We start from the raw sequence: 115,343 nt of genomic DNA, 5'->3' as shown, positions 1-115,343 counted from the left end.
ACTCGCTTCATGACTAACCCTCCATTCTATATCAAACCTATTTTTTCCAATTTACCATTTTTTAATACCATATTTTTCTAATATTTTAAGTTGACAAACACATTCATCACCTATATTGTATTAAGTGTATTACATGGAGTAGTACACTTAATACATGTCAGAAAGGAGCCATTGCTCTTGCATATTCAACTTGATCCAAGAAGCAACACTCCGATATGGGAACAAATTGTTCAAAATATAAAAGAACTCGTATTGAAAAACATGTTAGCTCCAAGTGACAAACTACCTTCTGTACGCGAACTCGCTTCTTTACTCGTTATAAATCCAAATACAGTGAGTAAAGCGTATCAAGAATTAGAGCGACAAGGGATTATTGAAACATTACGAGGAAAAGGAACATTTGTATCCCAATCGATTACCCCAACATTAGACGAAAGGAAAATCGCTATGGTTGAAAAGCAATTTCATCAATTACTATTAGAAGCCTCTTATCTGGGTGTTACGAAAGATAAAATTCATGATTGGATAGATTCATACTACAAAGAAATTGGAGGAAATGCGGATGCTGAAAGTGACAAACTTGAAGAAAACGATTGATAATCAAACGATTTTAGATGATGTTTCTTTCACATTACAAAGAGGAAGTATCATCGGATTACTCGGAAGAAACGGTGCGGGGAAAACAACTTTATTACGAACGATGGTCGGTATTTTAGACCCTGATGCAGGGACTGTTACATATGAAGATACAAACATTCATCATTGTCCTGAAATAAAGCAAAAAATCGTATATGTCCCTGATTCTACTAACATACTGAACGGATATACGGTAAAAGAAATTGTAAAGTTTTATAAAGAAGTTTATAACGCATTTGATGAAGCATATTTCTATGAACTGTTAGAACGTTTTAACTTGCCAAACAAACGAATTCGTAGTTATTCAAAAGGCATGAAAGCACTACTTGCCATCATTTTAGCCGTTTCTACCAAAGCAGAATATATCATTTTAGATGAACCGACAAACGGACTTGACCCTATTGTGAAAAGACAAATTTTACAGTTTCTCGTTGGAGAAGTTGCAGAAAAAGAGATTACCATTTTCATCTCCACTCACCATTTAGATGAAGTGGAGCAAATTGCGGATACAATTATTATATTAAAAGGCCATACTATCTCGTCTATTACATCACTAGACGATGCAAAATCAAGATTTGCAAAAATACAAGTAGCTTACGAACGTTCATTACCTCAAAAACTAGAAAACTTAAGCAATATTAAAATATTAAATCAAACAGGAAAAGTATATACAATCTTAATTGAGGGAAATGTGACTACAACACTAGAGAAGTTTTATAAAGAACAACCTATACTCATTGAAGAATTAACAATGTCACTTGAAGATGTCTTCGTTACGACACTGGAGGAGGATGGGTATGTTTCATAAGGCGTTGTGGATATGGAATTGGAAGCGCGGGAAATATGCTGCGTTACTATTCTTCTTTAGTTCGCTTTATCTTCTATCTCTCGGATACTATAAAAGTGCTCAGATGGAACTCGATAAATATTACGAATTACAAGAAAAAGGGGAACAGTATTATTATTTTTATACCTTTTCTGCACGAGATGGGAATAGTTTTTGGTTAACTGTTCTTATCATTGCTTTAGCCTGCTTATTGATAGGATGGGAACGTAGCAACCAATCTAATACACTACTTATGACGATGCCATTTAAAAGAAAAAATGTTTTCTTATCTAAATGGGCTTTCGGTTCCTTCTGTATTGTGAGCTCGTTACTTATAAATTGGATTATTATGTATGTTATTTATAGAACAACCATCCATTTTGATTATCAATCATTTAGTCTATTTCACCGATACTTTCTTTATGCGATAGTTTCTTATGTTGCAGTCTATACAGCTGCTCTATGTATCGGTACTTTTACTGGAAGTATTGTTTCACAGATCATTTTTTGCATTCCATGGCTACTAATGGGGCTTACATTTATTCCACTAGTGTACACTTTTACGCTAAACCATTTAGAGGCTACCGATACTAAAAATAATAAATTAGATCAACAACTATATGAAATCAATCAAAAAACAAATATAGTTGTACCAATATATCGCTTTTCTATTGATTATAACTATCAGCCAGATTCTCGGAAGAGGGACAACGATCCAACTACTTTAAGAAATCCAGCATCTCACGTATATTATTCAGCCAAATCAATGTTAGTCCCTATTTTCTATACAATATTTTATTTATTACTTGGGACATATTTATATATGCGGTCACCAAATGAAAATAATCAAAAGATATTTATTTTCCAAAAACATTTAAAAATATGGATATGGGGGACCAGCATTTACTTTGCATTACTAGGTGGCTATAAAATCAATCAATTTTTTTTCTTACCTAACTACTATATCAGTTTGTTTCTCGCTGGAATCATTACTTATGTTGTATTATCACGCCTAACAAATTATAAAGTTTTTTAAAGGAGAGATCCTATGTTTCAAAAAGCACTGTGGCTAAGAACGTATCAACAAAGTAAATATGTTGTATGGTTATTTTGGCTCGTCAGCTTCTATACTTTGTCATATAAATACTATATGACTTCTATTCAACAGCAACACTTTCTAAATGACAATAAAAAATGGAACTATGTATATCATTATCACTTTGATTTAACACTTCTAGATCCTGTCATGCTGTTAGGTAGCATACTGATCATTCTAGCTTGTACGTTAATTGGATGGGAAAGACAAAATAACACTAGCGACTTGTTATGGTCTATGCCCTTTAAGCGTTCACACCTTTATATAACAAAGTGGTTGTTTGGAATCTGTAATATCGCCGCTGTTGTCATTTTAAACTGGGGGCTATTTGCTATTATGAAAAGGTTGACTTTTCATAATAAATATCAAGTATTTTCCCCGTTTCATAGTTACTTTATATACATGTTAATTGTATTAATCACAATTTATACACTTGCCTTATGGGTAGGAACTATTGCAGGGAATGTTATATCGCAAGGATTTCTCACTGTAGTTATATTATTCTTCCCAGCTTTACTTCCATCACTTATCTCAGGAGTCATTGCTGTTCACTCAAACACTGCATTTCATGAGGACAATAGTCTTATACATAATGTAATGGAAAACATACGTATTTCTAGTCCAGCAGAAGATTTTACTATTAACTTTAATTATGATCCACAAAGCGCTTATACTGATCAAAATGGAGTGCGTCATAACGAGCCAAACTTTACAAAGATTCCACCGGTCAAAACATTGATTGGACCTATTGTACATATCCTTATGTTATTACCACTCGGTATATATTTATATGCCCGCTCAGTCAATGAGCGAAATGGTAACTACTTATTATATCCAAAACTACAAAAAGTAGTTTTGACTTGTGCTATTCTACTTGCTGGAATCACTGGTGGTTTAATCTTCAGTGACGGGCATTCCTTGCTCAATTTTTACATTGGTTTTTTGGGGACTAGTTTACTTACGTATTTCTTCCTACCTAAAATATTAAAATGGAAAGTCTCTTGGAATTTCAAATAAAATAACCTCCTCTTGATGAGGAGGTTATTTCACATTCTCTCTTCTTTTCCCATACTCTTTTTCTTGCTTCGTTCCAAACCCATCACCATTTGCGACAATTTGATCTGTTGGAGCAACTATGCTTTCAGCAATTCTCCATTCTCCCCCTTGTTGAATAAACACTTGCATAAAATAATTCATTCCATTTAATTGGTACGGGTTCTCTTTTTTCACTTCATAACGGGCCGCCACATAATACACTTGCACATTCTCAGCCTCAAACTTAGAAATATATTGCGATAATCTCGGGATGTACTGTGATGCTTTCTGCAGTGGAAGCTGTTTTACTTTTACAAGAGAAGACTTTGTTACATTACTGATCGTATCTTCATGCCGAATGTTATCACTATGATGAAATAAAATAGCATTCTGCATTGAACGAATCCATAGTTTCGAATATAAAACAGGTTGCTTATTGGAAATATGTTGTAATTCTTTTCGAACGACTTGAAGGGGCGTAGCGGCATCTGCGAATTGATTAAAGCAGAAAAAACTTCCCATCATAATGAAAAGCATAGAAATACGTTTCATAATTTTTCACTCCGATTCTTTTTAATTAAAGTATTGGAGTTTCAAAATGTTTTTATTCAAAAGAAAAAGGATAGGAAAGCTTTCGCTTCCTATCCTCATTTATTATAATACGCGGCCAAATAGCTCTAATACCATTTCGATCTCTTGGTCGCTCCAACCTTTAAATCTCTCTTTATAATATTCTTTACGCACAGCTTCAAGTTTTTCAGTTACTTCTCTTCCGTGTTCTGTAATTTCTAAATACACGATACGACGGTCTGAATTTGAACGCTTTCTTTCTACAAACCCTTTTCGTACAAGACGATCAGTAACAGCTGTAATATGACTGGAGGTTACGTTTACTTCACTCGCAATTTGCGAAGCCATCTGTGGACTTTTTAAAAATAAAGCGCGTAATACAGAAAATTCATTGTATGGCATATGTTCTGCAAAACGTGTATTAATATCATTTTGTAATAAACGTATCATCTTTCGAAATGATCCGGATAATTCTAAAATCAGTGTTTCTCTTTTTTCGTTCACTAGCCTCGTCCCTTTTTTATCATATTTACACATATTATAATCTATAAATACCCTCGTTGTATATGCTTTCTTTCTCTAACATTCCCATTTATGTAACTTTTTCATACAAATTTCTTTTTTGTTCACACATATACATATAATTAAGGATGGTGATGGAAAATGCAAGGTGGAATGAATCCTTATTTACACAACGTACGTACAGCAAATACTGGCAAAGAAGCTACCATTACGGTGCAAGGTGAGGGTGTTGTCAAAGCAAAACCCAATGTTGTTATATTAACACTTGGCATTCGAACTGATAGTAAAAATGTGAAACAAGCGCAAGAAGAAAATGCAGTGCAATCAAAACAATTATTAGATGCACTGAAACAGCTAGGGATTGCCGAAAAAAATATAGAAACCATTTCATATACGATTACGCCTCAGTACGAATATATAAATGATAAAGCGTTATTACAAGGATACCGTGTGGAACATTTGTATGAAATTACCGTTTTAAATGTACAAAAAGCAGGGGAAGTATATGATATAGCCGTTTCAAATGGAGCAAACTTAGCAAAAGGTTTACGTTTTCGAATATCTCACCCAAATAAATATTATGAGCAAGCTCTCATTCAAGCTCTGCAACAAGCGGTAGAAAAAGCTCGTGCTATTGCGAGTACATACAATTTAAACATTAATCCTGTTCCACTCTCATTCGTTGAAGAATCTGCCCAATTACCACGGGAAATTTCGTCCTATGCTACTTTACATGCACAAGCAGCTCCTCCCATTCAATCGGGAGAATTAGAAATCATATCAACAATACGAGCGATTTTTACGTATTTATAAATAATCTTATTTATAAGTAAACGTTATCATTTTCCTTGTTGTAAAAACATGATGTTCTGATATAATAAAGGACGGTGAGCTCTTACGAAAGAGATATCACGGGTGGGAGAGGGATATGAAAAAGAAGGTTTAACATGAAAGGAATACTTGAAAGAACATTTAAATTAGGCTTACACGAAACATCACCAAAACAAGAAGTTTTAGCTGGAGTTACGTCATTTTTCACGATCGTATATATTATGATTGTAAATGCGTCCATTTTATCCGATGCTGGCATTCCTCTTGAAGCTGGAATTTTAGCAACTGTTTTCAGTTCATTTGTCGGATGTCTGCTCATGGCATTTTGGGCAAATGCACCTGCTATTCTTGTTCCTGGTATGGGTGTAAATGCATTCTTCACGTACACTGCTGTGCATACGCTCGGATTATCTTGGCAGGAAGCATTAGCAGCTGTCTTCATCTCTGGTATTATTTTTGCAATTGCTGCGTTTACACCAATCGCTCGCGTGCTTTCAGTATCGATTCCAAAGTCATTAAAGGAAGCTATTACTGTCGGTATCGGATTATTTTTAGCATTTATCGGATTGCAAAAAGGTGGTTTAGTCGTTTCGAATCCAAATACTGCTGTTGCAATGGGGAAATTAAGTAACCCTGTCGTTCTTGCGACACTACTTACTCTTATCGTTGCACTTGTACTATTTATTCGTAACGTACGTGGAAACTTTTTATGGACGATTGCAATAGGAACTGGTATTGCATGGCTATTTGGTCTTGTTGATACGAGTCAAATCGGAAATAGTTCATTCTCATTCGCTAATTACGGCGATGTGTTTGGAGCTATGTCATTTGGCAAACTTTCTTCCTTACCGTTTTGGATTGCAACATTCTCCTTAAGCATGGTGCTTATTTTTGAGAACATGGGACTTCTGCACGGTTTATTAGAAGATGACCGTAAATTCCCACGTGCTTACCAAGCCAATGCAATTTCAGCAATGACATGTGGTCTATTTGGCACAAGCCCTACCGTATCAACAGTAGAAAGTGCCGCAGGTATTACTGCAGGCGGAAAGACAGGTCTGACGTCTATCGTTACAGGGTTGTTATTCTTTGCATCACTGTTTGCACTTCCGTTTGTCAAACTAATTCCTGATAGTGCCATTGCTCCAATCTTAATTATTATTGGCGGCCTGATGATTACAAGCATTCAACAAATTCCTCTGAACGATTTTTCAGAAGGATTTCCAGCGTTCTTAATTATCGTCATGATCCCGCTCACATATAGTATCGCTGATGGCATTGCGTTCGGATTTATTGCTTATCCTATCTTAAAAATTGCTCTTGGAAAGCGTAAAGAAGTCGCACCGTCTATGTATATCGTTACATGCTTATTCTTAGCCATGTTCGTATTACATGCTATTGGTTAAGTAAAAAACACCGAGGAATTTTCCTCGGTGTTTTTTACTTAAACCATCCTTTTTTATAAAACCAAGCCATCATGCCACCGCCAATTAGCGCCATTAGAAGTAGACAAATAAAATAACTATATTGTCCACCAAGCTCTGGCATATGCGTAAAGTTCATTCCGTATACTCCCGCTATAAATGTTAATGGCATGAAAATAGTCGAGAATACAGTTAATGTTTTCATAATATTATTCATATGATGTGAGTTTAATGAAAAATAGCTATCTCGAATATCTGCCGTTAACTCCCGGCTTGCTTCAATCATTTCTGTCAGTTTCAGCAAATGATCATGTATATCTTTAAAGTAAATCTCATGATCACTTATACCGTAAAAACGAGTCGAATTTAAAATACGATACAATAAATCACGCATCGGAATGATTGTACGCCTTAGCTTCGATAAATCTGCACGTATATCAAATACTTCTTCTAGCACACTTCCTGCTGTCTCACCCGTTAAATTATCATCAATTGCATTTAAATGATCCTCAATGTAATATACAGGCGCAAAATAGTCATCTACAATTTGGTCGATAATTGTATGCGCTACGTGCAGGGGACTTTTTTTAATACGCTTCTTTTCTCCGAGTGTTTTCCATACCCTTTCGATTGCATTGTTATGAGAAAAGTGGAAAGAAACAATATAACGATCACTAATAAATAAATCGATCTCATGCGGTTCTAATCCATCCTCACCAAATGCATGAAGAACTAAAAAGTTATATCCATCATAAAAATCAACTTTTGGCCTCTGTACATATTCTATACAGTCTTCAATTGCAAGGGGATGGAACTTAAAATGGTCTTGCAAAATGTATGTATACTCTTCTTTCGTTGGCTTATATAAATCTAGCCAATACCATACAATATGGTCTTTCTTTGTTTCCTCTAACGAAACATCATATAACACTTCATCTGCTTTTGTTATTGCACAAATTCTAATCATAATTTCACCCATTATTATTATAAACAAAAAATAGCAAAAAAAGCCAAGGAGAAATACTCCCTGGCTCTTCTTTATTATTCAGTAACGATGCCGTGCACTAATGTTGGTGCATCTACATGCTCTTTAGAGATCTTCATGTTCTCATAAATTTTTGCTTTTACATCTTCCACATTTTCACGGTTTGCGTAGATGGTAACAAGGGATTCACCTTTTTTCACGCTGTCCCCTACTTTTTTGCGAAGCATTAAGCCAACTGCTAAATCAATTTCAGATTCCTTCGTCGCACGTCCTGCTCCTAAAAGCATTGCTGCTGTTCCGATTTCATCTGCAATGATTTCTGATACATAACCGTCTTCCTTCGCTTCTACTTCAATTTTAAACTGTGCTTGTGGTAATTTAGAAGGATCATCAACAACAGATGCATCGCCGCCTTGTGCTGATAAGAACGTTTTAAATGATTCTAGCGCTTTACCATTGTTCATTACTTCAATTAATTTCTCACGTGCATCTTCTAAAGATGAAGCTTGTCCAGCAAGGTATACCATTTGACTTCCAAGCGTTAAACATAACTCTTCTAAATCTTTTGGTCCTTTACCTTGTAATGTATCAATTGCTTCTTGTACTTCAAGTGCGTTACCAATCGCCTCACCAAGTGGTTGACTCATATCAGAAATAACAGCCATCGTATTACGGCCAACGTTATTACCAATGCGCACCATTGCTTCCGCTAAACGTTTTGCATCTTCATCTGTTTTCATAAATGCACCTGCTCCAGTTTTTACATCAAGAACAATTGCATCTGCACCAGCAGCAATTTTTTTACTCATAATTGAGCTTGCAATAAGCGGAATTGAGTTTACTGTTGCTGTTACATCACGAAGTGCATACAATTTTTTATCCGCAGGTGTTAAGTTTCCACTTTGACCAATAACTGCGATTTTGTTTTCATTCACAAGACGCATAAATTCAGCATTTTCGATTTCAACATGGAATCCTGGAACTGCTTCTAATTTATCGATTGTACCACCAGTATGTCCTAGACCACGTCCAGACATTTTTGCAACCGGTACACCTAAAGCGGCTACTAATGGACCTAATACAAGTGTTGTTGTATCACCAACGCCACCTGTTGAGTGCTTATCTACTTTTACTCCTTCAATAGCTGATAAGTCGATTGTATCACCGCTATTTACCATTGCCATCGTTAAATCAGCACGTTCTTGATCGTTCATATCTTGGAAGAAAATTGCCATTGCAAGTGAACTTACTTGATAGTCAGGAATATCACCATTCGTATATCCTTCAACAATAAAGTTAATTTCTTCTGTCGTTAATGCATGTCCGTCACGTTTTTTTGCAATTAGGTCCACCATTCTCATTGTGAGGTCACCCCTTCATTTGTTTTACGATTGCTTTTACTAATGCTAAGAAATTAGCTTTAACACGTTCTGTCGTTTCGATTACTTCATCGTGGTGAAGCGGTTGATCTAAAATACCAGCTGCCATATTTGAAATACAAGAAATACCAAGTACTTTCATACCAGCATGACGCGCTACAATTACTTCAGGTACTGTTGACATACCAACTGCATCTCCGCCAAGTGTACGAAGCATACGAATTTCAGCAGGGGTTTCGTATACAGGACCTGTCATTCCAACGTATACACCTTCTTGTACTTTAATATTTAAGTCCGCTGCAACTTGTTTCGCCATTTCGCGAAGCTCTACTGTATATGATGTAGACATATCAGGGAAGCGTACACCCATTTCAGAATCATTTGGTCCGATTAATGGATTTGTACCCATGAAGTTAATGTGATCTGAAATTAACATAAGATCGCCTGGTTCGAATGATGTATTTACACCACCAGCTGCATTTGTTACAACAACTGTTTCTACACCTAGTTCCTTCATAACACGAACTGGGAATGTTACTTTTTGCATGTCATATCCTTCATAGAAGTGGAAACGTCCTTGCATTGCTACTACTGTTACACCTTGAAGTGTACCGAATACTAATTGGCCTGCATGACCTTCTACAGTTGATACTGGGAATTCAGGGATTTCACTGTAAGGTACTGTTACTGCGTTCTCGATTTCATCTGCTAATACACCTAGTCCAGATCCAAGGATTAGTCCTACTTGTGGTTTCTCTTGAAATTTCTCTTGTAAGTATGAAGCTGATTTTGTAATAAGTTCACGATTCATTTGTTTATCCCCCTATTTCTTTAGCTCGTTTAAGAAGCTTGTTCCGTATTCTGGCATTTTTACACCGAAGTTCTCTGCTACCGTTGCACCAATATCAGCAAATGTTTGACGAAGTGGTAATTCTTGTCCGCCTTCTTTCATGCTTGGGCTATATGCTAATAACGGTACATATTCACGTGTATGGTCAGTACCAGGATGTACTGGATCGTTACCGTGGTCTGCTGTAATTAATAATAAATCATCTTCTTTTAGTTTTTCGAATACTTCTGGAAGACGTGCATCATACTCTTGCAATGCTTCTCCGTATCCTTGTGGGTCACGGCGGTGACCGAATAATGCATCAAAGTCAACTAAGTTCAAGAAGCTAAGACCTGTAAAGTCCATATTTAATGTATCTACAAGCTTATCCATTCCATCCATGTTCGACTTCGTACGAAGCGATTCAGTTACCCCTTCACCATCATAGATGTCAGAGATTTTACCGATAGCAATCACATCATAATCACTATCTTTTAATTCATTCATTACTGTACGGCCGAATGGTTTTAATGCATAGTCATGACGATTCGGTGTACGAGTAAAGTTTCCAGGCTCACCAACGAATGGACGAGCGATAACACGGCCTACCATGTACTTCTCGTCTAACGTTAATTCACGTGCAATTTTACAAATTTTATATAATTCATCAAGCGGGACTACTTCTTCGTGTGCTGCGATTTGCAGAACGCTATCAGCAGAAGTGTAAACGATTAAAGAACCTGTTTCCATTTGTTCTTGACCAAGTTCATCAAGAATCTCAGTTCCAGAAGCTGGTTTATTACCGATAATTTTACGGCCTGTTTTTTCTTCTAATTCATCAAGTAATTCTTTCGGGAATCCTTCAGGGAACACTTGGAATGGTGTATCAATGTAAAGGCCCATAATTTCCCAGTGACCTGTCATTGTATCTTTACCAGTAGATTTCTCTTGCATTTTTGTATAATATCCAAGTGGTTTTTCTACTTTAGAGATACCTTTCATTTCACGAATGTTACCAAGACCTAATTTCACCATGTTAGGCATTTGTAACCCATTCATATGTTCAGCAATGTGACCAATTGTGTCAGATCCTAAATCACCAAATTGTTCAGCATCTGGTGCTTCACCGATTCCAACAGAGTCCATTACGACTAGGAATATACGTTTATATTTATTCATAACTGCGACCTCCTATAAGTTCAGTTCTACTTCTTGTAGTATGTTCAAAACGCTATAAAGTGAAACTGTTCTCCATAAGAATTATCTTTCGTTCTCATTATCAAACAGTACTTCTTTAAATGATTTTCTAACCTATTTCGTTTACTTTGAAACGACTCAAAAACATTTCTAGTTTTTTCTAAGTCAGATGTCAGACATCTGATACTGATATCATAACATGTTTACGCTTTCTTTTTAATACATTTTCGTAGAATTTCTCATTTTCTTCACACTTCTATTGTAATCCATTCTGCAAAGAAGTGCTAATGATTTTGTGATTTATTTATTCATATAAAATGAACTTTTAATCTCTCCGCAAATAACGAGATAAAGTGAAACTTTAATCAGTAGGGTTTTCTTCATCCCCACTGATTATCAGTCCTCACCAATCGGACTTTTAGGGGCAGTTGATCCCCACCTAACTTCTTTGCTTTCGCTGCATTTTGAGGTGGGGGTCTTACTGCCCATTAAAGCGGGATAAAAATAAAAAAGCAGCTCTAAAGAGCTACTTTTTTATTTTACTTCTACTGTTTCTTCTTTATGTTCATGCAGTTCGCCTTTTCTAACATGAACTTTCACTTTGTAAGAACCGTTTTCTTTGAAAGTATGTTTCGTTTCATACTCCCCTTTATTTCCTTCTTTCGCTGGAATAAATTCGTGTTTTTCAACACCATCTTTCCAAATCTCAAGTTGTACTTCAGCACCAGTTAACGCTTCTTCTTTTTGTTTTAAATGAACTTTCATTGTTGATTCCGCATTTGCTTTTATATCACCAGCCATAAGGTGGATCATTGTATCACTTTTATGATCGCCATGTCCTGCACCGTGATCACCATTTTCTTTTTTCGCATCTTCTACTTTCGCATTCCCTACAGCCACTTTTACTTCTGGCATAACATGCATTTCACGTGCATTTGTGTGAGCGATAATATGGTATACTCCATCCGTCTCGAACGTTTTCTCGACAGCATAAACACCTTTTCCTTTATGCTTACCATCTAACATCTCGTGCTTTTCGTCGCCAGCTTTCCAAATTTCAAACTTTACATCATCAGCATCCGTTACTTTTTCTTTTCCTTGCGTAACAAGTGCTTGTACTTCTGTTTTTTCACCAGGTTTAATTTCTTTCGGATTTGTTTGAACTGCTACTTTTACAGCTTCCAGTTTCTGTTCTTTTTTCGGTTCTTCTTTGTTTGTATTACAGCCAGCCAATGCTAGCATCGCGATAAATAAAGTCATAATAAGTTTTTTCATCATCATTTCCTCCTTCATACTTTATTTAGTATAGAGGAAATGCATTGTAATATTCTAGTCTTCCGCTGAAAACAATGTACGAAATGTTTGTGAAGTTTCTGTGAAATACTATATCCTTTTGAATCTATGAAAAAAGAGCATAGTAACTATGCTCTCGGATGAAACTGTTTATATACATCTTTTAATCTAGTTTTTGAAACATGCGTATAAATTTGTGTCGTTGAAATATCTGCATGTCCAAGCATTTCTTGCACAGCACGCAAGTCTGCTCCATTTTCTAATAAATGTGTAGCAAAAGAATGGCGCAACGTATGAGGTGTAAGCTCTTTTTCAATATTTGCTTCTTTCGCTAATCGCTTTAAAATTTTCCAAAAACCTTGTCTTGATAATCGATTCCCATGATGGTTTAAAAAGAGTGCATCTACTACTTTTTTACCCATCAATTCTCTTCTTCCCTTTTCAATATACTTTTGAATTGCTTCCGTCGCTAAACTTCCTAGTGGAATAATTCTTTCTTTATTCCCTTTCCCTATGCAACGAACGAACCCCATCGTTAAATGGACATCTTCTAAATTTAAGGCAATTAATTCCGAAACACGAAGTCCTGTTGCATACAGTAACTCTAGCATCGCTTTATCACGAACCCCAAAAGCACTCGTCATTTTCGGTGTCTGAAGTAATGCTTCTACTTCATCGACTGATAATACTTTCGGTAATTTTCGTTCTCCTTGAGGCGTCTCAATATGTACGGATGGATCGTGCTCTACCGCTCGTTCACGAAGTAAAAATTGGTGAAACGAACGAATCGATGCAATATGACGTGCTAATGTTTTCGAAGATTTTCCGTTTTCTTTTAAGTGCTGCAGAAAGTTAACAATGTGTAAGCGTGTCACTTCATGAAAGCTTTTCGCTTGTTCTACATTTTGCAAATACTTTACATAACTTTTCAAATCACGTTCATAAGATACTACTGTATTTTTCGCTAGCCCTTTTTCGACAACCATATAATGAATAAAATCTTTTAATTGATCTTCCAATCTACACTACTCCCCATTTTCATAGAAAAACATCATTCTATTTACGAAAGCATCCTTTGCCGGCTCTTCATTCCCTGATACTTTTTCTACAGTCTCTTCTTTTGGCTTTTCATAACGATGATAGCTTTCATATTCTTCATTTATCCATAGTATAGCGAAATAAAACAAAATCGTACAACTTGTAAATAATAAAAATACTTTTATTCCATCAAAAGTTAATTTTAAAGCTCGGCGCATTGTAAATTCCTCCAAAATATAAGTTATTACAACATATGCCAAGCTTTCACCAATTTATACCTTATTCAAATAAAAAACCTCTTCCTAGTTAAATAGGAAAAGGTTATTTTTCATCCGTTTCATTTTCTTGACAATTTTTACAAATCCCATGGAATGTTAAACGATGATCCTTCACCTTAAAGCTCCAGTCATGTTCTACTTTCCTTTCCACTTCACCAAGTAAATCTTCTTGTATTTCTTGTACAGCACCACATTGTGTACAAATCAAATGATGGTGGAAACGCTGCGCACCTTCTTGGCGTAAGTCATAGCGTGAAACACCGTCTCCGAAGTTAATCTTATCGACAACTTTTAACTCAGATAATAGTTCTAAAGTTCGATAGACGGTTGCTAATCCGATCTCTGGCGACTTTTCTTTTACAAGGAGGTAAACATCTTCTGCGCTTAAATGATCTTCTTCATTTTCTAGCAGCACACGAACTGTTGCTTCACGTTGCGGTGTTAACTTGTAGCTCGCTGCATGTAATTGCTTCTTAATTCGTTCAATTCTTTCTTCCATTCGGTACTACTCCCTCCTCGCCACTCTTACACCATTATATCAGAAGAAGGGCTTCTGTCAAAAGAAAAACAATAAAAACAAATTGATAATTATTCTCATAAAGTATTTATTGTTTATTAATAGCCTCAACGACTTCTTTCATTAAAACTGGTGATGCATAAGCTTCTACACTAGAAGCAAGAGCTAGCACCGCTCCAATGACAAGAAAGAAGCATGTGTAACGAATTAATAACGGTAATAGTGGCTCGGTTATTTTCCGGATAAATTGGTGCCTAATCATGCGTAAGGAAAAGCTTGCCGCAATTGTTGTCATAACGAGAAATACTGGAATAATAATGAGATTTTGCGGCAATACAGAAACAAATGCTAATAATAATCCATTCCATCCATGCTGACTTACTAAAAAACCTACTGTAAAGCCGACAACTACTCCTTTTACAAACAATAAAATAAAAATAAGTGGCAATCCAATAATTGAAATCCCCAAAATCCAAATAAATCCAATGTATTTTAATTGCGAAAAGTAACTTTCTCGAAACATTTCGCTTGCAATAGCAAATTCTCCTTTAGAAACTTGTCCAAAAAAACGTTGTAAATAAAATGATAAATCTTGTTTTTGATTTACTTGTAAACTATTTACAAGTATCGCCCCAAATATGACTCCCATCAATAATAAAACAGCATTAAATATATATAATGAAGAGTTTTCCTGTATGTGAGACATTACGCGGTCTTGCCAAGTTTTTCGCCACATTTTTCTTCCCTCCGTTCACACTCTTACTAAAAATGTATGAAAGAAAGAAAAAAGTATGACGAATTAACATTGAAATTCCGCTCTACTTTGCTAAACTAAAAAGTAGAGAATAGGAGGGATTTCTCTTGAAACCATTATTATTAGATTTTCCAACATTATTTCAAACTGAACGCTTACAAGTTCGTAAGCCATTTCCAGGTGATGGTGCAGAAGTGTATGAAGCAATCCAAGCTTCTCTAGAAGACTTAGTACCGTGGATGCCAATTAACGCTGAAACAGAAGAAAGTGCTGAAGAAATCGTTCGTAACGCTCATGGACAGTTTTTACTTCGTGAAACACTTGATTTTCACTTATACGATAAAGTATCAGGTACATTCATCGGAGCTATAACGCTCAAGCCTGAAAACTGGGATATTCCAAAGTTTTCACTTCATTTCTGGCTGCATAGCGCTTATACAAAACAAGGCTATATGACTGAAGCGATTAAAGGCGCTATTCAATTTGCCTTTGATAAGCTAAGTGCTAGAAGAGTTGAAATTCGTGTTGATGCAACAAATACAAATGCATGTAACCTAGCAGAACGTTTAGAATTCATTCTAGAAGGTACAATGGAAAATGATTTCATAGCACCAGATGGTAGCTTACGTGATGCACGCGTATACGCAAAAATCAATTAAAAAAACACTCGCCTTTGGCGAGTGTTTATTTTTGTAGTTGTAAATATTGTACTGCAAACATCGTCTTCGCATCATGAATACGAAGATCTTTCATAAGAGTAATCGCTTCTTCTAACGATACTTCCATCAATTCCACAAACTCATCTTCATCTAACGCAGCTTTATTTTCTTTCTTCGTCAAACCTGTCGCTTTATATACATATAAAATTTCATCTGCAAATCCTGGAGATGTATAGAAAGAAGTAATAAGCTCCATATTTTTACATACATATCCCGTTTCCTCTTCTAATTCACGAACTGCTGTCACTTCAGGTTTTTCACCAGGTTCTAACTTGCCGGCCGGAATTTCTATGATCGCCTTTTCAAGCGCTTTACGATACTGCTCAACAAGCACGATTTTCCCCTCATCAGTAATAGCAATAATAGCAACTGCACCAGGGTGATTTACAATTTCACGTTTACTCATTGCTCCATTTGGTAATACTACATCATCAACACGAACTTTTATAACCCTACCATCAAAAATCGGTTCAGTTTTTACTGTTCTCTCTGCAAGATTACTCATACTACTTCATCTCCCTGTTCTATTTCCTATTCTTTCCTCATACATTTTACCACATTGAAAGGAGCGTGATAGAAATGAAAGTTTATATTTTACCAAATCGCGTCACTTTAGTCGGAAAAGCATGGCAAATTCGCCATAAGCTAAAACAATATGGCAAAGAGTATACAACTGTACAAGAGTGGATTACAGCTAGTAAAAAGTAAAAGTTTGTCAACCTCTTTTCCCTTTCGTACAATAAGAGTAAGGAGGTTGACTTATGAAAAAACGTCAATTAGGAAACTCAGATTTATTTGTGACAGAAATGGGATTTGGCTGTATGTCTCTCGGTACATCTGAAGCAGAAGCTATGCGTATTATCGATGAAGCAATCGATTTAGGAATCAATTTTTTTGATACAGCGGATTTATATGATTATGGATTAAACGAAGAATTTGTTGGAAAAGCATTAAAAGGGAAACGAGATCAAATTGTTCTTACAACGAAGGTTGGAAATCGATGGACAGAAGAAAAAAACGGCTGGTCTTGGGATCCTTCAAAAAATTACATAAAAGCTGAAGTGAAAGAAAGTTTACGTAGACTTCAAACCGATTATATTGATTTATATCAACTTCACGGTGGAACGATTGAAGATCCTATAGATGAAACAATTGAAGCCTTTGAAGAATTAAAAAAAGAAGGGATCATTCGTCATTACGGTATTTCTTCTATACGTCCAAATGTCATCCGTGAGTATGCAAAACGTTCAAATATCGTTAGTGTACTTATGGAATATAGCCTTTTAAATCGTCGCCCCGAAGAATGGTTCCCACTTCTAAATGAACATCAAATTAGCGTCATTGCTCGTGGACCACTCGCAAAAGGAATTTTAACTGACAATAATGCAAGAAAGATAGAAAGAGTAAAAGAAAAGGATTACCTTTCTTATTCTTACGATGAATTATATGCGACACTCTCGGGTGTAAAAGAAATAACAAAAGAAAACTCCTTAACTGGAACAGCTATTCAATATTGCTTACATAACGAAACTGTTGCAGCTGTTATACCTGGTGCAAGCTCTATTGAGCAATTGCAAGAAAATGTACAGGCTAGCACACAAGTAGAGCTAACAGCAGCAGAATATATACACATTCAGCAAATTGCTAAATGTGATACCTACGCTTTACATCGTTAAAAAGACGCTACCATACTGGTAGCGTCTTTTTATAGCGTATCATATTTATCAGGATTCGTTCCTACATGTAAATTACGATTTAACGTATTAATTTGAGTCATCTCTTCTTCCGTTAGTGAAAAATCAAAGATAGTAAAATTCTCCTTAATGCGAGATGGTGTAACAGATTTAGGAATCGTTACTACCCCGCTTTGAATATCCCATCTTAATATAACTTGCGCAGGTGTTTTATCATATTTAGTAGCAATGGCCTGAATAATCGGGTGCTCGAATACTTCCCCGCCCCTCATTAATGGGCTCCATGCTTCCATTTGAATTTGCTCACCTTGACAGAAATTACACAATTCAAATTGCGCTAACATCGGATGAAGTTCCACTTGGTTTACCATCGGCTTCACCTTGCAATTTGGTAATAATAGTTCTAAGTGATGTTTATGAAAATTAGAAACACCAATTGCACGCACTTTACCTTCTTCATACAGTTTTTCTAACGCTCGGTACGTATCGACATACTTCCCTCTTATTGGCCAATGTATTAAATATAAATCTACATAGTCCATTTGTAATTTCTTTAAGCTTTTTTCAAACGCCGCAAGTGTTTCCTCGTATCCTTGATCGTCGTTCCAAACTTTCGTTGTAATAAATATATCTTCTCTTGGAATCCCTGATTCACGAACCGCCTCTCCGACACCGCTTTCATTTTCATATACAGTTGCTGTATCAATCGAACGGTACCCAACTTCTAACGCTGTTTTTACTGCTTGTTTTACTTCGTCGCCTTCTTTCGCTTTATAAACGCCTAGACCAATCATCGGCATTTTTACGCCATTATGAAGTGTAGTTGTTGGAATGTGCACAGTCGTCTCCCTTTCATTCTTACATTTTTTTATAAGCCACCACTTTATTTGAACAAGATTCAACTAAAAAGTCAAAACATATGTACAGTTTACATAATAATTTTATACACTAAAACGTGAACTCAATTATTCGGATTTCCTTCTCTCCATTTTTTCGCTTTTTCATCAACATTACGTACAAACTCAGTTTTCCCTTCCGAATATAACGTACCATCATATGTATACTTTTCAGCTAATTCTTTCTTTAAGGTTGCATATGCCTCAGCTTCCTCACAATGAGCCATCATATAATCACGAAATGCTAAATGCCTTACTATTTCAGGATTTCCTCTTTCAAACACGTGTAAGTGATACGAGCGTTTTTCCTCAGTTCCATGAATAAAATAACGACGTCTTGAAATACCGTTTTCCCCTTTTGCGATATAACCAAGCTCTATAAAACGTTCATTCCACCTATCTACTCTATCGATACTCTCTACTTCCATAATCATATCTATAATTGGTTTCGCTGCCAGTCCTGGCACTGACGTACTTCCAATATGATGTACTTTCACATTTTCTGGCATCGCCGCTTTTAATCTTTCGGCCTCCATTTGAAATTTTTCGTTCCAATGATTTTCATGCGGAACAACTACAATTTTCCTCATGTAAACTCCCCTTTTCTTACAAGCTCGTCAAAAAAATGATCAGTGCTATTCACTGATCATTTTTTGTATTATTTAAAGTCTTTCCAAGTAAGGCTACTTTCACTTAACAGTTCTTCAAATGATTTATTCTTTTCACGTTCTTTTTGTTCTTGGCGCTTTCTTTCCAGTTCAGCTGCCTCTTTTTCTTCTTCTCTCACTTGCAATTCTTTCTTCTTATTCTTTAATTGCTGCATGAGTGAATCATTTAATTGATCACCTAATGTAAGCGACTCTTTCTCTTGTTTATTCACTTGCGATTGTCTTTGCATTTGTCTTTGTTTCTTTTTCTTCATACTACTCACCTTTTACTTTTTCCTCCATTATAGTAGATACACAATGAACTCGACAATAAAAAAGGTTCTTTACTCTATTATTCACCTTTTGTAAATATGTTAATTTTTCGAAAAAACTAATTTTTTATATAGATATAATCCTATGAATCTATTAAAATTATGTCGTATGATGTCAGATTATAAAAAAAGGAGAAATCAATTATGTGGAAAAAAATCATTCCTGCTGTTGCCGTTTTAAGCACCATTACTTTTTCAACCGTATTTGCCGCTCCCCCATCCCAGACTCCAGCTGAACAAAACCGCTACATAGACGTACAAATGCTTGGTATTAATGATTTCCATGGACAACTAGATACTGTTAAAAAAATTAATAACAAAGAAGCTGGTGGCGCTGATTACTTAGCTACTTATTTAAAAGAACGTAAACAGCAAAACCCGAATACACTTCTCGTACATGCTGGCGATATTGTCGGAGCTAGTCCACCAGTTTCAGCGTTGTTACAAGACGAACCTACGATTGAATTTTTAAATGACTTAAAATTTGATGTTGGTACAATCGGAAATCACGAGTTTGATGAAGGTATTGATGAAATGAAACGTCTCATTTACGGTGGATTTCATGAGAAAACAGGCAATTTCAAAGGCGCAAACTTCCCTTATGTCGCTGCAAACTTCTATAACAAATCAACTGGCCGCTTATTTTTACCACCATTTACTGTAAAAATGGTAGATGGTGTTCCTGTAGGATTCATTGGCGTTGTTACAACTGATACACCAAATGTCGTGATGCCTACTATGCTTAAAAATGTACAGATCACTGACGAGGTAGAAGCAATTAATAAATCAACGCAACAATTAAAGCGTCTTGGTGTTAAATCCATCGTCGTCCTTGCCCATGTCGGCGGAACAACTGATGAGTCTGGCGTGACAAATGGCGACCTTACTCGAATTGCAAATGAAACAGATCCGGAAGTTGACGTTATTTTCGGTGGACATAGTCACACATATGTAAATGGTACTGTAAATAATAAACTAATCGTCCAAGCGAACTCTTACGGAACAGCTTTCTCAGACGTAGATGTAACAATTGACCGTAAAACAAAAGATATTGTAAAGAAAAAGGCTGAAGTCATTACAACATATCATGAAGGTGTGGAACCTGATAAACAAGTAAAACAAAAAATAGAACAATATAAAGAAAAAATCGCACCACTTGTAAATGAAGTGGTAGGTAAATCCACAGCAGCTATTGACCGTAAACAAAATGATGCTGGTGAATCTACTCTTGGGAATGTAATTGCTGATGCACAGCGTCAAACGATGCAAGCTCAAATCGCACTTATGAACCCTGGTGGCATTCGAAATGACTTAGATGCTGGCGATATTACATGGGGCGAATTATACGGCATTCAACCTTTCGGAAACCAATTAATTAAAGTAAATTTAACAGGCCAAGATATTCGAGACATTTTAAATCAACAGTGGCAAAAAGGTACGACGCGCATGCTTCAAATTTCAGGTATTCAATATACGTGGGATGCCAATAAGCCAAACGGTGAAAAAGTTACAAATATACGTTTAACAAACGGAGAAGAATTATCTCCATCTAAAACGTATAGCGTAGTTGCAAATGCCTTCTTAGCTTCTGGCGGTGACGGATTCGTATCATTTAAAAATGGGAAAAATGCAGAAACTGGTCCAAACGACTTTGAAGCGCTAGTCGATTACGTAAAACATTTAAAGGAACCAATTCAGCCCGTTATTGATGGAAGAATTCAAAAGGTAAATTAAGTAGTTCCCTAGTATGCCATCCAGCTTTTTATTATAAAGGATACTCGTTCTTACAATGAACATAGTATCCTTTTCTTTAGTTATTAAAAGTCATATTGTTGTAAAAATTGTTGTAGCGCCTCTTCTACAAGTTTAGATTTTTGAATTCCTTTCGATTCTGATAAAACGTCTAGTTTTGCTAATATTTCTTGATTAATAGAAAAGGTACGTTTCTTCTTCTCTGTACTTATACTCATAATGGGCGCAATTACTTCTTCTCTCTTTCTTAACAACTCATAAATACTTTGTAATTGCTCATAAATTAATAATTGATAATCTATTGTCGCATATTGAAGGGCTGTCGCTTCTTGGAGTTGTAAGTGACGTGGTTCTTCTCCATCTCCTACAAATATACGTTTCTTCTGTTCTCCATCATATTCGTATCCAATTACTCTTAGTTTCTTCGATAATGTATACGGGCTTATTTCAAGACGTTTTGCTATAATAGCGATGGATTCACGTCTGTTTAAACAATCTATAATTTCTCCAATCGTCACAATTTCCCTCCTCCCGTGTTGAAATGACACTAGTATGGTATGTTACAATGATTTTCTAACAGTATATGCAAAACGAATAGCCTGTGCGATTCATACGATTTCAGAAAAGGAGGTTTTCAATATGCTTTTTCGTAGCTATACCCCACAGTTTTATAATGAAAATAAACAAATCATTCCTAATAGTATTGCTACGATGGAAAGCGTTATAATTAATGATCGAAAACAAACTCTCCTTATGCGCGGGCAAAACGTAGAACAGCCTATTTTATTATGCTGTCATGGCGGACCGGGAATGGCACAAATTGGATTTATTCGACATTTTCAAAAAGAATTGGAGAAACACTTCATTGTAATTAATTGGGATCAGCGCGGGGCTGGTAAATCCTTTTCACTGAAAGATTTCGGAGCAAATTTTACAATCGAACAATTCGTGTCCGATACAAAAGAAGTGATTCAATATGTACTTAAAAAGTTCAATAAACAGAAACTATTTCTGGCTGGTCATTCTTGGGGAAGCATTATTGGGCTTAACATAGCACATCAATATCCACAGTATATCGAGGCTTACATCGGTATTGGACAGATTGTACATATGAAACAAAACGAAGAATTGCTATATCAGCATTTAATTCGTTCTGCCAAAAAACATGATCATAAAAAGGCATTAGCTTCTCTTTTAAAATTAGGAAAACCACCATTTTTAGATACGAGACGTCTCATTATTCAAAGAAAGTGGCTTGGTACATTCGGAGGAGCAATCCAAAATGGATCTTCCTTTTCTTTCATACGAAAAGGCTTCTTTTCTCCCGAATATACGCTATTAGATTGGTTCAAGTTTCTCGCAGGAAATTTTAAATCTGGCGGTTTATGGGAAGAAATGCTAACAATCGATTTCTTTTCTTCTATTTCAAGTTTATCTATCCCGGTTTATTTTTGTTCTGGTCGCTATGATTATCAAACTCCTTATGCACTCGTTCAGGAATATTGTGATGTGATAGAAGCGCCCATAAAAAAGATGATTTGGTTCCCAAATTCAGCACATTCTCCCGATTTAGAAGAACCCGAATTATTCACTCAATCTTTACAATCAATTAAACAAGAGCTAGCCTTTCAGCATTAGTAATAAAAGGCTCTTTTACATTTCATAGAAAACAATTTATAATAATATGTCGCAACTATGTATAAATATAGCAAGGCGCTTCATATTTACTTGCCTTAACACAATAAAATTTTAGGGAGATTACATTTATTATGAATGCTGTACTCGTCGCAGTAGCAGTTATGCTATTGCTTAGTTTGTTACGTGTCCAGGTCATTGTCGCCATCATTGTTGGAGCTTTAACAGGCGGAATTATCGGCGGACTCGGTATTTCAGAAACTATTAACACTTTTACAACCGGTCTTGGAAACAGTGCTCCAATCGCTTTAAGTTATGCAATGCTTGGCGGTTTCGCTATTTCCCTGTCCAAAACAGGACTTCCAGATGCCATGATTCAAACTGCATTAAAATGGATTGGCAATGAACAAGACACGAAAAAACAAGTTTATTCTAAAATACTTATTCTATTCATCATTTTAACGATGGCTTGTTTCTCACAAAATGTGATTCCTGTTCATATCGCTTTCATCCCCATCTTAATTCCAGCACTTTTAAAAGTATTAAATGAGCTGAAAGTGGATCGTAGACTTGTTACATGTATTATTACATTCGGATTGATTACTCCTTATATGTGGATTCCAGCAGGATTCGGAAAAATTTATCATGACGTATTGCAAACAAATGCTGCGCAAAGCGGTCTTACATTTGATGTCGCACTTATTCCAAAAGCAATGACTATTCCAGCAATCGGTATGATTATCGGATTATGTGTAGCGGTATTCATTACGTACCGGAAACCTCGTACGTATGAAACAGAACAAATTCATACTACCGCAAATGAGATCGTTCCCTATACAAAACGCAGCATTACTTTCGGATTATTATCTATCATCGCTACATTAACTGTTCAATTAGCAACAGAATCAATGATTTTCGGTGCTTTAGCGGGGATTATCGTCTTATCAGTAAGTGGTAGTCTACCTCTCAAAGAAGCAGATGCGATATTAACAAGCGGAATGCGCATGATGTCCTTTATCGGTTTTGTTATGATCGCAGCCGCTGGATTTGGCGCTGTCCTTCGAAAAACAGGACATGTTGAATCTCTTGTACAAACAAGTGCACATATAATTGGAAATAATAAACCGCTCGCTGCATTCCTTATGCTTGTGATTGGACTTCTCGTTACGATGGGAATTGGTTCATCCTTTTCAACCATCCCTATTTTAACAACAATTTTTGTCCCTCTTTGCATGCAGCTTGGATTTAGTCCAATGGCCACGATTGCAATTATCGGTACAGCCGGAGCGCTAGGCGATGCAGGATCTCCAGCTTCAGATAGTACACTTGGACCAACATCCGGTTTAAATGCTGATGGTCAACATCATCATATATGGGATACATGTGTACCAACTTTTCTGCATTATAATATACCGTTACTTATATTCGGCTTTATTGCCGCTATTACATTATAAAAGGTGCGTTTTATACGCACCTTTTACTTTTTTATTTTCCGTTTTAATTGTTGCAACGCTATTTTCCCGTTTTCTTCGACACAACTTTCAATTTGCAGGAATGACGGACCTATCCACTCACTATCTATACTCCCGTTCAGCCCAATAATTTGCAATTTATCCGGTATAGATATATTTAAATTTTTCGCTGCTCGAATTAACTCAAAAGTAATCTTATCACTTGAAGTTACAATTCCATCTATATACGGATAAGTTTGCAATAATGTAATAAACTGTTTATTCGTATACCCTTGTACACATACTTCTCGATAAGATATTCCTTCCTCCCAAACAGCGTCTAGAAATCCTGATACGTGCTCTTCCATTTCTTCGCTATCTTCTCCCTCACCGAAATAAGCAAGAAAGTGACAGCCTTTTTCCTTTAATAAAGAAACCGCTCTTTGTCCACTTTCATAATAATTTGCATCGGATTTTTTTTCATCAATCGCAACAAACGGAAGTGGCATTTCTCCTATACTTTTAAAAACGGATCTTGTCAAAATAACACCTGCAACGTTATTTTCCTTCAACATATGTATGTATCTATCTTTATTCTCTATATTACAAATAATGGTTTGATATCCTTCTTTATATGCTATTTCCTCAATACAATGTAGCAAAGTGATGTTTGATGGTTCATATAAATTATCTACAAGTAATGCAATTATCGTTGAATTCTCTTTAAATAATGGCTTTGCTGTACTATTTGGCCTATAACGTAATTCCTCAATTGCTTCCTTTACTTGTTTTACTGTGTCCTCATGAACGTATCCTTTTTCATTAATAACTCGTGAAACGGTTGCGACTGAAACACCTGCCAATTTTGCAACATCACGTATAGTTGCCACATCGTCACCCCTTAATATGGTAATAGATTACAATTTTACGGTAACCTAAATTACAATATTCGTCAAGGTTAATGACTTATATTTCTGAAAATTGTTACATCATTACACTAAACTATATTCTAATTGAATTTCATGTAAAATCGGGATATTATCATATCCAATACGCGGAATTTCTTTCTTTATTTTTCGTGCCTCTTCCACAGCATTCACATATAAATTTGTCATCAAAAAATTACGTTTTTGGTAAAAACGCAACGCATTCATATTATCATTCGTTGTAATAAGCCAAACCCGAACGCACCGCTCTTCTTCTGCCATTTTTAATACACAATCTACAAGTTTTGTCCCTATTCCTTTTCTTTCTTCAAAGCTATCTAACGATACAATTTCGCACGTATTTCCGATCACTTCATACGTTATAATTCCGATTATTCTGTCATCAGAGAGCGCAACAAATCCGGGCAACTCTTCTAACTGATGCCCCTTACCACGTGAAACCATCAATGAACTCCCCCAGTTCTCACACATGAACATTCGGATTGTTTCTTTCATCGATGGCGTAATTTTTTGTATATACACCATTTCCTATTTCTCCCCTTTTCTATCATTGTGATACAATGTAAGTGTATCACATGTAACGGTATTTGGAGGATGAGGTAAAGTATGAAACGTTTTTTTGCAGCATTGTTTACTATACTAGGTGCAATAACTGCCCTTGGGATTTTCTTTACAAATAAAGTGATGTACTTAAAGAAAAAAACAGAGGAAGAAGTACTCGAAAGAGAAACGAAAAAACATTTTCGTATAGAAGATTTTGATGCTCTTCATAAAGAAGAAATTCATATTCCTTCGCAATTCGGATATGATCTTCATGGATATTACATTCCTGCTGGCCATTCCAACAAATTTATGGTTTTCTGTCACGGTGTAACTGTAAATAAAATGAACTCTGTAAAATATGCAAGGTTATTTTTAAACAGAGGGTATAATGTCGTTATTTACGATCATCGTCGTCATGGTAAAACTGGCGGAAAAACAACAAGCTATGGATACTATGAAAAACATGATTTAAAATCCGTAGTTGACTGGCTAAAAAGTCGTTTTGGAACAAATATAACACTCGGTATTCATGGTGAATCTATGGGAGCTGCAACACTTCTTCAATACGCAGGACTTGTAGAAGATGGTGCTGATTTCTATATTGCAGATTGTCCTTTCTCTGATTTCTACGGGCAATTACAACACCGTTTAAAGGTTGAATTCCATTTACCTAAATGGCCTTTATTACCTTTAGCAAATGCTTTTTTGAAAGTGCGTGACGGTTATACGATTCGTGAAGTTTCACCAATCGATTGTATAAAAAACATTAACAATCCCGTCCTCTTTATTCATAGTAAAGATGATGATTATATTTTAGCTGATATGACGAAAGCACTATATGAAGCAAAAGAAAACAATAAACAACTTTATATTGCAGAACACGGCGCACACGCTTGCTCTTATAACGAAAATAAAGAAGAGTACGAAGCAGCCGTTGATCAATTTTTAAACTCATATGTAAAAGAAACAAAAAACAGGCTTGCATAAGCCTGTTTTTTTATTGCGCTAAAACGTCTGTAACTTGTTCCATATTTTCAGAAATCCATTGCATTGCATCATCTAACGTTGGAAATTCTGTCGTTTGAAATGTCACCTCATCTTGAAGTAACCAAACATCCTTTGACTCTTGTCCTACACCTGCAATGGACCAGTGTAACAAACTATATGGATGATTATCATTCAAAAATGATGCCCACGTGCGCTCATTTGCAATATTTCGTAATGTACGTAATTGTTTATCCATCTTTCTTCACCTTACTCTAGTCAGTTATAAAAAACATTATAACACTCTCTTCTCTCCCAAAGAAAGTGCTCATTTGATATTGTCAAGTACTTCTCTTGATTATATGATGAAATTAAGCGTTTGGGAAGGAGGGATAGCTTTGGCTAAAGTACAAATTAAAGTAAATGATAATGGCTCTTTTCGCGTTACAGGGGACGTGGAATTAGTTGATTCACAAGGGAATGTATTCCCAGCAAAACCGGCATTTTCTTTATGCCGTTGTGGTTTATCAAAAAATATGCCTTATTGCGATGCTTCGCATAAAGGTAAATTCGAATCTGTTGTTAGAGCACCAGAAGCAGAATAATTTCACATGTGACATGCACATTTTTTTGTGCATGTTTTTCTTTTTTACAACTCCGCTATACCCCTTCTCCTTACAACATTTCTCATACTTTTGTCTCCATGCCAGACCACCCATATTTTCACACAATTCTTCACATTCGAATATTTTTCACTAGCCTTTTTTCTTTTTTGTGCTATAATTTGAGCAAACAACATCCTTCGGGGTCGGGTGAAATTCCCAACCGGCGGTGATGAAGTGCAAACTTCTAAGTCCGTGACCCGTTTTCAACTCGAAAACGGTGGATCTAGTGAAACTCTAGGGCCGACAGTATAGTCTGGATGGGAGAAGGATATGTTTTCTAGTAATTTTATATAGCGAATACACTTTTATTTCAGTATGCATATTTTTATAGATTCAATTCAAATCTATATATGTGTTTTATTTTGTATACTTTTCTTTCTATACTGAAATAAAAAGAGACGACTAGCGCTTGAAAAATTTGATATTTTGCTAGGTTTTTTCCTTATGCCCAAATATCAATCATCGTTAGGTTTCTTTCCTGTACTTTCGTATTCGAACTATATTTCTAGAAATCACGTCTCCCAAACCTCAAGGATATTAAATCCTTGAGGTTTTTTGATTTTTTCAGGAGAGGTGAAGAGAATGACAGATCAAGAATATATGAGGATTGCCCTGCAGTTAGCAGAAGGAACTTCCGGACAAACAAGTCCAAATCCTATGGTTGGTGCTGTTGTTGTAAAAGACGGAAACATCGTCGGTATGGGAGCTCATTTACGTGCTGGTGAAGAACACGCAGAAGTTCATGCTCTTCATATAGCTGGTGAAAAAGCAAAAGGAGCTACCGTGTATGTAACACTTGAACCGTGTAGCCATTTTGGAAAGACACCACCTTGCTGCGAATTGCTCATCAAAAAAGAAGTTAAACGCGTTGTAATTGCTACTCTTGATTGTAATCCGCTCGTTTCTGGTAATGGAAAAAGGAGATTAGAAGAAGCTGGCATCGAAGTAACGACTGGTGTTCTTGAAGCGGAAGCAGTTTTATTAAATCGCTACTTTTTTCACTACATGAAAACGAAACGTCCATTTGTAACAATAAAAACAGCAATGAGCTTAGATGGAAAAACAGCGACTGTCACTGGTGACAGTCAGTGGATTACAGGAGAAGAAGCACGAGCTGATGTTCACCAATATCGCCATACACATGATGCAATTCTCGTTGGAGTGAATACAGTTATAGCTGATAATCCGCATTTAACAACAAGAATTCCTAATGGGGGTAAACATCCTATACGCGTTATTTTAGATACCCATTTACGAACGCCACCATCTTCTCATGTCATAACAGATGGTTTAGCACCGACATGGATTTTTGTCGGTAAGGATGTAAATAAAGAGAAAATAGCTTCTTATGAATCTGAAAATATAGTGATATTCCAAATGAAAACGCAGCAAATTGAAATTGAGGACCTCCTTTTCTTGCTTGGAGAGAAGCAAATTCTTTCTCTATTCGTTGAAGGAGGACAATCGATTCATGCAAGTTTCTTACAAACAAAGTATTTCAATGAAATTGTAACTTATATAAGTCTCAAATTAATTGGTGGGAAAGATGCCCCTACTTTATTTGGCGGAAATGGTTTCACAACATTACAAGATGCACTTTCCTTGGAAATTCAAGAGATGAAACAAATTGGCGATGATATAAAAATTGTTGCGAATGCCCGAAGTGAGGTGACGGAATGTTTACAGGAATTGTAGAAGAATTAGGAACGATTGCAAATATGCAACAAAGCGGGGAAGCAATGAAGTTAACGATCCATGCAAATAAAATTTTATCCGATGTTCACTTAGGTGATAGTATCTCGGTTAACGGTATTTGCTTAACTGTAACGAATTTCACAACAAATTCATTTACGGTGGATGCAATGCCTGAAACGATGCAATCAACATCACTTCGCATGCTTAAACCGCACTGTAAAGTAAATTTAGAACGTGCAATGGCTGCAAACGGCCGATTCGGTGGACATTTCGTTTCAGGACATATTGATGGCATCGGAACGATAGTAAGCAAAAAACAACACTATAATGCCGTCTATTACAAAATAGCTATTGCTGATGAATTATTACGCTATTGTTTGCATAAAGGATCCGTTTCTGTTGATGGAACGAGTTTAACAATATTTGATATAGACGAATCTTCCATTACAATCTCACTCATCCCGCACACAGTAAGTGAATCTGTTATCGGAGAAAAAAATGCCGGTGACATCGTAAATATTGAGTGTGACATGATTGGTAAATATATCGAACGCTTTATTTCTAAACCTGTAAAACGAACAGGTTCAATGACCGAAAGCTTTTTACAAGAAAACGGATTTTTATAAGGGGGAAGCATGATGTTTCATCGTATTGAAGAAGCTCTAGAAGATTTAAAACAAGGGAAAGTCGTAATCGTATGTGATGATGAAAACCGTGAAAATGAAGGCGATTTTATCGCTTTAGCAGAGTATATTACACCAGAAACGATTAACTTTATGATTACACATGGGCGCGGCCTCGTTTGTGTACCGATTACGGAAGGGTACGCAGAACGTCTACAGTTAGAACCAATGGTAGCTCATAATACAGATTCGCATCATACTGCATTTACAGTGAGCATTGATCATGTTTCTACAACAACAGGGATTAGCGCGCACGAACGTGCAACTACGATACAAGAATTGTTAAACCCTGCATCAAAAGGTGCTGATTTCAATCGTCCTGGACATATCTTTCCATTAATTGCGAAAGAAGGCGGTGTCCTACGCCGTGCTGGTCATACAGAAGCTGCTGTCGATTTAGCACAGCTTTGCGGAGCAGAACCAGCTGGAGTCATTTGCGAAATTATTAATGAGGACGGTACGATGGCACGCGTACCTGATTTAATACAGTGTGCAAAACAATTTGATATAAAAATGATCACAATAGAAGATTTAATTGCTTATCGCCGCCACAATGAAACATTAGTGACGCGAGAAGTGGAAATTACATTACCTACAGATTTCGGTACTTTCCATGCAATTGGCTATTCTAATTCATTAGATACAAAAGAACATATCGCACTCGTAAAAGGTGATATTTCAACAGGAGAGCCTGTACTTGTTCGCGTTCATTCAGAGTGCTTAACAGGAGATGTATTTGGCTCGTGCCGCTGCGATTGCGGACCACAACTCCATGCTGCACTTGCTCAAATTGAGCGTGAAGGAAAAGGCGTTCTTCTTTATATGAGACAAGAAGGACGAGGCATTGGGCTCCTGAATAAGCTTCGCGCTTATAAGTTACAAGAAGAAGGCTTCGATACTGTAGAAGCAAATGAAAAGCTTGGCTTCCCTGCTGATTTGCGGGATTACGGTATTGGCGCTCAAATATTAAAAGATTTAGGTTTACAACATTTACGATTGTTAACGAATAATCCAAGAAAAATTGCTGGCTTACAAGGTTACGATTTAGAAGTAATCGAGCGCGTACCGTTGCAAATGCCAGCAAAAGAAGAGAATAAAACGTATTTACAAACGAAAGTAAACAAATTAGGACATTTACTAAACTTATAATTAAAGGAGAGATTTATTATGGTATTCGAAGGTCATTTAGTTGGTACAGGATTAAAAGTTGGGGTTGTTGTTGGACGCTTTAATGAATTTATTACAAGTAAGTTACTTGGCGGCGCTTTAGACGGATTAAAGCGTCACGGTGTAGAAGAAACTGATATCGATGTTGCTTGGGTTCCTGGCGCATTTGAAATTCCTTTAATCGCTAAAAAGATGGCGAATAGCGGGAAATATGATGCTGTTATTACGTTAGGCACTGTAATTCGCGGTGCTACAACACATTACGATTACGTTTGTAATGAAGTAGCAAAAGGTGTTGCCTCTTTATCACTCCAAACAGACATCCCAGTTATTTTCGGTGTATTGACGACAGAAACGATTGAGCAAGCGATTGAACGCGCGGGCACGAAAGCTGGTAATAAAGGCTATGAATCTGCCGTTGCTGCGATTGAAATGGCTCACTTATCAAAACAATGGGCATAAAAAATAAAAAGAGGCTGCGGCCTCTTTTTTATTTCTTTACTTTTTTCCGTACATCTTTTATTAATTCATCCATTGTTTTTCCTTCTGTTTGTATACGAAGCGTTTGTGCTGTTCTCCATACATTCTCTCTTTTCTTCGCTTCTTCTATAATAGTAATTTCTTTTCGTACTTCCTTTAAATCTTTTCCTTCTGTTTTCAATCCAAAATGTTCAGCTTTCGTTCGAAAATGTTGTTCAATTCGCTGTTGCATCTCTTTTTGTTCAGGATTTTCGGCGGCCTTAACTGGATCAGCACTTATCGCTTTTAGTAAAATTAGACAAGTCATAATCGCTAATATATATTTGTGCATGTAAAATCCTCCAACCCAATATAAATTACATATTTACTATGTACAATTGGTGCTTGGAAAATTCGTCCACCAAAATTCTTTTTTTCGCTCAAAAGCCAATGGTATCAAGCTTTCGCAACTATTTATTACATTTTATTTACAAAAAAAGCAAACTCTTTTACAAGTTTGCTTTTTTCTATCTTATAGTGCACATTCCTCAATCTCAAATCCTAAATCTTCAATCATCCCCCAGTCTGCAGTTGGTTCTTGTCCTGCTGTCGTTAAGTAGTCTCCAACAAAAATAGAGTTTGCTGCAAATAAACCCATTGGCTGTACAGAACGTAAATTGATTTCACGCCCTCCTGAAATACGAATTTCTTTCGTTGGGTTTACAAAGCGCATCATCGCCAGCACTTTTAAACATTCTACTGGAGTTAACTCCTTTTGTCCTTCAAGCGGCGTACCCTTTACAGCAACAAGGAAATTACATGGAATTGAATCTGCATCTATACGTTGTAATTCGAATGCAATTTCTGCACGCTCTTCTATTGTTTCTCCCATTCCGAATATTGCCCCAGAGCATGGTGAAATACCCGCTTGTTTCGCTTTTTGAACTGTATCAACACGATCGTCATACGTATGAGTGGAGCAAATGCTTTCGTAATTATTCGCATGTGTATTTAGGTTGTGATTATAACGATGTACACCTGCTTCTGCTAAACGTCCTGCTTGATCTTCATTTAAGAAACCTAAACAACAACAAATCTTCAAATCTGTCGTTTCACGAATCTCCTTCACCGCTCCAATTACGTGATTCACCTCTTTATCCGTCGGACGACGTCCAGATGCCACAATACAATATGTACCCGCTTTACGGCGAATTGCTTCATGCGCTCCTTCTACAATCTTTTCCTGCGTTAGCCATGCATATTTATCAATTGGTGCTTCTGAAATAATAGACTGTGAACAATATCCGCAATCTTCAGGACATAAGCCAGATTTCGTATTAATAATCATATTTAATTTTACTTTCTTACCAAAGTGATGATGGCGAATGATGTAAGCAGCATTCATAATTTCTAAAACTTCTGTATCATCAGCTTCTAATATCGCTATTGCATCCTCTTTCGTAATCATTTTCTCTTCTACTACGTCATATGCAATTTTTTTCCAATCCCTTTTTGTTTGTACTTGTTTCATTTCATCTCTTCCCCTCTTTTGTTATATGCATAAATAAAGCGTGATACGTCGCCATTATCCCTTCATTTTCCGTGAAGTCTCTTTCGTATATGCGAAGCATCGCACGAAGGAGTGAGGGACTTTGACAATATGATTCTTCATTACTATTGGTTGCTCCTACTTTTCGAATAGAATGTAGAAACTCCCTAACTTCTGTAAATCTCTCTATGTAACATGTTTCAGAAACATGTACATCCCCTGCTGTTCCTATCTCACAAATATGACGCAATTGATTTTTCGAATAAAAACGTTGCCCAATCGATGTTTCATTTTGTATATTCTTTTCTTCTTTCGCCCGCTGGAACGAAGCATGCAATTCTTGAAATGTTTCCTGTCCAAACGTCGAAAAGAGTAATATCCCATCTATAGATAAATGATGAAATAAATTTCTTATCACTTGTTTTAAATCATTTAGCCATTGAAATGTGGCATTTGAAATAATGACATCATACGTTTCTTCTAGTCGTAATCGTTCGATATCCTCACAGTAAAACGTTACATCTTTCACATTTTGTCTAGTTTTCGCAACTGCAATCATACTGTCAGCAAAATCAATAGCTGTAATATGCGCTTTCGGAAATAAGTTTGATAATTGCTCTGTAACATATCCTGTCCCGCATCCAAGTTCTAAAATACGTATCGATGCATTTGCACTATATCGCCGATTCAATGTAGAAAGTAATGAATGTGCCATCTTTTTTTGTACATTTGCATATTGATCATAGGATACAGCTGCCATGTTAAACCGTTTTTGTAGTAACGTTTTGTTGATCATGTCGTATCCCCTCTACAAATTGAATTATCTCATTTACACAATATTCGAAATTCGTTACGCATAATGCGTGTCCAGCCTCATTTACTACCTTGAGCGTTGCAGTCTCATTTTCAGCCATACTACGCGCTGCAGACAATGGACATATTACATCCTGCTCTCCGTGAATAAGTAGTATAGGTACTTTAACTTCTTTCAGTTCTTCTCTCATATCTGTTCCTATTAAATAATCTAAACCTAATTGTAAAGACTGAATACAATCACCTTTAAAGTGTTTTATTATATCTTCAAACCTTTTATTCTCTTTCAACTCATCTTTCGTAAACATATTTTCATAAAAACGCTTGAGCGTATCTTCTTTCTTTCTCGCTACATTCTTTTTCAGCCGTTCTACATGCAAAACATTCCATCCACTCGTATAGTCGCTCGTATTTGTAAATTTGGCAGTACCACCAATTAATACGATACCCTTTGCCTTAATCTTTTTATAAGCTTGAACTGCCGCTAACGCCCCTAGTGACCAACCAACTAGAATTACATTTTCATCCTTTGCTACCTCTATGATTCGCCCCGCGAATTCACTTTTTTCTTTCACATTACGCCAATTGATACATCGGAAAGAATATCCTTTAAAATACGGCAGAACTAAAGTCCAAACACTTTCTTCCATTCCCCACCCAGGAATAAAAATAATCTTTAGCTCTTTCATACTAAAAACCCCTCTTCTTTACCAATGCGTATAATATGCTGAATAGCCCAGTTCAAATCAGCTATTGTATGTTGGGACGTAACTGCAAAACGGATCCTTGAACTATTAACTGGAACCGTTGGTGGACGAATTGCAATTGCTGCAATACCTACCTCTTGCAATCTTTTACTAAACCGTAAAGCTGTTTCATTTGAACCGACTACAATCGGTACAATATGAGTTGAGCTATTCCCAATATCAAAACCAACTTCTCGTAAATGGTTTCTGAAATATGCCCCATTCTCTACAAGTCTCTCTCTTCTTTCATTATCTTCTTTCACAATTTCAATTGCTTTTTGCACTGCTCCCAATGTTCCTGGCGGTAATGCAGTAGTAAAAATAAAGCTTCTCATCATATTTTGTAAATACTCTATATAAATTGCATCGCCTGTCAAATACGCACCATAACACCCTAAAGCCTTGCTAAACGTCCCCATATGTATATCAATTTTTTGAGCAATATCTTTTTCTATATGGGAAAATCCTGCTCCATCCATTCCATATATTCCACTCGCATGTGCTTCATCAACTATAATGATTGCCCCGTATTTCTCTTTCATTTGCACTAGTTCTCTTAAATGTGCAGTATCACCATCCATACTAAAAACAGTATCCGTTACGATTAATTTCTTCTTTTTAGGCGGCGCTACTTGCAACAGCTTCTCTAAATGATCTAAATCATTATGACGATATCTTTTATGCTCTGCCCCGCTTAATATAATTCCATCAACGATGCTTGCATGATTTAATTTGTCACTAAACACAATATCGTGACGACTGGCTAATGAAGAAATCACTCCAACATTTGCGGTATATCCACTATTTACAACTAAGGCTTTTTCCGTGCCTTTCCAATCGCATATACTTCTCTCAGCCTCTTCATACATTGAGTAATTTCCTACAACGAGCCTTGATGCTGTCGCCCCAGTTCCATATTTTCTTGTGCATGCAATAGCAGCTTCTTTTAACCTTTCATCTCCAGCTAACCCTAAATAATTATTTGATGCTAAATTTAGCATCCTTTTCTCATCTCGAACAAGCCATGTCTCTTCTGCTTGTTCTGTTACATGTAAATTACGATACTGCCCTTGCTTATTTAATTGTTGCAATTTAGATTGAAGATGTGTGCGCCACGTTTGATTCATTTCGGATAAGCTCCTCTAATTTTGAAATCATTATATATTCTTTAGCAGATTCCAAGACTTCTTCTTTTGTAAACTCACCTTCAAAGAATGGTAATAAACCTAAAACTGGTACCCCACTTAACTCTTCAATCATTTCTTTATTTTCTTGTACTCTTTCCATTTCGCATTCTTTGCAGCCAGATAAAATGACACCTGCTACTGTTAAACCATTTGCCTTTGCATAAGCAACCGTTAAAACGGTATGATTTACTGTTCCTAATGTAGGACGTGCTACTACAATAAGAGGAAGCTGTAATTCTTTTGCGAAATCAATTACTAACGCGTCCTCTGTATACGGAACAGCTAATCCACCTGCTCCTTCTACAAGCAGACTATTAAACTCTGTCAATCGTTCATTATAATGATGAATAATGTCTTTTAACGTTACTGTCCTTCCAGCTCTTTTCATGGCAAGTCTCGGAGCAAGCGGCTCTTCAATAGAATACGGGCAAATTTCATCTTCTTTTGTCGGTACACCTGATAATGCCTTTAACCTTGCTGCATCTCCCTCTGGATTCAATGCAACATGTCCACTTTGCAACGGTTTATATACCCCGATGTTATATCCCAATTCTCTAAATACACCTGCTAATGCACCGGCAACGACAGTTTTCCCCACTTCAGTATCCGTTGCTGTTATAAAAAAACCGCTCATTATTCTCCCTCCGTAACATCCGAGATTGCTTTATACAAAATACGCAACATATCATCAATCTCATCGATTGTAGAAGCAAGAGGCGGCATAAATACAATCGTATTACCGAGCGGTCTTATAATCATGCCCAGCTCTCTTGAGCGTTTACATACTTGAACACCGACTCTCTCTGTCCATTCAAACGCTTCTTTCGTTTCCTTATTCTTCACAAGTTCAATTCCAACCATTAATCCGCACTGACGAATATCCCCTACATGTTTATATGCAAAGAGCGATTCTAATTCCGTCGCCACATACTCTGTCTTACGTGCCACTTCTTCTATTAAATTTGTTTTCTCGTATAGTTCTAGATTCGCAATTGCTACCGCACATCCTAACGGATTCCCTGTATAACTATGACCGTGGAAAAACGTTTTTTGTTCTTCATAGCCTCCTAAAAAGGCATTATAAATTTCATCTGTCGTTACAGTGATTGCAACTGGTAAATATCCGCCCGTTAAACCTTTTCCGGCTGTTAAAATGTCCGGCGTTACATTTTCATGTTCACATGCAAACATTTTCCCGGTACGCCCAAATCCAGTTGCTACCTCATCTGTAATAAATAAAACGTTATATTTTTTACATAAATTACGTAGCCCTTTTAAGTATCCTTTTGGCATTGTAATCATACCGCCAGCACCTTGCATTAAAGGCTCTACAATAATCGCCGCAATTTCTTCATGTTTGTCTTTCAGCAACTCTTCCATTTCTTCTAAATGTTTTTTTACAATTTCCTCCTTATTATTTCCATAAGGAGAACGATATGTATATGGATAAGGCATTTTAATGGCTTCAAATAAAAGTGAACTATACACTTGGTGAAACAAGTCTATTGCTCCTACTGAAACAGCTCCAATTGTATCACCGTGATACGCTTCTTTTAATGTAACAAATCTTTGTTTCCTCGTTTTTCCTTTATGCTGCCAATATTGAAAGGCCATCTTAATTGCAATTTCAACGGCGCTAGAACCAGAGTCTGAATAAAATACTTTCTTCAAACCTTCTGGTACAACTTCAATTATTTTTTCTGCTAATAAAATTGATGGAACGTTAGCAAGTCCTAACATAGTAGAATGGGCAATTTTATTTAATTGCTCACGAATTGCTTCATCTAATTCTGGTACTTGATGTCCGTGAACATTTAACCATATAGATGAAACACCGTCCCAATATTCATTTCCATTTACATCGTATAGCTTTCTTCCCTCTCCACGTTCAATAATGACAGGATCTTCTTCTAAATAATCCTTCATTTGTGTAAATGGGTGCCATACATAGGCTTTGTTTTTCTCCGATAATTCTTCATATGTATAAGATGGTTTGTCAGTCGTACTCTTACTAAAAGTCACAATTGTCACCCCTAATGTTAACTTATTTATAAATATAGTTAACATTAAATCCGAATGACTGTCAATTATTTTTAAATCAAGTAGTTCTTAAAAAAGAACAACTTATCATACGATAAGTTGCTCTACTTTCCATGTTGTATCTTTCCAATTTCTAAAATAATCTCTTCATCTTTTTTTCCTTCTGTATCAATTCCAAGTTGTTTTGCATGTTCAATCAATAAATCATGGCGCTTCTCAAATCTCGCGGTATTTACTTCTTTCGTAACCTCTTCTTTTGTTTTTCCTTCCGTAGAAACCCCTAGTTTCTCAGCTGCTTTTTCCATCGACTTCTTCTCTTCAGTTTCTTTCGCTTTCTTCACTTCTGAATGCTGCATTTGCTTTTGCTTCGCCTGCTCTGATTCAGCTGCAAAAGCCGTGTAAATTCCAGCACTTCCCCCAATGACTAGTAAGGTGGTAAAAAGAATTATTTTTTTCTTCACTCTTTCCTCCCCTTTCAAATTCATTATAACGCACATTTTTCAGTGTTAAAACCTATCTCCTTTATTTCCCTAAAAAAATATTACACATTTTTATTGACATGTATGATGAATATATGATAAAAATTTAACTAACATCATATGAATCGGCATTGATAGGATTTAGTAGTATTTCGATTTCTGATTTCAGAGAGCTGGTGGTCGGTGCGAACCAGTACAGAGCGAATTATGAATTACCCCCTGGAGCTTCTTTTGCGAAACGTAAGGAGTAGTGAAAGACGGTTATAGACCGTTATATCTAAAGAGTGGTGAAACGAAACTGTTTCACAATTTAGGGTGGTACCGCGAATTTTTCGTCCCTGCATATATTGCAGGGGCGTTTTTATTTTATTAGCGCATATCATACGACCCTTTATTTTGTGATACATTCATTTCACAAGCTAGGGTGGTACCGCGATTTCTTCGTCCCTGCATATTTATATGCAGGGACGTTTTTTTATCCAATCATTTCCTTATCATATTGAAGGATCAACAATTACCGGTAATTTGTCACAAAATTCTAAATTTTAGAAGGAAATAAACAATATTGGCGAATTTTATATAAAAAAGAGCTATTTTAGATTACTTAGGAGGGAAAAACAATGGTTTCAAAGTTTGAATCTGTTCTTTTAACATTATTTATCTTTATCTGTATTGGCTTTAGTGTTATTCAATTAGAAGTTTCACCACACATCCCAATTTTATTTGGTATCGTGCTTTTATTAGCATTTGGATTTATGAAAAAAATCTCTTGGTCCACTATGGAAAAAGGGATGATTAGTAGCATTTCAGCTGGTATTCCATCAATTTTTATTTTCTTACTTGTAGGCGTATTAATTAGTGTTTGGATCGCTGCTGGAACAATCCCAACTTTAATGGTATACGGCTTCCAGCTTGTATCTCCTAAAATTTTCGTTCCAACTGTTTTTGTTGTTTGTGCAATCGTTGGAACAAGTATCGGTAGTGCCTTTACAACTGCCGCAACTGTAGGACTTGCCTTTATGGGTATGGGTAGTGCTCTCGGATACGATCCAGCTCTAATCGCTGGTGCAATTATTTCTGGTGCATTCTTTGGAGATAAAATGTCTCCTTTATCTGATACAACAAACTTAGCTCCTGCTGTAACAGGTGTAGATCTATTTGAGCATATTCGTAACATGCTTTGGACAACAGTTCCGGCTTTCATTATTGCTTTTATCGCATTTTTCATTTTAGGAAGCGGTACGAGTGGAGACGTTGACTTTACAAACTTTATTAGCACATTAGAAAAAAACGCAACGATTTCTATCGTTACACTTATTCCAATTTTATTACTGTTCCTATTCGCATTTAAAAAAGTTCCAGCAGTTCCAACTTTGCTTGCTGGAATTGTAGTAGGAATTATTATTCTCTTTATTTTTAAACCTAGCACTTCTTTAGCTGATTTAATGAAAATTATGCAAGACGGCTACGTTTCTAAAACTGGTATAAAAGACATTGATAGCTTACTATCTCGCGGTGGTCTACAAAGTATGATGATGTCGATTGCCCTTATTTTCCTAGCTCTTTGTATGGGAGGATTATTACAAGGAATGGGTATTATTACGCAGCTGATGAATATCATCTCTGGCTTCGTAAAAAATAGCACACGCTTAATTATTTCTACGGCTTCAACTGCAATTGGTGTAAATTTCTTACTTGGGGAGCAATACTTATCCATCGTTTTAACAGGACAAGCATTTGCTAATAAATACGATGAAGTCGGTTTAGAACGTAGAAATTTATCACGCGTACTAGAAGATGCAGGTACAGTTATTAACCCGCTCGTACCATGGGGAGTAAGTGGTGTATTCTTATCAAACGTCCTTGGCGTTCCGACATTTGATTACCTTCCATTCGCAATTTTCTGTTTAGCTTGCCCAGTCTTAACAATTATTGTTGGTTTCACTGGATTTGGCCTTTCATGGAAGAAAGAAAAAGCAGTAACAATTTCATAATATACTAAAAAGGATTACCTGAATTGGTAATCCTTTTTATATTCCTCTACTATCTATTTGCTTTCTTCCTTCTAAATAACAGAAGTAATCCCGCTCCAACAAACGCTAAACCTGCCCCAATTGTAGAAACAACACTTGTACCTGTTTTCGGTAAATCACGTTCTTCTTTCTTTTCACTTACAGTTGTTGTTTCTTTTGAGTTTTCATTACCCATCGTAGTTTGTCCAGATCCTGCATTATTTCCATTATTACCTTCATTTGTTGGTGGTGTCGTTGGATTTTCTCCATTATTCCCTTCACCTGTTGGCGGTGTCGTTGGATTTTCTCCATTATTCCCTTCACCTGTTGGTGGTGTTGTTGGATTTCCTCCATTATTCCCTTCACCTGTTGGTGGTGTTGTTGTTGGATTCTCTCCACCAGTTTCTTTACCCTCATCGTTCTTCTTCGTTATATCAATTGCATATTTAGCAAATTCATTTTCAGATGGTCCAACATATGATATTTTCCCATCTTTCTTTATATACTTTTGTGCATTTGGTGAAGAATCGAATGTTGTATTTAATTTTTCCGCAACAATTGGTTTAAACGTCCAATTTTTATCTGCCGCTGGATCAATAACTGGTGTTTCTTGCATATACTTCACAATGATTTGACGTGTTTCATCTTGTGATTGATATACGACTTCCCCTTTGCTTACACCTGGGAACGTTTGGCTACTTCCACGATAGTTATTTGTAGCGACGATGAACTCTTGATTGTCAGCTACTGGTTTACCTTCATATGTCATATTTATAATACGATTCGTATTTGCATTTACAACTTTACCATCTTTATCGTATTTCGCTGGTTGTGTTACATCAATTTCGTATTTTAAGCCATCTAAAATATCGAAGTTATATGTAGGATAGCCTATATTTACTAACGGCTGTTCTTCTGTTTTCTTTGGATCGATTTGATTAAACTGACCTGCAGACATTTCAAGCCATTCTTTCACTTGTGCCCCATTTACTTTTACAGCATATAACGTATTTGGATATACATATAAATCTGCAACGTTTTTAATTGCTAACGTTCCAGCTGGAATGTCCGTATAATATGTAGCACCGTTTCGGCCACCTGCTTTAAATGGTGCTCCTGCCGATAAAACTGGAATTCCTTTATATTTGCTATACTGTCCATTTTCAGCAAATAACTTTTCTACATACCATTTCTGTGCATTTGTCACAAGTTGTACAGAAGGATCATCTTGTACTAATGAGAAATAACTATTAATTGGCGCTGTCGTTTTTCCTACAGCTGTATTCACATAATCAATTGTCGCTTGATGATCATCTTTAATTTCATTAACTAATTTTTCATCAGATTTTACTAACGGGTTCCCTTTACTATCAGCAATCGGACGAAGTTGCGGCTTTGATTGCTCTTTTTGTACTTCCCATTTGCCGTTTACCTTTTTCAATTGCATATCAATAATACCTAGGTTACTTCCAAAGACACCAGGCATTACAACTGGAACACCATTAAATACATCCTTCATTTCAGTATGTGAATGTCCCATTAATACTGCATCTACACCAGGAACTTCTGTTAAATAATACGACGCGTTTTCCATACCAACGTTGTATCCACTCTTATCAACACCGGAATGCGCTAGTGCAACGATAACATCTGCACCTTCTGCTTTCATTTTTGGCACCATTTTCTTCGCTGTTTCAACTATATCTTTCGCTTTCACTTTTCCTTCTAAATTTGCTTTATCCCAGTTCATAACTTGAGGTGGAACAAATCCCATTACACCAATTTTCACTTTTTGTTTTTGCCCTGATTCATCTTCTACTTCTTTTTCAAAAACATGATATGGTTTAAAGTAATTTTGGTCGTTCTCTTCATTATTATCTTTATCGTCTTTATAGACGTTCGAGTTAATAACCGGGAACTCTGTTTTACTAATCACTTTGTTTAAATAGTCTAAACCGTAGTTGAATTCATGATTCCCAAGAGAGATGACGTCATACTTCATTAAATTCATTAAACGATATAATGGATGTGTATAGCTAGGATCCACAGGCTTCTTCGGATCATTTATTTTATTCGCTACATAATCTCCAAGCGGTGTCCCCTGTAATGCATCCCCATCATCAAATAGGACAGAGTTCTTCGCTTCTTCACGCGCTTTATTAACAAGTGTTGCAGTTTGCACGAGACCTACTTTATTGTCTGTTTTCGTTTGATAATAATCGTAATTCATTAAGTTAACATGAATATCTGATGTTTCTAGAATTCGTAAGTTAACTGTACTCTCCCCAGCTTTCTCATCCGCATGAGCTGTTGCTGGCAATACTTGTGGTGCTATTACACCAATAGCAAGCGTTGCTCCAGCTAGCATTTTTTTTGACTTTTTCACAAAAAATCCCCCTTATACAATTACCAAAGAATAATGAAATGAATTTCTATCAGTCTCTAACCACATACCTTTTTTCTTCTATTAGATACACGATTTTCATTTCATCCTGCGCTAACGAGTAGTCCCCTTAAACGATCAATTGATGAAGACTAGCAATTAACGGGAGATAAAGCTCCCACTATGTAGAATTTTACCTTATCTGACATTATCATATATAATGTCCTTTCATATCGTCAATATTTTTTGACATACTTCTACAAATTTTCTGTAAAGTTATTGTAAACTTTTCATAGATATATAATATGCCCTTACATTGTTAATACTGCTGAATATGATACAATTACCAATTACAAGGAGGATGAATTTATGAAAAAAGTCATCTTAACAATTGTTTGTCTCCTCCTTCTAATCATTTCTTATTCTTATTTTGAAAAGAACGATGAGACAAAACAAAATGAACCCGCAGAAAAAACAGAAAAAACATCTACTCCAAGTTGGATTGATAAGCAAACAAACGATTCATTTTATCATCTCGTACTAGGTGATTCGCTCGCTAAAGGATATGGATCGACACAAGGTGGCTTTGCTGAATTAGCCTCTAAACAAATAGAAGCACAAATTCATAAACCAATTACTGTAGAAAACCTTGGGATAAACGGTCTTACAACAGATCGTCTCGCTAAAAAAGTTCAATCAGAAGATGTAAAGCAAAAAATTAGATCAGCAAATATCATTACAATTAATATTGGGGGAAATAATTTATTTCGCTTAAATCGTGATGTCGGTGTTATAGATGGTATTAAAATGTTAAATAAAGAAAAAGCTCATTTTGAAGCAGATGTAAAAAATATTGTAAAGACAGTCCGAGATCAAAATCCGGATGCTTTACTCATTCTTTCTGAACTCTATAACCCGTTACAACTCGATGATTCCATCGCAAGTTATGCAGATATGTTTTTAGATGGCTGGAATGAATCCGTTTATTCCATTTCAAAAGCAAATCAACCATCTATCGTTTTACCAATTCGTAAATTAATATCGAATGATAAAAAAGAATTACTCTTTGACCAAGTACACCCAAATGATAAAGGCTATACGATTATTGCCGATTCATTTACAAAAAAAGTGTTAGCCTACAAATATTAAAGTTTCCATGAAACAATTCTATTTTTATAACATGTCTTTTTTGTTACAATGAGAGTGGAAGGGGGCCTTTATATGGAATCACGCGAGTGGGAACGTATTGTTGATCATCTTCTTTCGCTAGTGCCTCTTTTTTATCGCAAATTTATGCTTCCTGGAGAATTTTCTTCTCAAAGACATATGCCGCCATCACATACACAAGTATTGCTACTTCTGCATGAAAATGGCACATTAGCAGTTTCCGAAATCGGCAAGCGGCTAGCGATTTCAAGGCCTAACATGACACCTCTATTAAACAAATTGATTCAAGAAGAACTAATAGAGCGTCATTATAGCGAAAAAGATCGACGGGTCATTTTAATTTCCCTAACAACTGAAGGGAAATTGTTAGTAAATCAGTATCAACAATTCATTTTAGACAAATTAAAAGAAAATTTCCAAACATTATCTGAGGAAGAACGTGAAAAACTCATTCACTCTCTTCAAACCATTCAAAATTTAATTTTGAAAACAAACGCATAAAGCTGCTTCTAAATAGAAGCAGCTTTATGATTCGTAATAATTACCATAGTATACATTTGAATACGGCCATGTCGTTAAATATGGTTTTTGTTCTTGCGTGGGCTGTTGCTGTGGTATTTGTGATAATTGCTGTACTTGTTGTTGTCGATATAATTCGTATTGTCTATTCCTATCATAAGCCGGATAATAATTTACATATGGATATACTTGAGGTACGTAATAATAATACATTCATTCTCTCCCCCTTTTTCTTAAACATATTCAAAGGAGAAAATGAGTGTGACACTCTTTATATTTGTACGAGCGGTTCTGTCACTCGTTTCTTTCTGTTCTTCAAACGTGACTTACGGTTCTTTTCATATAAATAATGCACAATGAAATATGAAACTACCCCAAATACAACTCCTAAAATCGTCATTCCAATTAATACATACACTTCACTCTGCAATAAACCCTTCAATATCATAAAAATATGACTCGAAAACAAATCAGATATCGTAAATGGTTCATGATGTATTTTTTGTACATGAAATGGATATATCATTTTTCCTAACGCATAAGCAAACGGGAATAAAAATACTGGTAGAAACGATATTTTCCCAATAATATTGCCAATCACCGCAGCAGGAAAAGATCCCTTTGCTAACCTGACGATTGGATAAAATATTAAATAGACGAGCGATGCCGTATATATAACCAACATCTCTAAACCAAAACCAATCGCAAAACCTAACGATACTTTCTTCGCTCCTTCTGGTGATCGAAGCAACTTATAATATTGAAACTTTAATATTCTCCACATCCGCTGGAAAAGTGAATATCTTTTCTTAGTTGTTTTCAAATTCATCATCTCTTTAACTATATTTTTATATGTAGTATGTCCTTACACACTCTGAAAAACAAATTTAGTTTCCTCTTTTATTATAAATGATATCAAAATGGTTAACTAAATATACATATGACATTTCACTATAAAAAAATACGTATATCAACTTATTTCTACGCTGAAACCAAAAAAGCACTTGTTGCCTTTAATCGACAATCAAGTACTTTCAGTTCATATTGTTTTTAAGTTGCACTAGATTTTATCTTAACCTTAAAACTTGTATATCTTAACAATTAATATCCATTTTCTTTTCTGTTCACTTCAAATATATTTTGCTTTAGCTGTATTAGTATTTATGTTTTTACAGCTGTACAGTAACAGTCACTTAAAAAACATGACTGTATAAACTAACCCTTTAAAGCTAATATCTCTTCTTTATTATAGTCGATCATTGCTAAAAAGTACTCGTCAAAATTTTCAAATCTATCTATTTCTTCACCCGCAAACCAAATTATCTCTCCTGGTCTAGAAGAATTAGGTAAACATAAAACAAATAGATCCCTATCAAATTCCGAAACTGCTATTGGTAATAGCTCCTGTCTTAAAACACCGCTTTCTTCTAAAACAACATCATCTATAGCTTCTAATAGTACCTGAGCATAATCCATTATAGCCGATTCCTTTAATTGCTCCGTACCAAATAAATCCACCGTTTGATAAAAACCTGCCCATCCATTGGCATATTGAAGAAATTCTCTATACATTAAATCAAGTTTATATCCCAATTCTTGTTCAATAATGCGAATAGATTTTTCATTTGCTCCCACCTCCGGAAAATGGTGTGGCCATATTTTTTCTACATCTTGTTTCATTAGCTCCTGCTTCACTAAAATCATTGTAGCTATCTTATCTTTCCAATTATTCATCGTCTACTCCTCCTCTACAAACTTAAATTTTGTAGGTTTATAACCAATTGAACATATTTTTATATTCTACACCCACTATAATATTTTCTGCATATAAAGGCTTAATCATTTAATTCGTTATCCTCTCTTACTTAATAAGTTTAGAGTTTTTTAATAATATACCAACTATCGACTAATGGGGGGCGGTAATTCTTATGCAACACCTTGAAATACATATTTCCCAATGCATTGTCGTCATATTTGAATATTAATTTAAAATCATAAATTTTTATGTGAAACTTTTTAGATTACTAAAAAACCTTGAAAGACATATAGCCAATCAAGGTTTCAATAGAATTTTACCCAATTCCATAGTATAGATTATCCATTCTTTTATTTTCTTAAAATATATACTTATATGCATAAAGTTTTATGCTAGTAGGTATATTGCTGTACTAATCACTAAAATACCTTCTTAAAAATCTACTTTTTCTCCCGAATCAGTATAAACAAAATACTTTTTATTATTTTCATTTAGTAAAGTAATATCTGTGCCAATTGGCATATTAAAAATATTCATTACCGCTGGTTCTATTTCAATAATAGTTCCCCAATCACAAACTGACATATTTGATGCATCAGCAAGATATTCATCTGTATCTATTTCTGACAAAAATCTCCATCCATTATCGATAGCATTAACTGGTTGTTCTTTAATACACCATTTCACATTCCCTTTATTTTGTAAAATATTCTTAGATACAACGCTACCACCTAATCCACTACTCTTTTTCAAACAATCATCTCCAAAACTTTTTTCATATCATCTGTTCCACGTTCTTCAATTAAATACCTTAATGAATATCCATATTTATTTTCATCATTAATATTCGGTCGTTTTCTCAAACATTTTACAATTAAATCATTTCCTTCCCTTGTTCTTTTTTTTAATACTTCTTGACATAAAGACCATATTGCAGAATTACCAAATTTTTTATCTTTTAAATTCAAATCTACTCCCATATCAACCAGCCTACAAGCTACTTCAACCGCACCTGGACAATTAATATTTGCTGCTAAATAGTGCAACTCATTACATTCATCATTAGAAATTATATTAACCTTTGCACCATTATCCAATAGAAAGTTTGCTATATCAAACTTTCTATTGGATAATGATTTTTCAAGTAAACTAATACCATTTTTATCAATTGAATCTACAATCTCTTCAATACAGTTTCCCTCAATTTTTAGCTTCTCTAAAAATAATTTGAGATTCCCGAATTTTATAATAGTCCCATAATCAGCTTTATTAATATCCATTTATACTATCACCCTCTCATTCATACTTATGACTTCGGTTAGTACTTGGCAATTCCGGTCGATAGTTTTCAGGGTTTCTATACCACTTTAAGAACTCTTCTTTTGTAATAATCTCGTTCATATACAATTCATGCATATCAGAATATTTCTCTCCTGGTATATGCCCCATATCCCATTGACCACTTCTTGTTTTAGATTTATCCCAAATTATTTCTACACCTGATGGATCATAAACTTTCCCATCGATAGAATCTTTCGCATTTTCCCACACTTCTTCAACCTGACCTTTTCCATAACTAGGCCTGCTTTTACTATATGTTTTTTTAGTAACGATACTATCCTCTGTAGCTTTTACAGTATCCTTAACTCCATTGACTTTCTCCACAGGTACTTTTTTAGCTTTATTCACAGCCTCAGCAGCCTTAGCAGTCATTTTAACTCCTTTACCTACTTTAGCTATCTTTCCAAAGGGTGTAAGCCCTGCTACTGCCATTCCTCCAGCAAATACTCTATCCAAAGTAGATAGTTTTTCGCCAGTAGATGGATCAATCCCATCCCAAGCACGACGAATATCATACTCACCACTTATTTCACCTACTATATCCCTAGCAAGTTTTTCACCATCAAAATCCTCTTTTTCTGACGATAGTGGTCCACACATCGCTCCTTGTTCCATTGTAACATCTTGATTATCTGTATTGCGGAATTTTTCAGCAATTCTTTTCAAATCTTCTTCTACTTTTACAAGTGAATGAATAGATGCAAAAGCTTTTGGTCTCGCATCATTGAACAGTTGAATGAACTGTTGATTAGAGGCACCAATCCACTGAAAACGCAACTGATCTATTTCATTACATAAATTATTATGTATAGATTCTAATGCGATTCGGGTATTACTTGTACGATTCGCAACTTCTTCTAGCATTTCAGGTGTTACTTTAATTTGAACCATTTTTTCCCTCCCTCTCCCCATTAAAATTATGAGACAAAAAGAAAAAAATGTAAATATAGAATTTTCAGAATATCTAAAAATCTTCATGTTACATAAAACCTGCTTAACGGCAAACGAAACCTATGTGTATGTGAAGTAAAGGGCCTTCCTGGTAAACTAGGCACAAATGGTTATACAAAAAATTTAGTAGCTGTTTCTCTAATAGATATCCTCCCTCTATCCATATAATTAAGTACATTCAGTATATACTCAAAGTAATATCTTTTTACCGTATTTACTTTCTCTTCTAAAAAGAATTTAACCATAAAAAACACCCCAGTTTTTATTCGTATCTAGCAACTGGGGTGTACATCCTTTAGGAAAGCTCTTCTATATTTTTAAATAAACTCACTAATAATGCTTTTTGCGCATGCAATCGATTACCAGCTTGCTCAAAAACGATAGACTGTGGTCCGTCTATAATTTCTCCTGTCACTTCCTCTTCACGATGGGCAGGTAAACAGTGTAAGAAACGATATGTTTGTTTCGCATGCTTAACAAGTTCGTTATTGATTTGGTATGGTTGAAATAAAGTATATTTCTCTTCTTCACCCTCTTGCCCCATGCTCATCCAAACGTCAGCATAAATGAAATCTGCTTCACTCACCGCTAGTTCAGGGTTATGCAAAATTTCAATTTTCGCTCCTGTTTCTTCAGCAATCGCTAATGCTTTTTTTACAATTTCCTCATTCGGTTCATACCCTACAGGCGTTGCAACAGTCATATGCATGCCGACTTTCGCACTTGCTAACAATAATGAATGACATACATTATTTCCGTCACCTACGTAAGCCAATTTTATTCCTTCAAATGTATTTTTTTCTTCATATATCGTCATTAAGTCTGCTAATGCTTGACAAGGATGATGATCGTCCGTTAAACCGTTAATTACAGGTATGCTCGATTCTTTTGCAAACTCTTCTACATCGGCATGTGAAAATGTACGTATCATGATCCCGTCAATATAATGAGATAATACTTTCGCAGTATCTGAAACACTCTCCCCTCTTCCAATCTGCATCTCTTTCCCACTTAAAAACATACCATGTCCTCCGAGCTGTACCATTCCTGCTTCAAAAGATACGCGAGTACGAGTTGAATGTTTATCAAAGATAAGCCCTAATATTTTGCCTTGTAATAAAGGCTCTTGCTTATTCTTTTTTAAATAGATAGCGAACTCAATTAAAGAAATGATTTCTTCTTGCGTCAGTTCTTCTAATGTTAAAAGATCTTTCGTATTTAATTTCGGTACTTGTACAGTTGACATGGAATTTCCCCCTTATATAATTGATACGTTTTTTGTACAAACTACTTTTTTTATCATATATACTGCCTGTTCTAACTCTTCATTCGTCACAATAAGTGGTGGTAATAGTCTTATCACATTAGGTCCTGCTTGTAATACGAGAAGCCCTTCTTTCTCTAGTTGTTCTATAAAACTTGCAACTTCATGCTTACACTCAATCCCAATCATAAGCCCCTTTCCACGTATATTTTGAATACATTCGGCATGGCACAGTTCCTCTCGCAACTTCTCTAATACGTACTCGCCCTTTTCCTTTACTTCTTTTAAAAACGATGGTTTCTTACTTACTTGCAATACTTCTTTCGCTGCAGCCATTGCAATATAATTCCCACCAAACGTTGAACCGTGTGATCCTGCAGTGAACGACGTTCCGAGTTCTTTCCGGCCAATCATCGCTCCGACAGGAATCCCGTTTCCAAGTGCCTTTGCGACGGTAACGATATCAGGTTTTATTCCCATTTTTTCGTAAGCAAATAATGTCCCTGTTCTTCCAATCCCTGTTTGTACTTCGTCTATAATAAATAAGGAACCGAACTTATTACATAATGTTTCAATTGCTTTCAAAAAAGATAAATCAGCAGGAATGACTCCTCCCTCTCCTTGAACAACTTCTACCATTACCGCCGCTACTTCTTCATTCATTACTTCCTCTAACGCCTTTATATCGTTAAACGGGGTATGTAAAAAAGACGGAAGGAGCGGACCAAATCCTTCTTTCACTTTATTTTGCCCCGTCGCACTCATCGTTCCGAATGTTCTACCATGAAAAGACTGCTGACATGTTATGACGAGAGATTTTCCAGTATGCTTACGAGCTAGCTTCAAAGCAGCTTCATTCGCCTCTGCCCCGCTATTACAGAAAAAAACAGAATCTAACGCTGTATTTTCTGTTAATAATGACGCTACTTCTTCTTGTAAGCTGTTTGTAAACAGGTTAGATATATGCCATATATCATGAAGTTGCTCTTGGACAGCTTTCATAACCGTAGGATGACAATGTCCTAAATTACATACACCAATTCCTGATGTAAAATCTAAATATTGCTTACCATTTTCATCAATAACTTCCGTTCCACTTCCCTTTACAAGCTGAATATTTCTTCTCCCATACGTTTGAAAAAGATGACTTGTCATACGATACTTACTCCTTTCGTTACCGTCGTTCCGATACACTCACCCGTAACTTCAGTAAAATCTTTTGTACCGTTCACAATACTTATCTTTTGCACTCCCATTTTTAATGACGTTAGTGCCGCCTGTACTTTCGGAATCATCCCGCCTGTAATAACTCCTTTTTCTATTAAAGTAATAATTTCCGATTCATCCGTTTTCTTTACTAATTTTCCTTCATGTAATATCCCATCTACATCCGTAATAAAAATGAGTTCTTTTGCGGATAATGCGGCTGCAATTCCAGCTGCAGCTGTATCCGCATTTATGTTATAAATCTCATTATCATGTATCCCGACCGGAGCAATAACAGGAATATAATTCAAATTTATCAATCCTTTTAGTAAGGCTGTTTCGACATAACTTACTTCTCCCACATATCCTATTTCTTCGCTGACAGGTTGAACTTGGAGTAAATTGCCGTCACACCCTGAACAACCTACCGCAAGTAAATTATGCCTTTGCAACTTCATTACAAATTTTTTATTCGTACTTCCGCATAGCACCATTTGAACAATATCCATAACTTCTTTTGGTGTTACTCGTAACCCATCTCTTTTTTCTACTTTGATGTTACAACCTTTTAATTGCGCATCAATTTCTGGGCCACCACCATGGACAATCACTACTTTATACTTCTGTTGCAATTTCTTTATACAATCAAAAAACACATCATTTAATTGATCCAACATACTACCGCCGCATTTCACTACAATATAATCGCTCATCTTCCCTCTCCTTATGTACGATAACAAGCGTTTATTTTCACATATTCATAGCTTAAGTCACAGCCCCAAGCTGATCCGTTCTCTTCTCCTAAATGTAAATACACATCAATTATAATTTCATGTTCTTTTAATTTCTTTTTCATTTCCTCTTCAGAAAACATTTGGGGTTCACTATTTTTTAACACAGCGATAGATTGAAGAGTAATGTCAATTGTACCTGGATGAATCGCTACTTCACTTTGTCCCATACTGCTAATAATTCGCCCCCAATTTGGGTCTTCACCATGTATTGCTGTTTTCACAAGACTCGAACCGACTATTTGCTTTGCAATTTTCTTTGCCTCTTCATTCGTTCGGGCCCCTAACACATTTACTTCTATTAACTTCGTAGCGCCTTCACCGTCTTGTGCTATTTTTTTTGCTAAATCTTCACATACCTTCTGTAAGGCAAATACGAAAGTTTCCCAATCTGTATGTTCCATATTGATTGGTTTCGTTTTTGATAATCCACTTGCCATAACGATGACCATATCATTCGTAGAAGTATCTCCATCTACCGTAATTTGATTAAATGTATGATTCGTTATTTGTGATAATGCTGTTTGCAATACGTCATGCTCTATATGAGCATCTGTCGTAATAAAACTTAGCATCGTTGCCATATTTGGATGAATCATCCCTGAACCTTTCGCAACACCAGCAATCGTTACTTTTTTCCCATCAATAATCATCTCATAGCACGTTTCTTTCGTTATAAGATCCGTCGTTAAAATCGCTTCAGAAAAAGAATGCGCTTCACTTACTTCCTTCGTCGGGATAAGAGTTACAACTCCCTTTCGAATTATATCCATCGGTAAAGGAACACCAATTACACCTGTTGAAGCTACTGCAACGTAATGTTCTTTCACCCCAAAATGTTCCGCCCCTAATGCACGCATCTCGTAAGCATCTTGTAAGCCTTTCGTTCCTGTACAAGCATTTGCATTTCCACTATTGACGATAATAGCTTGTAATTTCCCCTCAGCCGCTATACTTTCTTTTGTTACTTGCAACGGGGCTGCTTGTATTTGATTCGTTGTATAAACGGCGGCACATGATGCTGGCACTTCACAAATGATTACACCTAAATCCTTTTTGTCTTTTTTCAAACCATTTGCAGTACCGATTGCCGAGAATCCTTTTGGTGTTACAATGGAACCATTGTCTAATTTTGTAATAGACTCTACTTTAATCATCATGTCCCCCTTATAGATAAAGCGGTATATGCTGTAAACCCGTTGTTTCTTCTAGTCCCGCTACTATATTTGCATTTTGAATCGCTTGCCCAGCCGCACCTTTCATCATATTGTCTATAACAGAAACGACTGTTACCCTTCCTGTTCTTTCATCGTAAGCTATCCCCATATCACAATAATTTGAGCCCCTTACTTCTTTCGGACTTGGAAATTCTCCTTGCGTACGAATTCGAATAAAAGCCGATTGTTCATACGTTTCTTCATATAATTTTTGAAGTTGTTCTATTTCCATTTCTCGTTTTACTTTCGCATAAAGTGTAACCATAATCCCCCGTGATATCGGTATTAAATGTGTACTAAACGTGATTGGCTTCGTTTCCCTATTCCACTCTGCAAGCATTTGCTCAATCTCAGGAACGTGTTGATGCTCATTTACTTTATAAATACGCAAGTTATCATATAACTCAGGAAAGTGAGTCATTGTTGTTGGCGTTTTGCCTGCTCCAGATACTCCTGATTTCGCATCAATAATAATGGAATCTTCGTCAATCATGCCGCTACGTACTAACGGTAATATCGCTAATAATGCAGCTGTAGCAAAGCATCCTGGGTTTGCAATTAAATTTGCATTTTGAATTTCGGACCTTTTCCATTCGCTTAACCCATATACAGCTTCCCTAAGAACTTCTTCTTTTGCAGCTGCCCTTTTATACCACTGTCCATATGTCGAAGGATCTTTCATACGAAAGTCTCCTGATAGGTCAATTACTTTTAAACCTACTGCTAATAATTTCGGAGTTAACTCTGTTGATACTCCTGCTGGGGTTGCTAAAAATACAATTTCTGCTTTCTTCTTTATTTCCTCCGCATCAATTTCTTGTAACGTATGAACAAGAATATTTTGAAAATGCGGATATACATTTGTTATACACTCGCCAACTTGCGAAAAAGAATGAAGAGATGCTATCGAAAAATATGGATGTTGCTCTAATAACCGAATTAACTCAATACCTCCATACCCAGTTGCTCCAATAATCGCGACTTTCATATGCTCCTCCTCATATCAATTCTTTAAATTAAGTATGATTATAATATTGTATATTTATAGAGTCAATTAAATATTTATAAATTTTTAAAACTTAAAAAACTTAATTTTACTAGAAAAACAATATACACAATCGAATTTTTATACATAAATAGTGTATAGTAGTTTTTTCATTTCACTTCAAGTACAATAAAACAATACATGTATACATATAGGCGGGGAAAAACATGAATGAGAAATTAATTGAGAAAATGATTATAAAAAGTTTTCAACAATATCAATGTAATCCTATGTCAAATGAGGATCAGGAAATGCTAATTAAACATATTCAAACGATAATTCATTCAAATACTGAAATTGATGTATACGAGGCAGTTGAGGATATCGTTTACGATTATGTAACTGGAAAATAAAAAAAATAGGAGATTTCCATATGGAAATCTCCTATTTTTTATTTAATGATTTGCCTGCAACACGCTCAAATAAACCTGGAAATAGAGCATACAGTTTTGGACCAATACCCATCCACTTCGGTAAGTTTACTTCACGCTTTTTCGTTTGCATGGATTTTACAATTTGCTCTGCTACATATGTCGGTTTTAACATATATCGTCCCATATTTTTCACATATGTACCGGATTGATCAGCTATTTCAAAAAAGTTCGTATCTATCGGACCTGGATTAATCGCTGTTACGAAAACATTTGCATTAGACAACTCCATGCGTAAACTATTCGTAAATCCTAATACGGCATGTTTCGTCGCTGCATACGCACTCGATTTTGGCGTTGCAATTTTCCCAGCAAGTGAAGCAATATTAATAATATGCCCTTCGTTTCTTTTTACCATATAAGGTAGTACCGCTTTCGTACAAGCTACTAATCCAAATACATTTACTTGGAACATATCTTTCACTTCATCCATTGACGCATCTTCAAACGTTTTAAAAATACCAAATCCCGCATTGTTTACTAATATATCAATACGTCCCACTTCGTTTAATACCTTTGAAAAAACAGATTGTACTTCCGTCTCTTCACTTACATCTAATACATAATAATAGCAAGGCGTATTATAAGTTTCTTTAATTTTGTCCGCTAACGCTTTTAATTTCTCTTCTGTTCTAGCCATTAATACTGGAGTCGCACCCAGCTCTGCAACTTGCATTGCAACTTGCTCTCCAATTCCACTAGAAGCACCTGTAATGACGATTACCTTATTTTGTAAACGTCCCGTCATTGCTGTCACCTACTTTGCATAATAAATCAATTGTTGCGAAGATTCATCAATCATCACTTGTTGATTATATGCTAAAAAGTCTAATTGTCCAACAGTTTCTGAAATAGTAAGTGGCAATTGCTCCTTATATAATACCGGAAATAGTTTTACACATACTTCAAATGCTGTCATTGGTTTTTCCTTCAATAACTCAAGCACTTTAAACGCACGTGTTTCTTGCTTTTGTAATCTCGTTTCAATAAGTTGTTTCACATTTAGAACGTCTTCTCCATGTCCTGATAAAATGCGTGAAATATTCATTTCACTTAAACGCTTTAACGTTTGATTATATTGTAATAACGGGCGTGCCCTTTCTGTTTGCCCTTCATATGGTGGTTCTAATATGGGATTCGAAGAAATATGACTAATGAGAGCATCCCCTCCAATTAGTATTCCATCCGATTCTCTATATAATGAAATATGAGTAGAAGCATGACCTGGTGTTTCAATTACTGTAAATCCAGGCATTGAATCAATACGATCTCCCTCTCTCACAGTATGCGTTAACGATCTATTACAAGAATATTTCAGTGTCTTTGTCGTCAATAACGCCTCATCTTTCAAAAATGCTGCTGGAACACCAAATTGCAAAGCAGTCTCTCTAAAAAACTCATGATACCACTTTAAAAATTCTGGATTTTGTGTGATCCAAGGCTCGTTCCAAGGATGCCCAATAATGTTCGTCTTCTCAGAAAATATATTTAAAAGCCCACAATGATCCGCATGATGATGTGTAATGACTACTGTTTCAATATCTTCTATCGTATATCCTAATGTACCTAATTGCCTTTCTAACGCATTTCTTGCCTCTTCTGTATTCGTCCCTGTATCAATTAATGTTAACGTCTCCCCCTCAACTAAAAACACATTCACAGTTTCAACTGCAAATGGCACAGGAATCTCCATTCGGTGAATCGCCGTCATGCTTAGCCCCCCTGTCTCTTTCCGGTTCAAAAATGAATACTTCTTCAGTTTACAACTTCTATATATATTTGTCATTATTTTCAGATAAAAAGAGGTGTTTCCTATAAAAAAACGAATGTATGTACATTTATAAGAATTTCTAGCCAAATTTAAAGGGGGAACATCATGTCTATTCAAAACATTTCCTTTCTCGGTGCAGGCTCTATTGCTGAAGCTATTATTGGTGGCTTGTTACATGCAAATGTTGTAAAAGGCGAACAAGTTACTGTAAGTAATCGCTCTAACGAGACAAGGTTGCAGGAGCTACATAACAAATACGGAGTCAAAGGTACACACAATAAAAAAGAACTACTTACTAATACAAATATTCTTTTTCTAGCAATGAAACCGAAGGATGTTGCAGAAGCGCTTACTCCTTTTAAAGAAGACATACATAATAACCTGCTTATTATTTCATTATTAGCAGGTGTTTCTACTCACTCAATTAGAAACCTACTTCAAAAAGACGTTCCGATTATTCGTGCAATGCCAAATACATCTGCAGCTATTTTAAAATCTGCTACCGCTATCTCACCTTCAAAACATGCAACAGCGGAACATATTCAAACTGCCATAGCTTTATTTGAAACGATCGGTCTCGTCTCTGTTGTAGAGGAAAAAGATATGCATGCTGTCACTGCATTATCTGGAAGTGGGCCTGCTTATATTTATTACGTAGTAGAAGCGATGGAAGAAGCTGCAAAAAAAATCGGTTTAAAAGAAGATGTTGCAAAGTCACTTATTCTTCAAACGATGATTGGTGCTGCTGAGATGCTAAAAGCAAGTGAAAAACACCCTTCTATTTTGCGAAAGGAAATTACTTCTCCTGGTGGAACGACCGAAGCAGGTATTGAAGTATTACAAGAACATAAATTTCAACAAGCACTTATTTCTTGTATTACACAAGCAGCGCAACGATCACATAATCTTGGGAAAACATTAGAACAACTAACGAAAGAAAAATAAAGTGAAACTTTAATCAGTGGAGGTTTTCTTCATCCCCACTGATTATTAGTTGAACCAATCGGACTTTTATGGGCAGTTGATCCCCCACCTAAATTCTTTGCTTTCGCTGAATTTTGAGGTGGGGGTCTTACTGCCCATTAAAGTGGGATAAAAAATGGAGCTCAATCTTACTTGAGCTCCATTTTTTTATAAACATATATTGTTTAGTTATTCGTCTTCCCAAAAATCTCTTCTTGCAGACGGCGACCAGTCGGTGTTGCTGCAAGTCCACCTTCAGCTGTTTCACGAAGTGCTACTGGCATCGTTTGTCCGATTCTAAACATTGCCTCAATTACTTCATCACATGGAATTGTACTCGTTACACCAGCTAATGCTAAATCAGCTGAAATCATCGCATTTGCAGCTCCTGCTGCATTACGTTTTACGCAAGGTACTTCTACAAGCCCTGCAACAGGATCACATACTAAACCAAGCATGTTCTTTAATGAAATCGCCATCGCTGTAGCTGCTTGATCTTGCGTTCCACCTGCCATCTCAACTGCAGCTGCAGCTGCCATACCACTTGCTGAACCAACCTCGGCTTGGCATCCTCCTGCCGCACCAGAAATACAAGCGTTATTCGCAACAACCATGCCGAAAGCTCCTGCTGTAAATAAGAATTCAATCATTTCTTCACGTGTAGGCTGCAATTTTTCTCTTAGTGCAAATAGTACACCTGGTACTGTTCCAGCAGACCCTGCTGTTGGCGTTGCACAAATAATTCCCATCGCTGCGTTTACTTCATTTGTTGCAACAGCTTTACTCACTGCGTCCAAAATCGTATCTCCAGATAAGCCTTTTCCGCTATTCATATACGCTTGGACTTTTACAGCATCTCCACCAGTTAAACCAGTTGGTGATTTCACTCCGCGAATACCACGTTCTACTGCTTGCTCCATTACGACTAAGTTCTTTTCCATACCAGCAATTACTTCTTCACGTGAAATACTTCTTGTTTCCATTTCACATTGAATCATAATTTCTGCGATTTTTACATTTTGTTCTTTAGCTTGCGCCACTAGTTCCGCTGCGTTCCGAAACATGGTGTGTCCCCCCTGCAATTATTCCATAATAGTTACTTGACAAATATTTTGTTGCGCGTTTATTTCTTCAATCACTTCATCTGCTAATAATTCATCTGTTTCGATGACCATAAGCGCTCTTCTTCCTTTTTCTTTACGAGAAACACTCATTGTACTAATGTTAATCTCGTGTTTCGCAAGGATTGAAGCTACTGCTGCAATAGCACCGAAGCGATCGTTATTTACAATAAGTAGTGCTGGACTCGTGCCTGTTAATTGAAGATCGAATCCGTTTAATTCTACAACTTCAATTTTACCGCCACCAATTGAGCAAGCAACAACTTCAATTTCTTCTTCACCTTTATACAAACGAATTCTCGCTGTATTTGGATGAGGTGCATTTGCATCTTCTTCAATGAATTCCACTTCAATTTCGCGCTCTTTTGCTATGTCTAGCGCCTCTGGAATACGTAAGTCATCTGTTTCAAACCCTAATATCCCACCGATCAGTGCTACATCTGTACCATGCCCACGATACGTCTTTGCAAATGATCCATATAATGAAATGCTTACTCTTTCTGGTTCATGACGAAACAGCTGGCGAGCAACTTGCCCCATTCGTGCTGCGCCTGCTGTATGTGAACTTGATGGACCAATCATAACTGGACCGATAATATCAAATACTGAGCGATACTTCATCATAACTCCCCCTAAACCTCTATGAAAAAATTTTTTACTATTCTATTAAGCTACCAAATCGGTTGCTTTTCCAGTTGTATTACGAATTTATTCCGCTGTACGAATTGGATTGTTTTTGAATAACAGTGAAACAATATATCCTGAAATAATACTAGTGACCATAATAAATAAGAAACTTCGCATTACCTTCATTAATAAATAATATAAGCTAATCCACAATAAAGTCTGGTAGCAACCCAAAGTTTAACACAGAACCACTTACAAGGATAGCATAAACAAGTGAAACTTTAATTAGTAGGGATTTTGTCCATCCCACTGATTATTAGCCCGCAAATAGCGAATAAATTATAATCTGCCCTCATTATAGCTTGTTTTTAATAAAACGCTTACTTTTATTGAATTTTAAAAGTTCTGAATAACAATCTGTTTTTACCATTTGTACCACTCGTATGTCGTCTGACTTGTATAACAGTTTTTCTAAATAATCGCCACTATGTATTTTTATCCTATATCTTCACATCATTAAAACTTTCTGTTTCATCCCATATAAGTATAAAATGATAACAGTTTTATTTTAAATTTTTTTAGAAATAAAAAAATGGCAACCTCTTGTCGCCATTTTTTCATACCATTATTACCTTTCCACTGGAAATAATTTCAAATCCGTAGCTATTTCTGTATTAGAAAATAACTCTCTTGCCTCTTTCAATAATTCCTTATATGTATCTCCTTGATAACGAGAACTAATATGAGTCAATATTAAACGTTTTGCATTTGCCTGAAGTGCAATACTCGCAGCTTGCTTAGATGTGGAATGAAAATAATCATATGCTTGTTGTTCATCTTCTGCCGCGAAAGTTGCTTCATGAACAAGTACGTCAGCGTTTTGTGCTAGCTCTCTACTCGCTTCACAATATCTTGTATCACCTAAAATGGTAATAACTCTTCCCTTTTGAGGTGGGCCGATAAAATCTTTTCCGTTTAGTATCGTACCATTTTCTAATTCAACTACTTCTCCATCTTTTAAACGTTTAAAGAGTGGACCTGGTTTCACACCCATCTCCAGTAATTTATCGACTAAAAGGGCACCTTGTATATCTTTCTCTATAATACGATACCCAAAACATTCAATACCATGTGACAATCTTTTCGTTTCCACATGAAATTCATTATCTTCAAACACAGTACCTTCTTCTGTTATCTCAACAATTTCAAGTGGGTATTTTACATGTGTCGTACTTACTGATAATGCCACTTCAATAAATTGTTTAATTCCTTTTGGTCCGTACACTGTTAAAGGTGTAGTCCCTCCTTGAAATGAACGGCTTCCTAATAAACCAGGCAAGCCAAAAATATGATCACCATGTAAATGCGTAATAAATATTTTTTCAATGCGGCGTGGGCGTACTGATGTATGTAATATTTGATGTTGCGTCGCCTCGCCACAATCAAATAACCAAGTCTGTCCTCGTTCTTCTAACAATTGCAAAGCAATTGCTGAAACATTCCTTCCTTTCGAAGGAACACCTGCACCAGTTCCTAAAAATACAAATTCCACTTTCTTTCCTCCAGCTCTTTATATAATCTACCTTTCATCTTACGGAATGTTATTTCAAATGGCAAATCGAATTTACATAACCAATCATCTAGACAACTATATAACACGAACGTTATACTTAAAAAACTTAGCCAACGTTCGTGTTTTGTGTTAAAATGATTATACTACATTTTAAGGGAGCGTTTTATTATGAAAGAAGCATTTCGTTTACAAACTGATTTTTCATCTTCATTTGATCGCTGGGTAAGTTCTTTCGTTTCAGATCACCCAGCACAATTAGAATGGACGACTTTGAAAGAATTAATCCATGAATATACAACAACACATACAAATGATTCGTTACCAACATATATTTCTTCAGCTTTAACATATTACGCACAACGCGTTTCAACAACAAACAGTTCAGAAATTGTTATTTTTGAAAATCATACAATCTCTTAGCCTATTATAAAAAGCACTGGTTACAGTGCTTTTTTATTTATACTTATTTAACAAATAATCATATTCCGCCCAAAAATCTGTATACATACTTCGATCAAATGCATCTAAAATTATCTTTTCACTTGATTTATTCAATAACTCTTTTGCTTGAAGTGCAAAAGAAACAATTTGTTTTCTATAAAAACTTTATAGTAAAAAATTTCATAATTAATTTTAAAAATAAAAGGTGCCATGATATTTACAGCTACATGACACCTTCTACATAAACTTATTTTCTAATTTTTGCTGAAAAGACTTTTCTTGCTTACGTAATAATTGACTACCTCGTTGTAAAATCGGCATTCCATACTTATCATTAATTTGATCGATGACAGCAAGTAGCGGCTCTTCTTTCGCATCTTCTTCAAATGAAAACAAATCTAATTGTTTCACCGATTCTGTCTTCCACTCTATTTCGGTAGCTGTCACACCTAGCAAACGAACGGAATCACCGTCCCAATGTTGCTTCCATAAACGGGATGCAGCCTGAAAAATATCTCGTTCTTCCCAAATGGCATTTTTCAATTGCTTACTCCGCGTTACTGTGCGCCTATCATGATATTTAATCATAATTTGAATATTATAGCTAACAAGGGTTCGCTTTTGTAATCTTTTACTCACTGACTTGGATAGCCGTTCTAACATATCAAGTAATTCTTTCTCTTCATCCATATCCTTTGAAAAAGTCATCGAATTACCGACACTTTTATGTTGTCCCATTTGACTCGGATCAACTTCCCTATCATCCACACCTTTTGCCCGCTTTTGTAAATCAACACCATGCTTTCCAATTTTAGCGCGAATGATATGTTCATTCCCTTTTGCTAACTGCTCAATTGTTTGTATATGAATATCGTTTAATTTTTCAGCTGTTTTTTCTCCAATTCCATGCATCGCTCCAACCGGAAGTGGCCAAATCATTTCTGGAATATCTCGTTTTCGAAGCACAGTAATCCCAAGGGGCTTTTTCATATCAGAAGCTGTTTTTGCGAGGAAAAGGTTTGGAGCAATTCCAATGCTACAGGGTAGCTGTAACTCTGTTAATAATGCTTGTTGAATCATCTTTGCTATTTCAAGAGGCGAACCGAGTGCGTAGCAATCTGTAATATCTAAATATCCCTCATCTATAGAGACTGGTTGTATTTTTTCCGTAAAACGGGAAAGAATTTGAAACATTTGAAATGAAGCTTCACGATATAATGTAAAATTAGGACGCCTTACAACTAATTGCGGGCATAACCTTTTCGCTTCCCAAAGAGGCATCGTCGTACGTATCCCAAATTCCCTCGCCTCATAACTACATGTTATGATGATTCCTTTTCTTTCTTTTTCATTTCCAGCAACCGCTAGCGGCTTTGCTTGTAATGATGGGTCATGAGCAATTTCAACAGATGCGAAGAAACAATTCATATCTACATGTAAAATAACACGACCATTTTTCGGATACATTTCTCGCATAGTACTCACTCCTTCAAAGAACATTCGTTCCTTTATTATACCAAATTCATGCACAATATAATAAATTACTTATTCTTTTTATCCTTACTTTTGCTATACTTAATAAAAGTATGGATATTTTTGTAAAAGGAGTGATTTATTATGAAATCACACAGCAAACTCAACTATACATTTCTCATTATTATATTAATCATCTTAATTAACTATTTACTACTCCCTATTTTTGATATTAACGTGGCCGGGATCCTTCCAAGTCTACTAAGCATTGCAACAACTTACATACTGCCATGGATTTTCTTGTATTGGCTTATCCGCCTTGTAAAAGTAATCGAATCCAAATAAAAAACGTGTAAATCACAATTGATTTACACGTTTTTTATTTATTATTTCGCTACTTCCTCAATGATTGCAACAACTAATTCTGCCGTTTTCGCTAATTCTTCAACAGGGATCTTTTCGTTTGTTGTATGAATTTCTTCATAACCAACTGCTAAGTTAACTGTTGGAATACCGTGTCCTGCAATTACGTTTGCATCACTTCCGCCACCACTTTGGTGAAGGGAAGGTGTACGACCAATTTTTTCTGCTGCACGTTTTGCAACCTCTACAACGTGGTCGCCATCAGCAAATTTAAATCCTGGGTACATAACGTTTACTTCAACGTCTGCGTGACCGCCCATTTCTTTTGCAGTTGTTTCAAATGCTTCTTTCATTTTCGCAACTTGTACTTCCATTTTTTCATTGATTAATGAACGCGCTTCTGCAAAAATTTGTACATGATCGCAAACGATATTCGTTTGTGTACCACCTTCAAAACGTCCAATATTTGCAGTTGTTTCAGAATCAATACGACCGAGTGGCATCTTCGCAATGGCTTTCGCTGCGATAGTAATTGCAGATACACCTTTTTCTGGTGCTACACCAGCGTGAGCTGTTTTCCCGCGAATAATTGCATTCACTTTCGCTTGAGTTGGAGCTGCAACAACGATTTCACCAACTTTTCCATCGCTATCTAATGCATAACCGTATTTCGCTGTAATGCGTTCACGATCTAATGCTTTTGCACCAACAAGACCAGATTCTTCTCCAACTGTAATAATAAATTCAATTGTACCATGAGGGATATTTTTCTCTTTTAAAACACGGATTGCTTCGAACATCGATGCTAATCCTGCTTTATCATCCGCACCTAAAATCGTAGTACCATCTGATACGATATATCCATCTTTAATAGAAGGCTTAATTCCATTACCAGGAACTACTGTATCCATATGAGAAGTAAAGTAAATTGTATCAACACCATCTTTTGTTGCTGGTAATGTACAAATTAAGTTACCTGCACCATGCCCAGTAACAGCCATTGTGTCATCTTCAAATACTTCTACACCTAAATCTGTAAATTTCTTTGTTAATACTTTGCAAATTTCTGCTTCAAATTTCGTTTCAGAATCTACTTGTACTAATTCCATAAATTCATTTACTAAACGTTCTTGATTAATCATAAGACTGCGCCTCCTGCACTACCATTATGTATGTAACACTATTAATTATAACAGAATTTCGCAAAAGTTTCGAAATACAAGACAAAAAACAGACGGTTTATATGTCTAGATAACCATCTGCTTTCTACTACTCATTTAACAATACCCAGCGCATATGATCTTCCCACACTCCATTAACCATTAACATCTTCCTAGACACGCCTTCATATTGAAAGCCTATCTTCGTCACTACTTGTATAGATGCTAAATTTCGCGGCATAATCGGTGCTTCTATACGATGTAATTGAAATTCCTCAAAAGCAACTTGAATTGCTTTTCTAAGCGCTTCTGTCGTATAACCTTTGTTTAACTCTGCCTTATCTAATTTATAGCCGAGTACACAAGATTGATAAATTCCGCGAACAATTAAATTAAATGAAATACATCCAATTATTTTCATATCATCACCCTTTTTAAAAATCCAAAGCCTGATGATTTTCCCTTCTGCGAACTCTTTTCTATCCTTCTGTAACTTTTTCTTTTGATAATCTAACGTAAAAAAATCATCCGGTCTATACTCTTCCCAAGCTTTTAAAAATTCACGATTTCTGTCGTAATATTGAAGAACTTTTTCAGCATACGACTCATCGATTTCCCTTAAATGTAAACGATTTGTTTCATATATTTTCATCATCGTATCTCCATTCTTCAGCTTGCATAACAAAAAACTTATAATCTATCATTTTATATATTCTCTACATACATACAAATTTCCTGTTATACTTTACACGCACTTCTCGAATTTTGTCACTTCTCTCCCCTTGTCCACAATATCATTTCTCGTTACAATGATATTGTACTGATTTGCAAGGAGGCTTAACGATGCATAAAAAAGCTCAAAAAGTTATGATTTATGTAATGCTAATTTCTATGCTTGTAACAACATTACTTGCTGGCGCGAGTATGTTTTGGTAAAAAGGACGATGTGTTCGTCCTTTTTTTACTTTTTACACATAATATAACAAAATAAACCATCTCGATATCGAGATGGTTTATTTTATATAAAGTACAACTGCTACAATGCTAAAGGAAAATGACATTACAAGTGCTATTACAAAACTTGTATATTGTTTCTGCTGAAATGCCCCAATAACAAAAGTAAGATTGAGTAATGCCATACATACAATTGCTACAAGATAAGAACATATATTAAAAGTTGCCAACATGAATGTAACAACAAATAGAAATCCCATAAAAAACTGCATATACGAAATCTTTGGATTCAAGTACATATGAGCAACCCCTTTATCTAATTTTTTACCCCGATTGGTGAGGGCTTATATTCAGCGGGGAATAACCTCCCACTGATTAAAGTTTCATTTTATCTTTCTATACTCCCATTAACTCATGGTTATGTACACATGTCAAGACAACTTATTGCATATGAAAAAGCCAACCTTTTCGTTGGCTTTTTCATATGCAATGGCTCCTTTTTCTTTTGCCAATTGCTGAAATGATTTTTTCGACTTCACAATCCATACTTTCGTTCCAATTGGAATGCGATCAAATAAATACTCCACATCATTTTTCTTCATTCTTATACATCCTTGTGAAATATACTTTCCAATTGAACTTGGTTGGTTTGTTCCATGTATTCCATATTTACTCCCATCAGTTCCTCTTGCATTAAATCCAATCCACCTTGACCCAAGTGGATTTTTCGGTGATCCACCTGGAATATCCTTCGCAATATAATACGGATCCTTCGCTTTCATTACAACATCAAAAGTTCCCTCTGGAGTTAATGCATTTGTTTTTCCTGTCGCTACTGGAAAAACCTTTTGAATCTTTCCATCGTCAATATAAGCTAATTTATTCGTCGCTTTATTTACAATAATGAAAGGATCTCCGGCACGTGGATTATCACCGAGAGGCCAAATGGGCGATAAAGAAAGACATAATATGAAAGAGAGAAGATACGGCATAAATAATTCCCACCTTCTATATAAGTTCTTTTATATTATCCTTTCCCTTAAAGCGGCTTTTAATGAGTAAATATTGCTCCATTTCATATACAAGTTGAACAAGTTTCGCACGTATCTCAAATTCTTCACGTGTAACGGGCAATGGCATGTCTCTAAATAATTCTCTCATTTCTTGCAGCTGCCTTAAGGAAATAACCCCAGTACTCTCAGGGCTAATAGCATTCCCAATGTTTTCAACCACATCCGCAATCATGTCAGCTTGTTCATATGTCCATGATAAAGAAGCTGCTAATGGTATCATCCGCTCTAAAATTTCGAATTGTTGCATACGCATATTAAAATAACGATAGTAATAGCCATCTTCTCGCATAAATGCATTCTCAAGTTTCTTAAACGATAAATCCCTTGCTTCATTTAGCATATTTTCAGTTTCAATAAGTTCTGACCCGCTCCAACTACTTTCTCTGTTTCGTAAATAAACGACCATTTCAAACAAAATCGTTTTAAAATTACTTTCTATTGTATCCTGATACTCTTTTAGCTTATTTTCACTACTTGGCATATACATATTCACTAATAAAGCCACACTAATCCCTATCGTCAATATTGCAATTTCATTTCCAACAATAAGCCATGTAATTTGTTTCAATGAATATAGATGCATCACAATAACTGAACTTGTGACGATACCTTCTTGAATTTTAAGCATAACTGCAGTCGGAATAAATGTAAGCAATAATATACTAATTGCAAGTGGTGTATAGCCAATTGTTTCAAAAATACAAAACGCGAATACCATTGATAATACACAAGCTAAAAAACGATGTAACGACACTTGAAGTGATTTACGTTTCGTATTTTGTACACATAATATAACTAAAATACCCGCTGAACTATAAAATTCTAATCCTAATAACTGGGCAAGAAAAACCGCTGCGCCTGTTCCAAGAGCTGTTTTGACTGTACGGTATCCAATTTTAAACATATGTTTGCTCCTATATGTATGAATGTATTTACAATTAGTATAAAAAAAGGATGACACAATGTCATCCTTTTCTACTTATTATTCACGTAACCTTTACAGATTACAATATTTTTTGTAAAAATTGTTGCGCACGTTCACTTTTCGGTGCTGCAAAAAATTGTGCTGGCGCACTATCTTCTACAAGTTTTCCACCATCTAAAAAGAGAACACGATCCGCTACTTCTTTTGCGAATCCCATTTCATGTGTAACAATTGCCATTGTCATTCCTGTCGTAACTAATGATTTCATAACTTCTAACACTTCTTTTACCATCTCTGGATCTAGTGCTGATGTTGGTTCATCAAATAACATCACTTCTGGTTCCATCGCTAACGCTCTCGCAATTGCTACACGTTGCTTTTGTCCGCCCGAAAGACGGTTTGGGTACGTATCTTTTTTATCTAATAAACCGACCTTTTCTAAAAGTTTCTCCGCTTTCTTTTCGGCTTCTTGTTTCGTTACTCCTTTTACATTGATAGGAGCATACGTAATATTTTCTAATACAGTCATATGAGGAAATAGATGAAAATGCTGAAATACCATTCCGACATTTTCACGAACGTGCATAATATTCGTTTTCGGATTCGTTACTTCTTCCGTTCCGATCCAAATGTGACCATTTGTCGGTGCTTCTAGCACATTCATACAACGTAAGAATGTTGATTTCCCTGATCCAGACGGTCCAATAATTGCTACTACTTCTCCTTTTTCAATCGTTGTTGTAATTCCTTTTAATACTTCGTTTTTTCCAAATGATTTATGAAGGTTTTCAATTTTAATCACTTTTCTTCATTCTCCCTTCAATTGCCTTCCCGACTAATGTAAGAATAATGACTAGCATATAATAAATGAGTCCAACAAAAAGTAATGGTTCAAGATATTTAAACGTCTCACCGCCTACAATGTAAGCACGGCGCATTAAATCCGTCGCTCCTATTACTGTTACTACAGCCGATTCTTTCGTAAGTGTCGCAAACTCGTTCACAAGCGCTGGTAATATATTTTTTAATGCTTGAGGGAAAATGATATTTCGCATCATTTTTCCGTAAGGAATCCCTAAAGCCATCGCTGCTTCTGTTTGTCCTTTATCAACCGCTTGAATGCCCGCGCGGATTACCTCTGACATATATGCACCTGAATTTAAGCTAAATGCTAATACAGCTGCTACGAAGGCTGGTATTTCATAACCAATTATTTGCGGGACACCGAAATAAATAATCATTAATTGCAATACAAGTGGTGTACCACGGAAAATTGATGTATAAAGATCTGCCGCTATATTTAACGCTCGTATTCTAGCAATTTTGCAAAGTGCTAATAACGTTCCTAAAATAAATCCTACTAGCGCTGATACTGCTACAATTTTCAAAGTAACTTCTAAGCCTTTTAGTATATATGGTATCGAAGGCGTAATCGCCGAAAAATCTAAGTTCATTCTTTTCATTCCCCTCACAGAAAAGTGAAAGGCAGCTTATTTTTCGCTGCCAAACCATTTCTTCACTAATTTATCCATTTCTCCATTTTCTTGCATTTTTTTAATTACTTTATTAAATTCAGCTGTTTTATCACTGTTTTTCGGAAGAGCAATTGCTGCTCCAACTTCTTCTGGCGCTTCTTTAATTTCAATTCCTTGTAATTCTTTCATTTTTTCTAAATAATTTTTAGCAACTGTATCTTCTATAATTGCAGCGTCAAAACGACCTGCTTTAATTTCTTGTACGATTTCTGGTATACGGTCACGTCCCTCAACTTTGAAATCTACTTGTTTTTTAAATTCTGCTGCTTTCTCTTCTTGAATAGATCCTGTTTGTACCCCTACTTTTTTCCCTTTTAAATCCTCTACAGATTGAATGTTAGAATCCTTTTTAGAAACGACCATGTTTTTCGCAACGAAATAAATATCTGTGAAATCAACATTATTTTTACGCTCTGCAGTTGGCGTCATACCTGCCATTACGAAATCAACTTTTCCTGAGCTAAGAGATGCTAATAAACCACCAAAATCCATATCTTTCACTTTCACTTCATAACCAAGTTCTTTTCCGATATATTTAGCAACATCAACATCAAAGCCGATAATTTCATCACTTTTTGAAGCTTCTACGTATTCATACGGTTTATAATCTGCTGAAGTCCCCATAACCAGTACTTTTTTATTTTTTCCAGTAGCCTTTTCTTCCCCATTACTACAAGCACTGAACATACTTACAATTAAAATAAGTGCAAATGATATTGATAATAACTTCTTCATCTTTCTTCCCCCTAATAATGTATATTTAAAAGTTTAATAGAATATTTATTCGATGTTTGTATTGTATCAGCACTTTCATTTTTATGCAATATATAAAATAAAAATAAATTAAATAACAATGTTAATAGTGTTTATCGTGTATAAAATAATGCATAAAATAACATAACTATGCATGTCCCATAAATTTTAATAATAAATAAAAAAGGCGGTACACCCACTTAATTGTGGACGTACCGCCTTTTTGCTTATTTTTATAGCTCTTCGCAATTCTCTTCGAAATAAGATTGTAGTTTTGCAATAACTTGCATCGGTTCATGACCTTCAATTTCATGACGCTCTACCATCGTTACAATTTTTCCATCTTTTAATAAAGCAAATGATGGAGAAGAAGGTGGATACCCTTCGAAATATTCACGTGCTCTTGCTGTTGCTTCTTTATCTTGACCTGCAAACACCGTTACAAGATGGTTAGGACGTTTATCATAATGTACGGAATGCGCAGCAGCAGGACGAGCAATGCCACCTGCACAACCACATACAGAGTTTACCATTACAAGTGTTGTTCCATTTCTTTTAAACGCTTCTTCTACTGCTTCCGGCGTCGTCAATTCTGTATATCCAGCAGAGACAATCTCTTCACGCGCTTGGCGGACAACATCATTCATAAAAAAGTTAAAATTAATCAATCTTTTCCCTCCTCTAAAACTACCTATTTGTATCTTACCAGTTAATGTTTATGAAATACAAGTAAGTTTACTTGTATTTTGGTATAGAAAAGGTGTTAGAGCCATTGCTCTAACACCTTTTCTTAATGACCACGATGCTTTTGCTTTGCTTTTTGTACTTTAATTAAACGTCTTCTTTGTTTTTCAGCTTCTCGCTTCTCTTTAGAACGCACTTTCTTTTCTTCTTTATACAGTTCATAAGATAAGCTAATTGCCTCTTGTGCCTTAGTAAAACGTTTTACATTTACTTCTTTTGCCGCTTCTCGTATGATACGTTTTATATTTTTCGGACGCTTTGTTTCTTTCACTTCCACACCGCATTTTGCAACGTGCTGGAAATACGCTAACATTGGACCATTCACAAATATAAGTACTTCTTCATCTGAAGGTTCCATTCCAAAAATATACCTCGCTCCATACAATTTCCCTTTTTCTTTATGCGTAATAATTCCTACAAAAAATTGACCATCGTGATATACTGTCAAATCCATTGACAGCCCCTCCTTTAAAAAATTAGAAATACGGGACATCCCGGAGGGGGAAGGTTACTGACACGAAATCATGCGTCTGGACTACCAACCAGAGCTGTGTTTTTGTATTTCTTTCACTATTATTATATCTTTTTTTCCATAATTTTCATATATTCAACAATCATTTTTTTATGAGACCCCACAATATATTCAGGTAGTTCTGTTACTTGGAAGAATTTAAGCTGAACCGCCTCTTCTTTATTCATAACAAAATCCCCTTCGTATTCATCTGTATAATAAGCGGTCGTTACGGATTGAAATTCATCGCCGTTTGCTAATTTTGTAAAGTAGTTCGCTCCAGAAAATACATTAATTAATCTTAGGTTTTTCACTTTTATTCCTGTCTCTTCATATACTTCCCGGTTTGCTGTTTCTTCTGGTGATTCACCAAGCTCCATGAGCCCGCCAGGCAGCCCCCATTTTCCGTAAGGCTCTGTTCTTTGTTGTAGTAATACATATCCATTTTCATTTATAACGAGTACAACAGCACCAACTAAAATTAAAGGGCGATGACCAACTATTTTTCGTAATTCTTCTACATATCCCATCGTATCCCTCCTTTTTCGTTGTCCACACTATTGTATCATATGTATGAAACGACAAAATGCGTATATTTTTCATTTTTTTAATAATATATTTATTTTATGAGCTTCATCTACTGTAGCTAACAGAATGGATTCGATTTCCACACTCTTCTCTAAAAACTCTTTCGCCCACTCTTCTGTTCTTCCAATTAAAGCAAGAACGTCTTGCTGAATTCTTCCATCCTTCACTAAAATAAAAGCAACTGGAGATTTTTTTCCTGCTACTCTAAGATCAAGCCGCGAAGCTGCTTCATATTCTGGATACCGAAATATAGAAACTACACCACTCGCTTCCCATAATGCTAATTTAATCGTTTGAATATCGCTCACATTTCGCATACGAAGTTCCGAAAATAAATATTCCACCGTAATTCTCGCCTTTTTCAAATTGCTAAAATCAATGGAACCATTATGTATAAGAATAATAGGTGCTGGCTCTAAAAAGCGTCTCCATCTATCCCACTTCAGCATTAAAATAGAGCTTATAATATGAAGTACAACGAGTATAAACGTTGTAATCATCGAACCGAGTAATCCAACTTTTTCATCAGATAATGCGTTAGAAATATTCCCGCCAAGCAATAACACTAATACAACATCTAAAAAACGAAGTTGTGCGATGGATCTTTGCCCCATCGCTTTCGCAACTAATATTAAAAATATGTATGCTATTATAGCCCGAACAACCCATTCACTATTAGAAAGATGCCGTGCCCCTTCAAAAATATGCATATGCATCACTTTGCACTCCTTATATCCCAAACTGCTAGTCTGTTTTAGTGTGCAACGTTTAAGAGCATATATGTAAAAAAGCCGGTTCGTATTTTACACGAACCAGCTTTTTTACTTAACAGAAAACATATACTTTTTATACGTTTTCCGTACCGATAATATGAGACCCATCATAATCATATTCGAGAATAAGGAACTTCCCCCATATGATAAGAACGGTAATGCAATCCCTTTTACAGGCATTAATCCAACGATCATACCGATGTTTTGGAATATTTGAACCGTTAATATTCCAATTGCTCCCGCACATAATAATGTACCGAATAAATTATCAGCAGAATAACCGATAATAATTGTTCGATATAGTAGTAATAGGAACAAGAATACAACTAACGCGGCTACGATAAATCCACCTTCTTCGGCAATTGTAGCAAAGATAAAGTCAGTATGCTTCTCAGGGATATAAACGTTCCCTTCGCCAAATCCTTTCCCTTCCATACCGCCACTACCTACAGCTAAAATCGATTGCTGTGTTTGATAACCTTGATCTGCATTTTCAAATGGATTTAACCAACCTACAATACGTGATTGTTGGTGAGGTTTTAGTAACGTAACTAAATTATTAAAGAAGAAATCCTCATACCTTACGTAAATAAATATTAACGTAGATAATACGGTCACCGGAATAACTGTACATAACGCTATCAATTTCTTCTGAATACCTGACATAAATAAAATACATGCAATTGCAGCAGCATATAAGAACACCATCCCTGTATCTGGTTGGCTATATACAACGGCCATAGGCGGGAGGGATACTAGCACAATTTTACCTACTAATTTTAAGTCCGTTTGGAATGTCCTTGCCATATACTGCGCATTATGTTTCACTGCTATACTTGCTACTACGAGAAGCAATGAAATTTTGAAAAACTCAGATGGTTGAATTTGTCCAACTAATGGAAATACAAACCATCTTTTCGCACCTAATTTTTCAGGTGTGAAAGTGGAAACCGGTAGTATTTTCAAAAGAATAAGTGACGCAAATCCAACGATATAAAGTGGCCAAGACAATTTTTGTAATTGATCTAAGTCAATGCTTGCAACAAGCAATAACAATACGACCCCAATTATGTAGTTCAAACCCTGTTTCATTGCAAAGTTTGCCTCTCCATATTGGCCAGTTTGCTGACTGCTATATATAGCAGCTATACTCGTAACACATAATGCTAACAAAATTAATATTAATTTTACATCTAAACTTTTTAGAAACTCGGTACTTCTTTTCATGACATCCTCCTGAAACATTGTTACAGCAAAATAAAAAACCAGGAGTCAACATTCTTCATGTTTTGACGACTGATTACACATTATCTATAAAACACTTATATAGAATAACTCTCTTTTTCATACAATACAATATATTATACTACAGTTTCATCAGTAAGATTTGCCAAAAAAATTATTCTTTTCTTATTTTATATCTATATACCATATATCAGCAATGTATTTTCGTAAATTCCTAATACATACTCGTTCATTGTAAGATTGCTGGGAAAAGTGATGTACATATAGTAGGATGAAAACGAAGAAATAAAATGATAAAAAGCTCGCATAAGCGAGCTTTTTATCAATATACAGATGTATTATTTTCTGACGTATTTTCTAGAATTTCTTTTACACGTCCTAAGAACTTACCACAAATTAAGCCATCTAGTACACGGTGATCAAGTGATAAACATAAGTTAACCATGTCACGAGCACCGAACATACCATTATCCATAATTACTGGACGTTTTACAATTGATTCAACTTGTAAAATAGCCGCTTGTGGGTAATTAATAATACCCATAGATTGAACAGAACCGAATGATCCTGTGTTATTAATTGTAAATGTTCCACCTTGCATTTCGTCCGCTTTTAACGATTTCGTACGTACTTTTCCTGCAAGTTCTGTAATTTCACGAGCGATGCCTTTAATTGTCTTCTCGTCTGCGTGTTTAATTACTGGTACAAATAGTTCGTCCTCTGTTGCAACAGCGATAGAAAGGTTAATATCTTTCTTCTGAACGATTTTATCGCCAGCCCACATTGAATTAATTTGAGGATACTCTTTTAACGCTTGTGCTACTGCTTTTACGAAGAAAGCAAAGAATGTTAAGTTAAAGCCTTCACGTTTTTTGAAATCACCTTTAATTGAATTACGGTATGACACAAGGTTTGTCACATCTACTTCAATCATCATCCAAGCGTGCGGTGCTTCGTGTTTGCTACGTAACATGTTCGCTGCGATTGCTTTACGCACACCTGTTACTGGAATTTCGATATCGCCAGGCATTGTTGGTACAGAAACTGGTTTCGCAGCTTCTACTTTTTGTGCTACCGGCGCTGCTTTTGGTGCTTCTGGACGCGCTTCTACTGCTGCTACCGCTTCCTCTTTCTTCGCACCTGCTTGCGGAATGTTTCCAGATTCCACTAGCTTTAAAATATCTTTACGAGTGATACGGCCATTTGCTCCCGTACCTTCCACTAGATCTAAATCAACGTTATGCTCACCCGCAAGTTTTAACACAGCTGGTGAAAAACGAGGTTTTCCATCAGTTGGTTGTTTTGCTTTCGGTGCTTTTTCAGACGTAGCTACTTCTGCCTTTGGTTCTTCTTTTGTTTTTTCCTCAACAGCTGTTGCTGCTACTTCATCTGCGCCTTCTACTTGAATCACACAAACTACTTCACCTACAGCTAACGTATCACCTTCACCAGCAATTAACTCTTTCACAATACCAGTGAAAGAAGATGGTACTTCAGCATTTACTTTATCAGTCATTACTTCTGCAAGCGGATCATACTTATTTACGTGATCGCCAACATTAACAAGCCATTTACTAATTGTACCCTCTGTAACGCTCTCTCCGAGCTGAGGCATTGTAATATTTTCTACAGCCATGTATAGTCCCCCCGATTAAAATTCCGCAAGTTCACGCATTGCTTTTTCAACTTTATCTGGATTTACCATAAAGAATTTTTCCATTGTTGGTGCATATGGCATCGCTGGAACGTCTGGACCTGCAAGACGTGCGATTGGCGCATCTAAATCAAACAGACAGTTTTCAGCAATAATTGCTGCCACTTCACTCATAATACTTCCTTCTTTATTGTCTTCTGTTACAAGAAGAACTTTACCTGTTTTAGAAGCAGCTTCAATGATTGCTTCTTTATCTAATGGATATACAGTACGTAAATCAAGAATGTGTGCAGAGATGCCATCTTGTGCTAACTTTTCAGCTGCTTGAAGAGCAAAATGAACACATAATCCGTATGTGATAACAGTAATATCATCACCTTCACGTTTTACATCTGCTTTTCCGATTGGTAATACGTAATCATCTTCTGGCACTTCACCTTTAATTAAGCGATATGCACGTTTATGCTCAAAGAATAATACTGGATCTTCATCACGAATTGCAGCTTTTAGTAAGCCTTTTGCATCATATGGTGTAGAAGGGATAACGATTTTTAAACCGGGTTGGTTAGCAAACATCGCTTCCACAGATTGTGAATGATACAATGCGCCGTGAACACCGCCGCCAAATGGCGCACGAATTGTAACTGGACAAGTCCAATCGTTATTAGAACGATAACGAATTTTTGCTGCCTCAGAAACAATTTGGTTTACTGCTGGCATGATGAAATCAGCAAACTGCATTTCAGCGATTGGACGCATACCATACATTGCCGCACCAATTGCTACCCCAGCAATTGCAGATTCTGCAAGCGGTGCATCAAGTGCACGATCTTCACCAAACTGATCATATAAACCGTGTGTCGCTTTAAATACGCCACCTTTTTTACCAACATCTTCACCTAAAACGAATACTTTCTCATCGCGTTCCATTTCTTCGCGCATTGCTAATGTAATAGCATCAATATAAGACATTACAGCCATGAAACGTTCCCCCCTATTCTGCGTATACGTGCTTCAATGCATCTTCAGGTGCTGCATACGGAGCATTTTCTGCATATTCTGTTGCTTCATTTACGATATGCATAATTTCGTCTAACATTTGTTTTTCAGATTCCTCAGTTAACACGCCAGCTTCTTTTAAATAAGCAGCAAATGTTATAATTGAATCTTTTTTCTTCGCTTCTTCTACTTCTTCTTTATCACGATAAACACGATCATCGTCGTCACTAGAATGTGCTGTTAAACGATATGATACTGTTTCAATTAAAGTTGGGCCTTCACCACGACGGCCGCGGTCTGCTGCTTCTTTTACAGCTTTATATACTGCAAGCGGATCATTTCCGTCTATTGTATATCCAGGCATACCGTAACCGATTGCACGGTCTGATACATTTTTACATGCTAATTGTTTTTCAACTGGAATAGAGATTGCGTATTTATTATTTTCACACATGAAAATAACAGGTAGTTTGTGTACACCAGCGAAGTTTGCTCCTTCATGGAAGTCACCTTGGTTTGAAGAACCTTCTCCAAATGTAACGAACGTTACTAAATCTTTCTTCTCCATTTTTCCAGCTAGTGCAATACCAACTGCATGTGGTACTTGCGTTGTTACTGGAGATGAACCTGTCACAATACGATTTTTCTTTTGACCGAAGTGACCAGGCATTTGACGACCACCAGAGTTTGGATCTCCAGCTTTCGCGAAAGCTGACAACATAAGCTCTTTCGCTGTCATACCAAACGCTAGTACAACACCCATATCACGGTAGTATGGTAATGCATAATCTTTCTCTCTATCAAGAGCGTACGCCGCTCCAACTTGCGCAGCCTCTTGTCCTTGACAAGAAATTACGAATGGAATTTTACCAGCGCGGTTTAATAACCACATACGTTCGTCAATTTTACGTGCAAGTAACATCGTACGGAACATTTCTAATACTTGCTCATCACTTAAGCCAAGCTCTTCATGGCGCTTTTCTTTTACTTCTGCCATTTTTCATAACCTCCTAAATCCACATTTTTATGCGTGTAACGCTTTTCCATCTACAGCTAATGCTGCTTCACCAATCGCCTCAGATAATGATGGATGCGGATGAATTGTATGTGCTACTTCCCACGGTGTTGCATCAAGTACTCTTGCAAGACCAGCTTCAGAAATCATATCTGTCACATGTGGTCCGATCATATGAACACCAAGAATGTCATTTGTTTCTTCATCAACTACAAGTTTTACGAAGCCATCTGATTCGCCGTATACAAGTGCTTTTCCGATTGCACGGAATGAAAACTTCCCTACTTTTAACTTATAGCCCTTTTCTTTCGCTTCTTGTTCCGTTAAGCCGACAGAAGCAACTTCCGGACTGCTATATACGCATTTTGATACCATAGAATAATCAATTGGTGTAACTTCTTTACCAGCAATATGTTCTACTGCAACAATTCCTTCATGAGAAGCAACGTGAGCAAGCTGTAAACCACCGATTACATCACCGATTGCGTAAATATGAGATTCTTTCGTTTGATAAAACTCATTTGTTTGAATGTATCCTTTTTCCACAACGATATCCGTATTCTCTAAACCAATATTTTGCGTATTGGCTTGTCGTCCTACAGATACAAGCATTTTTTCTGCTTTAAATTCTTTATTCTCACCGTTATGTTCAGCTTGAATTGTTACTCCATTATCTTTTACCAATGTTTCTGGTAATACTTTTGCACCAGTTACCACTTTAATACCTTTTTTCTTGAATAGACGTTGCATTTCTTTTGAAACGTCTTGATCTTCTAGTGGTAGTATCGTTTTCGCATACTCTAATACTGTAACTTCTACACCGAAGTCAGCAAGCATAGATGCCCACTCAATACCGATTACACCGCCACCTACGATAATAATCGAGCTAGGAAGCGTTTCCAATTTTAGGGCATGATCGGAAGACATTACGTACTCTCCGTCTAATTCTAAACCTGGTAATGAATTCGGACGAGAACCTGTTGCAACAAGTACATTTTTTGGAATTAACATTTCATTTTCTTCTCCACTTGCAAGTTCAACTGAAATTGTCCCTGGCATCGGAGAGAAAATAGATGGGCCAAGAATACGGCCAATACCTTCAAACACATCAATTTTACCTTGTTTCATTAAATGTTGAACGCCTTTATGAAGTTGCGTTACAATCTTCTCTTTACGCTCTTGTACTTTCGCAAAATTTAGTTCTACATTACTTGCAATAACCCCGAACTCTTCGCTTTTTTTAGCAGTTGCGTATACTTCCGCACTACGTAAAAGGGCTTTACTAGGAATACATCCTTTGTGTAAACAAGTACCACCAAGATTTTCTTTTTCAACAAGTGCAGTTTTTAAACCTAGTTGTGATGCACGAATAGCAGCAACATATCCACCAGTACCGCCGCCAACGATGACTAAATCATATTCTTTTGCCATTATCTCAACCCCTAGCTACCGTTTCTTTTTCACGTACAACATATTCTTTTGGAGCTTCTTCTTCACGTAGTACACGAAGTGCTCCTTCTGCTAATGCTTGTAATTCATCTTCTCCTGGATGTACGATAACATCTGCAATCCAGTCTACTCGTTCTTTTATTTCATCAACAAGAATTTTACTGTAAGCAAGTCCACCAGTTAATACGATTGCATCGATTTTCCCATGAAGTACAGCGCTAGCTCCGCCAATTTCTTTAGCAACTTGATATGCCATTGCTTTATAAATAAGAGTTGCTTCAGGATCACCTTTTTCAACCATTTGTTCTACTTTAATCGCATCATTTGTACCGATAAGGCTTACAAGTCCACCTTGTCCGACAAGTTTTTTAACCATTTCGTCTCGGTAATACTCACCAGAGAAGCACATTTCAACTAATTGTCCTACTGGTACTGTACCCGCACGCTCTGGACTAAATGGTCCTTCTCCATTTAAACCATTATTCACATCGATAACTTTTCCTTTTTTATGAGCACCAACTGTAATACCGCCGCCCATATGTGTAACTAATAAATTTAAATCCTCGTATTTGTGGTTTAATTCTTCAGCCACTTTACGAGCAACTGCTTTTTGATTTAATGCATGGAAAATACTTTTACGTTCCATACCAGCAATACCGCTTATACGAGCAATTGGCTCCATTTCATCTACAACGACAGGATCTACAATGAATGCCGGAATATTTAATCCAGAAGCAATTTCATAAGCTAAAATGCCCCCAAGGTTTGAAGCGTGATGACCGCTAAACCCATTTTTTAAATCTTCTAACATTGAATCGTTTACTGTGTATGTTCCGCCTTCGATTGGACGAAGTAATCCCCCGCGTCCACAAACTGCGTTTAACTTTGAAATATTAATACCGTGAGAATGTAGAACTTCTAAGATCGTTTCTTTACGAAACTCATATTGGTCGATAATTCGCTTATATTTTCCAATCTGTTCTTCATCATGGCGAATAGTTTCTTCTAAAACAGGTCTTTCATTATCAAAAACACCAATTTTTGTGGATGTACTACCCGGATTAATAACAAGAATTCGATTTAAAGACACTGTTGCTACCTCCACTAATAAATTCAAAAGGAGGTGGAAACCTCATAAGAGGTAACCACACCTTTTGTAAAAGTAATATATGAATGATTAGCGACGGCTAATAATGTCGTGACCGTTGCGTAAGTATGTGCTACGAGAGTTTTTCAAGCTTGCAATGCGCTCTTCAGCTAAACGATCTGCTGCTACATAAGTTGCAATGCCATCGCGTTTTGAAATTTCAATTACTTTTGCAATTGTGTCATAGATTGACTCAACGCGTTTTAATGCACGTTCTCTATTGTATCCATATAACTCGTCTGCTACGTTAATTACGCCACCTGCATTAATTACATAGTCTGGTGCGTATACAATACCCATTTCATGAATGATGTCGCCGTGACGATCTTCTTTTAACTGGTTATTTGCAGAACCTGCGATTACTTTTGCTTTAAGTTGTGGAATAGTTTCGTCATTAACTGTTGCGCCTAGTGCACATGGTGCGTAAATATCACATTCAACACCGTAAATTTCATTTGGCTCAACTGCAGCTGCACCGAATTCTTCTACTGCACGTTGTACAGCTTCTTTATTAATATCTGTAACGATTAGTTTTGCTCCTTCAGCGTGTAAATGTTTGCATAGGTGATACGCTACGTTACCAACACCTTGAACAGCAATTACTTTTCCTTCTAAATTATCAGTACCGAAAGCTTCTTTCGCAGCAGCTTTCATACCACGATACACACCGTATGCAGTTACTGGAGATGGGTTACCAGAAGAACCGAATGATGGTGAAATACCTGTTACGAAGTCAGTTTCTTCATGGATAATATCCATATCATCTACTGTTGTACCAACATCTTCAGCTGTAATGTAACGTCCGTTTAGTCCTTGAATGTAACGTCCTAACGCACGGAACATCGCTTCGCTCTTATCTTTACGTGGATCACCGATAATTACTGTTTTCGCACCACCTAAGTTTAAACCAGCCGCTGCGTTTTTGTATGTCATCCCTTTTGCAAGACGCAATGCATCTTCAATCGCCGCTTCTTCAGAATCATATGTCCACATTCTTGTTCCACCAAGTGCTGGTCCAAGTGTTGTATCATGAATTGCGATGATTGCTTTTAAACCAGATTCTTTATCTTGACAAAATACTACTTGCTCATAATCATATTTTTCTAAGTATTCGAAGATTTCTAATGTCATTGTCGTTTCCCCCTAATGTTTTACCCTATTTGGTTTATTTTGAAGCAGTCGCAACTGCCAATGCTAATGAATATACTTTTGTTTCTGCTGAATCAGCACGAGATGTTAAAACAATCGGTGCTTTTGCGCCAGCAATCATTGCTCCTACTTTTGCATCAGCAAAGTAGACGAGTGATTTATATAGCACATTTCCAGCTTCAATCGTTGGGACGAGTAAAATGTCTGCCTTACCTGCTACATCACTTACTATGCCTTTATGTTCTGCTGCAATTTGTGATACTGCATTATCTAAAGCAAGTGGTCCATCAACGACACAATTTTTAATTTGTCCGCGGCGATTCATTTGAGTTAACATCGCTGCATCAATTGTTGCTTGCATCGCAGGATTCACAACCTCTACCGCTGCAATTGGTGCTACCTTTGGCAAATCAATTCCTATTGCCTGGGCAACTTCTACAGTATTCTGTATAATAGCAGCTTTCTGTGTTACATCAGGTGCAATGTTCATCGCTGCATCCGTAACAAAAATCAGACGATCGTAATTCGGAACTTCAAATGCTGCAACGTGTGAAAGTACGCTACCTTTACGAAGTCCCCACTCTTTATTTAATACAGCTTTCAAAATATTTGCTGTTGGGATGTTTCCCTTCATAAGCACATCTGCTTCGCCATTTCTTACAGCTTTCACAGAAAGTTCTGCAGCCTCAGCACTTGACTGTGCTGCAATTACTTCAATATGTTCTGAAGTTTGTAAACTATGTTCTTGTAGCATCCCTATTATTTTTTCTTGATTTCCATATAGACGAAATTGAGCTAGCTGTAATTTAATTGCTTTTGCTACAGCTTCAATTACTTCATGATCTTCAGCTACTGCTACAGCCACAGTTTTTTTAGGCTGCCCTGCTGCTTGATCAATTAAGTGTTCTAACTTCATATTTTGTAATCAACCCTTTCCGTCGTCCCTCGTCTTTTTATAAAGCAAATACCGTGCCAACTTTTAAAAGTGGTCTTACCAATAATGAAAACGCATTCAAAATGCAGTAAAATCAATACTTTGGAAAATAACAAAATATTCTGTCTTACTTTGTCGTATTTTGTATACCATGCAATAAATTGCATGGTACGCAATTTATTGCATGCTATTTTTTGCACACTCATACTTTTCTAGCTTGTAATATAAATTTCGAACCGAAATTCCTAACGCTCTTGCCGTTTGTGTTTTATTTCCACCAAACCGCTCTAAATATTCATGAATGATATTCCCTTCAAACTCCGTCACTAAATGTTCAAGTGGCTTTTCTTCTAGCTCTGGCAATAAATGAGCTTGCTTTGATTCCACCTGCTCTTCGTTATGTAATGGCGGTAAATGGTGTACATCAATATAGGTCTCGTTATAATTCATAAAGATAATAGCTCTCCCCAAAATATTTTCAAGTTCCCTCACATTGCCTGGCCATTCATATGATTGTAAATACGAAATAGCTGAATGAGTGAGTCCCTCTATATTTCGGCCATAATCTTGATTAATTTTTTGAATTAATCTTTCTGCAATTGATGGTATGTCCTCTTTACGCTGACGCAAAGACGGGATTTGAATTGGAATTTTATTTAATCGATAATATAAATCCTCCCTAAACTCTCCTTCTAGAATAGCCTTTTCTAAATTCACGTGCGTTGCTGCAATTACTCGGACATTGATAGGGATCGCTTTCGTTCCACCAACTTTTACAATCTCTTTTTCTTGCAACACACGAAGGAGTTTCGCTTGTGTATTTGCAGACAATTCTCCTATTTCATCTAAAAAAATACTACCGTTATTCGCTTCCTCAAAGAATCCACGTTTTCCGCCTCTTTTCGCACCAGAAAATGCACCTTCCTCATAGCCGAATAATTCACTTTCTAACAACGTCTCCGAAATAGCTGCACAGTTTACACGAACGAACTTATTATACTTTCGGTTACTTCCATTATGGATAGCATGTGCAAACAATTCTTTACCCGTTCCAGATTCTCCGCGTAGCAATACTGTTGCTGGTGTATTCGCGCCAAGTTTCGCCTGTTCAATAGCGGCCGTTGTTTCATCTGAATTTCCGACAATGTCATCAAACGAATACTTCGCTTCTAACGTTCGAATAATTTGCCTTGCTCGATTCAATTCATTTGTTAACTTTTGAATTTCTGATACGTCACGAATTACACCGACGCTACCTTTTAAGATGCCATCCACAATGACCGGTGCTACGTTTACAATTACATCTCGCTTTTTTTGTCCAATCTTCATATGTATTCCTCGTACCGCCCTACGCGTTCGAAGTACTTTCATATGCATACTTTCACCTTCTACAATATCAGTTGTAGCTGGTTTCCCAATAATATCCTCTTCTGTTAAACCTGTTAATTTCGTATACGCAGGGTTAATTACTAATCCTCGTCCTTTTTCATCCACGACCGAAATGGCTTCCTCAGACGAGTTGATAATCGCCTCAAGTAACGTTTGAATCTCTTTTAAATCTGTAACTTCTTCCGCAAGATCTACAACCTCTGTTATATCTTTAAAAATCGCAAATGCCCCTTGTACTTCTCCTCCCTCTTTTAATATCGGAATACGGGTTGTAATAATTTTCTTTTCATTCTCTAATGTCAGTTCATAATTCACTTCTATTTGTTTCGTACGTATAATACGAAGCAACTTACTCGTCGGAATGACTTCTAAAATATATTTCCCTACCGCATCTTCTTTTTTATACCCGATAATACGCTCTGCACTTTTATTAAATAGACGAACTTGTCCATCTCGATCGATTACAATCATACCGTCATGCGTAGAATTTAAAATTAAATCACCTTGTTGCGTTTGTTCTTCTAACTTTCCAATTAAATCTTCCTTCTCATGTGCTAATCTCGTAACAATTTTCGCAATATCACCTGGTATAAGAAGAGTATCTTTATGCTTTTTCTTTAATAAATCTTTATGTAAATCAGTGTCACCTGTCATATCAAACATTACATCAATGTGCATAGAAAGAAATGGCGTTACACTCTCTCCAATTGTAATCCCGTATTCTTTAGCCATTTGTAACCCTTTTGCTATCGGATTTATATCAATAATCCCTATAATTTGAAATATATTCGAACTTTGCAACAGATTCAGCAGTGTACTGCCACCTTCACCTGCACCAACAATTAAAACTTTTTGTCTCATATATTACACTTCCTCTCGAAGTATCTCTGCAAAATTTTTCACACCCTTATCTTACTCGTTCAGCCCCCTCTTGACAAACCCCCTTTTCATATAACATCATTGAAATAAACGAAATAATCTGAAAAGGAGAGTTTATATGCAGCGTTACCTCGCTCTATTATTAGCACTCATCCCTATTTCATTAGCTGTGTTTGGCATTAAGTTAATGAGAGATACTGTATTCGGGATTCTATTTCCTCCACTCTCTATACTATGGTTACAATTTTTAATTGGCGCTCTCTGCTTCGGGCTCGGGTTTTATATTTTTGGTGGTTTTGTCTTACACCGAGATCGTAAACGAAATAAAGTACAAGCTCGCTTTAAAAGGTAGGAAGGCCTCACTGTTTATAAATAAAAAATGAGACCGTTACACGCGGCCTCATTTTTTTATTGGCAATAACGTTCTTGCCGTTTCAGGGTAATCAGTAATAATTGCTGAAATATTCATATCAAAATATTTCAGCATAAGTGTTTCTTCATTAATTGTATAGGGGCGAACCTCTACATCACTTTCCATCGTTAATTCGGCAATGGCATCTTGAAGATAACGATAATTAGGGTGTACTGCTGTAGCGCCCATTTTTTTCGCATACGCCCACGGACTATGCAAACCTTCGCGATATAAAATCGCTGTTTGAATATCAGGAGCCATCATATGGCACCTTTTCATACTGTAGTGATTGAATGAAGAAAATATAACACGATCTTCTAGATTAAATTTCCGTACAAGCGTTATAACTTCTTCCTCTAAACCTCTGTATGGAATTTTATTATTTTTAAGTTCAATATTAAGTAGCAACTCTGTTTTTTCAATCCATTGTAATACTTCTTCTAAAAGAGGTATTTTACAAAACCCTACTTTATTACCAAATTTATAGCTCGCATCTAATTTACATAAATCCTCATATACATAATTTCGAACCGCACCTTTTCCATTCGTTGTCCGGTCCACTGTTTCATCATGAATGACGACAACTTTTCCATCTTTCGTTAATTGAACATCCAGTTCAATTCCATCTGCTCTAAAAGATTCCGCTGCTTCAAATGAAATCATCGTATTTTCTGGGTATGTTCCTGCTGCACCACGATGTGCGAATATAAGAGTCATCCTCACTCCCCCAATCTTATGCTATACTATACGAAAAAGGAGGTACTTCTATGAGACCATTACAAATTTCTCCAGACACTGCAGTCCGCCTATCAAAAGCGTTAGGTGTTCCACTTGAACAACTTATGCATATGCCGCAACACATTTTAATTCAAAAGTTAGTTGAATTAGAAAAACAAAATAAAGACGAAGAATAATACAGTCCTGTTTTGCAGGACTTTTTATTATTTTCTATTATATCACGGATGACTTCCCTGCTAAAATTCTTTAACGGATGCACTATGATTCCATGTAATCTTTTCTCAAAACATTTATATTCAATTAAATGCCCCCCCTCTTTTAATAAAAGAAGGGGTTTCTTACTACTTGTTTCAATTACTCAAATTATGCATTTTTCTTTTCTTTGTTAAAAATCATAAACAATTTATACAACCCTAAAGAAGCCGGAATGTTCATAAACGCAAATGCCTCATAAGTATAATGAGGAGCTGTTTCCCATAGTAACAAGAAAGTAAATACTCCTAATGTACTAATCATCGCAATTCGTATCACTTCCGATTCATTCTCATCTTTCTTTTTATACAGTATAGCAGCCGCCACAAAAGCTACATACACAAACAATTTGATAATATACGAATATATAGTAACGATTTTATAATTCGTTGTACTATAGTTCGATACGAAATTAGTTACCGTGCTATTCTTCTGCTTAAACCATTGCCCAATCCGGTACATGGAGAACTGACTCGATACCCATTCTCTAGTGATTTTTTCATTTAAATGTTGTACATAACCCGTTACACCAAGCTCCTTGAAACGCTGCGATATAACTTCTTTATTATGTTCATTTAAGTCCTTTGTGTTCTTTATATTCTCATCATTAATATAATCTGTATCCGCCTGATTCCAAACACCATACGTATCTTTGTTCACCCCCATTTTGATCCAATGCGTATATGGAATTTTTTCAATTTCATTATCGGTACTTAAATTTAATTTTTCCGTTATTCCTTTAAAACTTAAAATGAGAATGAAACAAAATAAAACACTACTTAACACTAGTACAGAATATTCCTTCCGAAACTTTAAAATATTTTCAATTAAAATCGCTAAAGCCACTGCCAATGCTGTCGGTCTTATAATATAAGTACAAGCTGCGAACCCACCTAATAAAATCCATAAAATGATTTTCATTCTTTTCGTTTCTGCCGCTTTCAAACACAAATATGTATACATCGTTGCTGAAATAAAAAATGTTACTAACGTATGCGTGTAAAAAACTGGCGCTTGCCAATATATATAAATATTAAGCACCGATAACACAATCGATATGTGAGCAACTTTAAAGTTTGTAATTTCCCTTACGATCAATACATTTAAAACAATACTACCTGTTATACATAATATCGGTAATATTTTCATTGCTAACGGTACACTTCCTATTAATTTCGCAAAGTACCCTCCTAATAATACAATGTGTGTATTATATGGATAAAATAGAAGTTGCCCCATTTCTAAAAAACGTTTATCCCCATTAAACACAGAAATAATTCCTTGTTTAAGAACGAGATAATCTCCTACAACAGGGGTAAATGCAATAGAAGTAATAATTATTTCTACTGCCAATATAATTATTATCCCTATAGTAATCATCATATTTGTACAGAGTCTATCCATTTTGCTAATAACCCATTTATAGTACAGAAAGAAAAGCACAAATAATAGAAATGTTATTATTATAACAACTCCTACTTTTCTTATAGCGTACTCTTCAGTCGGATAAGGAAACTCCCCACGCATCAATATTATTTTCGGAATAAAAAATTTAATTATTATTACGGAAAACACAGACAAAAACACCACTGTAACAACAATTCTATACAACTGATCTAATATTTTTTTTACAGTCATTCTCATATTCTCCTACATCTCCAACATTTGCCAAACAATGATACTTTATCGTATATTACGATGTTGAACCCACGTATTCCTCCCACATTCTCTTTCTTTTCTTTACAAATTTTCTACTTACATCTACATATATCCCTCTATACTCATTAACTCATCTCGACAAAATAAAAAGACCAACGAATTTTAAAATTCATTGGTCTTTAATTGAAAAGTTATTGGTTTAAAATTAAAACGCATGATAGATTATTAGCTTTATTAAAGCGCAAATCCTCTACACAGTTTATTCTCAGCTAGCCTTATGTTCAAGTCTCAGCTTATCCGCAACCATTGCAATGAATTCAGAATTCGTAGGTTTTGCTTTTGACATGGATACTGTATAACCGAATAAAGACGAAATAGAATCAATATTCCCACGACTCCATGCTACTTCAATTGCGTGACGGATTGCTCGCTCAACACGGCTTGCTGTTGTATTATATTTCTTTGCAATATCTGGGTACAATACTTTTGTAATAGATCCAAGTAATTCGATATCGTTGTACACCATAGAGATTGCTTCCCTTAAGTACATATATCCTTTAATATGAGCAGGCACACCAATTTCATGAATGATACTCGTAATGCTTGCATCTAAGTTTTTCGGCTTTCCATCTATTGTCGTTGCTGAACGGAAAGATGGAAGTGGGCGTTTAATGGTAGCGTTCGCTTTACCGCTTACTTGACGAATATGACTCGTTAAATTCTCCATATCAAATGGTTTTAATATGAAATATGAAGCGCCTAAGTCAACTGCTTTTTTCGTCACATCTTCTTGTCCAAATGCTGTTAACATAATTACGCTAGGCTGTCTTAGCCTTTCAATATGTCGCATTTTCTCTAGTACAGCTAAACCATCTAAATGTGGCATAATAATGTCTAAAACAAGTACATCCGGCTGCTTGTCTTTTAATAAATTCAAACACTCTTGACCATTATAAGCAGTACCGATTACTTCCATATCATCTTGAGCAGCAACATAACTCTCTAGCATTGATACTAATTCTTTATTATCATCCACAAGACATACTTTAATTTTCTCCACAGCTTTTCCTCCCTTACCGAATCGATTCTCCGACATGTGTATCCTTCTAGGCTACATGAATTGTTCGACAATTGTGTGAAAATTCCCTTTTAAAGTTTGTTACTTTCCGATAAAATCACAAAAAAATATGTTTATCGTTCATTTATTCCCTTTCGCAACACATTCCATCATAGAAATACAACGAAACGTTCAACCCTTTTCTTTTATTTTACAACAAAAAACACCTCTTGCGGAGCTTTTACAAAATTTCAACGAATTTTTCAAAAGAAAAGCGAGCTAATTATTAATTAGCTCGCTTTTCTTTCTTGTTCATAAATGTTAATTCCAGCCTCATGTAACATCCATTCAATATGGACACCATATCCTGATGTTGGATCATTTACAAATACATGTGTAACAGCACCAATTACTTTCCCGTTTTGTACAATTGGACTTCCGCTCATCCCTTGTACGATTCCACCCGTTTTTGCTAATAAACGTTTGTCTGTTACTTTTATTACCATGCCCTTTGTCGCCGGAAACTTTTGCGGTACTGTACTAACAATTTCAATATCAAACGATTCCACTTTATCTTGATCAATAACTGTTAATATTTTTGCAGGTCCCTCTTTTACTTGATGAGATAGTGCAATAGGCATTGCTTTATCCATTACGCCATTTGTCATATTTGTATTCAATTTGCCAAAAATACCAAATGGACTATTTATTGTAATATTGCCAATCACTTCACGATCTGGTGAGAATCTCGCTAATTTCTCTCCTGGATTCCCATGACTACCTCTTTCAATTGATGTAACTGTCGAACGCATAATTTGTCCATCTTCGACTTGAATCGGTTTTTTCGTATCGTTATCAGAAATAACATGACCAAGTGCTCCGTATTTCATAGAATCCGGATGAACAAATGTCATTGTTCCGATTCCAGCTGCCGAATCACGAATATATAAACCAATACGATAAGACGATTCTCCACTGTCTTTTTGTGGTGTTAACTTCGTGCGGATATGTTTTCCATCTCTTAACAAAACAAGATTAAGCGGTTCACCTGTTTCACCACTATTATGAATAAATGGTGCTACATCACTCATTCTTTCAATTGTTTTACCATTAATTTCAGTAATCATATCTCCAATTTGCACACCAGCTGTTTCACCAGGAGATACTTTCCCTTTTTCAGTTTGAATTAAATGATGGCCTACAACAAGTACCCCTTTTGTGTTTAACTTTACACCAATTGATTGCCCACCTGGAATAACTTTGAAATCTTTCAATACTTTCACATTTACTTTTTTCACTGGAAAACCAGCAAGTTGAAACACCATATCCGCTTCACCATTTTGATGAGAATTTACCATAAGTCCTTGTTTTTGTTCATTTGAACTTACTGTAAACACATGACGATCTGTAGATGAAGCTTTAAACACTGGTAATGAAGCTATTTCTGATTGTTGTCCTTCAAAAACAACAAGTTGCTTCGGGGATGAAATAAACGTCCGAAGCGGTTTAAAACACCCTATAAAAACTAAAGAAACAAGGAGAAAAATACCTATTATTTTGCGAAATCTTTCTAATTTCAATTTGTTCACTCTCCTCGCTCCTACCCCACATTCAGCCTCTTGGCTTCACTTTTTAATCTCTCCTTGCAGTGCTTTATTTATAACCGGAAGAATTAAGAAATCATCTTTTGAGAAAAAAAGCTATCCATTACTGGATAGCCTCTGCTGTCTGTTTAAAATGATGCGCTTGTGTAAGTAATTCTTTCGCATGTTCTGTCGTTAAATCTGTAATTTCCACACCAGAAATCATTCGAGCGATTTCTGTTACTTTATCCTCCATAGTTAAAACGGTAACTGACGTAATTGTTCGATCATTCGCTACTTGTTTTCGAATAAATAAGTGCGAATCTGCCATTGAAGCGACTTGAGGTAAGTGCGTAATACAAAGTACTTGTGAGTTTACTGATACTCGATAAATTTTTTCCGCAATAGCCTGTGCGACCCGGCCACTTACACCAGTATCCACCTCATCAAAAATAACTGATGCAACACCTTGATGCTTAGAAAAAATGCTTTTTAGAGCTAAAATAATACGAGATAACTCTCCCCCAGAAGCGACCTTTGAAAGTGGTTTTAGCGGCTCACCTGGATTTGTTGAAATATAAAATTCCACATGATCGTATCCATCCGCCGTCAGCCTTACCGGTGCTCCCTCCACAAGAGGCTCTTCAACATTTCCTTCTCGCTTCATGATTCTCACTTCAAATTTTGTTTTTTCCATATATAATTCTTTTAATTCCTGATGAATGGCATTTGTAAGATGCTCTGCAAGCTCATGACGCATATTACTTAACAACGTTGCTTCTTTCAGAATAACACTTTCTAATTCCTTTAACTGCTTCTTCGTCGTTTCAATATGAACGTCTTTATTTTCAATCGTAAAAATTTCTTGTTCAATTTTATCAGCATACGCTAAAATCTCTTCTACAGTATTTCCATATTTTCTCTTTAGCATACGAATTTCATTTAAACGCGTTTCAATTTCATCTAAACGATTCGGATCATATTCCATCATATCGAGCTTTTCTCTTAGCTGATACGCGACTTCTTCTAATAAGTAATAGCTATTTGCAATTGAATCATGATTTTCTTGATACATTTCATCTAAATGTGTAATACTCTCCATTTGTCCCATTGCGCTTCTTATATTATCTAATCCTTGTCCATCAGCGCTTAACGAGCGATATGCATCGCCTAATGCTTTGTAAATTTTTTCGAAATTAGAAATTTGCAATCGTTCTTCAGTTAATTCATTTTCTTCATCCATCTTTAAATCCGCCTTACGGATTTCTTCATGCTGGAATTGAATTAAATCTAAGCGATGCGCCATTTGTTGTTCATTTTCACTTAACGATTTTAACTGTTTCTTTAACTTCTCATAGTCAGCGTATACGTTTTGGTATATACCCAATTGTTTAACAATACGCTCTCCATCAAAATGATCAAGCATAAATAAATGACGCTCTTCATTCATTAGATCTTGCGTTTCGTGCTGCCCATGAATATCAACAAGTGTTTTTCCAATTTCCTTTAATATACTAAGGGTAACCAGTTTTCCATTTACACGACATACACTTTTTCCGTTTGCAGCGATATCACGCTTCAAAATAATCATGCCGTCTTCTATTTCTATATCCAACTCTTCTGCCTTTTCAATACACGGATGCTTATCATCTTCTACATAAAATAGCCCCTCTATCTCAGCTTTTTCTGTTCCGTATCGAACGAATTCCGCTGAACCACGACCACCTACAAGTAAACTAATCGCATCAATAATAATCGATTTTCCGGCTCCTGTTTCCCCACTTAAAACCGTTAATCCTTTTTGAAAAGAAATATTTAATGCCTCAATAATAGCAAAGTTTCTAATCGATAATTCCGATAACAATGCCCCATTCACCTCGTTATAAACTAATCCCCTATTCAGGGCTTTTCTCAGTTCTTTATTCAAATAGTCATACTATATGTTTGTATGTATAAATTACTTTTCTAACCGCTCCATTGTACCAAACATTTGTTTTACGGGTCAATCCACTTATTCCCTAATTTTATTCAAAGAAAATATTATATTACAATTAAGAATTCACGTTTTTAACCAATAAAAATATCCTGTCCACTTTCCACTTTACAGAGGAAAGCAAACAAGATTTTTTTGTTACAGCATATTTAAGAAACGATCAGAGACAACACCTGTATCTTCAGGTGTGCGGCAAATAATTAAGCAAGTATCATCACCACAGATGGTTCCGATGATCTCATCCCACTCTAAATGATCAATAAGTGCCCCAAGTGAATGAGCGTTACCAGGCAATGTTTTTAGCACAAGCATATGTCCTGCCGTGTCTAATTTCACAAATGAATCCACTAGATTGCGTTTTAATTTTTGTAACGGGTTAAATCGTTGATCTGCTGGCAAGCTATATTTATAGCGACCATCATGTAATGGCACTTTCACTAAGTGTAGTTCTTTAATATCGCGCGATACTGTTGCTTGCGTTACATTAAATCCCTCATTACGTAAAATATCAACTAATTCATCTTGTGTTTCAATTTCTTTGTTCGCAATAATTTCCCTGATTTTAATATGGCGCTGACCTTTATTCATACATTTGCACCTCACACTATCTCTTACCATAGTTTAAACATTGGTATACTTCACTTATTTATGTTAACTTATAATTCGTTACTTGTACACAATTGTTTTTACAATCATTATACAATTACAACAAAAAGAGGAACAACATATGTTATTCCCCTTTACCTTTTTGTTTTAGGACATCATGTGCCTCTGTAACTACTTGCTCAACAGAAACCGGAGAATGATTTTCGCCATTCTCGCGCTCACCATGCCATTTCAGATGAATTAAAAATTCAATATTACCATCCCCGCCTGTAATTGGTGAGAATGTTAAACCTTCTACGTCGTATCCTTCTTTTATAGCAAAGTCGACAATCATTTCCACGACAGCTTCATGTACTTTTCGATCACGGACGATACCTTTTCTACCAACTTGCTCTCTTCCAGCTTCAAACTGCGGTTTAATTAACGCTGCTACATCCCCATTCGGCATAAGCATTGTTTTTAAAACCGGCAGTATAAGCTTTAATGATATAAATGACACATCGATACTAGCAAATTGCGGTAAACCACGTTCTAAATCTGCTGGCGTTACGTAACGGAAGTTTGTTCGTTCCATTACGACAACACGCTCATCTTGACGCAATTTCCACGCAAGTTGATTGTATCCTACATCTAATGCATAAGATAATTTCGCTCCATTTTGAAGCGCACAATCGGTAAAGCCACCAGTTGATGAACCAATATCTATCATAACTTTATCTTGTAAATTCAGATGAAATGACTCTAATGCCTTTTCAAGTTTATAACCACCACGGCTTACATACGGCATAACTTGTCCCTTGACCGTAATCTCTGTATCTTGTGGGATTTTCTCTCCTGGCTTATCCAGTCTCATTTCGTTTGCATATACAAGTCCGGCCATAATGGCGCGTTTTGCTTTCTCACGTGTTTCTATAAGCCCTCGCTCTACTAATAGTACATCTACTCTTTCTTTTTTTGCACTCATTTGTTACGCCCTTTTTTGTTTTGATGGAATCATTGTATGAATACGGTCTACAACAGCATCTGTCGTTAAACCAATTTCTTCTAATAATTTTGTTACACTACCGTGCTCTATGAAACGGTCTGGAATACCCATTCGTTCAATTAACGCACTATGGTACCCGTTCTCAGACGCAAATTCAACTACCCCCGTTCCAAAACCACCGATTAAACAAGCTTCTTCAATCGTTAAAATCGGTATATTTTTTCCTAAGAGATCATGTAAATATGCTTCATCCATCGGTTTAATAAAGCGAGCGTTCACTACTTTCACTGAAACCCCAGCCTTTTCAAGACGCTCAGCCGCTTCCATTGCCATTGGTATTGTCGTACCAAATGTTAAAATAGCCGCTTGTGTACCTTCTTTTAACGTTTCCCATGAACCGATTGGAATCGTCTTTAATTCCTCATCCATATGAACACCAAGTCCATTACCACGCGCATAACGTAATGCGATTGGTCCATCTTCATATTGCAACGCCGTATATACTAAATGTTGCCCTTCATTTTCGTCTTTCGGCATCATAAGTACCATATTCGGCAAGTGGCGTAAGAATGAGATATCAAATACACCTTGATGCGTCTCACCATCTGCTCCTACTAAACCAGAACGATCGATTCCGATGAAAACATTTAAATTTTGACGGCATATATCATGCACAACTTGGTCATATGCTCTTTGTAAGAATGTTGAATAAATCGCTAAGAATGGCTTCATACCTTGCGTTGCCATACCTGCTGCCATTGTTGTAGCATGCTGTTCTGCAATACCTACATCAATCATACGATCTGGGAATTCTTTTTGGAATTTCTCAAGTTTCGATCCAACAGGCATTGCAGGTGTAATTGCAACGATACGCTCATCCGTTCTCGCTAATTTAAGTACTGTTTCACTAACAACAGCACTCCATGCTGGTGCAACTTCTTTCGGTTTAACGAAGTCACCTGATTCAATTTTATAAGGTCCTGTTCCATGCCAAGTTCCAATAACATCACTCTCAGCTGGTTTGTAACCTTTTCCTTTTTTCGTAATAACATGAACAAGCACTGGGCCTTTTGTTTTCTTTGCATATTGCAACGTTTCGAATAACTTTTCATAATCGTGCCCATCGACTGGACCTAAATACGTAAAGCCTAACTCTTCGAAAAAGACACCGGATACTAGTAAATATTTAAGACTATCTTTTATTTTCTCTGCTGTTGCAGCAACTTTCCCACCAACTGCCGGGATTTTCTTCAATATATACTCTAATTCGTCTTTTACCCAATGGTATTTTCCTGCGGTACGTAGACGTCCAAGTACATTATGAAGCGCACCAACGTTTGGTGCAATTGACATTTCATTATCATTCAAAATAACAATCATGTCTGTTTTTTCATGTCCAATATGGTTTAATGCCTCTAAAGCCATTCCACCTGTTAAAGCACCATCACCAATGATCGGTATAACATATTCTTTCGTTTTCTTTAAATCACGTGCTAGAGCCATTCCCATCGCAGCAGATAATGATGTCGAGCTATGGCCAGTCTCCCATACATCGTGCTCACTCTCGCAACGTTTTGGGAAACCACATAGACCTTGATATTGCCTTAATGTACCGAACTCTTTTGCACGTCCAGTTAAAATTTTATGTACATAGGATTGATGTCCTACGTCCCATAAAAATTTATCTTTCGGACTATCAAATAATTTATGCAGAGCAATTGTGAGTTCTACTACACCTAAATTAGGTGCAATATGTCCACCTGTTTGAGAGAGCTCTTCAATTAAAAACTTACGAATATCCTCACTCAATCCCTCTAGTTCACTGATAGACATATCTTTCAAAAAACTAGGGTTTTGAATTTGCGTTAGATCCACATGGATCACTCACTTTCATTTCATAATCTGTCAACATGTCAAATATTATAAAAAACATTTACACAAAACAAGAAATTCCCTTTTTTTATTTTTCACCTTGTCCTGCTATTAACCAGTCTATTGCGCCCTAATCCTATTATAAACCATATTTCTTTAGGCGATGAAAAAAATAGCCGCTAACACGAAGTGATAACGGCAATGTAATCTACATATATTTTTGCCAATAACAAGAAAAGAAAAACCTTTTCCTACATTTATATCATAAAATGATGAATGACTCAACAAATGAAAACGCTGTTATATTAGTTATTACGTTTTGCAATCAAATCGCAAATAGATAGTAAATATTCATCTTGTAATTGCAAGGAACCGATAGCATCTTTTGCTTTTGCAATTGTATCTTCTAAAATATCCTTTGCTCTATCTACAGTAAATAACGTCGTATATGTGCTCTTTTCGTTGGAAACATCACTACCAATCGGTTTTCCAATCTCTTCTTCGGTTCCTTCCACATCTAAAATATCATCTCGAATTTGGAAAGCTAGGCCGATATATTTTGCAAACGCAAGTAACTTTTCTTCTTGTTCTTTTGTGGCATCAGAAAGGATTGATCCAGCAAGTACAGCGAATTCAAGTAGTTTCCCAGTCTTATGCTTATGAATATACTCCAACTCATCAATCGTAAGTTGTTTCCCTTCCGCTTCCATATCTGCCACTTGTCCGCCAACCATTCCTTCTGGTCCCGCTGCTTTTGCAAGCTCAAGTACAAGTCTTACCTTTTTCTCAGCAGAGATTTCCTTTTGTTCATATGCCATAATAACTTGAAAAGCATACGTCAACAAACCATCGCCTGCTAAAACTGCCATCGCTTCACCAAATACTTTATGATTTGTGGGCTTCCCTCTTCTTAAATCATCATCATCCATACAAGGTAAATCATCATGAACTAACGAGTATGTATGTATCATTTCAAGAGCACAAGCTGCACCTACTCCAAGATTTCTTTCTTTACCAAACGCTTGTAATGTCGCAAATAAAAGTAACGGGCGGAGACGCTTTCCACCCGCTTCCAAAGAATATGCCATCGCTTCACGAAGTACATTTGGACATTGTAATTCATTTGCATAGCTTACAAGCTTCTCTTCTACGAAAGTTTTACTTTCTTTCAAAAAAGTATCAAAAGCAACAGTCACTATGCTTCATCTCCTAAAGCAGTAAACGGTTCAAGCTCTCCATCTTCCCCAAGAATAACTGCCATTTGTTCTTGTACGTTCTTCAACTTCTCATCACAAAGCTTAGATAATTCCATACCTTCTTTAAAATAAGAAATTGCTTCTTCTAAAGGTACGTCACCTTGCTCTAGCTTAGAAACGAGATGCTCAAGTTGCGAAATTGCCTCTTCAAAGCTTAATTTATTTTCCATTATTCAATTCACGCTCCTCTATGCCTGATACGCTACAATCTAGTATTCCATCTTGTAATTGAACTGAAACAGCATCTCCAAGGCTGACATCTTTCACACTTTTTAACACTTGCTTCTCTTCATCATATACAAGCCCGTACCCTCTCATCATTACTTTAAGCGGACTTAACGCTTCAAGTTTTTGAGCAGCTCTTACAAAGGCAAATTCTTTCGTTTGAAGTAATGTTTGCATTTCACGTTGCAATTGCTTTTGCAAAGTTTCAACCGCTACCTTCGTTTGCATAATCTTTTGAGATGGGTGGTGCTTCTCTAAATAAAATGAAAGCTGTTTTAACTGATTTACCCTTTTGTCAATATAGCGTTCTTTCGCTAAAACAAGCTGTTCTAACGCTCTATCCAATTGCTCTTCTTTTTGCTCATAGACTTGTCTTGGATAACGGAACGCATAAGATTTTTGCAATACTTGTAGTTTTTCTTCTTTTTTATGTACTAACTCTCTCATTGCCCTTTGCAATCTTAGAGTTCTTTGCAATACCTTTTCTTGTAACTCTATAATATTAGGCGCTGCCAGCTCAGCTGCTGCAGTTGGTGTTGGCGCTCGTAAATCGGCAACAAAATCCGCAATTGTAAAGTCTGTTTCATGGCCTACTGCTGAAATAATAGGGATTGCGCTCTTGAAAATGGCCCTTGCAACCATTTCTTCATTAAACGCCCATAATTCCTCAATAGAGCCTCCACCGCGCCCAACGATTAGGACATCTATCTCTTCCATTTCATTCGCTGTACGAATCGCTTGTACAATTGAGGGAGCTGCTGACTCCCCCTGTACAAGTACCGGAAACACAATAACATTTCCAATTGGATAACGACGTTTAATCGTTGTTATAATATCACGAATCGCTGCCCCTGTTGGCGACGTAATCACACCTATTGTTTTCGCATAAGGAGGAATTGTTTTTTTATAAACTTGAGAAAATAATCCTTCTTCCTCTAAACGAACCTTTAATTGTTCGTAAGCTAAATGCAGGTTTCCGATTCCGTCAGGCTGCATGTCTTGAATGTAAATTTGATAAGAACCACTCGCCTCGTAAACAGAGATTTTCCCTTTCACGAGTACCTTCATCCCATTTTCAGGTCTGAATTTAATATTACGATTATGACCCGCAAACATAACCGCTGCGATTCTTGCATTTTCATCTTTCAATGTAAAATACATGTGACCACGGCTATGATTTTTAAAGTTGGAAATTTCACCTTTTAACCAAACAGACTGCAAATGCGGATCATATTCTATTTTTGTTTTTATATAGCGTGTTAACGCTGTAACGGTTAAATATTGTTTCTCCATTTCTCTCTCCTCATAGCCGACTCAAATTATTTACAAACAACACCTGCACGTTTAGCTGATTCAACAGTATTATGAAGGAGCATTGTGATTGTCATTGGACCAACGCCCTTTGGCACAGGTGTAATGTAACCCGCAACATCTAACACGTTGTCAAAGTCAACATCACCACAAAGTTTACCTGTTTCTAAACGGTTTACACCAACATCGATTACAACCGCTCCTTCTTTCATATAATCAGCTGTTACCATCTTAGGTCGTCCAACAGCTACGATTAAAATATCAGCTAGCTTCGTTAACTCTTTCATATTTTGCGTCTTAGAATGACAGTATGTGACAGTTGCATTTTCATTTAAGAACAATTGTCCCACTGGCTTGCCGACAATATTACTTCTTCCGATTACTACAACATGTTTTCCCGAGATATCAAGATTTGTTTCTTTTACTAATTCTACAATACCGTGCGGTGTACATGGAAGGAATGTATCTTGTCCCGTCATCATACGTCCCACGCTGATTGGGTGAAATCCATCTACATCTTTTTCTGGTGAAATTCTTTCAATGATAGCTTTTTCTTCAATATGTTTTGGTAAAGGTAATTGCACTAATATGCCATTTATACGGTCATCGCCATTTAAGCGATCGATTTCAGCAAGCAAACGCTCTTCCGTAATTGTTTCAGGAAGTTCAATTAGCTCTGAATAGATTCCTACTTGTTCACAGCCCTTTTCTTTTCCTTTTACATAAGAACGAGATGCTGGATCTTCTCCAACTAGAATAACTGCTAATCCTGGTACAATCCCTTGCTCTTTCAACTTCACAACTTCTTCTGTTAATTGTGCTCGTTTTTTCTCCGCAACTTCATTTCCTTTGATGATTACTGCTACCATTTTAAGATTCCCCCTTAAAGAAATTACAGTGTATCTTTTATATTAGATAAAACGCCGTTAATAAAACGACGAGATTCCTCATCCCCAAATGTTTTAGCAATTTCAATTGCCTCGTTAATTGTCACGTTGTGTGGAATTTCTTCCATATATTTCATTTCATACACAGCTACACGTAAAATACTGCGATCCACAATACTAATACGCTCTAGCTTCCATTTTTTTAAGTTTTGACGAATCGCTTCATCAATTACTTCTTTATTTTCTACAAAACCTACTACAAGTGATTCTAGAAACTCATTTGTTTCTTCACCTTCATCTAGCGTGTTTTCCACCGCTACTTTCGGTTCTAATTCACCTGTAATATCCATTTGATATAATGCTTGCATCGCTCTTTCTCTAGCCGTCCTACGTTTCATTGTAACTCTCCTTTATGCTTCAAGTCTTTCCTTATGCTTTGTTATATTATTATAATTTATAAGCCGTCAATTCACTTACTCTTACAGTTTTCATTGATTTTCCAACCTTATAATACAATGATAATAACACAATTTATCATTTGACACACGGGTTACAAGGCTGAAAAATAATAAAAAGATTAACTTCAAGTTCCATATCTTATCACAATGTACGTTTTTTGGAAAAACGAAACATTTCCTTTTTAATTTCTTTTTTTTTGAAATAGTATAATAATTAGAGGGTTTTAATTTGTGAAGAAATGAAACGTTAAAAAAGATGCCTATGTTACTAGGCACCTTTTTCATTCTTACACTGGTTCGATTTCTGTTTTTTGTGTTTCGAATGTTACGCCAACGATGTGAACATTCACTTCTTTTGGCTCAAGTCCTGTCATTGTAAAGAGTGCTTGGCGAATGTTGTCTTGAATCTTTTGTGCAACAACTGGAATTGCTACGCCAAAATACATCACAACATAAAGGTCAACGATAATATCTTCGTTTGCTAATTCAACCTTTACACCTTTACCATGATTTTTCTTACCTAACTTCTCAACAACGTCTGTAGCAAAATTACCACGCATTGCCGCTACACCTTCTACCTCAGCAGCTGCAATACCTGCGATTACTTCAATTACTTCTGGTGCAATTTCTACTTTACCAAGAGTTGTATCTTGACCCATATCTAACATATGTTCAGCCATGAAAAAAACCTCCTTTAATGTATCACTGCGTCACAAGTTCATGCTCTTCCAAAAATTTCGTATTAAACTCACCTTTTACAAAATCAGGATGATCTAGCAATTGCAAATGGAACGGGATTGTTGTATGTACGCCTTCAATGACAAACTCACTGAGTGCACGCTTCATTTTTGCAATTGCCTCTTCACGTGTTTTTCCGTGAACAATTAATTTAGCAACCATCGAATCATAGAAAGGTGGGATTGAATATCCCGGATATACAGCTGAATCGACGCGAATACCAAATCCGCCTGGTGGCAAGTACATTTCTACTTTACCTGGAGATGGCATAAATTTTTTGGCAGGGTTTTCCGCATTAATTCGGCATTCAATTGCCCAACCATTAAATTGTACTTCTTCTTGCTGTAACGATAACTTTTCTCCAGAAGCAACACGAATTTGTTCTTTAATTAAATCCATCCCCGTTACCATTTCAGTAACTGGATGCTCAACTTGAATTCTCGTATTCATCTCCATGAAATAAAAGCTTTTCGTTCTATATTCATAAATAAACTCAACCGTACCAGCACCTGTATAATCAACCGCTACCGCCGCTTTAACTGCCGCCTCACCCATCTGCTTGCGAACATTTTCATCAAGTGCAGGTGATGGACTTTCTTCTAATAGTTTTTGCAAGCGGCGCTGAATTGTACAATCACGCTCTCCTAAATGAATGGCATTTCCGTGTGTATCTGCCATTATTTGAATCTCAACATGGCGGAAATCTTCAACGTACTTTTCTAAGTATACACCAGGGTTCCCAAAAGCGGTACTAGCTTCTTGCTGTGTAATTTGAATTCCTTTTACAAGCTCTTCTTCATGGCGCGCAACACGAATACCTTTTCCGCCACCACCAGCAGTCGCTTTAATAATAACTGGATATCCAATTTGATTAGCAAGTTCGATCGCTTCTTCGGTATTTTTAATAATCCCTTGTGAACCTGGTACAATCGGAACCCCTGCTTCTTTCATTGTATCACGAGCAACGTCTTTTGTGCCCATCTTTGAAATAGCTTCTGGACTTGGACCGATAAAAATCAAGTTACATTCACGACATAACTCTGCAAAATCTGCATTTTCTGCTAAAAATCCGTATCCCGGATGAATAGCATCGCAGCCTGTTAACTTCGCAACGCTAATGATGTTCGTCAAATTTAAATAGCTTTCTTTCGAAATCGTTGGTCCTACACAATACGCCTCATCAGCAATTTGTACGTGAAGTGACTCTTTATCTGCTTCTGAATAAATTGCAACTGTTTCAATATCCATTTCTTTACAAGCACGAATAATTCGTACAGCAATTTCCCCACGATTGGCTATTAATACTTTTTTTATCATCACAAAGACTCCCTTATTACGCTTTTACAAGAAATAGCGGTTGTCCATACTCCACAAGCTGTCCATTATTAACAAGAATCTCAACAATTTCGCCATCTACATCAGCATCGATTTCGTTAAATAATTTCATAGCCTCGACAATACATACGATAGAATCTTTCGATACTCTATCCCCTACACTTACATATGCAGGTGTATCAGGCGAAGAAGAAGAATAGAATGTACCTACCATCGGTGATGTAATTTTATGTAGGTTTTCATTTTGAACAGCTTTTTTCTCTTCTTGTTTTGGTACTTCCACTTGTGCTGCCGCTACTGTTGTTTCAACTTCAACAGGTGCTACTGGTTGCACAGCTTGTTTTGCTACAGGTGCTTGCACCGCGACAACTTCATTACCACGCTTTTTCATTTTGATTGTCGTACCATCTTTTTTGTATTCGAATTCATCAATATTAGAGCTATCAATTAATTTAATTAATTCACGAACTTCTTGAATTTTAAACATGTAAAATCCACTCCCATACTCTTGTTTGTCCCGTTTTTACAGATTCTCATCACTAAAACTAGATTGACTGTAAAAATACGATGTACTCTATTAGAAAATGTATTTCATTTACTAATAGAAATAGTTACTATTTCCATCTTACGATAAATTTTTTAAACATTCCAATTTATATTTCTTTATAATAAATCGAAATTCCTGTAAAAATATTATTCCAATAAAAATTTATTACCTAGTAATAATACCAAGTTTCACACAAAATTGGCAAGACCACTTCCTAAAAAACATTCCTTACTTTTTCAAAATGCCACAAAGTAACCATATCATTACCGCTCTATTCTTCACCCCATCTATAGTAAATAATATATTTTTACCAAATATTATTTTTTTGTTTACACGCCGTTCATCATTCCTTCATATAAGAATAGTATGTTCAAAGTGTAGAAAATATATCGTATCGAGGTGTGGACATATGATATGGCTCATTCTCTTCTTACCTGCCGTAATGGTCTGGGCATTCGTTCTCTTCATCCACGTCAAATCTGGAAAAAGTAATCATCGTTACCATGAACCACTAATCTTTTACTCACAACGTATTTCTCCATTCCGAGTTGAGCATAATAAAAGCAACTACAAAGACGAAACAGAAAAAAGCTATCGAAAATGATAGCTTTTTTCTATTATTATTTTCATCTAATATTTTCAAACTATCCAATTCGCAAAAATTAATAATCCGCGGGGGATGTCCACGCGGATTATTAATTTTTATTTTGTTGGTGGATCAAATTTCACACCTACATCTTTTGATCCGCCTTCACTTCTTACAAGCTGTATAATTTTATTCGCTTCTTTTTGTGAATGTTTTGCTGCTTTCACAGTTACTCTAATGTCAGTTCCATCCGCTCTTACAAGAGCATCTTTATACCCACCTTGAGATTTAATTACTGTCTCAAGTAGTTCTTGCTTCGTTTCCATTGTAGTGATTGCATCAAAGTTATCTTTCGCTTTACTCTTTTCTGTTGCTGAAGATTTTGTTGAATTCATCACTTCTTGTAATCTTGCTTTTTGTTCACTTCGCTGATCTTCCATTTGCATACGTAGCGCTGTGAAATTTTCATCACTTGATTGAACTGTTACGTTAGCATCTTTTTTACTTGTTTCTTTGTTTGATGTTTCCTTGTTTGCATTCTCTTTTTTGTCTGTTTCTTTATTTGATGTTTCCTTATTTGTAGTCTCTTTTTTCGGCGTTTCTTTCGGTGCTTCATTTGTTACCGCTTTATCAGTACCTTGTTTTTCTTGTCCAATCTTTTCACCTGTTGCTGGTGATGCTGTATTCATTTTGTCAGGAGTTGTTACGTAATAAACAGATAGTACAACAACTAAACTTAACATCGTTAATAACCAAACCGTTTGTTTTTTTAACACTTTATTTCCTCCCTATCAATTTTTCGGTGATACTGAAACACGATGAGCTGGTACGTCTAGCAGCCGTATGACTGCTTCTTTTACCATCGCTTTAACTTGTATATTATCCACTCCTTTTGCTACGACAAGGACACCTCGCACTTTCGGTTTCTCTGTTCGTAAAACAACGGGAGTTTCTTTATCCCCTTCACGTATAATGACTGTCTTTTCATCAAGAGACTCATCTTCCACTTCTCTTTTACCACCTGTTTTATCTGTTTCACCTGTTGTTTGTGAACGTTTCACAGTATTTTTCTCTAATATTTTTTCTTCTGATGAATCTAAATTCACTTTAATCGTTACATCTTTTACTCCTGCTATTTCTTCTAAAGCTACTTTTAATTCTTGTTCATACGCTTTTTCATATTTTTCTACATTTGACATACTATCGTTATTTTTTTGTCCGAAAGTTGGTACGTCTTTTTCTTGATTTTGCGTTTTTTGTTCTTTAAATACAGGTACTTCTTCTTTTTTACTTGAAAATAAACTACTAGAAAACATAAGCAAAATTCCAAGTATGAGTAGGACAAGTAAAAACTTAGGTGTCACCTTTTTTCCCTTCTCATTGCTTTCTTTTTCATCCCCATTCAATAAGTTTCGAAAAAATGAGAACTTCGAATTTTTATCTTTATTGTCCATTTACTCTACCTGTCCTCCCTTCCATTTGAACTTGGATTTGTTTATTCTCTAGTTGCCACCTGCTTGAAAAGAAATCTTTCATTTCTACATTCGCTTCCTCTACTTTTTTCGGTGGTTCTTTCGTATTAATTTCAACTGGTTTTACTGTTTCGATTGCATCATTTTTACTACGTTCTTTTTCTTTCAACGTCACAACAACAGATTGAATATCTTTCGCTGACTTTACTTCCGCTGTGCTTTCCGCTGCGACTATTTGTATTTCAGAGACTGTCATACCATACTGTTTCTCAAACTCTTTTCCTACTTCTTTTTTCATTTTGGTAGCCATCTCTTCTAAACTATATGCACGTGTTAGAGCTTGTATTTCTTTTTTCTTCGAATCTATTGAATTTTTTACAGATCCTTCTGCTACGTACTTTTCTTCATTAAAATTTGCGATTACTTCATTTACATCTGTTTGCAATAGTTTAAATAGGGGCGTTAAGATTAAAACTACTAATAATAGACTTACAACGAATTTAACGTACTTTTGCAAATTAGAATTTGGAAGAATAAGATGAAGCATTGTCGCTAAGAGTAAAAAAACGATAATATTTCGAATCCACTCTGTAACAAATTGCATACCCTTCACCTCCTACCGCATCATAAGTGTAATATTCCCCGCAGCAATAATAATGGTGATACTTAAAAAGAACATAAACGATACGATGGCTAAGCAAGCGAATACATAAATGATGCTCCGGCCAATGATATCTAAACATTGAATAATTGCTCCGCTGCCAACTGGTTGCAATACTGCTGCTGCGAACTTATAAATAAATGCGATGCAAAAAATTTGAATCGCTGGAAAAGCGACAATTAAGCATAGAATGACGAGCCCGATAATTCCAACTGTATTTTTTAATAATCCCGATGCACTAATAACGGTATCCGCCGCCTCGGTAAACATTCTGCCTACTACGGGAATAAAGTTCCCTGTTACAAATTTAGCTGTTTTCACAGCGATTCCATCAGCAACAGCTGTCGCTGTTCCTTGTACAGATAATACCCCTAAAAAAATCGTTAAAAAGATACCTATAATCCCAACGCTAACGTTTTGCAGAAGCTTGGACAATTTCGTAACTTTATATTGATCGCTCATCGTACTTACAATGCTTAATATCGTTGCAAGTAATAAAAGTGGTAGAACGATATAATTCATCAAAAGCCCACTCGTATTCATTAAGAAGATGATAATCGGATGAAAAAACGATACAGATACAACACCGCCTCCTGTCGCTATGAGTGCAAGCAAGATTGGCAATAAAGCTAATATGAAATCTACCATTGTTTGTATCGTTTCTCTTGCATATGTCATGACGACATAAAAGCTGTTTAAAGCGAAAATAATCAGTACCATATATACAACTGCATCGGCGATTTTGCTTACACTACTCTTTGAAAATGCAGATTGTAGTGATTGCAACAATGCACTAAAAATTGTGAGCATAATAAGCGTTCCAAGTAGCTTCCCATTTGCAACAAGTTCGTGAAATAAATATTTTAATAAACCGAGCATCCACTCTTTTATAGAAATTTCTTTTTCTCCCTTTACAAACTCCATAAAACTACCTTTTTGACTCTCTGGTAAGTAACCTCCATATTTTGTAACAAGCCCGTCCCAAAATTGCTTCACATCTTCAATTCCGAGCTTATCCAATTGTTGATCAACGACGTTTGTTTCTACAGGAGAAGCTTGTACAACAACCGGTAAAGAAAAGAAAAGGAAGCAAGCAAATAGCAGCTTAGCTCCAAAGCCCCTCAACATTCACTCCCCCTTATCCCGTCGGTAAAAATCCGAGAATAGTTTCAATTACAACCGTCAAAATAGGAATCGCCATGACGAGAATTAAAATCTTTCCAGCTAATTCAATTTTTGAAGCAATTGCACCTTGTCCGGCATCCTTTGTAATTTGCGCTCCAAACTCAGCAATATAAGCAATCCCAATAATTTTTAGCAACGTTTCTACATATACGTTGCTAACTTTCGCTTCACTCGCTACTCTCTCAATCATTTGTAAAATAGCGTGAATTTGATCAATTAAAATAAGAAACATCACGCTACCTACAAACACAATAAATAATGACGTAATGCTAGATTTATGCTGATTCAATACAGCTGCTAAAAACGTAGCAACGAGGCCCAATCCGACAATTTGTATAATTTCGATGCGAACCGCCCCCTTTACTGGAAGAGAAAGACACTTTTAATCTTGTCGAATAACGTATTAATTAAAAATGCGACGTGAAATAAAATAACGACAAAACCGACGAGGATAACCCAATTTGCAATATCCTCACGCTTTAATTCTTTTAGTACGGTATGAATGAAAGCTAAAACAATGCCGATTCCGGCGATTTGAAATATTAATCCAACATCAATGGACATCGCCTTTCTCCCTCCTATAGCAGTAAAATTACGATAAGTAGCCCTGCTAGTACCCCTAAGCTCTTAATCATTTTTTCATATTGTAGTTGTAATGCTTTCGCTTCTTCTTCTTCTCTCTCTAAGTGTGTAATACATAAGCGAATATGTTTTTGTTGTGATTCACGATCATGTTGTCCGAGTGTTTCACCAAATTGCTGCAAAATCTCATACTCAGTTTGTTGAAATGCTGTTAGCTTCCAATTTTCTTTCAAACTATCTATCCAAGCTTCTCTTACTGTTTGTTCTCCACTTTCTAGCCTTCTGGCGAAACTTTGAAATATCCAATTTAACGGCTTCGGCATTTGTTTCACTAATCGCTCAGCAGCTTCAGACAAAGGTGTATGCCCATACATAATTTCTGCCTCTAATGATTGAAGCGCAGCTTTTAATAATCTAAGTTGCCTCGGTCTCTCACTATATCTTTTAGCGTATGAAAACCCGAAAAAGGTGCTGACCGCAACGATTAACACTGCACCAAATATTTTCACCATACGCCCTCAGCCTTTCTATAAGGTAATACCGATTTTCCATTCTTATCTTTCACCTGCATAACTGTTCCTGGCCCTCTTGCTTTTGATAGCTCCACAAACCTATCAAATATGCCGAGCTCCAGCACCGCCTTTAGTGATGGACGTTTCACAACATCATCATAAGAAAATCCATGTGCACTTATAAAAAGCTGAACCCCAGCATGCACCGCTTCCATAATTGCTTCACTATCTTCTTTACGTCCGATTTCATCTACGATCAAAATATCTGGACTCATAGAACGAATCATCATCATCATTCCTTCAGCTTTTGGACATGCGTCTAACACATCTACTCTTGTGCCAAAGTCATATTGCGGAATGCCTTTCACACAACCAGCAATCTCTGACCGCTCATCAACAATCCCCACTTTACAAGAAGGAATTTTCGAATCACTCACCCCTTGACTCATACAACGTGCTACGTCTCTTAAAAGTGTTGTTTTCCCCGTTTGCGGCGGGCCAATTACCATCGTATTTAACCACCGTGATTCATACAAATACGGCAAAAGTGGTTCTGCAATTCCAATTTTTTGACGAGCGATACGAATATTAAAGGAAGAGACATCTCGAATCATTTTCACTGAGCTTTTTTCTGTAATGACTTTTCCTGCTAAGCCGATTCTATGCCCACCTCGAAGTGTCACATACCCACGCTTTAATTCCTCTTCCATCGTATAAATTGAGAATTGACTTAACTTATTCAATAAGTAAATCGCATCCTCTGCTGTAACGACATAGTCATAAAAAAACACTTTGCCATGAGCAATACACTCTAGCGGTCTTCCAATTCGAACACGGATTTCCTCTAGAGCATCGCAGCACTTACAACTTTCCACTAATTGCTTCATCGTTTTCGGTAAAACTTCTAATACTTCTTTCATCAGCTTCTCCCCACTATACCTGGCTTACTTATTTCAACAACGCGATAAAAATGCAGCCAATTCCAAGCGCTAGAAAAAAGAGTTTCAAGAAAGAAATCTCACTTGCCACACTCGCTATGCCTATTGTCATTGTTAAAATTAATACGGTCGGTCCAACAAACGCCAACATACCATTTATAAACAATGCTTTCTTCGCATCATTCACATAGAGCATAAGCAAAGCGGCGAATATTTCCGCGCTACCTGAAAACAACCGAAGTAGCCCCATTACAAGCACAGATGTTTCCATTGCCGCTAGCCACTGTTTCATTCTCCCACCTTCTCCCATAACGGTTACTAGTGCTATATGCTAAAAAAGAATATATTTGTACAACCATATGCAGGGGTTGTCTATTTCAGAAGTAAAAACATAATTTTTCTCTATCGTCTTCTTTAAATCTGAATATTCGTATTATTTTATGGATTATTATGGTATATTTGATAAATATGTGGAATGTAGACGATGCAGCATGAGGGACAGAACTAAAGTCATCTCGCGTACTATTTTATCGCGCCATTTTTAAAATTAGCTATATGTGCAAAATGAGGGGGAAAATATGAAGATATTAAAAATTAGTTTAATAGTCGTAGTAGAATTAGCTCTTATTTATCTTTTTTCAATATTGGTCGGTTGGTCATTTATGGATACCTTTTTCCTTGGTAGTTTAGCGATATTTGCAATTACTTGGCTACTTATTATGAGTAATCATAGAAACAACATTACAGATCATGCAATCAGTAAAACACTGACTGGTGTTGAGACTGGCGAGATAAAACCATTTCAAATTGTTTTGACTCCGTACATTATGGGTACCCTTTCACTTGTTTTAGTTAGTTTTGTTATAACGGCTATTTATTATCTACCCTATTTCCTATAAAAAAAGCACTCGTGATAATCACGAGTGCTTTTCTACTATGCACGAGAAACGTATTTACCTTCACCAGTGTTGATGATAAGCATTTCGCCTTCGTTAATGAAGATTGGTACTTGTACAACAAGTCCAGTTTCTAATGTAGCTGGTTTTGTTACGTTAGAAGCTGTATCTCCTTTAATACCTGGCTCTGTTTCTGTAACTTGTAATTCAACTGTGTTTGGAAGTTCAACGCCAAGTACTTCATCTTGGTATGTCATAATAGATACTTCCATGTTTTCTTTTAGGAATTTAAGTTCGCGCTCGATTTGTTTTTCACCAAGTTCGATTTGCTCGTAAGTTCCGTTATCCATAAATACGTGAGACTCACCGCTCGCGTATAAGTATTGCATACGGCGGTTTTCGATGTGTGCTTTTTCTACTTTTTCACCTGCACGGAATGTTTTCTCTTGAACAGATCCTGTGCGAAGGTTACGTAGTTTAGAGCGAACGAATGCAGCACCTTTACCTGGCTTTACGTGTTGGAAATCCATTACTTGCCAAAGGCTATTATCCACTGAAATTGTTAAACCTGTACGAAAATCGTTTACTGAAATCATGTAAAAAAATCCTCCTGTGTATTACAAAATAATAAGTTCTTTTGGTGATTTCGTAATTACTTCATTACCTTCACTTGTTACAATGATATCATCTTCAATACGTACGCCGCCAATACCTGGAATATAAATACCTGGTTCTACTGTTACAGCCATTCCTGGTTCAAGTACTGTATCAGAACGGAAAGCCAAACCTGGTGCTTCATGGATTTCAAGACCGATTCCATGACCAGTAGAGTGTCCGAAGTATTCACCATATCCTTTTTCCGTTATGTAATCGCGCGTTAACGCATCCGCCACGCGGCCTGTTAAACCAGCTTTAATACCGTTCACACCACGTAGTTGTGCTTCTAAAACGATATTATAAATTTCTTTCAATTTATCAGATGGTTCACCAACTGCAATCGTACGAGTAATATCAGAGCAATATCCTTTGTAATAAGCGCCGAAGTCTAATGTAACGAAATCTCCTGTTTCTATCACTTTTTCAGATGCCACGCCGTGCGGTAATGCCGAACGAAGACCTGAAGCAACGATAATATCAAACGAAGAAGATGTTGCTCCTTGTTTTCTCATGAAAAATTCAAGTTCATTTGACACTTCAATTTCAGATACTCCCGGGCGAATGAATGATAGAATATGTTCAAAGGCAGCATCTGCAATCTGTGCAGCTTCCTTTAATATCTTAATCTCTGAATCAGTCTTTATCAAGCGTAACTTTTCTACAAGCCCAGAAGTTGGGATAAATTCAGCATCGATCGCTTCTTTATGAACTGAATAAGAACTATATGTAAGAGTATCTTGCTCAAAGCCAAGCTTTTGAATTCCTAGTTCCTTCACTTGCTTTGCAACTTCATCGATAATTAATCCTGCATGCTGTACAATCTCATATCCAACAGCTTGTTTAGTAGCCTGCTCTACGTAACGGAAGTCTGTAATAAATTGAGCACGATTTTTGGAAATCAGTACAACACCAGCTGTTCCTGTAAAGTTAGCCATATATCTACGACTATGTTCATTTGTTAACAAAATACCATCAATACCAGCCTCATCAAATGCACTTCTTAATCTTTCGATTTTCTCCATTACTTTATGCCTCCCTCAATTTCTCCATTAATGCAAATAACGCTAACTTATAGCCATAAAAACCAAATCCAACAATTTGTCCCGCACAAACAGCTGCTGTCACAGATTCGTGACGGAACGACTCACGCTGATGAATGTTAGAAATATGTACTTCAATAACAGGAATCGAAATGCTCGCAATTGCATCTCGAATCGCATAGCTATAATGCGTAAATGCTCCAGGATTTAAAATGATCCCTTCATATATATCTTCCGCCTCATGAATGCGATCGATAATCGCACCCTCATGATTCGATTGGAAACATTCTAACTCCACTCCCATTGTTGCTGCTTCTTGCTTCATATCTGCTTCAAGTGTCGCTAGCGTGCCCTTTCCATATACATTTACCTCCCTGACACCGAGGCGATTTAGGTTAGGACCGTTTACGAGGAGTACCTTTTTCATATGCTTAAAACTCCTTAATATTAAATGTCTATACAACATTTTAACATAGGAGTTACTTATTTGAATAGTTTGTCTTCTCTTCCCCTTCTCGCTCGGCCTTATTCGTATTTACTGCGTAAGAAACAGAGTACGCTATAAATACACCATACAATATAAAAACGCATATCGTCGTCACAAGTGTTTCTTTCGGTAAATGGAGTGCACTTTTAATAGCAGGCGCTAGTAACCCCATTCCGAAAAATAGTAACGCCCACCAAAATAAACCGTAAATCATCCCTGGAAGAATTCCTTCAAACTTCGCCAAAAAGGCTTTATACAAAAAGGCAATTAAAATCGAAAGTAGTCCCATACAAACAATTCCTGACACATTGCCCCATACCCCTTCTTTCCAACTTCCAAAGGCAAATGGTAAAAGTAAATAGTTCGGTCCCGCTTCCGTAAATGAAAATATATGAAGGAAATACCATATTCCCCCCCAAAAGATTCCACCAAATAAACCAATTTGCACAAAATTCCTTGTTCCTAATTGTTCTTGACTCACATCGACACCTCCGCTCAATAGTATGCCCGAAACTATTTTGAACCATGTTTAAATACTGCGAAATTTGTCTATAAAAAGAATAAGAAATGTCCGACTCTCGTAACATTTTCCCTTGTCATATACTTGTATTTGTCGATAAAATAAAGGAAACTCGGTGATTGTCTTATTTCAAAATGACAGAACCCAGTATGACAATTGCCTCTTTTTCTACATAAGAGAGAAACAAATACAGGTTGGTGTTAACATGGCAGAAGGGTCAAAACAAATATATGGCGGGCAAGCAGTCATAGAAGGAGTTATGTTTGGCGGTAGAGAATATACTGTTACAGCGGTTCGTCGTAAAGATAAATCGATTGAATTTTATCGATTACCACGCGTTCGTAATAAAGCATTATCTATCCTGAAAAAAATTCCATTTTTACGAGGGATTGCCGCTATTGTGGATGCAAGTGCGAACGGAGCAAAACATTTAAACTTTGCTTCAGAACGATTTGATGTCCATCCAGAAGAAGACGAACAAATTGCAAATAAAAAAGAAGAACAATCGAAATTAACGATGGTATTAGGAGTTGCAGCAGTTGGTGTTTTATCTTTCATATTTGGTAAAGTCATTTTCACAGCAGTTCCTGCACTACTAGCTGAATTAACGAGACCAATTTTCCCCTCTCATACAGGGCAAATCATTGTCGAAAGTGTCATTAAGCTCATGCTATTATTGAGCTATATATACTTTATTTCTTTAACCCCACTTATTAAGCGGGTATTTCAGTACCATGGTGCGGAGCATAAAGTAATTAATGCTTATGAGAATAATCTTCCGATGACTGTAGAAAATGTTCAAAAACAAACTCGCCTTCATTATCGTTGTGGCAGTAGTTTTATTATATTTACAGTCATTATTGGAATGTTTGTTTACTTCCTTGTCCCTACAGATCCACTTTGGGCCAGAGTCGTAAACCGAATTTTATTAATTCCAGTCGTTCTCGGCATTTCTTTTGAAGTGTTACAATTTACGAATCGATTACGCGACATTCCAGTATTACGCATACTTGGATATCCCGGATTATGGCTGCAACTGTTAACAACGAAAGAACCAACAGATGATCAAGTAGAAGTAGCCATTGCATCGTTTGAAGAATTATTACGTTTAGAAAACAAACAATAATTATTTAAAAATGGTGTTCAACTCCTTTCCTCATCGTTAATATACTATTTTTAATATATGTTTTTAGGAGGTGTTCCTTATGAACGGTCGTTCGTTTACTTTCGCTATATTTGTGCTTATTATCGGATTAGCAATATTCGGCCTTGTTTCATCTGTCATTACAGACCCAATGGGAGTGTTAAGAAATATTGGTATCATGTTGGCTGTCGTTGGTATCTTTTATTTACTCTACAAAATGTTTACAAACTCTAGTGGTTCTGCAAATTCGCAAAGCTCTTATAAGCGTGCTGCAAAACAATCGAACCGCAAACATGGGAAACAAAATGTAGCACCCCTAAGCAATTCTTTCTTTAAATCAAACGCTTCTAATGACAAAGGGAAAAAAAGCACTCCTTCCACTTTGAAGCGCAAAAGAAAACAATCTCATTTAACTGTCATTGAAGGTAAAAAAACAAAAAAGAAAGACCGTGCTTCCTTTTAGGAAATACGGTCTTTTTTTATACTTTGAAGCACTTCTTTCAAACTTTTATCTTTCATACTTTCAATTCGAAGGTGATGATTTTCAAAGGGTAAGTTCCGTGTCACATCATTAGGTACAACGACACACTTTAATCCTGCTGCAATCGCTGCTTTCAATCCGTTTAACGAGTCTTCAAATACAACCGCTTCAGATGGATCAACCCCTAAATCTTTTATCGCAATTTGATAAAGTGCTGGATCTGGTTTTACCTTTTCAACATCTTCTCTCGTTTTAATGACTTCAAAATAATCTCGAATTTGTAGCTCTTCCAAAAAAGGAATAACCCATTCTCTAGATGAACTAGAGGCTAATGCGATTTTCAATCCCATTTCTTTCGCTTCCTCTAAATATTCTTTTACACCGTCACGAGCTTCTGTTATTTTCATTTTCTCTTTATGTAAAGTTTTCACTTTTTCTTTTAATACATGCTTGTTAAACTTCTCTTTTAATTGCTCATTTAAATATGCATATAGTACATCATCTGTCGTTCCAATACATTTTGCAAATTCCTCTAAAGGTAACTCCCCGCCATACTCATGAACGGCTTCTCTGAAAGAGTGAAACCATATTGTTTCTGTGTCCACAATTAATCCATCAAAATCAAAAATAATTGCTTTCATAATTCTCCCATCCTTTTCGATTGAAATAAAAAAGGAAACGACATACGTTCCCCTTAATTACTTTTCTCTTCATTTGCTTTTTGAACACCACGAAGGGTTTCCACTCGAATCTCATCTTGTTCAAAGTATTGCACTAAATCACCAATGCGGTCAATTGCTTCCCAGCTTAAATGATGTTCAATTCCTTCTACATCATTGTAAATTTTACTTTCATCCAAACCGATAATACGCATAAATTGCTCTAGCAAGTCATGACGGTATACGAGACGTTCTCCAATTTTTTTACCTTTTGATGTTAATACAAGCCCTCTATATTTTTCATAAATTAGATATTCATCTTTGTCTAATTTTTGCACCATTTTTGTTACAGAGGATGGATGTACACTAAGCGCTTCAGCAATATCAGATACGCGGGCATAACCCTTTTCATCAATCAACAAATAAATTTGTTCAATATAATCTTCCATACTAGGGGTAGGCATCGGTTTCCTCCATCCAATTTCATTTTGCTCATTCCGTACGAAGCAATCAATAAAATGATACACCAGAAAGAATAACGTGACAAGTTGAAAACAAGCCTAAATATATAAAACAAAAAAGAATCTGTATCTGTATACAGACTCTTCTTAAGTAAAGTATTGTATTTCTGCATCAGGGAAAAACTCATGTATATAACCTCTTATTGTTTCTTCTAATACTTCCGCATCATCTTTTTTATAAACGTATTTTCCAATTCCGTATCGTCCCCATTTATATTTACGCTTCTCTTCATCCATTTCAAGTTTCGTATTCGGATAACGCTCTTGAATGACCTTTTTTGCCGGTTTTGTAAAGCGATGTTGAATTAATTCAAACGTTAAATTCGGTATCGACAAGTCTTTTAGCGCATTGTACAGTCGCTCAAATAGTTCACGGTATCCTTCTTCCCACCCTTCATGCATATAAAGTGGCGCAACAATAAACCCAAGTGGATAACCCGCGCCTGCCACTTTACGAGCCGCTTCAATTCGTTCTTCAAAGGGTGATGTCCCTGGCTCAAAATTTTTAATCACATACCGTGAATTAATACTAAACCTGAAACGAGTTTTCCCATTATGTTTTGCATCTAACAAATGATCAACGTGCGAATATTTCGTAACGAAACGTAAACGCCCGTATTCACTTTCTCCAATAAACTCTATCGCCCGCTTTAATGCATGTGTTAAATGATCAATCCCAACGATATCTGATGTACAAGCAGCTTCAAATCTTGTTATTTCAGGTGCTCTTTCGTCCATGTATTGCTTTGACTTCTCAAATATTTCATCAAGATTAACATACACACGAACGTAAGGCTTACTCCCAAGTGTCGTTTGCAAATAGCAATAATGGCAATGCCCCATACACCCTGTTGCGAGCGGGATTGCATATTCAGCTGATGGTTTTGACGTATCAAACTTTAATGTCTTCCTCACCCCAACGACAAGCGTTGCCTTTGCATTGCGATACTTTTGCAAATCATTTTCACCTGGCAAATTTCTAATTTGATTATGGGATGTCGTTTCACGAATTTCTAATCCCATCTTCGTAAACTTCTCATACAGCTCTTTTCCAAGTGGATATTCAAGTGCCTTCGGTTCAAAGTAAACGAGTTTTGGCATAAATGGTTTCATACACTTCCCTCCTCTCGTTAGTATGAGAAACGGGGGAAATTTAACACGCATTAAAGTTTTCCACTTCAGTAACTTGCGTTGCAAGTTACTGAATGTTATAATTTGGATATCAGCTACCTTGCAACGCAAGTTACCTGAATAAAAGGTGGTGAAATCATGCACAGCCAAATGTTAAAAGGTGTACTCGAAGGTTGCATCCTATACATCATTTCACAAGAAGAAGTGTACGGATATGAACTGAGTACAAAATTAAACAAACACGGATTTACATTCGTAAGCGAAGGAAGCATATATCCGTTATTGTTACGTATGCAAAAAGAAAAATTAATTGAAGGAACATTAAAAGCCTCCTCACTCGGTCCAAAACGTAAATATTATCACGTAACCGATA

The 115,343-nt window shown here is 36.2% G+C and carries 132 protein-coding genes, 1 riboswitch and 1 other annotated feature (2 of these 134 running past the window's edge); of the genes, 33 read left to right on the top strand and 99 right to left on the bottom strand.

Annotated features, from left to right (window positions below; translation table 11 throughout):
- A protein-coding gene (gene dacF / locus VF726_RS10210; protein ID WP_440167805.1) for a serine-type D-Ala-D-Ala carboxypeptidase DacF crosses the window boundary here: on the bottom strand, window positions 1-11 show its 5' portion. Its footprint begins 1,180 nt before the window's first position; only the first 11 of its 1,191 coding nucleotides appear in the window; the start codon lies at window positions 9-11; its stop codon lies beyond the left edge, outside the window.
- Between the two features lie 166 nt (window positions 12-177).
- On the opposite strand from dacF, the gene VF726_RS10205 reads away from it, so the two are divergent.
- From VF726_RS10205 to VF726_RS10190, 4 genes are read left to right on the top strand one after another with little or no spacing between them, the layout of a single operon-like run.
- The gene (locus VF726_RS10205; protein WP_000548032.1) at window positions 178-597 is read left to right on the top strand and encodes a GntR family transcriptional regulator; all 420 of its coding nucleotides are present in this window, start codon (window positions 178-180) and stop codon (window positions 595-597) included.
- Window positions 563-1,444, top strand: coding sequence for an ABC transporter ATP-binding protein (locus tag VF726_RS10200; RefSeq protein ID WP_440167803.1), 882 nt, complete (start codon window positions 563-565; stop codon window positions 1,442-1,444). The genes VF726_RS10205 and VF726_RS10200 overlap by 35 nt, the downstream gene beginning before the upstream one ends.
- On the top strand, window positions 1,434-2,498 hold the full coding sequence (locus tag VF726_RS10195; protein WP_440167801.1) for an ABC transporter permease: 1,065 nt from the start codon (window positions 1,434-1,436) through the stop codon (window positions 2,496-2,498). Before VF726_RS10200 ends, VF726_RS10195 begins: the two co-directional genes overlap by 11 nt.
- Window positions 2,499-2,510: 12 nt before the next feature.
- Window positions 2,511-3,575: an ABC transporter permease subunit gene (locus VF726_RS10190; RefSeq protein WP_440167799.1), complete on the top strand. Its 1,065-nt coding sequence runs from the start codon at window positions 2,511-2,513 to the stop codon at window positions 3,573-3,575.
- 24 nt (window positions 3,576-3,599) lie between these two features.
- Here VF726_RS10190 and VF726_RS10185 read toward each other — a convergent pair whose 3' ends face one another.
- Both VF726_RS10185 and VF726_RS10180 read right to left on the bottom strand, forming a co-directional pair.
- Complete coding sequence (locus VF726_RS10185; protein WP_440167797.1) at window positions 3,600-4,145, bottom strand: hypothetical protein; 546 nt, start codon at window positions 4,143-4,145, stop codon at window positions 3,600-3,602.
- 102 nt (window positions 4,146-4,247) lie between these two features.
- Window positions 4,248-4,667, bottom strand: coding sequence for a MarR family winged helix-turn-helix transcriptional regulator (locus VF726_RS10180; protein ID WP_001003309.1), 420 nt, complete (start codon window positions 4,665-4,667; stop codon window positions 4,248-4,250).
- A gap of 159 nt (window positions 4,668-4,826) precedes the next feature.
- Here VF726_RS10180 and VF726_RS10175 point away from each other — a divergent pair, with 159 nt between their 5' ends.
- Together VF726_RS10175 and VF726_RS10170 are read left to right on the top strand one after the other, a co-directional pair.
- On the top strand, window positions 4,827-5,498 hold the full coding sequence (locus VF726_RS10175) for an SIMPL domain-containing protein (RefSeq protein WP_440167795.1): 672 nt from the start codon (window positions 4,827-4,829) through the stop codon (window positions 5,496-5,498).
- Window positions 5,499-5,632: 134 nt separating this feature from the next.
- Complete coding sequence (locus tag VF726_RS10170; RefSeq protein ID WP_440167793.1) at window positions 5,633-6,922, top strand: NCS2 family permease; 1,290 nt, start codon at window positions 5,633-5,635, stop codon at window positions 6,920-6,922.
- Window positions 6,923-6,956: 34 nt separating this feature from the next.
- Here the strand turns inward: VF726_RS10170 and corA are convergent, their stop codons facing one another.
- From corA to spoIIM, 9 genes are all read right to left on the bottom strand, one after another.
- A complete protein-coding gene (gene corA / locus VF726_RS10165; protein WP_440167791.1) occupies window positions 6,957-7,919 on the bottom strand; it encodes a magnesium/cobalt transporter CorA in 963 nt (320 codons plus the stop codon).
- Between the two features lie 62 nt (window positions 7,920-7,981).
- Window positions 7,982-9,286 carry a pyrimidine-nucleoside phosphorylase gene (locus VF726_RS10160; protein WP_440167789.1) on the bottom strand — a complete coding sequence of 435 codons (1,305 nt, stop codon included), beginning with the start codon at window positions 9,284-9,286 and terminating at the stop codon, window positions 7,982-7,984.
- A gap of 7 nt (window positions 9,287-9,293) precedes the next feature.
- Window positions 9,294-10,115, bottom strand: coding sequence for a purine-nucleoside phosphorylase (locus VF726_RS10155; RefSeq protein WP_429599830.1), 822 nt, complete (start codon window positions 10,113-10,115; stop codon window positions 9,294-9,296).
- A 12-nt stretch (window positions 10,116-10,127) separates the two neighbouring features.
- On the bottom strand, window positions 10,128-11,312 hold the full coding sequence (gene deoB / locus VF726_RS10150; RefSeq protein WP_440167787.1) for a phosphopentomutase: 1,185 nt from the start codon (window positions 11,310-11,312) through the stop codon (window positions 10,128-10,130).
- Between the two features lie 552 nt (window positions 11,313-11,864).
- Entirely contained in the window at window positions 11,865-12,608 is a 744-nt protein-coding gene (locus tag VF726_RS10145; RefSeq protein ID WP_440167785.1) for a FixH family protein, read from the bottom strand.
- Window positions 12,609-12,751: 143 nt separating this feature from the next.
- On the bottom strand, window positions 12,752-13,642 hold the full coding sequence (gene xerD / locus VF726_RS10140; RefSeq protein ID WP_000390084.1) for a site-specific tyrosine recombinase XerD: 891 nt from the start codon (window positions 13,640-13,642) through the stop codon (window positions 12,752-12,754).
- A gap of 6 nt (window positions 13,643-13,648) precedes the next feature.
- Window positions 13,649-13,879, bottom strand: a complete 231-nt coding sequence (locus tag VF726_RS10135) for a YqzK family protein (RefSeq protein WP_001250432.1) — start codon at window positions 13,877-13,879, stop codon at window positions 13,649-13,651.
- A 103-nt stretch (window positions 13,880-13,982) separates the two neighbouring features.
- Complete coding sequence (gene fur, locus VF726_RS10130; RefSeq protein WP_000392655.1) at window positions 13,983-14,438, bottom strand: ferric iron uptake transcriptional regulator; 456 nt, start codon at window positions 14,436-14,438, stop codon at window positions 13,983-13,985.
- 106 nt (window positions 14,439-14,544) lie between these two features.
- Window positions 14,545-15,162, bottom strand: coding sequence for a stage II sporulation protein M (gene spoIIM, locus VF726_RS10125; RefSeq protein ID WP_440167781.1), 618 nt, complete (start codon window positions 15,160-15,162; stop codon window positions 14,545-14,547).
- Window positions 15,163-15,317: 155 nt separating this feature from the next.
- Here spoIIM and VF726_RS10120 point away from each other — a divergent pair, with 155 nt between their 5' ends.
- Complete coding sequence (locus VF726_RS10120; protein WP_048530917.1) at window positions 15,318-15,869, top strand: GNAT family N-acetyltransferase; 552 nt, start codon at window positions 15,318-15,320, stop codon at window positions 15,867-15,869.
- Window positions 15,870-15,894: 25 nt separating this feature from the next.
- On the opposite strand, the gene VF726_RS10115 is transcribed toward VF726_RS10120, so the two are convergent.
- A complete protein-coding gene (locus VF726_RS10115) occupies window positions 15,895-16,434 on the bottom strand; it encodes an NUDIX domain-containing protein (protein ID WP_440167779.1) in 540 nt (179 codons plus the stop codon).
- A 74-nt stretch (window positions 16,435-16,508) separates the two neighbouring features.
- On the opposite strand from VF726_RS10115, the gene mciZ reads away from it, so the two are divergent.
- Together mciZ and VF726_RS10105 are read left to right on the top strand one after the other, a co-directional pair.
- Entirely contained in the window at window positions 16,509-16,637 is a 129-nt protein-coding gene (gene mciZ / locus VF726_RS10110; RefSeq protein ID WP_000870298.1) for a Z-ring formation inhibitor MciZ, read from the top strand.
- A 53-nt stretch (window positions 16,638-16,690) separates the two neighbouring features.
- Window positions 16,691-17,605: an aldo/keto reductase gene (locus VF726_RS10105; RefSeq protein WP_440167777.1), complete on the top strand. Its 915-nt coding sequence runs from the start codon at window positions 16,691-16,693 to the stop codon at window positions 17,603-17,605.
- A 29-nt stretch (window positions 17,606-17,634) separates the two neighbouring features.
- Here VF726_RS10105 and VF726_RS10100 read toward each other — a convergent pair whose 3' ends face one another.
- From VF726_RS10100 to VF726_RS10090, 3 genes are all read right to left on the bottom strand, one after another.
- Window positions 17,635-18,462, bottom strand: coding sequence for an aldo/keto reductase (locus tag VF726_RS10100; protein ID WP_440167775.1), 828 nt, complete (start codon window positions 18,460-18,462; stop codon window positions 17,635-17,637).
- 122 nt (window positions 18,463-18,584) lie between these two features.
- Complete coding sequence (locus VF726_RS10095; protein ID WP_440167773.1) at window positions 18,585-19,109, bottom strand: GrpB family protein; 525 nt, start codon at window positions 19,107-19,109, stop codon at window positions 18,585-18,587.
- 68 nt (window positions 19,110-19,177) lie between these two features.
- Window positions 19,178-19,441, bottom strand: coding sequence for a YqkE family protein (locus VF726_RS10090; protein ID WP_142286696.1), 264 nt, complete (start codon window positions 19,439-19,441; stop codon window positions 19,178-19,180).
- A gap of 201 nt (window positions 19,442-19,642) precedes the next feature.
- On the opposite strand from VF726_RS10090, the gene VF726_RS10085 reads away from it, so the two are divergent.
- Window positions 19,643-21,232, top strand: coding sequence for a bifunctional metallophosphatase/5'-nucleotidase (locus VF726_RS10085; RefSeq protein WP_440167771.1), 1,590 nt, complete (start codon window positions 19,643-19,645; stop codon window positions 21,230-21,232).
- Window positions 21,233-21,315: 83 nt separating this feature from the next.
- Here the strand turns inward: VF726_RS10085 and VF726_RS10080 are convergent, their stop codons facing one another.
- Window positions 21,316-21,768 (bottom strand): ribbon-helix-helix domain-containing protein, encoded by a 453-nt coding sequence (locus VF726_RS10080; protein ID WP_440167769.1) that lies wholly within the window; start codon window positions 21,766-21,768, stop codon window positions 21,316-21,318.
- A gap of 121 nt (window positions 21,769-21,889) precedes the next feature.
- Between VF726_RS10080 and VF726_RS10075 the strand changes: the two genes are divergently transcribed.
- Window positions 21,890-22,888, top strand: a complete 999-nt coding sequence (locus VF726_RS10075; protein ID WP_440167767.1) for an alpha/beta fold hydrolase — start codon at window positions 21,890-21,892, stop codon at window positions 22,886-22,888.
- Window positions 22,889-23,019: 131 nt separating this feature from the next.
- Window positions 23,020-24,339: a Na+/H+ antiporter family protein gene (locus tag VF726_RS10070; protein ID WP_000994827.1), complete on the top strand. Its 1,320-nt coding sequence runs from the start codon at window positions 23,020-23,022 to the stop codon at window positions 24,337-24,339.
- Between the two features lie 23 nt (window positions 24,340-24,362).
- Here VF726_RS10070 and VF726_RS10065 read toward each other — a convergent pair whose 3' ends face one another.
- Both VF726_RS10065 and VF726_RS10060 read right to left on the bottom strand, forming a co-directional pair.
- Entirely contained in the window at window positions 24,363-25,226 is an 864-nt protein-coding gene (locus VF726_RS10065; RefSeq protein WP_440167765.1) for a LacI family DNA-binding transcriptional regulator, read from the bottom strand.
- A gap of 102 nt (window positions 25,227-25,328) precedes the next feature.
- On the bottom strand, window positions 25,329-25,808 hold the full coding sequence (locus VF726_RS10060) for a GNAT family N-acetyltransferase (protein ID WP_440167763.1): 480 nt from the start codon (window positions 25,806-25,808) through the stop codon (window positions 25,329-25,331).
- 81 nt (window positions 25,809-25,889) lie between these two features.
- Here VF726_RS10060 and VF726_RS10055 point away from each other — a divergent pair, with 81 nt between their 5' ends.
- Window positions 25,890-26,813, top strand: coding sequence for an alpha/beta hydrolase (locus VF726_RS10055; protein ID WP_029439839.1), 924 nt, complete (start codon window positions 25,890-25,892; stop codon window positions 26,811-26,813).
- 10 nt (window positions 26,814-26,823) lie between these two features.
- On the opposite strand, the gene VF726_RS10050 is transcribed toward VF726_RS10055, so the two are convergent.
- Entirely contained in the window at window positions 26,824-27,069 is a 246-nt protein-coding gene (locus tag VF726_RS10050; RefSeq protein ID WP_000360810.1) for a DUF2552 family protein, read from the bottom strand.
- Window positions 27,070-27,208: 139 nt separating this feature from the next.
- On the opposite strand from VF726_RS10050, the gene VF726_RS10045 reads away from it, so the two are divergent.
- From VF726_RS10045 to ribH, 5 genes are all read left to right on the top strand, one after another.
- Window positions 27,209-27,415 carry a CDGSH iron-sulfur domain-containing protein gene (locus VF726_RS10045; RefSeq protein ID WP_001151582.1) on the top strand — a complete coding sequence of 69 codons (207 nt, stop codon included), beginning with the start codon at window positions 27,209-27,211 and terminating at the stop codon, window positions 27,413-27,415.
- Between the two features lie 189 nt (window positions 27,416-27,604).
- Window positions 27,605-27,748: riboswitch (FMN riboswitch) on the top strand.
- A 309-nt stretch (window positions 27,749-28,057) separates the two neighbouring features.
- The gene (gene ribD, locus VF726_RS10040) at window positions 28,058-29,170 is read left to right on the top strand and encodes a bifunctional diaminohydroxyphosphoribosylaminopyrimidine deaminase/5-amino-6-(5-phosphoribosylamino)uracil reductase RibD (protein ID WP_440167760.1); all 1,113 of its coding nucleotides are present in this window, start codon (window positions 28,058-28,060) and stop codon (window positions 29,168-29,170) included.
- A complete protein-coding gene (gene ribE / locus VF726_RS10035) occupies window positions 29,152-29,796 on the top strand; it encodes a riboflavin synthase (protein WP_440167758.1) in 645 nt (214 codons plus the stop codon). Before ribD ends, ribE begins: the two co-directional genes overlap by 19 nt.
- A gap of 12 nt (window positions 29,797-29,808) precedes the next feature.
- The gene (ribBA, locus tag VF726_RS10030; RefSeq protein ID WP_440167756.1) at window positions 29,809-31,002 is read left to right on the top strand and encodes a bifunctional 3,4-dihydroxy-2-butanone 4-phosphate synthase/GTP cyclohydrolase II; all 1,194 of its coding nucleotides are present in this window, start codon (window positions 29,809-29,811) and stop codon (window positions 31,000-31,002) included.
- Between the two features lie 18 nt (window positions 31,003-31,020).
- Window positions 31,021-31,482 (top strand): 6,7-dimethyl-8-ribityllumazine synthase, encoded by a 462-nt coding sequence (gene ribH / locus VF726_RS10025; protein WP_000230900.1) that lies wholly within the window; start codon window positions 31,021-31,023, stop codon window positions 31,480-31,482.
- A 28-nt stretch (window positions 31,483-31,510) separates the two neighbouring features.
- On the opposite strand, the gene VF726_RS10020 is transcribed toward ribH, so the two are convergent.
- The 8 genes from VF726_RS10020 to VF726_RS09985 form a co-directional block, all read right to left on the bottom strand.
- Window positions 31,511-31,831 carry a hypothetical protein gene (locus tag VF726_RS10020; protein WP_000549778.1) on the bottom strand — a complete coding sequence of 107 codons (321 nt, stop codon included), beginning with the start codon at window positions 31,829-31,831 and terminating at the stop codon, window positions 31,511-31,513.
- A 180-nt stretch (window positions 31,832-32,011) separates the two neighbouring features.
- A complete protein-coding gene (bioB, locus tag VF726_RS10015; RefSeq protein WP_440167753.1) occupies window positions 32,012-33,010 on the bottom strand; it encodes a biotin synthase in 999 nt (332 codons plus the stop codon).
- A 1-nt stretch (window position 33,011) separates the two neighbouring features.
- Entirely contained in the window at window positions 33,012-33,824 is an 813-nt protein-coding gene (gene bioC, locus VF726_RS10010; RefSeq protein ID WP_440167751.1) for a malonyl-ACP O-methyltransferase BioC, read from the bottom strand.
- The gene (locus tag VF726_RS10005) at window positions 33,790-34,530 is read right to left on the bottom strand and encodes an alpha/beta fold hydrolase (RefSeq protein WP_440167749.1); all 741 of its coding nucleotides are present in this window, start codon (window positions 34,528-34,530) and stop codon (window positions 33,790-33,792) included. The genes bioC and VF726_RS10005 overlap by 35 nt, the downstream gene beginning before the upstream one ends.
- Complete coding sequence (gene bioF / locus VF726_RS10000) at window positions 34,527-35,714, bottom strand: 8-amino-7-oxononanoate synthase (RefSeq protein WP_440167748.1); 1,188 nt, start codon at window positions 35,712-35,714, stop codon at window positions 34,527-34,529. The genes VF726_RS10005 and bioF overlap by 4 nt, the downstream gene beginning before the upstream one ends.
- Window positions 35,680-36,408, bottom strand: a complete 729-nt coding sequence (gene bioD / locus VF726_RS09995) for an ATP-dependent dethiobiotin synthetase BioD (protein WP_440167746.1) — start codon at window positions 36,406-36,408, stop codon at window positions 35,680-35,682. The genes bioF and bioD overlap by 35 nt, the downstream gene beginning before the upstream one ends.
- A complete protein-coding gene (gene bioA / locus VF726_RS09990) occupies window positions 36,408-37,841 on the bottom strand; it encodes an adenosylmethionine--8-amino-7-oxononanoate transaminase (protein WP_440167744.1) in 1,434 nt (477 codons plus the stop codon). Before bioA ends, bioD begins: the two co-directional genes overlap by 1 nt.
- Window positions 37,842-37,918: 77 nt before the next feature.
- Window positions 37,919-38,275 (bottom strand): hypothetical protein, encoded by a 357-nt coding sequence (locus VF726_RS09985; RefSeq protein ID WP_440167742.1) that lies wholly within the window; start codon window positions 38,273-38,275, stop codon window positions 37,919-37,921.
- Between the two features lie 140 nt (window positions 38,276-38,415).
- Window positions 38,416-38,636 (top strand) — a binding site (T-box leader).
- Window positions 38,637-38,913: 277 nt separating this feature from the next.
- Between VF726_RS09985 and nhaC the strand changes: the two genes are divergently transcribed.
- Complete coding sequence (gene nhaC, locus VF726_RS09980) at window positions 38,914-40,287, top strand: Na+/H+ antiporter NhaC (RefSeq protein WP_440167740.1); 1,374 nt, start codon at window positions 38,914-38,916, stop codon at window positions 40,285-40,287.
- A 49-nt stretch (window positions 40,288-40,336) separates the two neighbouring features.
- Here nhaC and cpdB read toward each other — a convergent pair whose 3' ends face one another.
- Window positions 40,337-42,691, bottom strand: a complete 2,355-nt coding sequence (gene cpdB, locus VF726_RS09975) for a bifunctional 2',3'-cyclic-nucleotide 2'-phosphodiesterase/3'-nucleotidase (protein WP_440167738.1) — start codon at window positions 42,689-42,691, stop codon at window positions 40,337-40,339.
- Between the two features lie 366 nt (window positions 42,692-43,057).
- On the opposite strand from cpdB, the gene VF726_RS09970 reads away from it, so the two are divergent.
- Window positions 43,058-43,837: a GDSL-type esterase/lipase family protein gene (locus tag VF726_RS09970; RefSeq protein ID WP_210626706.1), complete on the top strand. Its 780-nt coding sequence runs from the start codon at window positions 43,058-43,060 to the stop codon at window positions 43,835-43,837.
- 72 nt (window positions 43,838-43,909) lie between these two features.
- On the top strand, window positions 43,910-44,356 hold the full coding sequence (locus VF726_RS09965) for a MarR family winged helix-turn-helix transcriptional regulator (protein WP_000445823.1): 447 nt from the start codon (window positions 43,910-43,912) through the stop codon (window positions 44,354-44,356).
- Window positions 44,357-44,380: 24 nt separating this feature from the next.
- On the opposite strand, the gene VF726_RS09960 is transcribed toward VF726_RS09965, so the two are convergent.
- The 11 genes from VF726_RS09960 to argC form a co-directional block, all read right to left on the bottom strand.
- The gene (locus tag VF726_RS09960; RefSeq protein ID WP_440167735.1) at window positions 44,381-44,587 is read right to left on the bottom strand and encodes a hypothetical protein; all 207 of its coding nucleotides are present in this window, start codon (window positions 44,585-44,587) and stop codon (window positions 44,381-44,383) included.
- A 58-nt stretch (window positions 44,588-44,645) separates the two neighbouring features.
- Window positions 44,646-45,206 carry a DUF2062 domain-containing protein gene (locus VF726_RS09955; protein ID WP_440167733.1) on the bottom strand — a complete coding sequence of 187 codons (561 nt, stop codon included), beginning with the start codon at window positions 45,204-45,206 and terminating at the stop codon, window positions 44,646-44,648.
- A gap of 383 nt (window positions 45,207-45,589) precedes the next feature.
- Window positions 45,590-46,108 carry an SMI1/KNR4 family protein gene (locus VF726_RS09950; RefSeq protein WP_071726723.1) on the bottom strand — a complete coding sequence of 173 codons (519 nt, stop codon included), beginning with the start codon at window positions 46,106-46,108 and terminating at the stop codon, window positions 45,590-45,592.
- A gap of 454 nt (window positions 46,109-46,562) precedes the next feature.
- Window positions 46,563-46,883, bottom strand: coding sequence for an immunity protein Imm33 domain-containing protein (locus VF726_RS09945; RefSeq protein WP_000749724.1), 321 nt, complete (start codon window positions 46,881-46,883; stop codon window positions 46,563-46,565).
- Window positions 46,880-47,410 (bottom strand): ankyrin repeat domain-containing protein, encoded by a 531-nt coding sequence (locus VF726_RS09940; protein ID WP_440167731.1) that lies wholly within the window; start codon window positions 47,408-47,410, stop codon window positions 46,880-46,882. Before VF726_RS09940 ends, VF726_RS09945 begins: the two co-directional genes overlap by 4 nt.
- 16 nt (window positions 47,411-47,426) lie before the next feature.
- The gene (locus VF726_RS09935; RefSeq protein ID WP_440167729.1) at window positions 47,427-48,362 is read right to left on the bottom strand and encodes a WXG100 family type VII secretion target; all 936 of its coding nucleotides are present in this window, start codon (window positions 48,360-48,362) and stop codon (window positions 47,427-47,429) included.
- 355 nt (window positions 48,363-48,717) lie between these two features.
- On the bottom strand, window positions 48,718-49,668 hold the full coding sequence (gene argF, locus VF726_RS09930; protein ID WP_406894955.1) for an ornithine carbamoyltransferase: 951 nt from the start codon (window positions 49,666-49,668) through the stop codon (window positions 48,718-48,720).
- Window positions 49,669-49,680: 12 nt separating this feature from the next.
- Entirely contained in the window at window positions 49,681-50,841 is a 1,161-nt protein-coding gene (locus tag VF726_RS09925) for an acetylornithine transaminase (RefSeq protein ID WP_440167727.1), read from the bottom strand.
- Window positions 50,838-51,605, bottom strand: coding sequence for an acetylglutamate kinase (gene argB, locus VF726_RS09920; protein WP_440167725.1), 768 nt, complete (start codon window positions 51,603-51,605; stop codon window positions 50,838-50,840). Before argB ends, VF726_RS09925 begins: the two co-directional genes overlap by 4 nt.
- An 11-nt stretch (window positions 51,606-51,616) precedes the next feature.
- Entirely contained in the window at window positions 51,617-52,840 is a 1,224-nt protein-coding gene (argJ, locus tag VF726_RS09915; RefSeq protein WP_440167723.1) for a bifunctional glutamate N-acetyltransferase/amino-acid acetyltransferase ArgJ, read from the bottom strand.
- 10 nt (window positions 52,841-52,850) lie between these two features.
- The gene (gene argC, locus VF726_RS09910; protein ID WP_440167721.1) at window positions 52,851-53,888 is read right to left on the bottom strand and encodes an N-acetyl-gamma-glutamyl-phosphate reductase; all 1,038 of its coding nucleotides are present in this window, start codon (window positions 53,886-53,888) and stop codon (window positions 52,851-52,853) included.
- Window positions 53,889-54,112: 224 nt separating this feature from the next.
- Here argC and VF726_RS09905 point away from each other — a divergent pair, with 224 nt between their 5' ends.
- Window positions 54,113-54,298 carry a YqzH family protein gene (locus VF726_RS09905; protein WP_001003210.1) on the top strand — a complete coding sequence of 62 codons (186 nt, stop codon included), beginning with the start codon at window positions 54,113-54,115 and terminating at the stop codon, window positions 54,296-54,298.
- Window positions 54,299-54,329: 31 nt separating this feature from the next.
- Here VF726_RS09905 and VF726_RS09900 read toward each other — a convergent pair whose 3' ends face one another.
- A complete protein-coding gene (locus VF726_RS09900; RefSeq protein WP_440167719.1) occupies window positions 54,330-55,124 on the bottom strand; it encodes an SDR family oxidoreductase in 795 nt (264 codons plus the stop codon).
- 9 nt (window positions 55,125-55,133) lie between these two features.
- On the bottom strand, window positions 55,134-56,087 hold the full coding sequence (locus tag VF726_RS09895) for an MBL fold metallo-hydrolase (RefSeq protein ID WP_048530999.1): 954 nt from the start codon (window positions 56,085-56,087) through the stop codon (window positions 55,134-55,136).
- Between the two features lie 165 nt (window positions 56,088-56,252).
- Here VF726_RS09895 and proI point away from each other — a divergent pair, with 165 nt between their 5' ends.
- The gene (proI, locus tag VF726_RS09890) at window positions 56,253-57,092 is read left to right on the top strand and encodes a pyrroline-5-carboxylate reductase ProI (RefSeq protein ID WP_440167717.1); all 840 of its coding nucleotides are present in this window, start codon (window positions 56,253-56,255) and stop codon (window positions 57,090-57,092) included.
- A 203-nt stretch (window positions 57,093-57,295) separates the two neighbouring features.
- Here proI and sdaAA read toward each other — a convergent pair whose 3' ends face one another.
- The 3 genes from sdaAA to rnz form a co-directional block, all read right to left on the bottom strand.
- On the bottom strand, window positions 57,296-58,174 hold the full coding sequence (gene sdaAA / locus VF726_RS09885) for an L-serine ammonia-lyase, iron-sulfur-dependent, subunit alpha (RefSeq protein WP_429606972.1): 879 nt from the start codon (window positions 58,172-58,174) through the stop codon (window positions 57,296-57,298).
- A gap of 18 nt (window positions 58,175-58,192) precedes the next feature.
- Window positions 58,193-58,852: an L-serine ammonia-lyase, iron-sulfur-dependent subunit beta gene (gene sdaAB / locus VF726_RS09880; protein WP_048531003.1), complete on the bottom strand. Its 660-nt coding sequence runs from the start codon at window positions 58,850-58,852 to the stop codon at window positions 58,193-58,195.
- Between the two features lie 634 nt (window positions 58,853-59,486).
- Complete coding sequence (gene rnz / locus VF726_RS09875; protein ID WP_440167714.1) at window positions 59,487-60,410, bottom strand: ribonuclease Z; 924 nt, start codon at window positions 60,408-60,410, stop codon at window positions 59,487-59,489.
- A gap of 189 nt (window positions 60,411-60,599) precedes the next feature.
- On the opposite strand from rnz, the gene VF726_RS09870 reads away from it, so the two are divergent.
- Window positions 60,600-60,851: a DUF3932 family protein gene (locus tag VF726_RS09870; RefSeq protein ID WP_097950618.1), complete on the top strand. Its 252-nt coding sequence runs from the start codon at window positions 60,600-60,602 to the stop codon at window positions 60,849-60,851.
- 258 nt (window positions 60,852-61,109) lie between these two features.
- Here the strand turns inward: VF726_RS09870 and VF726_RS09865 are convergent, their stop codons facing one another.
- A complete protein-coding gene (locus VF726_RS09865) occupies window positions 61,110-62,348 on the bottom strand; it encodes a DNA polymerase IV (RefSeq protein WP_440167712.1) in 1,239 nt (412 codons plus the stop codon).
- 141 nt (window positions 62,349-62,489) lie between these two features.
- Here VF726_RS09865 and VF726_RS09860 point away from each other — a divergent pair, with 141 nt between their 5' ends.
- Window positions 62,490-62,690 (top strand): hypothetical protein, encoded by a 201-nt coding sequence (locus tag VF726_RS09860; RefSeq protein ID WP_440167710.1) that lies wholly within the window; start codon window positions 62,490-62,492, stop codon window positions 62,688-62,690.
- 41 nt (window positions 62,691-62,731) lie between these two features.
- On the opposite strand, the gene VF726_RS09855 is transcribed toward VF726_RS09860, so the two are convergent.
- Window positions 62,732-63,850 carry a tripeptidase T gene (locus tag VF726_RS09855; RefSeq protein ID WP_429599941.1) on the bottom strand — a complete coding sequence of 373 codons (1,119 nt, stop codon included), beginning with the start codon at window positions 63,848-63,850 and terminating at the stop codon, window positions 62,732-62,734.
- 127 nt (window positions 63,851-63,977) lie between these two features.
- Window positions 63,978-64,523, bottom strand: coding sequence for a GNAT family N-acetyltransferase (locus tag VF726_RS09850; protein ID WP_440167708.1), 546 nt, complete (start codon window positions 64,521-64,523; stop codon window positions 63,978-63,980).
- Window positions 64,524-64,711: 188 nt separating this feature from the next.
- Between VF726_RS09850 and prli42 the strand changes: the two genes are divergently transcribed.
- Window positions 64,712-64,804, top strand: coding sequence for a stressosome-associated protein Prli42 (gene prli42, locus VF726_RS09845; protein ID WP_000549038.1), 93 nt, complete (start codon window positions 64,712-64,714; stop codon window positions 64,802-64,804).
- Window positions 64,805-64,881: 77 nt separating this feature from the next.
- On the opposite strand, the gene VF726_RS09840 is transcribed toward prli42, so the two are convergent.
- The 19 genes from VF726_RS09840 to VF726_RS09750 all read right to left on the bottom strand — a co-directional run bounded on the left by VF726_RS09840 (window position 64,882) and on the right by VF726_RS09750 (window position 83,566).
- Window positions 64,882-65,121 carry a DUF3894 domain-containing protein gene (locus VF726_RS09840; protein WP_440167706.1) on the bottom strand — a complete coding sequence of 80 codons (240 nt, stop codon included), beginning with the start codon at window positions 65,119-65,121 and terminating at the stop codon, window positions 64,882-64,884.
- A 132-nt stretch (window positions 65,122-65,253) separates the two neighbouring features.
- Window positions 65,254-65,814, bottom strand: coding sequence for a L,D-transpeptidase (locus tag VF726_RS09835; protein WP_440167704.1), 561 nt, complete (start codon window positions 65,812-65,814; stop codon window positions 65,254-65,256).
- Between the two features lie 16 nt (window positions 65,815-65,830).
- Window positions 65,831-66,799, bottom strand: coding sequence for an aromatic acid exporter family protein (locus VF726_RS09830; RefSeq protein WP_440167702.1), 969 nt, complete (start codon window positions 66,797-66,799; stop codon window positions 65,831-65,833).
- Between the two features lie 100 nt (window positions 66,800-66,899).
- On the bottom strand, window positions 66,900-67,622 hold the full coding sequence (locus VF726_RS09825) for an amino acid ABC transporter ATP-binding protein (protein ID WP_048531021.1): 723 nt from the start codon (window positions 67,620-67,622) through the stop codon (window positions 66,900-66,902).
- Window positions 67,615-68,274 (bottom strand): amino acid ABC transporter permease, encoded by a 660-nt coding sequence (locus VF726_RS09820; protein WP_440027814.1) that lies wholly within the window; start codon window positions 68,272-68,274, stop codon window positions 67,615-67,617. The genes VF726_RS09825 and VF726_RS09820 overlap by 8 nt, the downstream gene beginning before the upstream one ends.
- A gap of 36 nt (window positions 68,275-68,310) precedes the next feature.
- Window positions 68,311-69,090 (bottom strand): transporter substrate-binding domain-containing protein, encoded by a 780-nt coding sequence (locus VF726_RS09815; protein WP_000735475.1) that lies wholly within the window; start codon window positions 69,088-69,090, stop codon window positions 68,311-68,313.
- 251 nt (window positions 69,091-69,341) lie between these two features.
- Window positions 69,342-69,755, bottom strand: coding sequence for a BrxA/BrxB family bacilliredoxin (locus tag VF726_RS09810; protein ID WP_001979317.1), 414 nt, complete (start codon window positions 69,753-69,755; stop codon window positions 69,342-69,344).
- A 143-nt stretch (window positions 69,756-69,898) separates the two neighbouring features.
- Window positions 69,899-70,306, bottom strand: coding sequence for a YjdF family protein (locus VF726_RS09805; protein WP_440167699.1), 408 nt, complete (start codon window positions 70,304-70,306; stop codon window positions 69,899-69,901).
- A gap of 122 nt (window positions 70,307-70,428) precedes the next feature.
- Complete coding sequence (locus VF726_RS09800) at window positions 70,429-70,893, bottom strand: NUDIX hydrolase (protein ID WP_440167697.1); 465 nt, start codon at window positions 70,891-70,893, stop codon at window positions 70,429-70,431.
- Between the two features lie 69 nt (window positions 70,894-70,962).
- The gene (locus VF726_RS09795; RefSeq protein ID WP_440167695.1) at window positions 70,963-71,667 is read right to left on the bottom strand and encodes a DUF421 domain-containing protein; all 705 of its coding nucleotides are present in this window, start codon (window positions 71,665-71,667) and stop codon (window positions 70,963-70,965) included.
- Window positions 71,668-71,772: 105 nt separating this feature from the next.
- Window positions 71,773-72,951, bottom strand: coding sequence for an FtsW/RodA/SpoVE family cell cycle protein (locus VF726_RS09790; RefSeq protein WP_097841197.1), 1,179 nt, complete (start codon window positions 72,949-72,951; stop codon window positions 71,773-71,775).
- A 340-nt stretch (window positions 72,952-73,291) separates the two neighbouring features.
- Window positions 73,292-74,605 (bottom strand): dihydrolipoamide acetyltransferase family protein, encoded by a 1,314-nt coding sequence (locus VF726_RS09785; protein WP_440167693.1) that lies wholly within the window; start codon window positions 74,603-74,605, stop codon window positions 73,292-73,294.
- Between the two features lie 15 nt (window positions 74,606-74,620).
- A complete protein-coding gene (gene bfmBAB / locus VF726_RS09780; protein WP_000290071.1) occupies window positions 74,621-75,604 on the bottom strand; it encodes a 3-methyl-2-oxobutanoate dehydrogenase subunit beta in 984 nt (327 codons plus the stop codon).
- A 13-nt stretch (window positions 75,605-75,617) separates the two neighbouring features.
- Window positions 75,618-76,619: a 3-methyl-2-oxobutanoate dehydrogenase subunit alpha gene (gene bfmBAA, locus VF726_RS09775; protein WP_440167690.1), complete on the bottom strand. Its 1,002-nt coding sequence runs from the start codon at window positions 76,617-76,619 to the stop codon at window positions 75,618-75,620.
- 27 nt (window positions 76,620-76,646) lie between these two features.
- On the bottom strand, window positions 76,647-78,068 hold the full coding sequence (lpdA, locus tag VF726_RS09770; protein WP_440167688.1) for a dihydrolipoyl dehydrogenase: 1,422 nt from the start codon (window positions 78,066-78,068) through the stop codon (window positions 76,647-76,649).
- A 4-nt stretch (window positions 78,069-78,072) separates the two neighbouring features.
- Window positions 78,073-79,176 carry a butyrate kinase gene (gene buk / locus VF726_RS09765; RefSeq protein ID WP_087956897.1) on the bottom strand — a complete coding sequence of 368 codons (1,104 nt, stop codon included), beginning with the start codon at window positions 79,174-79,176 and terminating at the stop codon, window positions 78,073-78,075.
- Between the two features lie 87 nt (window positions 79,177-79,263).
- A complete protein-coding gene (locus VF726_RS09760) occupies window positions 79,264-80,364 on the bottom strand; it encodes a leucine dehydrogenase (protein WP_087956898.1) in 1,101 nt (366 codons plus the stop codon).
- A 34-nt stretch (window positions 80,365-80,398) separates the two neighbouring features.
- Window positions 80,399-81,298, bottom strand: coding sequence for a phosphate butyryltransferase (gene yqiS / locus VF726_RS09755; protein WP_440167685.1), 900 nt, complete (start codon window positions 81,296-81,298; stop codon window positions 80,399-80,401).
- 195 nt (window positions 81,299-81,493) lie between these two features.
- Window positions 81,494-83,566: a sigma 54-interacting transcriptional regulator gene (locus tag VF726_RS09750; protein ID WP_440167683.1), complete on the bottom strand. Its 2,073-nt coding sequence runs from the start codon at window positions 83,564-83,566 to the stop codon at window positions 81,494-81,496.
- A 136-nt stretch (window positions 83,567-83,702) separates the two neighbouring features.
- Between VF726_RS09750 and VF726_RS09745 the strand changes: the two genes are divergently transcribed.
- On the top strand, window positions 83,703-83,936 hold the full coding sequence (locus VF726_RS09745; protein WP_166701851.1) for a DUF2627 domain-containing protein: 234 nt from the start codon (window positions 83,703-83,705) through the stop codon (window positions 83,934-83,936).
- A gap of 48 nt (window positions 83,937-83,984) precedes the next feature.
- Here VF726_RS09745 and VF726_RS09740 read toward each other — a convergent pair whose 3' ends face one another.
- Window positions 83,985-84,713 (bottom strand): glycerophosphodiester phosphodiesterase, encoded by a 729-nt coding sequence (locus VF726_RS09740; RefSeq protein WP_440167681.1) that lies wholly within the window; start codon window positions 84,711-84,713, stop codon window positions 83,985-83,987.
- Window positions 84,714-84,763: 50 nt separating this feature from the next.
- On the opposite strand from VF726_RS09740, the gene VF726_RS09735 reads away from it, so the two are divergent.
- A complete protein-coding gene (locus tag VF726_RS09735) occupies window positions 84,764-84,910 on the top strand; it encodes a YycC family protein (protein ID WP_001247671.1) in 147 nt (48 codons plus the stop codon).
- A gap of 187 nt (window positions 84,911-85,097) precedes the next feature.
- On the opposite strand, the gene VF726_RS09730 is transcribed toward VF726_RS09735, so the two are convergent.
- The 15 genes from VF726_RS09730 to accB form a co-directional block, all read right to left on the bottom strand.
- Window positions 85,098-86,624, bottom strand: a complete 1,527-nt coding sequence (locus tag VF726_RS09730; RefSeq protein ID WP_440167678.1) for a hypothetical protein — start codon at window positions 86,622-86,624, stop codon at window positions 85,098-85,100.
- Between the two features lie 286 nt (window positions 86,625-86,910).
- Window positions 86,911-87,705, bottom strand: coding sequence for a sporulation transcription factor Spo0A (gene spo0A, locus VF726_RS09725; protein WP_033686380.1), 795 nt, complete (start codon window positions 87,703-87,705; stop codon window positions 86,911-86,913).
- 287 nt (window positions 87,706-87,992) lie between these two features.
- Complete coding sequence (gene spoIVB, locus VF726_RS09720; protein WP_440167676.1) at window positions 87,993-89,291, bottom strand: SpoIVB peptidase; 1,299 nt, start codon at window positions 89,289-89,291, stop codon at window positions 87,993-87,995.
- Window positions 89,292-89,409: 118 nt separating this feature from the next.
- Window positions 89,410-91,149, bottom strand: a complete 1,740-nt coding sequence (gene recN / locus VF726_RS09715; RefSeq protein WP_440167674.1) for a DNA repair protein RecN — start codon at window positions 91,147-91,149, stop codon at window positions 89,410-89,412.
- A gap of 267 nt (window positions 91,150-91,416) precedes the next feature.
- A complete protein-coding gene (gene argR / locus VF726_RS09710; protein WP_001032581.1) occupies window positions 91,417-91,866 on the bottom strand; it encodes an arginine repressor ArgR in 450 nt (149 codons plus the stop codon).
- Between the two features lie 142 nt (window positions 91,867-92,008).
- On the bottom strand, window positions 92,009-92,848 hold the full coding sequence (locus VF726_RS09705) for a TlyA family RNA methyltransferase (protein WP_166701846.1): 840 nt from the start codon (window positions 92,846-92,848) through the stop codon (window positions 92,009-92,011).
- A gap of 3 nt (window positions 92,849-92,851) precedes the next feature.
- Window positions 92,852-94,744, bottom strand: coding sequence for a 1-deoxy-D-xylulose-5-phosphate synthase (gene dxs / locus VF726_RS09700; RefSeq protein WP_440167671.1), 1,893 nt, complete (start codon window positions 94,742-94,744; stop codon window positions 92,852-92,854).
- A gap of 302 nt (window positions 94,745-95,046) precedes the next feature.
- Entirely contained in the window at window positions 95,047-95,937 is an 891-nt protein-coding gene (ispA, locus tag VF726_RS09695; RefSeq protein ID WP_429599985.1) for a (2E,6E)-farnesyl diphosphate synthase, read from the bottom strand.
- On the bottom strand, window positions 95,937-96,167 hold the full coding sequence (gene xseB / locus VF726_RS09690) for an exodeoxyribonuclease VII small subunit (RefSeq protein ID WP_000428423.1): 231 nt from the start codon (window positions 96,165-96,167) through the stop codon (window positions 95,937-95,939). The genes ispA and xseB overlap by 1 nt, the downstream gene beginning before the upstream one ends.
- Window positions 96,157-97,515, bottom strand: a complete 1,359-nt coding sequence (gene xseA / locus VF726_RS09685) for an exodeoxyribonuclease VII large subunit (RefSeq protein WP_440167667.1) — start codon at window positions 97,513-97,515, stop codon at window positions 96,157-96,159. The genes xseB and xseA overlap by 11 nt, the downstream gene beginning before the upstream one ends.
- Before the next feature lie 26 nt (window positions 97,516-97,541).
- Complete coding sequence (gene folD / locus VF726_RS09680; RefSeq protein ID WP_000226737.1) at window positions 97,542-98,402, bottom strand: bifunctional methylenetetrahydrofolate dehydrogenase/methenyltetrahydrofolate cyclohydrolase FolD; 861 nt, start codon at window positions 98,400-98,402, stop codon at window positions 97,542-97,544.
- Between the two features lie 23 nt (window positions 98,403-98,425).
- Window positions 98,426-98,818 carry a N utilization substance protein NusB gene (gene nusB / locus VF726_RS09675; protein WP_000830249.1) on the bottom strand — a complete coding sequence of 131 codons (393 nt, stop codon included), beginning with the start codon at window positions 98,816-98,818 and terminating at the stop codon, window positions 98,426-98,428.
- Between the two features lie 347 nt (window positions 98,819-99,165).
- Window positions 99,166-99,558 carry an Asp23/Gls24 family envelope stress response protein gene (locus VF726_RS09670; protein WP_000807630.1) on the bottom strand — a complete coding sequence of 131 codons (393 nt, stop codon included), beginning with the start codon at window positions 99,556-99,558 and terminating at the stop codon, window positions 99,166-99,168.
- A gap of 22 nt (window positions 99,559-99,580) precedes the next feature.
- Window positions 99,581-100,933 carry an acetyl-CoA carboxylase biotin carboxylase subunit gene (gene accC / locus VF726_RS09665; RefSeq protein ID WP_061677463.1) on the bottom strand — a complete coding sequence of 451 codons (1,353 nt, stop codon included), beginning with the start codon at window positions 100,931-100,933 and terminating at the stop codon, window positions 99,581-99,583.
- Window positions 100,934-100,949: 16 nt separating this feature from the next.
- Complete coding sequence (accB, locus tag VF726_RS09660; protein WP_048531065.1) at window positions 100,950-101,438, bottom strand: acetyl-CoA carboxylase biotin carboxyl carrier protein; 489 nt, start codon at window positions 101,436-101,438, stop codon at window positions 100,950-100,952.
- A 469-nt stretch (window positions 101,439-101,907) separates the two neighbouring features.
- Between accB and VF726_RS09655 the strand changes: the two genes are divergently transcribed.
- Window positions 101,908-102,102 (top strand): hypothetical protein, encoded by a 195-nt coding sequence (locus VF726_RS09655; RefSeq protein WP_048531067.1) that lies wholly within the window; start codon window positions 101,908-101,910, stop codon window positions 102,100-102,102.
- A 98-nt stretch (window positions 102,103-102,200) separates the two neighbouring features.
- Here VF726_RS09655 and VF726_RS09650 read toward each other — a convergent pair whose 3' ends face one another.
- The 9 genes from VF726_RS09650 to VF726_RS09610 are packed head-to-tail and all read right to left on the bottom strand — an operon-like array spanning window position 102,201 to window position 107,726.
- The gene (locus tag VF726_RS09650) at window positions 102,201-102,860 is read right to left on the bottom strand and encodes a SpoIIIAH-like family protein (RefSeq protein ID WP_440167662.1); all 660 of its coding nucleotides are present in this window, start codon (window positions 102,858-102,860) and stop codon (window positions 102,201-102,203) included.
- 15 nt (window positions 102,861-102,875) lie between these two features.
- Window positions 102,876-103,538 (bottom strand): stage III sporulation protein AG, encoded by a 663-nt coding sequence (gene spoIIIAG, locus VF726_RS09645; protein WP_440167660.1) that lies wholly within the window; start codon window positions 103,536-103,538, stop codon window positions 102,876-102,878.
- A complete protein-coding gene (gene spoIIIAF, locus VF726_RS09640) occupies window positions 103,528-104,160 on the bottom strand; it encodes a stage III sporulation protein AF (protein WP_048531074.1) in 633 nt (210 codons plus the stop codon). Before spoIIIAF ends, spoIIIAG begins: the two co-directional genes overlap by 11 nt.
- Window positions 104,161-104,172: 12 nt before the next feature.
- On the bottom strand, window positions 104,173-105,345 hold the full coding sequence (gene spoIIIAE, locus VF726_RS09635) for a stage III sporulation protein AE (protein ID WP_000943696.1): 1,173 nt from the start codon (window positions 105,343-105,345) through the stop codon (window positions 104,173-104,175).
- A 10-nt stretch (window positions 105,346-105,355) separates the two neighbouring features.
- Window positions 105,356-105,739 carry a stage III sporulation protein AD gene (spoIIIAD, locus tag VF726_RS09630; protein WP_079245909.1) on the bottom strand — a complete coding sequence of 128 codons (384 nt, stop codon included), beginning with the start codon at window positions 105,737-105,739 and terminating at the stop codon, window positions 105,356-105,358.
- Window positions 105,740-105,762: 23 nt separating this feature from the next.
- Window positions 105,763-105,966 carry a stage III sporulation protein AC gene (spoIIIAC, locus tag VF726_RS09625; RefSeq protein WP_000020914.1) on the bottom strand — a complete coding sequence of 68 codons (204 nt, stop codon included), beginning with the start codon at window positions 105,964-105,966 and terminating at the stop codon, window positions 105,763-105,765.
- 14 nt (window positions 105,967-105,980) lie between these two features.
- Complete coding sequence (spoIIIAB, locus tag VF726_RS09620; RefSeq protein WP_016086319.1) at window positions 105,981-106,496, bottom strand: stage III sporulation protein SpoIIIAB; 516 nt, start codon at window positions 106,494-106,496, stop codon at window positions 105,981-105,983.
- Window positions 106,490-107,416, bottom strand: a complete 927-nt coding sequence (gene spoIIIAA / locus VF726_RS09615) for a stage III sporulation protein AA (protein WP_440167655.1) — start codon at window positions 107,414-107,416, stop codon at window positions 106,490-106,492. Before spoIIIAA ends, spoIIIAB begins: the two co-directional genes overlap by 7 nt.
- A 28-nt stretch (window positions 107,417-107,444) precedes the next feature.
- Entirely contained in the window at window positions 107,445-107,726 is a 282-nt protein-coding gene (locus tag VF726_RS09610; RefSeq protein WP_000816054.1) for a YqhV family protein, read from the bottom strand.
- 286 nt (window positions 107,727-108,012) lie between these two features.
- Here VF726_RS09610 and VF726_RS09605 point away from each other — a divergent pair, with 286 nt between their 5' ends.
- The gene (locus VF726_RS09605; protein WP_440167652.1) at window positions 108,013-108,333 is read left to right on the top strand and encodes a hypothetical protein; all 321 of its coding nucleotides are present in this window, start codon (window positions 108,013-108,015) and stop codon (window positions 108,331-108,333) included.
- A gap of 35 nt (window positions 108,334-108,368) precedes the next feature.
- Here VF726_RS09605 and efp read toward each other — a convergent pair whose 3' ends face one another.
- Genes efp through VF726_RS09585 form a run of 4 tightly spaced genes read right to left on the bottom strand, consistent with a single transcriptional unit; the run spans window position 108,369 to window position 110,995 of the window.
- A complete protein-coding gene (gene efp, locus VF726_RS09600) occupies window positions 108,369-108,926 on the bottom strand; it encodes an elongation factor P (protein WP_242256067.1) in 558 nt (185 codons plus the stop codon).
- A 21-nt stretch (window positions 108,927-108,947) separates the two neighbouring features.
- On the bottom strand, window positions 108,948-110,009 hold the full coding sequence (gene pepQ, locus VF726_RS09595; protein WP_440167650.1) for a Xaa-Pro dipeptidase: 1,062 nt from the start codon (window positions 110,007-110,009) through the stop codon (window positions 108,948-108,950).
- Between the two features lie 4 nt (window positions 110,010-110,013).
- Window positions 110,014-110,454 (bottom strand): type II 3-dehydroquinate dehydratase, encoded by a 441-nt coding sequence (gene aroQ, locus VF726_RS09590; RefSeq protein ID WP_440167648.1) that lies wholly within the window; start codon window positions 110,452-110,454, stop codon window positions 110,014-110,016.
- A 52-nt stretch (window positions 110,455-110,506) separates the two neighbouring features.
- Window positions 110,507-110,995 (bottom strand): YqhR family membrane protein, encoded by a 489-nt coding sequence (locus VF726_RS09585; RefSeq protein ID WP_440167646.1) that lies wholly within the window; start codon window positions 110,993-110,995, stop codon window positions 110,507-110,509.
- A gap of 244 nt (window positions 110,996-111,239) precedes the next feature.
- Between VF726_RS09585 and VF726_RS09580 the strand changes: the two genes are divergently transcribed.
- Both VF726_RS09580 and VF726_RS09575 read left to right on the top strand, forming a co-directional pair.
- Window positions 111,240-112,160, top strand: a complete 921-nt coding sequence (locus VF726_RS09580; RefSeq protein ID WP_440167644.1) for a DUF1385 domain-containing protein — start codon at window positions 111,240-111,242, stop codon at window positions 112,158-112,160.
- Between the two features lie 79 nt (window positions 112,161-112,239).
- Window positions 112,240-112,641 carry an SA1362 family protein gene (locus tag VF726_RS09575; protein WP_078420398.1) on the top strand — a complete coding sequence of 134 codons (402 nt, stop codon included), beginning with the start codon at window positions 112,240-112,242 and terminating at the stop codon, window positions 112,639-112,641.
- On the opposite strand, the gene VF726_RS09570 is transcribed toward VF726_RS09575, so the two are convergent.
- From VF726_RS09570 to splB, 3 genes are all read right to left on the bottom strand, one after another.
- Window positions 112,638-113,300, bottom strand: coding sequence for an HAD family hydrolase (locus tag VF726_RS09570; RefSeq protein WP_440167641.1), 663 nt, complete (start codon window positions 113,298-113,300; stop codon window positions 112,638-112,640). The genes VF726_RS09575 and VF726_RS09570 overlap by 4 nt on opposite strands.
- A 53-nt stretch (window positions 113,301-113,353) precedes the next feature.
- Window positions 113,354-113,782 carry a transcriptional regulator MntR gene (gene mntR / locus VF726_RS09565; protein WP_001143070.1) on the bottom strand — a complete coding sequence of 143 codons (429 nt, stop codon included), beginning with the start codon at window positions 113,780-113,782 and terminating at the stop codon, window positions 113,354-113,356.
- A gap of 144 nt (window positions 113,783-113,926) precedes the next feature.
- Entirely contained in the window at window positions 113,927-114,952 is a 1,026-nt protein-coding gene (gene splB, locus VF726_RS09560) for a spore photoproduct lyase (protein WP_440167639.1), read from the bottom strand.
- 156 nt (window positions 114,953-115,108) lie between these two features.
- On the opposite strand from splB, the gene VF726_RS09555 reads away from it, so the two are divergent.
- A protein-coding gene (locus VF726_RS09555; protein ID WP_000556083.1) for a PadR family transcriptional regulator crosses the window boundary here: on the top strand, window positions 115,109-115,343 show its 5' portion. Its footprint extends 83 nt past the window's final position; the window shows 235 of its 318 coding nt (coding positions 1-235); its start codon is at window positions 115,109-115,111; the stop codon falls past the right edge of the window.

This window comes from Bacillus sp. Brlt_9 (genome assembly GCF_051948935.1).
Lineage (GTDB): Bacteria > Bacillota > Bacilli > Bacillales > Bacillaceae_G > Bacillus_A.
The sequence above is the reverse complement of the archived record's forward strand: the minus strand, read 5'-3'. Positions and strand labels throughout refer to the sequence as shown.

Bases quoted from the DNA above. Each gene is read 5' to 3' on its own strand.
- pepQ (WP_440167650.1), bottom strand. From the start codon at position 110,009: ATGGAGAAAATCGAAAGATTAAGAAGTGCATTTGATGAGGCTGGTATT.
- splB (WP_440167639.1), bottom strand. From the start codon at position 114,952: ATGAAACCATTTATGCCAAAACTCGTTTACTTTGAACCGAAGGCACTT.
- VF726_RS09830 (WP_440167702.1), bottom strand. From the start codon at position 66,799: ATGTTTAAAATTGGATACCGTACAGTCAAAACAGCTCTTGGAACAGGC.
- aroQ (WP_440167648.1), bottom strand. From the start codon at position 110,454: ATGAAAAAGGTACTCCTCGTAAACGGTCCTAACCTAAATCGCCTCGGT.
- VF726_RS09955 (WP_440167733.1), bottom strand. From the start codon at position 45,206: ATGATGAATTTGAAAACAACTAAGAAAAGATATTCACTTTTCCAGCGG.
- VF726_RS10075 (WP_440167767.1), top strand. From the start codon at position 21,890: ATGCTTTTTCGTAGCTATACCCCACAGTTTTATAATGAAAATAAACAA.
- argR (WP_001032581.1), bottom strand. From the start codon at position 91,866: ATGAATAAAGGTCAGCGCCATATTAAAATCAGGGAAATTATTGCGAAC.
- accC (WP_061677463.1), bottom strand. From the start codon at position 100,933: ATGATAAAAAAAGTATTAATAGCCAATCGTGGGGAAATTGCTGTACGA.
- mciZ (WP_000870298.1), top strand. From the start codon at position 16,509: ATGAAAGTTTATATTTTACCAAATCGCGTCACTTTAGTCGGAAAAGCA.
- VF726_RS10050 (WP_000360810.1), bottom strand. From the start codon at position 27,069: ATGGATAAACAATTACGTACATTACGAAATATTGCAAATGAGCGCACG.
- spoIIIAG (WP_440167660.1), bottom strand. From the start codon at position 103,538: ATGGACAATAAAGATAAAAATTCGAAGTTCTCATTTTTTCGAAACTTA.
- VF726_RS10155 (WP_429599830.1), bottom strand. From the start codon at position 10,115: ATGAATCGTGAACTTATTACAAAATCAGCTTCATACTTACAAGAGAAA.
- VF726_RS09740 (WP_440167681.1), bottom strand. From the start codon at position 84,713: ATGACTCTTATATTCGCACATCGTGGTGCAGCAGGAACATACCCAGAA.
- VF726_RS09815 (WP_000735475.1), bottom strand. From the start codon at position 69,090: ATGAAGAAGTTATTATCAATATCATTTGCACTTATTTTAATTGTAAGT.
- VF726_RS10060 (WP_440167763.1), bottom strand. From the start codon at position 25,808: ATGGTGTATATACAAAAAATTACGCCATCGATGAAAGAAACAATCCGA.
- VF726_RS09580 (WP_440167644.1), top strand. From the start codon at position 111,240: ATGGCAGAAGGGTCAAAACAAATATATGGCGGGCAAGCAGTCATAGAA.
- VF726_RS09745 (WP_166701851.1), top strand. From the start codon at position 83,703: ATGCAGCGTTACCTCGCTCTATTATTAGCACTCATCCCTATTTCATTA.
- VF726_RS09865 (WP_440167712.1), bottom strand. From the start codon at position 62,348: ATGCGAGAAATGTATCCGAAAAATGGTCGTGTTATTTTACATGTAGAT.
- VF726_RS10170 (WP_440167793.1), top strand. From the start codon at position 5,633: ATGAAAGGAATACTTGAAAGAACATTTAAATTAGGCTTACACGAAACA.
- VF726_RS09970 (WP_210626706.1), top strand. From the start codon at position 43,058: ATGAAAAAAGTCATCTTAACAATTGTTTGTCTCCTCCTTCTAATCATT.
- VF726_RS09855 (WP_429599941.1), bottom strand. From the start codon at position 63,850: ATGATTAATCAAGAACGTTTAGTAAATGAATTTATGGAATTAGTACAA.
- VF726_RS09800 (WP_440167697.1), bottom strand. From the start codon at position 70,893: ATGGGATATGTAGAAGAATTACGAAAAATAGTTGGTCATCGCCCTTTA.
- VF726_RS09900 (WP_440167719.1), bottom strand. From the start codon at position 55,124: ATGACGGGACGTTTACAAAATAAGGTAATCGTCATTACAGGTGCTTCT.
- bioC (WP_440167751.1), bottom strand. From the start codon at position 33,824: ATGATCAACAAAACGTTACTACAAAAACGGTTTAACATGGCAGCTGTA.
- VF726_RS09760 (WP_087956898.1), bottom strand. From the start codon at position 80,364: ATGACATTAGAAATCTTCGAATACTTAGAAAAATATGATTATGAGCAA.
- spoIIIAC (WP_000020914.1), bottom strand. From the start codon at position 105,966: ATGTCCATTGATGTTGGATTAATATTTCAAATCGCCGGAATCGGCATT.
- spoIIIAF (WP_048531074.1), bottom strand. From the start codon at position 104,160: ATGCAATTTGTTACAGAGTGGATTCGAAATATTATCGTTTTTTTACTC.
- VF726_RS10105 (WP_440167777.1), top strand. From the start codon at position 16,691: ATGAAAAAACGTCAATTAGGAAACTCAGATTTATTTGTGACAGAAATG.
- VF726_RS09940 (WP_440167731.1), bottom strand. From the start codon at position 47,410: ATGGATATTAATAAAGCTGATTATGGGACTATTATAAAATTCGGGAAT.
- fur (WP_000392655.1), bottom strand. From the start codon at position 14,438: ATGGAAGAAAGAATTGAACGAATTAAGAAGCAATTACATGCAGCGAGC.
- VF726_RS10160 (WP_440167789.1), bottom strand. From the start codon at position 9,286: ATGAGAATGGTGGACCTAATTGCAAAAAAACGTGACGGACATGCATTA.
- VF726_RS09730 (WP_440167678.1), bottom strand. From the start codon at position 86,624: ATGACTGTAAAAAAAATATTAGATCAGTTGTATAGAATTGTTGTTACA.
- xseB (WP_000428423.1), bottom strand. From the start codon at position 96,167: ATGGAAAATAAATTAAGCTTTGAAGAGGCAATTTCGCAACTTGAGCAT.
- folD (WP_000226737.1), bottom strand. From the start codon at position 98,402: ATGGTAGCAGTAATCATCAAAGGAAATGAAGTTGCGGAGAAAAAACGA.
- VF726_RS09870 (WP_097950618.1), top strand. From the start codon at position 60,600: ATGAAAGAAGCATTTCGTTTACAAACTGATTTTTCATCTTCATTTGAT.
- VF726_RS10095 (WP_440167773.1), bottom strand. From the start codon at position 19,109: ATGAGGAAAATTGTAGTTGTTCCGCATGAAAATCATTGGAACGAAAAA.
- efp (WP_242256067.1), bottom strand. From the start codon at position 108,926: ATGATTTCAGTAAACGATTTTCGTACAGGTTTAACAATTTCAGTGGAT.
- VF726_RS10005 (WP_440167749.1), bottom strand. From the start codon at position 34,530: ATGAAAGAGCTAAAGATTATTTTTATTCCTGGGTGGGGAATGGAAGAA.
- proI (WP_440167717.1), top strand. From the start codon at position 56,253: ATGTCTATTCAAAACATTTCCTTTCTCGGTGCAGGCTCTATTGCTGAA.
- VF726_RS09935 (WP_440167729.1), bottom strand. From the start codon at position 48,362: ATGGTTCAAATTAAAGTAACACCTGAAATGCTAGAAGAAGTTGCGAAT.
- ribD (WP_440167760.1), top strand. From the start codon at position 28,058: ATGACAGATCAAGAATATATGAGGATTGCCCTGCAGTTAGCAGAAGGA.
- spoIIIAB (WP_016086319.1), bottom strand. From the start codon at position 106,496: ATGGTGAAAATATTTGGTGCAGTGTTAATCGTTGCGGTCAGCACCTTT.
- VF726_RS09790 (WP_097841197.1), bottom strand. From the start codon at position 72,951: ATGAAAAGAAGTACCGAGTTTCTAAAAAGTTTAGATGTAAAATTAATA.
- VF726_RS09960 (WP_440167735.1), bottom strand. From the start codon at position 44,587: ATGTATTATTATTACGTACCTCAAGTATATCCATATGTAAATTATTAT.
- VF726_RS10070 (WP_000994827.1), top strand. From the start codon at position 23,020: ATGAATGCTGTACTCGTCGCAGTAGCAGTTATGCTATTGCTTAGTTTG.
- bioB (WP_440167753.1), bottom strand. From the start codon at position 33,010: ATGAAACAAGTACAAACAAAAAGGGATTGGAAAAAAATTGCATATGAC.
- spoIIIAA (WP_440167655.1), bottom strand. From the start codon at position 107,416: ATGAAAGAAGTATTAGAAGTTTTACCGAAAACGATGAAGCAATTAGTG.
- sdaAB (WP_048531003.1), bottom strand. From the start codon at position 58,852: ATGAAGTATCGCTCAGTATTTGATATTATCGGTCCAGTTATGATTGGT.
- VF726_RS09705 (WP_166701846.1), bottom strand. From the start codon at position 92,848: ATGAGTGCAAAAAAAGAAAGAGTAGATGTACTATTAGTAGAGCGAGGG.
- VF726_RS10020 (WP_000549778.1), bottom strand. From the start codon at position 31,831: ATGCACAAATATATATTAGCGATTATGACTTGTCTAATTTTACTAAAA.
- VF726_RS10185 (WP_440167797.1), bottom strand. From the start codon at position 4,145: ATGAAACGTATTTCTATGCTTTTCATTATGATGGGAAGTTTTTTCTGC.
- VF726_RS09950 (WP_071726723.1), bottom strand. From the start codon at position 46,108: ATGAATAATTGGAAAGATAAGATAGCTACAATGATTTTAGTGAAGCAG.
- nhaC (WP_440167740.1), top strand. From the start codon at position 38,914: ATGGTTTCAAAGTTTGAATCTGTTCTTTTAACATTATTTATCTTTATC.
- VF726_RS09795 (WP_440167695.1), bottom strand. From the start codon at position 71,667: ATGCATATGCATATTTTTGAAGGGGCACGGCATCTTTCTAATAGTGAA.
- accB (WP_048531065.1), bottom strand. From the start codon at position 101,438: ATGTTTAAAATTCAAGAAGTTCGTGAATTAATTAAATTAATTGATAGC.
- VF726_RS10195 (WP_440167801.1), top strand. From the start codon at position 1,434: ATGTTTCATAAGGCGTTGTGGATATGGAATTGGAAGCGCGGGAAATAT.
- VF726_RS10055 (WP_029439839.1), top strand. From the start codon at position 25,890: ATGAAACGTTTTTTTGCAGCATTGTTTACTATACTAGGTGCAATAACT.
- VF726_RS09965 (WP_000445823.1), top strand. From the start codon at position 43,910: ATGGAATCACGCGAGTGGGAACGTATTGTTGATCATCTTCTTTCGCTA.
- xseA (WP_440167667.1), bottom strand. From the start codon at position 97,515: ATGGAGAAACAATATTTAACCGTTACAGCGTTAACACGCTATATAAAA.
- yqiS (WP_440167685.1), bottom strand. From the start codon at position 81,298: ATGAAGTTAGAACACTTAATTGATCAAGCAGCAGGGCAGCCTAAAAAA.
- ribBA (WP_440167756.1), top strand. From the start codon at position 29,809: ATGTTTCATCGTATTGAAGAAGCTCTAGAAGATTTAAAACAAGGGAAA.
- VF726_RS09655 (WP_048531067.1), top strand. From the start codon at position 101,908: ATGATATGGCTCATTCTCTTCTTACCTGCCGTAATGGTCTGGGCATTC.
- lpdA (WP_440167688.1), bottom strand. From the start codon at position 78,068: ATGGCAAAAGAATATGATTTAGTCATCGTTGGCGGCGGTACTGGTGGA.
- argB (WP_440167725.1), bottom strand. From the start codon at position 51,605: ATGAGCGATTATATTGTAGTGAAATGCGGCGGTAGTATGTTGGATCAA.
- argC (WP_440167721.1), bottom strand. From the start codon at position 53,888: ATGAAAGTCGCGATTATTGGAGCAACTGGGTATGGAGGTATTGAGTTA.
- VF726_RS09905 (WP_001003210.1), top strand. From the start codon at position 54,113: ATGAATGAGAAATTAATTGAGAAAATGATTATAAAAAGTTTTCAACAA.
- VF726_RS10090 (WP_142286696.1), bottom strand. From the start codon at position 19,441: ATGAAGAAAAAGAAACAAAGACAAATGCAAAGACAATCGCAAGTGAAT.
- argF (WP_406894955.1), bottom strand. From the start codon at position 49,668: ATGTCAACTGTACAAGTACCGAAATTAAATACGAAAGATCTTTTAACA.
- bioD (WP_440167746.1), bottom strand. From the start codon at position 36,408: ATGAGCGGTTTTTTTATAACAGCAACGGATACTGAAGTGGGGAAAACT.
- VF726_RS10115 (WP_440167779.1), bottom strand. From the start codon at position 16,434: ATGAGTAATCTTGCAGAGAGAACAGTAAAAACTGAACCGATTTTTGAT.
- VF726_RS09605 (WP_440167652.1), top strand. From the start codon at position 108,013: ATGAAGATATTAAAAATTAGTTTAATAGTCGTAGTAGAATTAGCTCTT.
- VF726_RS09570 (WP_440167641.1), bottom strand. From the start codon at position 113,300: ATGAAAGCAATTATTTTTGATTTTGATGGATTAATTGTGGACACAGAA.
- VF726_RS09750 (WP_440167683.1), bottom strand. From the start codon at position 83,566: ATGAGACAAAAAGTTTTAATTGTTGGTGCAGGTGAAGGTGGCAGTACA.
- bfmBAB (WP_000290071.1), bottom strand. From the start codon at position 75,604: ATGGCTGTAATGTCTTATATTGATGCTATTACATTAGCAATGCGCGAA.
- VF726_RS09860 (WP_440167710.1), top strand. From the start codon at position 62,490: ATGAAATCACACAGCAAACTCAACTATACATTTCTCATTATTATATTA.
- spoIIIAE (WP_000943696.1), bottom strand. From the start codon at position 105,345: ATGTTGAGGGGCTTTGGAGCTAAGCTGCTATTTGCTTGCTTCCTTTTC.
- VF726_RS09805 (WP_440167699.1), bottom strand. From the start codon at position 70,306: ATGGATTTGACAGTATATCACGATGGTCAATTTTTTGTAGGAATTATT.
- VF726_RS09925 (WP_440167727.1), bottom strand. From the start codon at position 50,841: ATGACAAGTCATCTTTTTCAAACGTATGGGAGAAGAAATATTCAGCTT.
- VF726_RS09840 (WP_440167706.1), bottom strand. From the start codon at position 65,121: ATGTACTTGAATCCAAAGATTTCGTATATGCAGTTTTTTATGGGATTT.
- ribE (WP_440167758.1), top strand. From the start codon at position 29,152: ATGTTTACAGGAATTGTAGAAGAATTAGGAACGATTGCAAATATGCAA.
- VF726_RS10175 (WP_440167795.1), top strand. From the start codon at position 4,827: ATGCAAGGTGGAATGAATCCTTATTTACACAACGTACGTACAGCAAAT.
- sdaAA (WP_429606972.1), bottom strand. From the start codon at position 58,174: ATGTTTCGGAACGCAGCGGAACTAGTGGCGCAAGCTAAAGAACAAAAT.
- bfmBAA (WP_440167690.1), bottom strand. From the start codon at position 76,619: ATGGCAGAAGTAAAAGAAAAGCGCCATGAAGAGCTTGGCTTAAGTGAT.
- VF726_RS10135 (WP_001250432.1), bottom strand. From the start codon at position 13,879: ATGCGCCGAGCTTTAAAATTAACTTTTGATGGAATAAAAGTATTTTTA.
- argJ (WP_440167723.1), bottom strand. From the start codon at position 52,840: ATGATTAAAGTAGAGTCTATTACAAAATTAGACAATGGTTCCATTGTA.
- VF726_RS09850 (WP_440167708.1), bottom strand. From the start codon at position 64,523: ATGATGAAAATATATGAAACAAATCGTTTACATTTAAGGGAAATCGAT.
- VF726_RS10190 (WP_440167799.1), top strand. From the start codon at position 2,511: ATGTTTCAAAAAGCACTGTGGCTAAGAACGTATCAACAAAGTAAATAT.
- spoIIM (WP_440167781.1), bottom strand. From the start codon at position 15,162: ATGTCTCACATACAGGAAAACTCTTCATTATATATATTTAATGCTGTT.
- mntR (WP_001143070.1), bottom strand. From the start codon at position 113,782: ATGCCTACCCCTAGTATGGAAGATTATATTGAACAAATTTATTTGTTG.
- VF726_RS09575 (WP_078420398.1), top strand. From the start codon at position 112,240: ATGAACGGTCGTTCGTTTACTTTCGCTATATTTGTGCTTATTATCGGA.
- VF726_RS09610 (WP_000816054.1), bottom strand. From the start codon at position 107,726: ATGAAACAGTGGCTAGCGGCAATGGAAACATCTGTGCTTGTAATGGGG.
- bioA (WP_440167744.1), bottom strand. From the start codon at position 37,841: ATGTTAACTATATTTATAAATAAGTTAACATTAGGGGTGACAATTGTG.
- VF726_RS10200 (WP_440167803.1), top strand. From the start codon at position 563: ATGCTGAAAGTGACAAACTTGAAGAAAACGATTGATAATCAAACGATT.
- nusB (WP_000830249.1), bottom strand. From the start codon at position 98,818: ATGAAACGTAGGACGGCTAGAGAAAGAGCGATGCAAGCATTATATCAA.
- ribH (WP_000230900.1), top strand. From the start codon at position 31,021: ATGGTATTCGAAGGTCATTTAGTTGGTACAGGATTAAAAGTTGGGGTT.
- VF726_RS09735 (WP_001247671.1), top strand. From the start codon at position 84,764: ATGAGACCATTACAAATTTCTCCAGACACTGCAGTCCGCCTATCAAAA.
- VF726_RS09670 (WP_000807630.1), bottom strand. From the start codon at position 99,558: ATGGCTGAACATATGTTAGATATGGGTCAAGATACAACTCTTGGTAAA.
- VF726_RS09820 (WP_440027814.1), bottom strand. From the start codon at position 68,274: ATGAACTTAGATTTTTCGGCGATTACGCCTTCGATACCATATATACTA.
- VF726_RS09895 (WP_048530999.1), bottom strand. From the start codon at position 56,087: ATGACGGCGATTCACCGAATGGAGATTCCTGTGCCATTTGCAGTTGAA.
- bioF (WP_440167748.1), bottom strand. From the start codon at position 35,714: ATGAATCAAACGTGGCGCACACATCTTCAATCTAAATTGCAACAATTA.
- deoB (WP_440167787.1), bottom strand. From the start codon at position 11,312: ATGAATAAATATAAACGTATATTCCTAGTCGTAATGGACTCTGTTGGA.
- VF726_RS10085 (WP_440167771.1), top strand. From the start codon at position 19,643: ATGTGGAAAAAAATCATTCCTGCTGTTGCCGTTTTAAGCACCATTACT.
- prli42 (WP_000549038.1), top strand. From the start codon at position 64,712: ATGCATAAAAAAGCTCAAAAAGTTATGATTTATGTAATGCTAATTTCT.
- VF726_RS09835 (WP_440167704.1), bottom strand. From the start codon at position 65,814: ATGCCGTATCTTCTCTCTTTCATATTATGTCTTTCTTTATCGCCCATT.
- VF726_RS10145 (WP_440167785.1), bottom strand. From the start codon at position 12,608: ATGATGAAAAAACTTATTATGACTTTATTTATCGCGATGCTAGCATTG.
- VF726_RS09785 (WP_440167693.1), bottom strand. From the start codon at position 74,605: ATGGCTGTAGAAAATATTACAATGCCTCAGCTCGGAGAGAGCGTTACA.
- VF726_RS09810 (WP_001979317.1), bottom strand. From the start codon at position 69,755: ATGAATGATGTTGTCCGCCAAGCGCGTGAAGAGATTGTCTCTGCTGGA.
- corA (WP_440167791.1), bottom strand. From the start codon at position 7,919: ATGGGTGAAATTATGATTAGAATTTGTGCAATAACAAAAGCAGATGAA.